This window comes from uncultured Tateyamaria sp., from assembly GCF_947488715.1.
Classification (GTDB): domain Bacteria; phylum Pseudomonadota; class Alphaproteobacteria; order Rhodobacterales; family Rhodobacteraceae; genus Tateyamaria.
In genome coordinates, this window is record NZ_CANLAG010000009.1 from 56,930 (window position 1) to 139,495 (window position 82,566).

The 82,566-nt window shown below is 60.7% G+C and carries 78 protein-coding genes (1 of these 78 running past the window's edge); 40 read left to right on the plus strand and 38 right to left on the minus strand.

What is annotated here, in order from left to right:
* Together Q0936_RS17585 and Q0936_RS17590 are read left to right on the plus strand one after the other, a co-directional pair.
* Nucleotides 1-5,264, plus strand: partial view of a tandem-95 repeat protein gene (locus Q0936_RS17585; protein WP_299294665.1) — the 3' portion only. 1,228 nt of this gene lie to the left of the window's left edge; only the last 5,264 of its 6,492 coding nucleotides appear in the window; the start codon falls outside the window, past its left edge; its stop codon occupies nt 5,262-5,264.
* A 319-nt stretch (nt 5,265-5,583) separates the two neighbouring features.
* Nucleotides 5,584-7,449 carry a Hint domain-containing protein gene (locus tag Q0936_RS17590; protein WP_299145702.1) on the plus strand — a complete coding sequence of 622 codons (1,866 nt, stop codon included), beginning with the start codon at nt 5,584-5,586 and terminating at the stop codon, nt 7,447-7,449.
* On the opposite strand, the gene Q0936_RS17595 is transcribed toward Q0936_RS17590, so the two are convergent.
* The gene (locus Q0936_RS17595; protein WP_299145704.1) at nt 7,442-8,047 is read right to left on the minus strand and encodes a nucleotidyltransferase family protein; all 606 of its coding nucleotides are present in this window, start codon (nt 8,045-8,047) and stop codon (nt 7,442-7,444) included. The genes Q0936_RS17590 and Q0936_RS17595 overlap by 8 nt on opposite strands.
* A 147-nt stretch (nt 8,048-8,194) precedes the next feature.
* The gene (locus tag Q0936_RS17600) at nt 8,195-10,603 is read right to left on the minus strand and encodes an FAD-dependent oxidoreductase (RefSeq protein ID WP_299294667.1); all 2,409 of its coding nucleotides are present in this window, start codon (nt 10,601-10,603) and stop codon (nt 8,195-8,197) included.
* Between the two features lie 133 nt (nt 10,604-10,736).
* Here Q0936_RS17600 and Q0936_RS17605 point away from each other — a divergent pair, with 133 nt between their 5' ends.
* The 3 genes from Q0936_RS17605 (at nt 10,737) to Q0936_RS17615 (ending at nt 15,499) form a co-directional block, all read left to right on the plus strand.
* Nucleotides 10,737-12,008 carry a DUF2254 domain-containing protein gene (locus tag Q0936_RS17605; protein WP_299378309.1) on the plus strand — a complete coding sequence of 424 codons (1,272 nt, stop codon included), beginning with the start codon at nt 10,737-10,739 and terminating at the stop codon, nt 12,006-12,008.
* 107 nt (nt 12,009-12,115) lie between these two features.
* Nucleotides 12,116-14,536 (plus strand): FAD-dependent oxidoreductase, encoded by a 2,421-nt coding sequence (locus Q0936_RS17610; protein ID WP_299294671.1) that lies wholly within the window; start codon nt 12,116-12,118, stop codon nt 14,534-14,536.
* A 141-nt stretch (nt 14,537-14,677) separates the two neighbouring features.
* Nucleotides 14,678-15,499 (plus strand): LytTR family DNA-binding domain-containing protein, encoded by an 822-nt coding sequence (locus Q0936_RS17615; RefSeq protein ID WP_299294673.1) that lies wholly within the window; start codon nt 14,678-14,680, stop codon nt 15,497-15,499.
* 3 nt (nt 15,500-15,502) lie between these two features.
* Here the strand turns inward: Q0936_RS17615 and Q0936_RS17620 are convergent, their stop codons facing one another.
* Nucleotides 15,503-16,813, minus strand: a complete 1,311-nt coding sequence (locus tag Q0936_RS17620) for an HlyC/CorC family transporter (RefSeq protein WP_299294675.1) — start codon at nt 16,811-16,813, stop codon at nt 15,503-15,505.
* Nucleotides 16,814-16,907: 94 nt separating this feature from the next.
* Between Q0936_RS17620 and Q0936_RS17625 the strand changes: the two genes are divergently transcribed.
* Nucleotides 16,908-17,693: a metallophosphoesterase family protein gene (locus tag Q0936_RS17625; protein WP_299378312.1), complete on the plus strand. Its 786-nt coding sequence runs from the start codon at nt 16,908-16,910 to the stop codon at nt 17,691-17,693.
* Here the strand turns inward: Q0936_RS17625 and Q0936_RS17630 are convergent.
* The 3 genes from Q0936_RS17630 to Q0936_RS17640 are packed head-to-tail and all read right to left on the minus strand — an operon-like array spanning nt 17,630 to nt 20,278.
* Nucleotides 17,630-18,595, minus strand: a complete 966-nt coding sequence (locus Q0936_RS17630) for a site-specific tyrosine recombinase XerD (protein ID WP_299294679.1) — start codon at nt 18,593-18,595, stop codon at nt 17,630-17,632. The genes Q0936_RS17625 and Q0936_RS17630 overlap by 64 nt on opposite strands.
* The gene (locus Q0936_RS17635) at nt 18,592-20,139 is read right to left on the minus strand and encodes a hypothetical protein (RefSeq protein WP_299294681.1); all 1,548 of its coding nucleotides are present in this window, start codon (nt 20,137-20,139) and stop codon (nt 18,592-18,594) included. The genes Q0936_RS17630 and Q0936_RS17635 overlap by 4 nt, the downstream gene beginning before the upstream one ends.
* A complete protein-coding gene (locus Q0936_RS17640) occupies nt 20,129-20,278 on the minus strand; it encodes a hypothetical protein (protein ID WP_299145723.1) in 150 nt (49 codons plus the stop codon). The genes Q0936_RS17635 and Q0936_RS17640 overlap by 11 nt, the downstream gene beginning before the upstream one ends.
* Before the next feature lie 93 nt (nt 20,279-20,371).
* Here Q0936_RS17640 and Q0936_RS17645 point away from each other — a divergent pair, with 93 nt between their 5' ends.
* Nucleotides 20,372-20,959 carry a shikimate kinase gene (locus Q0936_RS17645; RefSeq protein WP_299294683.1) on the plus strand — a complete coding sequence of 196 codons (588 nt, stop codon included), beginning with the start codon at nt 20,372-20,374 and terminating at the stop codon, nt 20,957-20,959.
* Complete coding sequence (gene aroB / locus Q0936_RS17650; RefSeq protein ID WP_299294685.1) at nt 20,952-22,058, plus strand: 3-dehydroquinate synthase; 1,107 nt, start codon at nt 20,952-20,954, stop codon at nt 22,056-22,058. The genes Q0936_RS17645 and aroB overlap by 8 nt, the downstream gene beginning before the upstream one ends.
* 4 nt (nt 22,059-22,062) lie before the next feature.
* On the opposite strand, the gene Q0936_RS17655 is transcribed toward aroB, so the two are convergent.
* Nucleotides 22,063-22,503, minus strand: coding sequence for a GNAT family N-acetyltransferase (locus tag Q0936_RS17655; protein WP_299294687.1), 441 nt, complete (start codon nt 22,501-22,503; stop codon nt 22,063-22,065).
* Nucleotides 22,503-23,012 carry a single-stranded DNA-binding protein gene (ssb, locus tag Q0936_RS17660; protein ID WP_299294689.1) on the minus strand — a complete coding sequence of 170 codons (510 nt, stop codon included), beginning with the start codon at nt 23,010-23,012 and terminating at the stop codon, nt 22,503-22,505. Before ssb ends, Q0936_RS17655 begins: the two co-directional genes overlap by 1 nt.
* A gap of 168 nt (nt 23,013-23,180) precedes the next feature.
* Here ssb and Q0936_RS17665 point away from each other — a divergent pair, with 168 nt between their 5' ends.
* Nucleotides 23,181-23,768: a lytic transglycosylase domain-containing protein gene (locus Q0936_RS17665; RefSeq protein WP_299145736.1), complete on the plus strand. Its 588-nt coding sequence runs from the start codon at nt 23,181-23,183 to the stop codon at nt 23,766-23,768.
* Between the two features lie 137 nt (nt 23,769-23,905).
* A complete protein-coding gene (locus Q0936_RS17670) occupies nt 23,906-24,430 on the plus strand; it encodes a hypothetical protein (protein WP_299294691.1) in 525 nt (174 codons plus the stop codon).
* On the opposite strand, the gene Q0936_RS17675 is transcribed toward Q0936_RS17670, so the two are convergent.
* From Q0936_RS17675 to Q0936_RS17685, 3 genes are all read right to left on the minus strand, one after another.
* The gene (locus Q0936_RS17675) at nt 24,411-26,498 is read right to left on the minus strand and encodes an ABC transporter ATP-binding protein (RefSeq protein WP_299294693.1); all 2,088 of its coding nucleotides are present in this window, start codon (nt 26,496-26,498) and stop codon (nt 24,411-24,413) included. The two genes, Q0936_RS17670 and Q0936_RS17675, sit on opposite strands and share 20 nt — an antisense overlap.
* A 199-nt stretch (nt 26,499-26,697) precedes the next feature.
* Nucleotides 26,698-28,149 carry an ABC transporter permease gene (locus tag Q0936_RS17680; protein ID WP_299294695.1) on the minus strand — a complete coding sequence of 484 codons (1,452 nt, stop codon included), beginning with the start codon at nt 28,147-28,149 and terminating at the stop codon, nt 26,698-26,700.
* Nucleotides 28,150-28,163: 14 nt separating this feature from the next.
* On the minus strand, nt 28,164-29,210 hold the full coding sequence (locus Q0936_RS17685; protein ID WP_299145744.1) for an ABC transporter permease: 1,047 nt from the start codon (nt 29,208-29,210) through the stop codon (nt 28,164-28,166).
* 21 nt (nt 29,211-29,231) lie between these two features.
* Between Q0936_RS17685 and Q0936_RS17690 the strand changes: the two genes are divergently transcribed.
* The gene (locus tag Q0936_RS17690) at nt 29,232-29,378 is read left to right on the plus strand and encodes a hypothetical protein (RefSeq protein WP_299294697.1); all 147 of its coding nucleotides are present in this window, start codon (nt 29,232-29,234) and stop codon (nt 29,376-29,378) included.
* Between the two features lie 178 nt (nt 29,379-29,556).
* Here Q0936_RS17690 and Q0936_RS17695 read toward each other — a convergent pair whose 3' ends face one another.
* A complete protein-coding gene (locus tag Q0936_RS17695) occupies nt 29,557-30,348 on the minus strand; it encodes an AraC family transcriptional regulator (protein WP_299294699.1) in 792 nt (263 codons plus the stop codon).
* Nucleotides 30,349-30,430: 82 nt separating this feature from the next.
* On the minus strand, nt 30,431-31,309 hold the full coding sequence (miaA, locus tag Q0936_RS17700) for a tRNA (adenosine(37)-N6)-dimethylallyltransferase MiaA (protein ID WP_299294701.1): 879 nt from the start codon (nt 31,307-31,309) through the stop codon (nt 30,431-30,433).
* A 72-nt stretch (nt 31,310-31,381) separates the two neighbouring features.
* Here miaA and pyrH point away from each other — a divergent pair, with 72 nt between their 5' ends.
* From pyrH to lpxB, 13 genes are all read left to right on the plus strand, one after another.
* Nucleotides 31,382-32,113 (plus strand): UMP kinase, encoded by a 732-nt coding sequence (gene pyrH / locus Q0936_RS17705; protein WP_299145756.1) that lies wholly within the window; start codon nt 31,382-31,384, stop codon nt 32,111-32,113.
* Between the two features lie 91 nt (nt 32,114-32,204).
* Nucleotides 32,205-32,768, plus strand: coding sequence for a ribosome recycling factor (gene frr / locus Q0936_RS17710; RefSeq protein ID WP_299145758.1), 564 nt, complete (start codon nt 32,205-32,207; stop codon nt 32,766-32,768).
* A gap of 122 nt (nt 32,769-32,890) precedes the next feature.
* A complete protein-coding gene (uppS, locus tag Q0936_RS17715) occupies nt 32,891-33,610 on the plus strand; it encodes a polyprenyl diphosphate synthase (RefSeq protein WP_299145868.1) in 720 nt (239 codons plus the stop codon).
* Nucleotides 33,607-34,392: a phosphatidate cytidylyltransferase gene (locus Q0936_RS17720; RefSeq protein ID WP_299294703.1), complete on the plus strand. Its 786-nt coding sequence runs from the start codon at nt 33,607-33,609 to the stop codon at nt 34,390-34,392. The genes uppS and Q0936_RS17720 overlap by 4 nt, the downstream gene beginning before the upstream one ends.
* On the plus strand, nt 34,389-35,549 hold the full coding sequence (gene dxr / locus Q0936_RS17725; RefSeq protein ID WP_299294705.1) for a 1-deoxy-D-xylulose-5-phosphate reductoisomerase: 1,161 nt from the start codon (nt 34,389-34,391) through the stop codon (nt 35,547-35,549). The genes Q0936_RS17720 and dxr overlap by 4 nt, the downstream gene beginning before the upstream one ends.
* Before the next feature lie 13 nt (nt 35,550-35,562).
* Entirely contained in the window at nt 35,563-36,912 is a 1,350-nt protein-coding gene (gene rseP, locus Q0936_RS17730) for an RIP metalloprotease RseP (protein WP_299294707.1), read from the plus strand.
* 93 nt (nt 36,913-37,005) lie between these two features.
* Nucleotides 37,006-37,131, plus strand: a complete 126-nt coding sequence (locus Q0936_RS17735) for a hypothetical protein (protein ID WP_299145770.1) — start codon at nt 37,006-37,008, stop codon at nt 37,129-37,131.
* Nucleotides 37,132-37,258: 127 nt separating this feature from the next.
* The gene (gene bamA / locus Q0936_RS17740) at nt 37,259-39,610 is read left to right on the plus strand and encodes an outer membrane protein assembly factor BamA (protein ID WP_299145772.1); all 2,352 of its coding nucleotides are present in this window, start codon (nt 37,259-37,261) and stop codon (nt 39,608-39,610) included.
* A 58-nt stretch (nt 39,611-39,668) separates the two neighbouring features.
* Nucleotides 39,669-40,154, plus strand: coding sequence for an OmpH family outer membrane protein (locus Q0936_RS17745; protein WP_299145774.1), 486 nt, complete (start codon nt 39,669-39,671; stop codon nt 40,152-40,154).
* 75 nt (nt 40,155-40,229) lie between these two features.
* Complete coding sequence (gene fabZ / locus Q0936_RS17750) at nt 40,230-40,694, plus strand: 3-hydroxyacyl-ACP dehydratase FabZ (RefSeq protein WP_299294709.1); 465 nt, start codon at nt 40,230-40,232, stop codon at nt 40,692-40,694.
* Nucleotides 40,691-41,479 (plus strand): acyl-ACP--UDP-N-acetylglucosamine O-acyltransferase, encoded by a 789-nt coding sequence (lpxA, locus tag Q0936_RS17755; protein WP_299145777.1) that lies wholly within the window; start codon nt 40,691-40,693, stop codon nt 41,477-41,479. The genes fabZ and lpxA overlap by 4 nt, the downstream gene beginning before the upstream one ends.
* Entirely contained in the window at nt 41,479-42,372 is an 894-nt protein-coding gene (lpxI, locus tag Q0936_RS17760; RefSeq protein ID WP_299378315.1) for a UDP-2,3-diacylglucosamine diphosphatase LpxI, read from the plus strand. The genes lpxA and lpxI overlap by 1 nt, the downstream gene beginning before the upstream one ends.
* Nucleotides 42,360-43,523, plus strand: coding sequence for a lipid-A-disaccharide synthase (gene lpxB / locus Q0936_RS17765; RefSeq protein WP_299297700.1), 1,164 nt, complete (start codon nt 42,360-42,362; stop codon nt 43,521-43,523). The genes lpxI and lpxB overlap by 13 nt, the downstream gene beginning before the upstream one ends.
* Before the next feature lie 6 nt (nt 43,524-43,529).
* On the opposite strand, the gene tyrS is transcribed toward lpxB, so the two are convergent.
* Nucleotides 43,530-44,771 carry a tyrosine--tRNA ligase gene (gene tyrS / locus Q0936_RS17770; protein WP_299297701.1) on the minus strand — a complete coding sequence of 414 codons (1,242 nt, stop codon included), beginning with the start codon at nt 44,769-44,771 and terminating at the stop codon, nt 43,530-43,532.
* Nucleotides 44,772-44,835: 64 nt separating this feature from the next.
* Between tyrS and Q0936_RS17775 the strand changes: the two genes are divergently transcribed.
* The gene (locus Q0936_RS17775; protein ID WP_299297702.1) at nt 44,836-45,948 is read left to right on the plus strand and encodes an anhydro-N-acetylmuramic acid kinase; all 1,113 of its coding nucleotides are present in this window, start codon (nt 44,836-44,838) and stop codon (nt 45,946-45,948) included.
* Here Q0936_RS17775 and Q0936_RS17780 read toward each other — a convergent pair.
* The 7 genes from Q0936_RS17780 to Q0936_RS17810 all read right to left on the minus strand — a co-directional run bounded on the left by Q0936_RS17780 (nt 45,945) and on the right by Q0936_RS17810 (nt 50,606).
* On the minus strand, nt 45,945-46,361 hold the full coding sequence (locus Q0936_RS17780) for a cupin domain-containing protein (RefSeq protein ID WP_299297703.1): 417 nt from the start codon (nt 46,359-46,361) through the stop codon (nt 45,945-45,947). The two genes, Q0936_RS17775 and Q0936_RS17780, sit on opposite strands and share 4 nt — an antisense overlap.
* A 46-nt stretch (nt 46,362-46,407) precedes the next feature.
* Nucleotides 46,408-46,917 (minus strand): GNAT family N-acetyltransferase, encoded by a 510-nt coding sequence (locus Q0936_RS17785; protein ID WP_299297704.1) that lies wholly within the window; start codon nt 46,915-46,917, stop codon nt 46,408-46,410.
* Entirely contained in the window at nt 46,914-47,135 is a 222-nt protein-coding gene (locus tag Q0936_RS17790; RefSeq protein WP_299297705.1) for a hypothetical protein, read from the minus strand. Before Q0936_RS17790 ends, Q0936_RS17785 begins: the two co-directional genes overlap by 4 nt.
* An 86-nt stretch (nt 47,136-47,221) precedes the next feature.
* Nucleotides 47,222-48,496 (minus strand): phosphopyruvate hydratase, encoded by a 1,275-nt coding sequence (gene eno, locus Q0936_RS17795; RefSeq protein WP_299297706.1) that lies wholly within the window; start codon nt 48,494-48,496, stop codon nt 47,222-47,224.
* Nucleotides 48,497-48,564: 68 nt separating this feature from the next.
* Complete coding sequence (locus Q0936_RS17800; RefSeq protein ID WP_299297707.1) at nt 48,565-49,440, minus strand: DMT family transporter; 876 nt, start codon at nt 49,438-49,440, stop codon at nt 48,565-48,567.
* Nucleotides 49,441-49,449: 9 nt separating this feature from the next.
* Complete coding sequence (locus Q0936_RS17805) at nt 49,450-50,142, minus strand: NYN domain-containing protein (protein ID WP_299145798.1); 693 nt, start codon at nt 50,140-50,142, stop codon at nt 49,450-49,452.
* 44 nt (nt 50,143-50,186) lie between these two features.
* Nucleotides 50,187-50,606: a Fur family transcriptional regulator gene (locus Q0936_RS17810; protein ID WP_299145800.1), complete on the minus strand. Its 420-nt coding sequence runs from the start codon at nt 50,604-50,606 to the stop codon at nt 50,187-50,189.
* A 75-nt stretch (nt 50,607-50,681) separates the two neighbouring features.
* Between Q0936_RS17810 and Q0936_RS17815 the strand changes: the two genes are divergently transcribed.
* Entirely contained in the window at nt 50,682-51,950 is a 1,269-nt protein-coding gene (locus tag Q0936_RS17815) for a DEAD/DEAH box helicase (RefSeq protein ID WP_299145802.1), read from the plus strand.
* A gap of 22 nt (nt 51,951-51,972) precedes the next feature.
* Here Q0936_RS17815 and Q0936_RS17820 read toward each other — a convergent pair whose 3' ends face one another.
* Nucleotides 51,973-52,794, minus strand: a complete 822-nt coding sequence (locus Q0936_RS17820) for a DUF533 domain-containing protein (protein WP_299297708.1) — start codon at nt 52,792-52,794, stop codon at nt 51,973-51,975.
* A gap of 121 nt (nt 52,795-52,915) precedes the next feature.
* On the opposite strand from Q0936_RS17820, the gene Q0936_RS17825 reads away from it, so the two are divergent.
* Entirely contained in the window at nt 52,916-53,791 is an 876-nt protein-coding gene (locus Q0936_RS17825; protein ID WP_299297709.1) for a DMT family transporter, read from the plus strand.
* Here Q0936_RS17825 and Q0936_RS17830 read toward each other — a convergent pair.
* From Q0936_RS17830 to Q0936_RS17840, 3 genes are read right to left on the minus strand one after another with little or no spacing between them, the layout of a single operon-like run.
* The gene (locus Q0936_RS17830) at nt 53,788-55,185 is read right to left on the minus strand and encodes a protein adenylyltransferase SelO (protein WP_299297710.1); all 1,398 of its coding nucleotides are present in this window, start codon (nt 55,183-55,185) and stop codon (nt 53,788-53,790) included. The genes Q0936_RS17825 and Q0936_RS17830 overlap by 4 nt on opposite strands.
* A gap of 32 nt (nt 55,186-55,217) precedes the next feature.
* Nucleotides 55,218-55,667, minus strand: a complete 450-nt coding sequence (locus tag Q0936_RS17835; RefSeq protein ID WP_299297711.1) for a GNAT family N-acetyltransferase — start codon at nt 55,665-55,667, stop codon at nt 55,218-55,220.
* The gene (locus Q0936_RS17840; protein WP_299297712.1) at nt 55,664-56,605 is read right to left on the minus strand and encodes a nucleoside hydrolase; all 942 of its coding nucleotides are present in this window, start codon (nt 56,603-56,605) and stop codon (nt 55,664-55,666) included. Before Q0936_RS17840 ends, Q0936_RS17835 begins: the two co-directional genes overlap by 4 nt.
* Nucleotides 56,606-56,721: 116 nt before the next feature.
* On the opposite strand from Q0936_RS17840, the gene Q0936_RS17845 reads away from it, so the two are divergent.
* A complete protein-coding gene (locus tag Q0936_RS17845; protein WP_299297713.1) occupies nt 56,722-57,591 on the plus strand; it encodes a hypothetical protein in 870 nt (289 codons plus the stop codon).
* Here Q0936_RS17845 and mazG read toward each other — a convergent pair.
* A complete protein-coding gene (mazG, locus tag Q0936_RS17850) occupies nt 57,578-58,402 on the minus strand; it encodes a nucleoside triphosphate pyrophosphohydrolase (protein WP_299297714.1) in 825 nt (274 codons plus the stop codon). The genes Q0936_RS17845 and mazG overlap by 14 nt on opposite strands.
* 63 nt (nt 58,403-58,465) lie before the next feature.
* Between mazG and Q0936_RS17855 the strand changes: the two genes are divergently transcribed.
* The 4 genes from Q0936_RS17855 to Q0936_RS17870 are packed head-to-tail and all read left to right on the plus strand — an operon-like array spanning nt 58,466 to nt 62,038.
* The gene (locus Q0936_RS17855; protein WP_299297715.1) at nt 58,466-59,629 is read left to right on the plus strand and encodes a M20 aminoacylase family protein; all 1,164 of its coding nucleotides are present in this window, start codon (nt 58,466-58,468) and stop codon (nt 59,627-59,629) included.
* Nucleotides 59,630-59,679: 50 nt separating this feature from the next.
* Nucleotides 59,680-60,648, plus strand: a complete 969-nt coding sequence (gene speB, locus Q0936_RS17860) for an agmatinase (protein ID WP_299297716.1) — start codon at nt 59,680-59,682, stop codon at nt 60,646-60,648.
* Complete coding sequence (gene speB / locus Q0936_RS17865) at nt 60,638-61,585, plus strand: agmatinase (RefSeq protein ID WP_299297717.1); 948 nt, start codon at nt 60,638-60,640, stop codon at nt 61,583-61,585. The genes speB (Q0936_RS17860) and speB (Q0936_RS17865) overlap by 11 nt, the downstream gene beginning before the upstream one ends.
* 45 nt (nt 61,586-61,630) lie before the next feature.
* Nucleotides 61,631-62,038: a DUF1499 domain-containing protein gene (locus Q0936_RS17870; RefSeq protein ID WP_299297718.1), complete on the plus strand. Its 408-nt coding sequence runs from the start codon at nt 61,631-61,633 to the stop codon at nt 62,036-62,038.
* Here Q0936_RS17870 and Q0936_RS17875 read toward each other — a convergent pair.
* The gene (locus Q0936_RS17875) at nt 61,979-62,278 is read right to left on the minus strand and encodes a hypothetical protein (RefSeq protein ID WP_299297719.1); all 300 of its coding nucleotides are present in this window, start codon (nt 62,276-62,278) and stop codon (nt 61,979-61,981) included. The two genes, Q0936_RS17870 and Q0936_RS17875, sit on opposite strands and share 60 nt — an antisense overlap.
* A 61-nt stretch (nt 62,279-62,339) precedes the next feature.
* Here Q0936_RS17875 and prfA point away from each other — a divergent pair, with 61 nt between their 5' ends.
* The 3 genes from prfA (at nt 62,340) to Q0936_RS17890 (ending at nt 64,988) form a co-directional block, all read left to right on the plus strand.
* Nucleotides 62,340-63,389 carry a peptide chain release factor 1 gene (prfA, locus tag Q0936_RS17880; RefSeq protein WP_299297720.1) on the plus strand — a complete coding sequence of 350 codons (1,050 nt, stop codon included), beginning with the start codon at nt 62,340-62,342 and terminating at the stop codon, nt 63,387-63,389.
* A complete protein-coding gene (prmC, locus tag Q0936_RS17885; RefSeq protein WP_299145821.1) occupies nt 63,386-64,219 on the plus strand; it encodes a peptide chain release factor N(5)-glutamine methyltransferase in 834 nt (277 codons plus the stop codon). The genes prfA and prmC overlap by 4 nt, the downstream gene beginning before the upstream one ends.
* A 199-nt stretch (nt 64,220-64,418) precedes the next feature.
* Nucleotides 64,419-64,988: a DUF4167 domain-containing protein gene (locus Q0936_RS17890; protein WP_299297721.1), complete on the plus strand. Its 570-nt coding sequence runs from the start codon at nt 64,419-64,421 to the stop codon at nt 64,986-64,988.
* Between the two features lie 36 nt (nt 64,989-65,024).
* On the opposite strand, the gene rsmA is transcribed toward Q0936_RS17890, so the two are convergent.
* The 6 genes from rsmA to lptF are packed head-to-tail and all read right to left on the minus strand — an operon-like array spanning nt 65,025 to nt 72,455.
* A complete protein-coding gene (gene rsmA / locus Q0936_RS17895) occupies nt 65,025-65,867 on the minus strand; it encodes a 16S rRNA (adenine(1518)-N(6)/adenine(1519)-N(6))-dimethyltransferase RsmA (protein ID WP_299297722.1) in 843 nt (280 codons plus the stop codon).
* Entirely contained in the window at nt 65,864-66,832 is a 969-nt protein-coding gene (gene pdxA, locus Q0936_RS17900; RefSeq protein ID WP_299297723.1) for a 4-hydroxythreonine-4-phosphate dehydrogenase PdxA, read from the minus strand. Before pdxA ends, rsmA begins: the two co-directional genes overlap by 4 nt.
* Complete coding sequence (locus Q0936_RS17905; protein ID WP_299145830.1) at nt 66,829-68,073, minus strand: peptidylprolyl isomerase; 1,245 nt, start codon at nt 68,071-68,073, stop codon at nt 66,829-66,831. The genes pdxA and Q0936_RS17905 overlap by 4 nt, the downstream gene beginning before the upstream one ends.
* Nucleotides 68,070-70,244, minus strand: a complete 2,175-nt coding sequence (gene lptD / locus Q0936_RS17910) for an LPS assembly protein LptD (protein ID WP_299378319.1) — start codon at nt 70,242-70,244, stop codon at nt 68,070-68,072. Before lptD ends, Q0936_RS17905 begins: the two co-directional genes overlap by 4 nt.
* Nucleotides 70,237-71,334 carry an LPS export ABC transporter permease LptG gene (gene lptG, locus Q0936_RS17915; RefSeq protein WP_299145834.1) on the minus strand — a complete coding sequence of 366 codons (1,098 nt, stop codon included), beginning with the start codon at nt 71,332-71,334 and terminating at the stop codon, nt 70,237-70,239. The genes lptD and lptG overlap by 8 nt, the downstream gene beginning before the upstream one ends.
* Nucleotides 71,331-72,455, minus strand: coding sequence for an LPS export ABC transporter permease LptF (gene lptF, locus Q0936_RS17920; RefSeq protein ID WP_299145836.1), 1,125 nt, complete (start codon nt 72,453-72,455; stop codon nt 71,331-71,333). The genes lptG and lptF overlap by 4 nt, the downstream gene beginning before the upstream one ends.
* Before the next feature lie 164 nt (nt 72,456-72,619).
* Between lptF and Q0936_RS17925 the strand changes: the two genes are divergently transcribed.
* Together Q0936_RS17925 and Q0936_RS17930 are read left to right on the plus strand one after the other, a co-directional pair.
* Complete coding sequence (locus Q0936_RS17925) at nt 72,620-74,095, plus strand: leucyl aminopeptidase (RefSeq protein WP_299297233.1); 1,476 nt, start codon at nt 72,620-72,622, stop codon at nt 74,093-74,095.
* 1 nt (nt 74,096) lies between these two features.
* Nucleotides 74,097-74,552, plus strand: a complete 456-nt coding sequence (locus Q0936_RS17930; RefSeq protein ID WP_299297235.1) for a DNA polymerase III subunit chi — start codon at nt 74,097-74,099, stop codon at nt 74,550-74,552.
* Here the strand turns inward: Q0936_RS17930 and Q0936_RS17935 are convergent.
* The 3 genes from Q0936_RS17935 to Q0936_RS17945 all read right to left on the minus strand — a co-directional run bounded on the left by Q0936_RS17935 (nt 74,549) and on the right by Q0936_RS17945 (nt 77,729).
* Nucleotides 74,549-75,130 carry a TIGR02281 family clan AA aspartic protease gene (locus tag Q0936_RS17935; protein ID WP_299297237.1) on the minus strand — a complete coding sequence of 194 codons (582 nt, stop codon included), beginning with the start codon at nt 75,128-75,130 and terminating at the stop codon, nt 74,549-74,551. The genes Q0936_RS17930 and Q0936_RS17935 overlap by 4 nt on opposite strands.
* A 31-nt stretch (nt 75,131-75,161) precedes the next feature.
* Complete coding sequence (locus Q0936_RS17940) at nt 75,162-75,785, minus strand: MarC family protein (protein ID WP_299145844.1); 624 nt, start codon at nt 75,783-75,785, stop codon at nt 75,162-75,164.
* A 99-nt stretch (nt 75,786-75,884) separates the two neighbouring features.
* Nucleotides 75,885-77,729, minus strand: a complete 1,845-nt coding sequence (locus Q0936_RS17945) for an ABC-F family ATP-binding cassette domain-containing protein (protein ID WP_299296895.1) — start codon at nt 77,727-77,729, stop codon at nt 75,885-75,887.
* A 127-nt stretch (nt 77,730-77,856) separates the two neighbouring features.
* On the opposite strand from Q0936_RS17945, the gene ndk reads away from it, so the two are divergent.
* On the plus strand, nt 77,857-78,279 hold the full coding sequence (ndk, locus tag Q0936_RS17950) for a nucleoside-diphosphate kinase (RefSeq protein ID WP_299145848.1): 423 nt from the start codon (nt 77,857-77,859) through the stop codon (nt 78,277-78,279).
* A gap of 91 nt (nt 78,280-78,370) precedes the next feature.
* Here the strand turns inward: ndk and Q0936_RS17955 are convergent, their stop codons facing one another.
* A complete protein-coding gene (locus Q0936_RS17955) occupies nt 78,371-78,700 on the minus strand; it encodes a TfoX/Sxy family protein (RefSeq protein ID WP_299296894.1) in 330 nt (109 codons plus the stop codon).
* Between the two features lie 254 nt (nt 78,701-78,954).
* Nucleotides 78,955-79,878: an aldose epimerase family protein gene (locus Q0936_RS17960; protein WP_299296892.1), complete on the minus strand. Its 924-nt coding sequence runs from the start codon at nt 79,876-79,878 to the stop codon at nt 78,955-78,957.
* 65 nt (nt 79,879-79,943) lie between these two features.
* Between Q0936_RS17960 and Q0936_RS17965 the strand changes: the two genes are divergently transcribed.
* Both Q0936_RS17965 and Q0936_RS17970 read left to right on the plus strand, forming a co-directional pair.
* Complete coding sequence (locus Q0936_RS17965; RefSeq protein WP_299296889.1) at nt 79,944-80,870, plus strand: aminotransferase class IV; 927 nt, start codon at nt 79,944-79,946, stop codon at nt 80,868-80,870.
* A 348-nt stretch (nt 80,871-81,218) separates the two neighbouring features.
* The gene (locus Q0936_RS17970; RefSeq protein ID WP_299145855.1) at nt 81,219-82,397 is read left to right on the plus strand and encodes an integrase arm-type DNA-binding domain-containing protein; all 1,179 of its coding nucleotides are present in this window, start codon (nt 81,219-81,221) and stop codon (nt 82,395-82,397) included.
* The last annotated feature ends 169 nt before the right edge of the window (nt 82,398-82,566 follow it).

The following is an 82,566-nucleotide window of genomic DNA, read 5'->3' on the forward strand; positions in this document are numbered from 1 at the left end:
TGGTGAGCATTCCCGGTCCGGTGGCGCGTATCGTCATCGAGCACGACCAGGATGGTGGAAACAACAGCGGCATTAACATCACCGACGTCTACTTTGACGCGCCCATCGCGGATGCAGGTGTGGCGGGCAACGACACGCTGGACGGCGGCGAAGGCGACGACACCATTTTCGGTGAAGACGGCAACGACTCGATCACGGGTGCGGGTGGCAACGATTCCCTCGAAGGGGGCGACGGCAACGACCGCATCTTTGGCGGTGCGGGCAATGACACGCAGATCGGTGGTGACGGCAACGACACGCTGGGTGGCGCAGACTTTGGCGATGACTTGTTCATCGGCGGCGCGGGCGACGACATGGTCGAAGCCTCGTTCGGCAACGACACCATCGACGGCGGCACCGGCAATGACGACCTGTGGGCCTCGGCGGACAATGACCTGGTCAACGGTGGCGACGGCAACGACAACATCTATGGCGGCCACGGCAAGGACACGCTGTTTGGCGACGCGGATGACGACACCATTTCGGGCGGTTCGGATGCGGACACCATCGACGGTGGGTCGGGCAACGACTCGATCTTTGGTGACGGCAACTTCAAGGACGACACCGGCCCCGGCGGTGCAGACCTGATCACAGGTGGCACAGGCGACGACACCATCGACGGCATGGTCGGCAACGACACCCTCAAGGGTGAAGATGGCGACGATGTGCTGATCGGCGGCGACGGCAATGACCGTCTCGAAGGTGGCCGTGACAACGACGTGCTGGACGGTGGTGCAGATCGCGACATCCTGCTGGGTGGCTCGGGCAACGACACCGCGTTTGGTGGCGACGGCAACGACGAGATCTGGATGGGGTCGGGCGACGACTCGGTCGATGGCGGCAACGACAACGACTGGATCCACGGTCAGGGCGGCAACGACACGCTGAACGGTGACGCGGGCAACGACATGGTGTTCGGTGAAGCCGGCGACGATGTGTTGTCCGGCGGCGAAGGCAACGACACCCTGTCGGGTGGCGACGATGCCGACACTATCTTTGGTGGTGCGGGTGACGTGGTTGATGGTGGTGCAGGTGGTTTTAACGCCAACCCTGCTCTGAACACCGACCTCGACGTGCTGGACCTGACGGGTCAAGGGCCATTCTTCCTCGACAACGTGACACCGGACGCAAACGGCAACGGCATCAACGGCACCGTGGTGTTCGTGGATGGCGCGGGCAACCCCAACGGTCTGACGCTGACCTTCACCGAGATCGAAGAAGTTGTCGGTGACGAGATCAACCGCGGCCCCGATGCGGCGGACGACACAGCGACCGTAGACGAAGACGGCAGCGTCGACATCGACGTTCTGGGCAACGACAGCGATCCCGATGGCGATCCGCTGGAAGTGACCGATGCCACATCGCCTGATGGTGACGTGACCATCAATGCCGACGGTTCGCTGACATTTGAGCCGAACGAGAACTTCAACGGTCCAACCACGATCACTTACACCGTCTCCGACGGCAACGGCGGCACCGACACGGCAACCGTCAACGTCACTGTGAACCCGGTCAACGACGCACCCGATGCGGTCAACGACACGGCCACAACTGACGAAGACACGCCCGTCACCATCGACGCACTGTTCAACGACACGGATGTGGACGGCGACGCGCTGACAATCACGGGGGCTTCGGTGCCTGCGGATCAGGGCACGGTCGAGGTTGTGGGCAACGAGTTGTTGTTCACGCCTGCCGAGAACTTCAACGGCGTGGCCACGATCTCTTATGCGATCAGCGACGGCAACGGCGGCACAGACACAGCCGAGGTTATGGTCACCGTGAACCCGGTGAACGATGATCCGGTTGCCGTGGACGACTTGGCCGATACCATGGAAGACGAAGCGGTTGTGGTCGATCTGATCGGCAACGACACGGATGTGGACGGCGACCCGCTGGACATCGGCTCTGTGTCCGTACCGGCGGATCAGGGGTCTGTTGTCGACAATGGCGACGGCACCGTGACCTTTACACCTGCGCCGAACTTCAACGGCACAGCCACCATCACCTACACTGTGGTGGACGGCCAAGGCGGTGAAGACACAGGCGAAGCCATCGTGAACGTGGGCGCGGTCAATGACGGCCCCGATGCGGTCAACGACACTGCGACCACGGACGAAGACACGCCTGTGACCATCGATGCGGTTGGCAATGACACCGACCCGGACGGCGATCCGCTGACCATCACAGGTGCAACCGTGCCTGCGGATCAGGGCACCGTGGACATCGTGGACAACAAGCTGGTGTTCACGCCTGCCGAGAACTTCAACGGCGAAGCAACGATCACCTATGCCATCACCGACGGCAATGGCGGAACAGACACAGCCGAAGTTGCTGTGACAGTGAACCCCGTCAACGACGATCCGGTGGCTGTGGACGATCTTGAGACCACCGACGAAGACGTGGCCGTGGTTGTTGACCTCTTGGGCAATGACACGGACGTGGACGGCGATACGCTGGAACTGGGCGATGTGTCCGTGCCTGCGGATCAGGGGTCTGTTGTCGACAATGGCGACGGCACGGTGACCTTTACACCTGCGCCGAACTTCAACGGCCCGGCGACCATCACCTATACCGTCATCGACGGGAATGGTGGGTCCGACACAGGCGAGGCCATCGTCTCGGTTGGGGCGGTCAACGACGGTCCTGTGGCTGTGGACGATGCGGATACCACAGAAGAAGACACGCCCGTCACCGTGAATGTCGTCGGCAACGACACAGATGCGGATGGCGATGTGCTCGAGGTGATCTCGGCCACCGTCCCGGCGGACCAGGGGACAGTTACCAACAACAATGACGGCACGCTGACCTTCAACCCCGCTGAGAACTTCAACGGCGAGGCCACGATCACCTACACGATCGCGGACGGCAACGGCGGCACGGACACAGGTGAGCTGGTTGTCACAGTCACACCTGTGAACGACGCACCCGAAGCCGAAGACGATGCGGCCACAACGCCCTTCAACACGGCGGTCGACATCCCCGTGCTGGCAAATGACAGCGATGTGGACGGTGATCCGCTGCGTGTGACCGAGGCCACCTCGCCTGATGGGGATGTGACCATCAACGCGGACGGCACGCTGACCTTTGAGCCGACACCCGGTTTCGAAGGACCTGCGACCATCAGCTATACCATCACCGATGACAATGGCGGCTTTGACACCGCTGAGGTGATCGTGACGGTCGAAGAGCAGCCGCTGGACGGCATCGTTTCGGGCACCGATGACGGTGAACTGATCGACGAAGACTATGTCGGCGATCCCGAAGGCGACATGGTCGACAACAACGATGAAATCCTGCCAGGCGAAGGCCCGAACGATGACATCATCGAAGCAGGCGGCGGCGACGACACCATCGTGGCTGGCGAAGGCAACGACGATGTGTTCGCAGGCGAAGGCAATGACCAGGTCCATGGCGGGCCGGGTGATGACATCCTGCGCGGCGAAGAAGGCGAAGACCTGATCAACGGCGGTGCTGGCGACGACACCATCGAAGGCGGTGACGACGACGACACCATCAACGGTGGTGACGGGTCCGACAGCATCGAAGGCGGCGACGGCAACGACAGCATCACGTCCAGCGATCCCGACAACGATCTGCGCATCGACAAGGGCTATCCGGGTCTGTTCACCGGCGAAGAGGGGACACCCGAAGCCGAGAACGAGCGTGACTTTGTTGACGGCGGTGCCGGTGACGACACCATCAGCACGGGCGACGACCGCGACACCATCGTGGGCGGCACGGGCGACGATGTGATCGACGGCGGTATCGACGACGACGAAATCACAGGTGACGAAGGTGCAGACCGCATCGTGGGTGGTGAAGGCGAGGACACGATCCTTGGCGGCATCGGCAACGACACGATCTATGCCGGCAACGATCCTGTGTTGGGTCTGGACGCGCTGAACATCGAGGACGACGGGTCCAACCCGTTTGGCCCCGATCTGCGCCCTGACAATGGCCGCGACTTCGTGGATGGTGGTGAAGGCGACGACCTGATCTTTGGTGCGGACGACGATGACACGCTGATCGGCGGCATCGGTAACGATACCATCGACGGCGAGATCGATGACGACTCCATCGACGGTGGCATCGGCGACGACAGCCTGCTGGGTGGTCAAGGCAACGACACCATCGAAGGCGGCGAAGGCAACGACACCATCGACGCAGGTGGTCAGGCCGACACTGTCTTTGGCGGCGAAGGCAACGACTCCATCATCGGTGGCAACGGCGCTGACGTGCTGAACGGCGGCGAAGGCAACGACACCATCGACGGCAGCACTGGTGACGACACCATCAACGGTGACGGCGGCAACGACAGCATCATCGGTTCGACCGGCGATGACGTGATCGACGGGGGTGCCGGCAACGACACCATCGACGGTGGCAACGGTGGCGCCGACATCATGTCTGGTGGCGACGATCAGGACACGTTCATCAACGTGAACGCTGGCGAAGAGGTCGACGGCAACGAAGGTGGCGACGACTTCGATACGCTGGATCTGCGCGGCTCGGCCCCTGGTGGCGGTTCGCTGAACGTGGTGTTCGATCCCACCAACCCTGAGAACGGTGTGGTCAACTACTTTGACACCAATGGTGACGCGGCGGGGTCCCTGACCTTTACCAACATCGAGAACGTCATCCCCTGCTTTACCCCCGGCACGCTGATTGCGACGCCGCAGGGTGAGCGCAAAGTCGAAGAGCTGGCCGTTGGTGACCGGATCATCACCCGCGACAACGGCATCCAGGAAGTACGCTGGGTCGGCCAACGCGCCATGTCCGGTGAAGAGCTGGCCCGCGCAGAACACCTGCGTCCGGTTCTGATCCAACAGGGTGCACTGGGCAACAACCTGCCAGAGCGTGACATGCTGGTATCGCCACAGCACCGTGTGCTGATGTCGAGCGACAAGACGGCGCTGTACTTTGACGAGAGCGAAGTTCTGGTCGCGGCCAAGCACCTGACGGGCATGGACGGTATTGACGTCGTGGACGTGTCGGAGACGACATATATCCACGTGATGTTCGACCAGCACGAGGTGATCCTGTCCGATGGCGCATGGACCGAAAGCTTCCAGCCTGGTGATCAGACACTGGCGTCGATGGGTGACGCGCAACGGGCCGAGATCCTGGAACTGTTCCCTGAACTGGAAACAGCCGAAGGTATCGAGGGTTACACCGCAGCACGCCGCAGCCTGAAAAAGCACGAAGCGCAACTGCTGACCTGATCAGCAAGCGCTTCGCGCACACTCAAAATATGTGCAGCATTCCCCGCGTGATTCGCGGGGGACGCGGGGAACGGGGCAGGGGGCTGCACCCGTTCTTCGTGTTTAATCCGCATAAATGCGTGGCATTGTTTCCAGTCCGAAACCGTATGGTGCTGCATTGCAGCACCATTTTGCCTCATTTAGGCCGAGGTTTACCAATCTGAACATTTTCCCCCTGAAATGCGACCGGATTTGAATTAATTCATATTGAGACGTGTTGACCCGTTGGGGGATGGCGAGATGCGTTCTCTGAGGTACTTTTGTGTGAAGGGCTGCTGCCATGCCGATATTTAACGGAACACCGAATAACGACACTCTCCAGGGTGGGAACGAGAACGATACAATCAACGCATTCAACGGCCAGGATCTGGTGTCGGGCGAAGGCGGTGATGACAGTATCCTTGGTGGTGGCGGCAACGACACCCTGTTTGGTGATGTCGGCGAAGGCACTGCACCCGGCAATGACGCGACCCCACTGGTCATCAACATCAACAACCTTGTGACACCACAAGACAGCAACAACTCGGCGGGCGACTCTGCCGTGTACCGGAATGTTGCACAGCTCGAAGATGGCACGCAGGTCTCTGCGCGCATCGTTCTGGTGTCGAAATCCGATCCGAACCTGACGGTTGACCTGTCGGGTGGTGCGGGCTTTGAAATTCTGATGAACGGCAACGGAACCGGTGACACGGCTGACTTCCGTATGGAGTTCTTTATCCCTGACTCGCCCAATGCGACGACAGGCACCCCCATTGCGTTGAATTCGACCGCGACCATCAACGACCTCGACCGCAACAGCCCCGGCGATCAGGAAGCGGTGACCATCAACACCAGCAGCTTTACGGCGTTTGGTGTGAGCGATGACACGTCACTGGCGGTCTCTACTGGTGCCGGCACGATCACCGCAGCAGGTACAGAGCAAAACAGCCCCTCCGATCAGGATGCGTGGTTCTCTGCCTCGTTCGAAAACCGCGAGTTCCTTGAGTTTACCCTCGAGGCGCGGAACACCAACTCGGGCTTTTCGTTCTCGGGCGACCTGATCGACGATGCCGTTGTCACACCGATCGAAGCGGGTGACGACACCATCGAAGGCGGCAGCGGCCAGGACGAGATCTTTGGCCAGGGCGGCGACGACAGCCTGTTGGGCGACGGTGGCGATGACACCATCGAAGGCGGCGAAGGCAATGACACGCTTGAGGGCGGTCAGGGTCAGGATTTGCTCGAAGGCGGCGCGGGCGAGGATTTCCTCACCGGTGGTCAGGGCGACGACACGTTGCTGGGCGGCGACGGTGCCGACCTGATCGAAGTGGGTCCCGACAATGACCGTGCCGAAGGGGGCCAGGCCTCTGACCGGTTCATCTTTGACGGGCTCGGCAACCACACGATCATCGGCGGCGAAGATGCCGATGGCAGCGACATCGATATCCTCGATCTGACCGGTGTGCGCGCCAACGTGATCCAGAGCGGGCCGGAATCCGGCACCGTTGAATTGCTCGACGACAATGGCAACGTGGCCCGCCGCGTGACCTATTCGGAAATCGAGCAGATCATCATCTGTTTCACCCCCGGCACACGTATCGCGACCCAAAAAGGCGAAGTGGCGGTCGAAAAGCTGGAGGCCGGTGACAAGGTCTTTACCCGTGACAATGGCGCACAGACCCTGCGTTGGGTCGGGCGTCGTGACCTGACGCCGCAGGAAATGCTGGCACATCCCGAGTTCCAGCCGGTGCTCATCCGCAAGGGCGCTCTGGGCAATGGTCTGCCCGAGCGTGACATGCTGGTGTCGCCGCAGCACCGGATGCTGGTCAATTCCGATCTGGCCGAGGTGATGTTCCACGAACGCGAAGTGCTGATTGCCGCCAAGCACCTGACTGGCCTTGACGGTGTGGATCAGGTTCAGACCGGCGCGGTGAGCTATTTGCACCTGATGTTCGACCAACACGAAGTTGTTCTGGCCGATGGTGCATGGTCCGAGAGCTTCCAGCCTGGCGATCACTCGCTCAAGGGCATTGGCATCGACCAGCGCAACGAGGTTCTGACCCTGTTCCCCGAGCTGGAGACTTTGGCGGGTCTGGAAACCTACGGTGCTGCGCGTTTGTCGCTGAAACGGCACGAAGCAGAGATCATCGTGGACCGCCTCAAGTAAGGCGATCCGCGCGCGCCGCATGCCATGCGGCCCAGTCTTCGGGCGTGTCCAGATCATGGCGCGCCCGATTGTCGTCAAAGCACACGTGATGCACACGCGTACCCGCCGCGCGCACAACGGATTTGCCGCCATCATCCCCGTCCAGCTTTGCAATGTCCGGAAACAGGCTCGCGGCAAAGATCATCGGGTGACCACCGCGCCCATCCGGCGTGGCACCGCGCCAGATCAATGCGTCCGGATGCGTTTGCACGGCCTGTTTGACGGCATGCAGGTCCGGCACGGTCAAATCGGGCAAATCCGCCAGCAACAGCATCGCATAGGGCGTGCCTGGCGAGAGCGTCGCAAAGACACGACGCAAGCTGACGCCCATCCCTTCCGCTGCATCCGGGACAGGCACCACATCCACCGGCAATCCGGCCACAACGTCATAGCGGGGGTGCGGCGCGGGCGGCAGCGCCACGCGCACATCATCTGACACCGCCAGTGCAATGGCGCACTGCCGCTGCAACAGCGGAACACCGTCCACATCCTGCAAGAGCTTATCCGCGCCGCGCATCCGGCGGGATTGGCCGGCGGCCAGGATCAAGATGGGCAACATGGTTGTCTGCCTCCCCCAAGGTCTCTGCCACTTGACCACGCTACCGCGTTCGCACCCACGACAAAAGACGCGCGTGCCCCTGCTTTCCTTTCGCCCCAAATACCTCGGGGAGTTTGAGGGGCAGCGCCCCTCATCCCAATACATCCATCACCCGCGCATACGCGCGCCATCGGCGTCAAAGAGCGGCGTGTCCAAGCGGCGCGCCGGGCGCATCTGGCCCAGAATTTCGATTTCGACATGGCTGGTCGTCTTTGCCATTCCGCTTGGCAGAAAACCCAGAGCCACCGATGTTTCGCTGTGATGGGCATAGCCGCCGGACGTGCAAAACCCAACCACGGCGCCATCAACCCAGATCGGCTCGTAGCCCTGTACATCCGCGTCTTCGGCATCGACCACAAATGCACACAAATGGCGCGCAGGACCGCTGGCACGCTCGGCTTCGGCGGCGGCACGACCCACAAAGGCCTGGGGTTTCTTCCAATCAATGAACCGATCCAGCCCGGTTTCCGCCGCCGTGTAGTCGGGCGAATATTCCGACAGCCAGGAGCCAAAGAACTTTTCCAGCCGCAGTGACATCATGGCGCGCATCCCGAACAGGGTCATGCCGTGGGCCTGTCCGGCCTGCCAAAGGGTTTGCCACAACTGCCGTTGCGCCATTGGATCGCAATAGACCTCAAAACCCAGATCACCGGTATAGCTGACCCGCTGAACGATACATTCGGTCATGCCAACGGTGATTGTCCTGACGTCCAGAAAGGCCATGTCCGACACATCCGCGCGGGTGCAGGCCTGCAAAACGTCGCGTGCGCGTGGACCGGCCAGCTGAAATCCGTTCCGCTTATCGCTTATGTTTTTGATGGTTACGCCGTCTTCTTCATGTTGATCAAAGTGGCGCATATGCACGGCCTGCGCACCGTAGCTCGCTGTCATCTGAAACTCAGTTTCGCTCAGGCATGACAGGGTAAAGTCGCCGATCAAACGCCCTTGCGTGTTGAGCATCGGCGTCAATGAGATGCGCCCTGGCTTGGGCACGCGCCCGGCCATGATGCGGTCGATCCATGCGCGGGCGCGGGGGCCGGTGATGCTGTATTTGCCAAAGTTGTGCACTTCGTTGATGCCCACGCCGGTGCGCACGGCCCGGACCTCGCGCGCGGTGGCGGCAAAGGCGTCGGAGCGGCGGAAGGACGGGGTTTCGAATGTTGGCTCGTCGCCTTGCGCAAAATAGTTGGCGACCTCCAGCCCGTATTGCTGGCCCCAGACAGCGCCCATTCCCGAAAATATGTCGTACATCGGTGTTGTCCGGTTGGGCCGGGCGGCGGGCAGTTCCTCGTTCGGGTAAGAGACGGAGAACCGTTTCTGGTAGTTCTCGATCACTTTGGGGCGGGTGTAGCCGGGGCTGATCCAGTCCCCAAAACGCGCGACGTCCATCGCAGTCACATCGCGTTCGCATGCGCCTTGGGTCATCCATTGCGCCAGCATAAGACCCACGCCACCGCCCTGAGAGAACCCGGCCATGACACCGCAGGCGGACCAGTAGTTGCGCAATCCCGGCACCGGCCCCACCAGCGGGTTGCCATCGGGGGCAAAGGTAAACGGGCCGTGGATCACCGATTTGATGCCTGCGGTTTCCAGAACAGGAAAGCGTTTGTAGGCAAAGGCGATGCTGTCTTCGATCTTGTCGAAGTCGTCGGGCAGGAGTTCGTGACCAAAGCTCCACGGTGTGCCGTCGACGGCCCAAGGTCGGCAGGGCTGTTCGTAAAAGCCGATGCAGAGGCCGCGGCCTTCCTGCCTGAGATAGCTTTCGCCCGCGGGGTCCATGACGTGGGGGTGTTCGGCGTCGCGGGTGTAGATGTCTGCGATCTCATCCGTGACGATATACTGGTGTTCCATCGGGTGCAGCGGCAGGTAGACGCCCGCCATCGTCCCCAACTCGCGCGCCCAGAGGCCGCCGGCGTTGACCACGTGTTCGGCGTGGATCGTGCCGTTGTCCGTCACCACGTCCCAGGTGCCGTCGGCCCGCTGGTTGGTTTCGTGGACCATGGTGTGGGTGTGGATCGTGGCCCCGCCCATGCGCGCGGCCTTGGCGTAGGCATGCGTCGTGCCGGAGGGGTCGAGGTGACCGTCGAGCGGGTCGTAGAGTGCGCCGAGGATGCCGTCAGTGTTGGTGATGGGCGCGATTTTCGCAATCTCTTCGGGGCCAACGATCTCGGTCTCCAGCCCCATGAAACGGTGTTTGGCCCGTTCGGCCAGCAGCATGTCGAAGCGGTCCTGATTGTCGGCCAGCGTCACGCCGCCGACATGGTGCAGGCCGCAGGACATGCCGGTGATCTCTTCGAGTTCCTTGTAGAGCTTGATCGTATAGCCCTGAAGGGCCGCCATGTTGGTGTCGCCGTTCAGCGTATGGAACCCGCCCGCCGCGTGCCACGTTGAGCCGGAGGTCAGTTCGGACCGTTCAAGCAGCATCACGTCGGACCAGCCCAGCTTGGTCAGGTGGTAAAGGACAGAGACGCCCACAACGCCGCCTCCGATAACTGCGACACGTGTTGTCGTTTGCATGATCAGGTCCCGATAAATGATGTCTTGTCCTGTTCTAGTGTGCGACAGGACTGGACGGACGGGTCAGGCGCGACACCTTGTGTCGCGAATGGCAATTGCAGGCGGGATCAGGATCGTGGGTGAGGCAAGGCATATGATTGTAGACCGGTTCGCTCGATCGGCGGTGCAGGCCGCGCGGTACATGTTGCGCAAGCTGTGGGTGCGGGTGGTGCTGATGGGGCTGCTGTCATTCGCGGCCCTTGCGGTGACACAACTGGTCGAGCCGTTGGTGCCTGCGGATATGGCGCAACGTGTGCCGGGGGCTGCGGCCGACCGATTGTTGAACATCATCGCCAACGCGATGCTGGCGGTGACGACGTTTTCGCTGACGGTGATGGTCAGTGTGTATCGGTCCAGCGCATCGCAGTGGACGCCGCGTGTGCATCAGCTGATCATGGAAGACGCGGTCACGCAAAACACGCTGGCTGCGTTCATCGGGGCCTATGTCTATGCCCTTGTGGCGATTGTGCTGCGCGAGATCGGAATTTATGTCGATGACCGGGCGCTGGTGCTGTTCTGGCTGACGGTGCTTGTGCTGGCCTTTGTCGTGTGGTCGTTGATCCGCTGGGTGCTGCATCTTCAGACGCTGGGCAGTCTGGTGGACACCACACGCCAGGTCGAGGAAATGACCCGTGCGCAATTCGAGGAACGGCTTGCGACCCCGTGTCTGGGTGCCTGCGTCTGGGACGGTGAGGTGCCGGAGGGTGCGACCTGTTTGCGCGCGGATCAAAGTGGGTATGTCCGCCATATCTATCCCGATGCCTTGCAGGAAGTCGCAGAACAACACGGCGTATCCCTGTACCTGCACCGCAACGTGGGCAGTTTCGTGTTTTTGAACGCGCCTTTGGTGTGGGTCACGGGCACGGCGCCCGACGCCGAGGCATTGGCCGCTGCGGTGCAGCCCTTGATCGTGCTGGGCGATGTGCGGACCTATGATCAGGATCCACGCTTTGGTCTGTTGGTCATGTCCGAGATCGGTTCCAAAGCTCTGTCGCCGGGGGTCAATGACCCTGGCACGGCCATTGACGTGCTGAACCGGTCGACCCGAATTCTGTCGCTCTATCAGGATGAGGCTGGGGGCGGGCAGTCACCGCAGTTCGATTGCCTGCATGTGCAGCCCCTCGATGCGGCGGATCTGATCATGGATGCGTTTTCCGGGATTGCGCGCGACGGGGCCGGGGATGTGACGGTGCAGCAGCGATTGCAACGGTGCCTCGGCGCGTTGATGGCGCACCCCGATGCCGAACTGAGTGCGGCAGCGGAAGCGATGGCGCAGGATTGCCTCGACCGGGCGATGGAGGCGCTGACCTGGCCGTCAGACCGCGCGCAGTTGCGTGCAACTGTTGAGGGCCGGTCGACCGCGTAATTTGGCGCCTTGCCCCTGAGCGACGCAATGTGTCGCGAAAGGGCAATCCTTGCCGCGAGGCTGGGCGCAGGTTGGGTCGGAGAAAAGCAAGGCAAGGCACATCTCTCATGCGCACCCACGCACAGGCCGTCGTGATTGGCGGCGGCGTTATCGGCTGTTCGATCCTGTACCATCTGACCAAATTGGGCTGGACCGACGTTGTCCTTTTGGAACGGGACGAACTGACCTCTGGTTCAACCTGGCATGCGGCGGCCAACATTCACGGTCTGCATGACAGCACCAACATCAGCCGCATCCAGCACTATACCATGGGCCTCTACAAGGAGTTGGAGCAAGAGACTGGGCAGGGGTGCGGCGTGTTCCAACCCGGATCGCTCTATCTGGCGCAGACAGAGGCGCGGGTGCATCAACTGCGGTTGCAGGCGGCCAAGGCGAAGCTCTATGGCATGAAGTTTCACGAGGTGGACCGGGCCGAGGCCGAACGGTTGCATCCGCTGGTGGACTATGACGGCATCCGTTGCATCATGTGGGAGCCTGAAGGCGGCAATGTCGATCCAAGTGGTGTGACCAACGCCTATGCGACGGGCGCACGGCAAAACGGGGCCGAGATCATCCGGTTCTGTCCTGTCACTGGCACCGAGCAACAACCTGATGGCACGTGGATCGTTCGTACCGAAAAGGGCGATATCTCAACGCCGTGGGTGGTGAACGCCGCGGGCCTGTGGGGGCGCGAGGTGGCGGCATTGGCGGGGATCGAGCTGCCGCTGCAACCGACCGAGCACCAGTATTTCGTGACCGAGACCATTGACGAGATTGCGGGCATGGATCGCCGTCTGCCGTCGGTGGCGGACCGCGATGGTGAATATTACCTGCGCCAGGAGGGGCAGGGCCTGTTGGTGGGGGCCTACGAGAAGGACTACCGACTATGGGCGGAGAACGGCACGCCGCAGGGGTTCGGGCATGAGTTGTTCGCTGACGATCTGGAGCGGATCGAGGACAACATGATGCGGGCCATCGACCGTGTGCCCGTGGTGGGCACGGCGGGGATCAAGCGGGTGATCAACGGGCCGATGATCTGGTCACCGGATGCCAATGTGCTGTTCGGGCCGGTGCCGGAACTGACGGGCTATTTCTGTTGCAACGGGATCATTCCGGGGTTTTCGCAATCGGGTGGCATGGGGCTGCTGGCGGCGCAGTGGATGGTCGAGGGCGAGATGCAATACGACATGTTCCCCTGGGATATGGCGCGGTTTGGCACATGGGCCGGCAAGGCGTTCACCAAGGCGCGTGTGGGCGATCAATACGCCAACCGTTTCAAGATCCACTTCCCGAACGAGGAACGCGCGGCGGGGCGGCCGGTGCGCGTGCGCCCGGCCTACGACATGCAGCGGCAGATGGGCGCGGTCATGGGGCTGAACTACGGGTGGGAACATCCCCTGTGGTTCGCGGATACGTCCGGTGCCAAGGACACGGACGGGTTCACCCGTCAGAACTGGTGGGCGCCGGTCGGTGCGGAATGCAGGATGCTGCGCGATCGGGGCGGGATCATCGATATCTCGAACTTTGCCAAATACCGCTGCACCGGGCCGGGGGCCGAGGCGTGGCTGAACGCAGTGTTTGCCAACCGCATGCCGCGGGAGGTGGGGCGGTCGTGCCTGACGCCGCTGATTGGCAAGCGGGGCGGCATCGCTGGCGATTTCACCGTGACGCGATTGGCGGCGGACACGTTTTGGATCATCGGGTCGGGCATGGCAGAACGCTATCACCAGCGGTTCTTCCGGCAGGTGCCATTGCCGGAAGGCACTGAATTCCAAAGCCAGACCGAGGCGATGTGCGGTTTCAACGTCGCTGGCCCCGACAGCCGCGCGATGTTGCAGCGCCTGACCAATACGTCGCTGTCAAACGAGGACTGGCCGTTCATGCGGTCCGCCCACATTGAATTGGCGGGCATTGAGGTTCTGGCCCTGCGGGTGTCGTTTACCGGCGATCTGGGCTGGGAACTGCACTGTGCGGAAGCGGATCAGGCGCGCCTTTACACGGCGTTGATCGACGCGGGGCGCGTGATGGGCATCGGTCCTGTGGGCAGTCGCGCCTTGATGAGCCTGCGGATCGAAAAGGGTTATGGGTCGTGGGGGCGGGAATACAGCCCCGAATACTGGCCGCAAGAGGTAGGTCTGGAGCGGTTGGTGAAACTGGACAAGCCGTTTTTGAACAAAAACGCGGTGGCGGAGGTCATGGCGCAACCGGCACGCGAATCGCTGGTACTGTTGCACCTGGATGCGGCCGATACTGATGCGTCCGGCGCTGATGCCACCGGGGGTGAGCCGATTTTCCTGAACGGGCAGGGCATCGGTCGCGTGACATCGGGGGCGTATGGCTATTCGGTCGGAATGAGCCTCGCGCTGGGATATGTTACTGGCGCGCAGGCGGGTGACCGGGTTGACGTGATGGTGCTGGGACAGCCGCACAAGGCAACTATCCTTGACGCTCCGCCGTTTGATGCGTCGGGAGAACGGTTGCGGGGATAGCGGCTATCGGGGTGCGGCGCGGTTTGACATACTGATTGAGGCAGGCCTGTATACTGACACCCAACACGTCGTCCAACCGCACCCCTGACAGGCCGTCGAGAGCCGTTTACTCTATTTAGCGTCACGTGATAAACAGCGTTCATGTTGAGCCGTCTTCAATCGCGCGAAGTGCGCGTTTATGTCTCGAATGGCAGCGTGTCGCATTTCACGTTACGTGAAATGCACCAGCTTTATCGCACGTGGCAGCTTTGGCTGTTGGTGATTGTCGGCTTTTTCATCATGGCGACGGGTCATCCGGTCACCTTGCCGCAATTCGACAGCTTTGAATTGCGTTTGGCGTTCTGGGTGGTTGGCCTTGGCTTTTACCTCGCCGCATCCGAATTCCACTCGTTCCTGATCTATAGCGTATGGCAACCGATCTTTAAGCGGCCCATTCCGCTGCTGTTGTTGTCTGCGCCGCTGGTTCTGTATTCGACCTATCTGGCCGGGGCCGTATTGACGCTAATTTCTGGCACCGAACGCCCACCGTTCGGGATCATGACCTGGCAAATGAACGTGCGGAACATCATTGTGGCGCACATCTTTGAGACGGTTGCCCTGTTGTGGCTGTTGCCCGCACAGCGCGCGCGCGCCTGTTCGGAGGCCGATGCGCGCAAGGTGATGTTGGGTGGCCGGCGGTTCAACCTGTGTGACATCCAGAGGATCAAGGCAGCAGAGCACTACCTTGAGGTGCATGGCACCGCCGGTGTTGAAACCGTGCGAGAGCGTATGTTGACCTTTCTTGAGCAGGTCGAGCCGGGTGACGGTATTCAGACGCACCGGTCCCATTGGGTTGCCGCCACCTCGGCGCGCGACATGAAGGGCGGGCACCTGCAACTGTCGGACGGGGAGAAAGTCCCCGTCGCGCGGGGCCGTCAGAACGATGTGCGTGATTGGCTGCGGGGCCAGAACGAACCGGCCTGAGCGCTATTCCAGCGCCTTGATCCGCAGGGCGGTGATCCGGTTGCCTTCGCGGTCCTGGACCTCGAACCGGAAGCCGTGAAAGCTGAACACCTGGCCAGAGGTGGGGATCATCTGTGCCTCGTGGATCACAAGGCCCGCGACCGTGTTCGCCTCGTCATCAGGCAAGTTCCAGTCGGTCGCACGGTTCAGGTCGCGGATCGTCATGGCGCCGTCGACCAGATAGTGCCCATCCTCGCCACGGTTGACCTGATGGTCGCCGTCGGGGTCAAATTCATCCGTAATCTCGCCCACGATCTCCTCGAGGATATCCTCGAGCGTGATCAACCCCTGAAGCGAACCATATTCGTCCACGACCAGCGCAAAATGGGTGCGCATGCGCAGGAACTGGCGCATTTGATCGTCCAGAGTGGTGGTTTCCGGCACGAAATAGGGCGGCATGGCCACCTCGCCAATGTCAAAGGTCTTGAGCGCGGCGGCGTCGCCCTCTGGCCCGCCAATGACCTTGTACATCGCGCGCAACAGGTCCTTGGCGTGGATGACCCCAGTGATGTTTTCCTGTTCGCCGCGGTAGACGGGCAGGCGGGTGTGGTTCGATTTGAGACACTGTTCAAGGATTGCCTGCGGTTCGTCATCCGCGTTGATCATCTCGATGCCGGAGCGGTGCAACATGATCTCTTCGACCGTGCGGTCGCCTAGGTCCAGCGCGCCCAGGATGCGGTCGCGGTCCTCTTTTTCGACCACGCCTTCGGAATGGCCCAGTTGCAGCGCACCGGCGATTTCCTCGCGCACGGCCATGATGTGGCTGTCGGGGTCAATCTGCACGCCAAACAGGCGCAAGACACCGCGCACCAGCAGCCGGACGGCGGCCACGATGGGCGAAAACACAGTGACCACCAGCGATATGGGGCGGGACACCAGCGAGGCGGCGGTTTCGGAATTGGTGATGGCGTAGGTTTTGGGCAGCACTTCGGCAAAGACGAGCACGAGGATCGTCATCACCAGCGTGGCCAGTGCCACGCCGCTTTCGCCAAACGCACGGGTAAAGATGGCGGTGGCGAGCGATGTGGCCAGAATGTTGACCAGGTTGTTGCCCAGCAGGACCGACCCGATCAGACGTTCGTTGTCTTCGGTGATTTTGAGCGCACGTTCCGCGCCGCGCGATCCCTTGTCGGCTTGCGCACGCAGCTTGCCCCGCGAGGCGGCTGTCAGCGCCGTTTCCGAGCCGGAGAAAAAGCCCGACATCACAAGCAACATCAAGATCACCCCGCTGGTCATCCAGAACGCGGCGTCAAGGGTCGAGGTGGGATCGTCCATTCGTGATTTATCCTTTGCTGTGCTCTGGGTTATGGGGGTGCAACGTCATGCAATCAAGGGATGAGCCTGCGTGCGACATCATGATTTGGGAAAAATGGTGGGACCTGTCGTTCTCTTTGGCGGGCCGTATTCCAACCTGCAGGCCACGCGTGCGGTTTTGGAAGTGGCACAGGCGCGTGGGGCGGTGCCGATCTGTACCGGCGATGTTGTTGCCTATTGCGGCCGGCCCCAAGAGACGATTGCCGCGATCCGGGACGCAGGATGCGCTGTGGTTGCGGGCAATTGCGAATTGCAGTTGGCGCGTGGTGCGCTGGATTGCGGGTGCGGGTTCGAAGACGGGTCCGCCTGTGATCTGCTGTCTGTCGCCTGGTACGCCTATGCGTCCGCGCGTGTGCAAGAGGCGGATCGGGCGTGGATGGCGGATATGCCGGACATTCTGAGCTTTGAGCATGGCGGGCGCCGTTATGCCGTGCTGCACGGGGCCTTGTCGGATGTGGCGCGGTTCCTGTGGTCCACTTCACCTGCGTCCGAGTTCGAGACAGAGTGGGATCTGGTCGAGCAGGCCATCGGTCCGGTTACGTGTATCGTGGCGGGCCACAGCGGTATTCCGTTTGTGCGGCACCTGTCGCGCGGGGATTGGATCAACGCCGGAGTGGTGGGCATGCCTCCGCACGACGGGACGGCGCGCACGCGGTATGCGGTTCTGGAGGACGGGCAAGTGTCGCTGCATGCGCTGGACTATGACGTTGATGCGGCTGTGGCAGACATGCAGGCCGCCGGTTTGATCCATGGCTATGACAAGGCGCTGAAGACGGGCTATTGGCCGTCCGAAGACGTCTTGCCATCCGAGCTGCGTGTGTCGTCGCGCGCCAGCGGATGATGGTCCAGCACCAGTTGCGTCAGCCGTTCATCCACCACATGCGTGTAGATTTCCGTGGTTGCGACATCGGCGTGGCCCAGCATGGTCTGAATGGCGCGCAAATCCGCGCCACCGGCCAGCAAATGCGTGGCAAAGGCGTGGCGCAGGGTGTGAGGCGTCACCTTGTCCGGGGCAACGCCGCCATGCACGGCCAGCGATTTGATCCGCGCATAGAACCAGTGCCGCGTCAGGTGTCCTGCTGCGCCGCGGGACGGGAACAGAAAGCGCGAGGGGGGCTGGCCCTTGGTCTCGGCCGCCTCTTGAACGCTATCGCGCATGGTGAGCCATGCGCGCAGTGCGTCACGCGCAGGTGGTGAGAGCGGCACCATGCGTTCCTTGCCGCCCTTGCCGAGGATCAGCAGCATCTGCGGGTTGCCGCGTGCGGCGGAGACTGGCAGGCTGACCAACTCGCTGACACGCATGCCGGTCGCATAGAGCAGTTCCAGCAAACAGGTATCGCGTGCAATGTCGTGTGCGTTGCGCCCAAAGGCACGGGCCGCCTCGAGAAGGCGGTCAACCTCGGCCTCGTCCAATGTCTTGGGAAGGCGTTTGTCCTGTCCGGGGCTGGCGATCTGGATGGCGGGATTGTCGGCGCGCCAGCCTTCTTCGAAGGCAAAGCGGTAGAGTTGCTTGATCGCTGACAGGCGGCGTGCGCGGGTCGATTTGGCAAGCCCCTGGGCGTCGCAGTGGATCAGATAGGCCTCGATGTCGGATTGCTGTGCGCTTTCAAAGGTGTGGCCCTTACCGTCCAGCCAGCCATGCACGTCCTTTAGGTCCCGCCCGTAGGCCAGCAACGTGTTGCGCGCGGCCCCCAGTTCTGCCGCCTGCGCATCGAGAAAGGTCGAGATCCAGGTGAGGCTCATTGCGTGTCCTCCAAGAGCAGCACCTGAAGTGCCGTACGCCGCGCGACGTCTTCGAGACCCAGCGCGCGCAACGTGGCAAGGCCAGTGGTCAGCTGGGCCACATCGCCCGCACCGCCCAGTTGCGTGAGGGCAATGGTGCGCAGCAAGGCATCCCCCAGCGCGCCGTCCTGCGCCATGGCGATCAGGCTGGCATCCGGGGGCGCATCGGCAAAAGCCGCACCAATGGCCTGCGCCGTGCCGATCAGTGGTGTCGTATCTGCTGGCGCACTGCCTGCGGCGACCGCTGTGGCCAGCGGGTGACGCAATGCGCGGGCCGGGAACACCTGAGCAGCGGATTCGTAGCTGGCCGAGACCAGCAGCATATCAAAGGCGATATCGGCGGATGGGCCGCTGAGAACGATCTTGGACAGGTCTTCGGCAAAGAGGGACGCGAAAGGCACCGCAAGCCGGGCCTTGCGCATATGCCGCCACGCGGTCGGCAGGGTTTTCGAAATGGCCGTTGGGCTGCCTGTGCGCAGCGCGGTCTCGAAGCGCTGCACAGCCGAGACGCGATCCCAGACGCCGCCGGATGCGGCGGGTTGGCGGTGGGTCAGAATGCCCAGCAACCGGTTTTCGGGCAGGGCCCCATGGCGGGCAAGGCGTTCTGCGGCCTCGATCCGTGCCTTCCATCCGGCGGTGTCGGCCAGATCGGCATTGGCATAGACGACGGGCCAGACGCGGGTTGGAACCGGGGTGCCGATGGCCTGATACAGGCGAAAGAGCAGGGCATCGGGGCGCGACGGAACGGGCAGGGCGGCCTCGCCCTCGTAGAGTTCGGGGTCGAGGAAGCGTTCGAGGGCGCTGGCCTGTGTTTCATCTATCAGGCCCAACACGCGGCTGGTGCCCAGTTGCAGCACGGCCGTGTCCCAGTCGCCCGCCCGTGCGGCACAGAAAACCTCGTGCGCCTTGCCGGGTGACAGCGCGGGCATGGCCCGCAGGGTTGCGCAGGCGGCGTTTTCGGTGCCGGTCAACAAAGACAAATCCATGTAGCGCGCGAAATGTGCCGCGTTTTGCGTCGGATTGGCCTGTTCCATCAGCGCGAGGGCTGGTTCCAGCGCGCCCACGTCCGCAAGCGCTGTCACGCGCGCCAGATCAAAGTCGGCGGCATTGTCGGCGGGGGGCAGCGCCTCGGCCAAGAGCAAAGTGTAGAACAGCGATTGCAAGGCAGGTACGCGCAGCTCGGGCATGTCCCGCACCTGTTGGGCCAGCGCCCGACCGTCAGTGCCGGACCACAGGGTGTCGGGCAGGCCTGTGACGGTTGCCGGGGCCAGCCCGACCCGTTTCGGCGCCTCACCGTCGAGCGGTGCCACAGTGACCGACGGCACACGTGCAGAATCAGCAACCGCCGGTTCGGACGGCGCTGGCAGGGCAACAGGCGTGGACGGTGTTGGTTGCGCGTCGAGCCAGTCGATCACGTTTAGTGGTGCAGAAACAGGGGCTTGCGCCGCCGCATTGGCCGCAATAACGACCCCTGCGCAGCACCAGAGAGCCAGCCTATTCCGCATCAAGTGTCACCGGCAGACGCGTTTCGGTCTGCGGCGGCGAGAAATTGGCGCCGAAATACTCGCCGACATACGCATAGGCCACCAGCCCGATGAACCCGATGATCATGAGGAAGATCAACAGCTTGAATAGTCGGCCCATGAATGTAACTGCCTCGTCGACGTGCCAATGAATTCTTTGTTTTGCCAAGAGCATATATGGCCTTTTTGGTAAAATCACGTCATTGACAGCGCAATGAGCGAAAATCAGCAATATCAGTCGAACGCGACCGCCTTCCGCCTCAAAAAGACGGTGGTGATGGTGGGTATGATGGGCGCGGGCAAGACGGCTGTGGGCCGCGCGCTGGCGTTGCGGCTGGGTGTGCCGTTTCTGGACAGCGACGCCGAGATCGAGAGTGCGGCCAATATGACCGTGCCCGAGATTTTCGCGCGCGACGGGGAGCCGTTTTTCAGGGCACGTGAAACCCAAGTCATCTCGCGGTTGCTGGATGAGGCACGGGGCATTCTGTCAACAGGTGGTGGCGCGTTTCTGGCGCAGGAAAACCGCGACAACATCACAGCGCGGGGTGTTTCGGTGTGGCTGAATGCGGATCTGGACCTCTTGTGGCAGCGGGTCCGGCACAAGGACACGCGGCCCTTACTGCGTACGCCCGATCCGCGCGCGACCCTGGCCGAGATTTATGCCACGCGGGTGCCGCTTTATGCGCAGGCGGATGTGGAAGTGGTGTCCAAACCAGACCTGTCGATAGAGGAAATGGTGGACCGTGTGATCGAGACGCTGTTGCGCGATCGACGTGACGTGTTGGAGGTGCAGGATGCGTGAAACCGTGCATGTCCCTTTGGGGGACCGGGCCTATGATGTGCTGATCGGGCCAGGCCTGCTGGCCGAGGCTGGCGCTTTGGTGGCTCCGATGTTGCCGCGTCCGCGCTTGGCCATTGTGACGGAGACGCGCGTGGCGGCGCTGCATCTGGCTGGATTGCAGGCTGGGCTGGCGCAGGCCGGGATCGACACCGTTGTGCTGGAACTGCCCCCCGGAGAGGCCACCAAAAGCTGGGCGCATCTGGGGCAGGTTACGGAATGGTTGCTGGATCAAAAGGTCGAGCGGCGCGATGTTGTTGTGGCGCTGGGTGGCGGTGTGATGGGGGACCTCGTCGGGTTCGCTTGCGCTATCATGCGGCGCGGCGTGCGGTTTGTGCAGGTGCCGACGTCTCTTTTGGCGCAGGTCGACAGCTCTGTAGGTGGCAAGACGGGGATCAACACGGCGCAGGGCAAGAACCTCGCCGGTGCGTTCCATCAGCCAAGCCTCGTTCTGGCGGACACGGAGGTTCTGGCGTCCCTCAGCACGCGCGATTTTCTCGCCGGGTATGGCGAGGTGATGAAATACGGTCTGTTGGGCGACGCCACGTTCTTCGGCTGGCTTGAACAGAATGCACCGGCCATGGCGGCGGGCGATATGGCGTTGCGTGTGGCGGCCGTCAAACGGTCGGTCGAGATGAAGGCCGAGATTGTGACCCGTGACGAGACCGAGCAAGGGGACAGGGCGCTCTTGAACCTGGGGCATACGTTCTGTCATGCGCTGGAGGCGGCGACGGGGTATTCCGACCGCCTGTTGCATGGCGAAGGGGTGGCCGTTGGCTGTGGTCTGGCGTTTGAGGTGTCGGCGCGGCTGGGCCTGTGCAGTCAGGAAGATCCCAGTCGGGTGCGCGCGCATCTCAAGGCGATGGGCATGAAGACAGACATCGCCGACATTCCCGGTGAATTGCCGGATGCTGCCGGGCTGCTGGACCTGATGGGGCAGGACAAGAAGGTCGTCGCAGGTACGCTCAACTTTATCCTCGCGCGCGGTATTGGTGAGGCGTTTGTGACCTCGGATGTGCCGCATGAGGTGGTTCTGTCGGTGTTGGAGGAGGCGCTGGCCTGATCCGTCAGTTTTGTCGGATCACCATGGCGTGCTTGTCCTCGGACGAAAAACCGACGCTTTCATAGAACCCCATGGCGCCGCGTTTGGTGCCCGTCATCAGCATGACCTTGTAGGCATTTTGCGCCCATGCGGCATGCACGGCATGGGTCAGCACCGCCTTGCCCAGACCGTGGCCCCGCCATTTCGCCGCCGTGACCACGTTTTCGATCAACCCGTAAGGCCGCGCATTCCATGTCACATTCGGCATGAGGTGCAAGGTGACCATGGCGCGGATATCGCCGTCGTGCTCCGCGCCAAAGACGGTTGTGCCGGGATGCGCTAGAACGGCGGCAAAGGCCGCAGTATCCTGCGTCGCCGGTCCAAACGTCAGTTCATTGTAGAGACGCAGCGCCGCGTCGGTGTCTGCTGCAACAAGCGGACGAACGCGCGGCGCATTAGCTGTCATCAGAACGGGATTTCGTCGTCCAGATCGCGGCTAGGGGCTGGACTGGATTGACCGCCGCCACCGCCACTGCCGCCATATCCGCCGTCGCGATCGTCATAGCCCATTTGTCCACCACCACCGCCGCCGCCAAAGTTGCCGCCGCCACCGCCGCCGCCATCACGACCGTCGAGCATGGTCAGCTCGGACCGGTAGGGGCGCAGCACGACCTCGGTCGAATACCGATCCTGGCCGGATTGGTCCTGCCACTTGCGGGTTTCCAACTGGCCTTCGATATACACCTTGGACCCTTTGCGCAGGTATTGTTCGGCCACGCGCGCGAGCGGTTCGGAAAAGATGGCAACGGAATGCCATTCGGTGCGTTCCTTGCGTTCGCCGGTGTTGCGATCTTTCCAGTTTTCGGAGGTCGCGATGCGCAGGTTGCACACCTTGCCGCCGTTCTGGAATGTGCGCACCTCGGGATCGCGCCCCAGATTGCCGATCAGAATGACCTTGTTCACCGAGCCTGCCATAGTTCTTCCCTTCGAGACGGTTGCGCGCTGATTCCGCGCGTGCAAGTGATTTTTGCCAGCCTACACAGGCTTCAGCCCGCGTAAAACCACAGAGGGTAGCGTATCGCCAAAAAAACCGTATATTGTGCGCCAAGGACCGGACAGGTCATCAACTGGGGTGTGGGACATATGCGGGCAGTCTGGGCGGGGGCCGTTATTCTGGCACTGGTGGCAGAGACGGGATGGGCGCAAAGCGTGTCCAGCCGCAGTCGCTCCAACTTGTTCAAATCGCAGACCAAAATTCTGGATAACCGCGCGTCCAAGCAATATTCCAATTCGGTCCGCCTGCAACCGCCCACGGTGGTCACGCCGACCAAGTGGGACACGCAGAGCCCCAAGTTCAAAGGCAAGTACAAGGGGCCATATCTGGCTGTGGCCCGCGATGCCGCGCGCCGTCATGGGGTGCCTGAGGATTTGTTCCTGCGGCTTGTGCAACAGGAAAGCGGCTGGAATGCCAAGGCGCTGTCGCACAAGGGGGCGTACGGTCTGGCACAACTGATGCCCGCGACGGCCCGGTCCCTTGGTGTGGACCGCAAGGACCCGGCCGAAAACCTCGAGGGCGGCGCGAAGTACCTCAAACAGCAGTACAACACCTTTGGCAGTTGGCGTCTGGCGCTGGCGGCGTACAACGCAGGGCCCGGTGCGGTGAAGAAATACAACGGTGTGCCGCCGTTCAAGGAAACCCGCAACTACGTCAAGATCATCTGGGGCAGCTGACGCAACCGTCGTGACCCGTGGTCTGACCAATTGGTTGCTTTGGACTTGAACGCCCCGGCATCGGTCTTTTTTCGCCTTAAACGTGCCATCTCTTTCCCTCATGTCGTGTGTCATCAGCACGCACGAGGGGCAGCAAGATGATGAAAGCCGGTCAATCCACATTCGAAGAGCGTGTGTCGCGCATCAATGGCGGCGCCCCGAGGAATGCGGAAGACGTGGTGCCGATGCAGAAAACGCGCGCACGCGGCCACGCGGATGGCAAGAAACGCCGGTTCCATTTCGACATGCTTGTGGCGGGTGGCATTGCGGGCGGCGTGGCTGGAACCCTGTTTGCACAGAACATCGGCCTGTTGTTCCTCATGTCGCTGGAATGGCCAATGATCTACGGGCTGGCCGTGGCGGACTATGAGTTGGCCGCCTATATGGCGGCCTGCCTGATCGCCCCCATCGGGTTTCTCTGGAGCCTCATTCTGGGCCGCGGGTCAAAGCGCGGTCTGCAATTCTGGACAGCCTATGGGCTGGGTGTCCTGGCCGCCAACCATGTTGAGGGGCGGTACGTCGTGGAATATGTCGCGATCCCGGCCTTTTGGGATTACGTCGGCACATACACATCGGCCAAGGACATCGTGAACGACGCGGTCGCTACTCAGCCGCAATTTTGATCACGGGCTCCATCCGCGCCAGAATGTCATCGGCCAGGTGACATTTGACCTGATGCCCTTCGGCGAGGTGACGGACTGGCGGCACTTCTTTTTCACATAGACCACCTGGTACGTCCGATTTCCAGCGGCACCGCGTCTGGAACGGACAGCCCGGCGGTGGGTTCATCGCGGACGGGATATCACCCTCGAGCACGATGTGCTGTTTTTCGACCGACGTATCTGCGATGGGCACGGCGCTCAGCAACGCCTCGGTATAGGGGTGATAGGGTGGCGAGAACACCTGATCGGTGGTGCCCAGTTCGACCACATGGCCCAGATACATCACCATCACACGGTCACTGAGATAGCGCACGATGCTGAGGTCATGGCTGATGAACAGAAGCGTGGTTTTATGCTCACGCTGGATTTCCATGAGCAGGTCCGTGACTGCCGCCTGCACCGACACATCCAGCGCCGAGACGGGTTCGTCCGCCACCACAATGCGCGCGTCGCCCGCAAAGGCGCGGGCAATGCCCACACGCTGTTTCTGTCCGCCCGACAGTTGCCGTGGCATCCGGTCGGCAAAGGCACGGGGCAGTTTCACCAGATCCAGCAGTTCCAGCATGCGCTGGTGCCGCTCGCCCTCGTTCTTGCCCACCTTGAAGATTTCCAGCGCCCGGATGATCTGACGCCCCACCGTCATCGACGGGTTCAGCGTGTCGAACGGGTTCTGGAAAACCATCTGCACATCCGCCACGGTCTGTGTGTCGCGCTCTTCGATGGGAACGTCCTGAATGGCCTTGTTGCCCAGCGTGATCGTTCCCTCGGTCGCCGTCTCGAGCCCCATGAGCACCTTGGCAAAGGTCGACTTGCCGCAACCGGATTCGCCCACAATGGCCAAGGTCTCACTCTCGCGCGCCTCGAAACTCAGCGTTTCGTTGGCCTTCACGACTTTCTTTTCACCGGATGAGAACAAGGCGGAGGCGGCCACCTCGTAGTATTTCTTGAGGTTGTCCATCTTCAGAACAACATCGCCAACCTCGCCCTTCTGCTTGACCTCGGCCAGTTCCAGCGGCGCGTTCCAATCGATCTCTTTGAACTTCAGACAGCGTGTTTCGTGGCTGGCATCGTCATTGGCCGGGAACATCGGGATCGCCTTGTTCTCATTGCAAAGACCCTCTTCGAAATAGTCGCAGCGCGGCCCGAAATTGCACCCCGGCGGGCGTTCATGGGGCAGGGGGAAGTTGCCAGGGATCGCCACCAGCGGGCGCGCGTTCTTGTCTGCGCCGGGCAGGGGGATCGACCGAAACAGCGCCTGCGTATAGGGGTGCTGCATCTCGTCAAACACCTGTCCGATGCTGCCGCGTTCCACGGCCTCGCCGGAGTACATCACGCAAATCCGGTCGCACGTCTCGAGAACCAGCCCGAGGTTGTGGCTGATGAACAGCATCGAGGTGCCATACTTCTTGCCCAGATCCTTGACCAACTCGACCACCGCCGCCTCGACCGTCACGTCCAGGGCTGTCGTCGGCTCATCAAGGATCAACAGTGACGGCTCCGACATCAGGGCCATGGCAATGACGATCCGCTGTTGTTGCCCACCGGACAATTGGTGCGGGAAACTGTTTAGTATGCGTTTGGGGTCAGGCAGCTTTACATCCGTGACCACTTGCAAGGCGCGCTCATAGGCATCCTTTTCGGACATGCCCTGGTGGATCATCGGCACTTCCATCAACTGCTTGCCGATCTTCATCGCCGGGTTCAGCGACGCCATCGGCTCCTGATAGATCATCGCGATTTCCGACCCACGAATGTCGCGCAGCTCTTCCATGCTCATCTCGGACAGATCGCGCCCCTTGAACTTGATGGAGCCACCCACGATGCGCCCGTTCTTGCCCAGGTCCTGCATGACACCCAAAGCCACGGTGGACTTGCCACAACCGGATTCGCCGACCAACCCAACAGCCTCGCCCGGTTGCACCGTCACGGAAAAATCCATGACAGCAGGGATCTCGCGCAGCCGCGTAAAGAATGAAATGCTCAGCTTATCGATCTCGAGGATCGGGCCGTCATAGTCCAGTTTCGCCATCTTCATGTCTCCCGTTCGGCCGTGAAGATTGCTCTCTTCATCTTGCCAAAAAAACTCCGGGGTCTGGGGCAGAGCCCCAGTCCCTCGGTTGCTAAAGTGTTTCTCCGTTCGCCATGTTTGGCTCCCATACTTCATCTGTGTGGGGCCGCGCCTTTCTGTGAAAGACGCTCACCCCACCGTCGCGGGGCCAGCCCCGCGCTTAATCCTTGAGGCTTTCCTCGCGCAGACCGTCCGCCAGCAGATTCAGGCCCAGCACCAGCGTCAACAGCGACAGGGCAGGGGCAATGGCCGCATGCGGATAGACCGACAGCAACCGGCGTCCGGCGTTGATCGTTGTGCCCCAATCCGGGCTCTCGCTTTCCAGTCCCAAACCGAAAAAGCCCAAGGTGCCCAAAAGGATCGTGGTGTAGCCGATGCGCAGACAGAAATCGACAATCAGCGGTCCGCGCGCATTAGGGAGGATCTCCCACAGCATGATGTACCACGGCCCCTCACCACGTGTTTGCGCCGCCGCCACGTAGTCCCGCGTCTTGATGTCCAGCGCGAGGCCCCGGACGATCCGAAACACTGTAGGCGCGTTCACAAAGACCACCGACACAAACACCACGAGGATACCGGCGTCGATGTCGAACAGGTCCAGAAACTCGGGCAGCACAGCCACTTTGGTCCCGCCGTCGGAAATCAGCGACAGGTAAATCCAGCCCATCACCCCAAGCACGATGATCAAGAGCGGGGTGCGGAACGACGGCTGGGTGTAGTAACGCGAGTTCAACAGAACGCCGACAAAGATCAGCGGAAAGATGAACAACACGGTCGCCATATAGTTCGGAATGCCCGTCGCTACGATTTCTGGTGTGACCAGCAGGTAAAACAGCAGGATAACCGGGAAGGCGAGGATCAGGTTGGCCAGAAAGGACAACAGCGTGTCCAACCGACCACCATAGTACCCGGCGGGCAGGCCCAAGGTGATGCCGACCATAAAGGCGAAGAGTGTGGCCAGCGGCGCGATCTGCACGACGACCCAGGCGCCTTTGAACAAACGGCTGAACACGTCGCGTGCCAGGTTGTCGCCCCCCAACAAATACCAGAGGTATTTGCCGTCTTCGGCGCCACGCAGTGGCGTGCCGGGGACTTTGTTCTTCATGCCGGACACCTGGCTCAGGCTGTCATGGGTGGTGATCCAGTCAAACAGACCCGCCATCACCCCAGCAAAAACCCAGAACATCACCAAGGCAAAACCGATCATCCCGACAGTCGAGTCAAAGAGCTTGCCATAGAGACCCAGCTTGCGCTTGTACCGGATCGACAGGGCAAAGGTCAGCACCAGCGCGACCCAGACGGGCAGCAGTTGTTGGCTAACGCCGCCGATGATACCCGCCGCCGATGGCCCGGACACCACGCCAACCAGCAAATAGATGACCACCACGGCCAGCAGGCCGAGGCCCAGCCAACGCGTCACTGTCGACGACAGGTCATAGGGTCCGCCCGCCGAACTCAGCGTGCCGTCAGGGTTGGTCACGACCCGCGCCCCACCTGTTGCCACGCTCAAAACGATCTGGACTGCCACCGCGATGACAAACAGGCCCGCAAGTACGTAGAGTACAGGATCGAGGAATTGGCCAATTGGCCCGGTCCACGTCAAAGGTTCCATTGCTCCGGTCCCCCTTAAGAAATACGGATGCGTGGGTTGAGGAACACGTAGCCGATATCGGATATCAGCTGCGTGATCAGCACCACGACCACAGAGACGACCGAAACGGCCAACAAAAGTTCGATGTCATTGTTGCCCGCCGCCTGCACCAGCAACCAGCCGAAGCCCTTGTAGTTAAAGAGCGTCTCGACAATCACCACGCCGTTCAAAAGCCATGGGATTTGCAGCATGATGACTGTGAACGGCGCGATCAGTGCATTGCGCAGCGCGTGTTTCAGGACAATGTTCCCGAAACTCACGCCTTTCAGTCGAGCGGTGCGGATGTATTGCGCCGTCATCACCTCGGTCATCGAGGCCCGTGTCATGCGTGCGATATATCCCATCCCATAGAGCGCGATGGTGATCACAGGCAGGGTGAAGTTTTCGAACGTAGCGTTTTCAATGGCCTGCGTCGCCGAACCCTTGAACCACTTGAGGCCAAAGGCGGATGAGGCAAAGACCGCGATAAAGATCACCCCAGAGACATATTCCGGTGTGGCTGTCGTTGCGATCGAGAATGTCGACAGTGAACGGTCAAGCCCAGACCCCTCGCGCATCCCGGCCAGTACGCCCACGATAAGTGACATGGGCACCATGACCAGTAGTACAAAGCCCATCAACTTGCCCGTCGCGGCCAGTCGTGTCGCCACCAGGCTGCCAACCTCGTCCTTGAACACCAGCGAAAAGCCCCAGTCGCCTTGCAGCACGCCACAAAAGGTTGGGCGCTCTTCGGGGGCGGTGTTTTCCAGGAAACACTGGCCCGTGACCGTGCCGTCCTCTTTCTCGGTCACCCAACCGGGGGCCACACCCAGCCAGCGGCCATATTTGACAAAGGTGTTGTCGGTGTAGCCGCGATCGCCCAGCCAGCTTGCCACAGCTTCGTCCGTCATGCGGAAGTTGCCTTGGGTCTTGGCCAGCTTTTCGAGGTTTGGATAGAGATTGGTCAGAAAGAACACGATGAAGGTCAGGCACAGCGCCGTCAGCAACATCACGCCCAGTCGTCTGAGAATGAATAGTCCCATAAATCGCCCCTGTTGGGTGGCTTGAAGCAGACGTTGCTGCTGGTGATATCGTCGTTGGCGTCGTTTTATGCGCCACGCGTGGATTGGCCCAATACGGGCGATGTCTATGTGATGATCATTGCCGTCGTGCTTGCACGTGTTTTCCCCGGTTTGCGCATCGGTGCCTGAGACTTGCCATGTGTTTGCAAGCTCTGCGTCCCGTGCCGCTCTTTTTGTCCTTTGGCACCATGAGGCAACAGATCATGTGCCACGTCAACGGGGCGTGGACGTTAATCATAGTCTAATTGCGACATTTGATCATCTCGTTTGCGACATGATCAATTTGGTGCCGGGATTTCGGTGCCCGTCAGCCGCGCGCGGATTTGCGCAGGGCTGTGGGGGTGCTGGCGGTATGTTGCTGCATGAAGCGGGTGAAATAGGCCGCTGATCCAAAGCCGAGATGGCGGGCGATGTCCTGTATCGCGACATCCGTTTCGATCAGGGCGGAACGCGCAGCGTGCAGCACCCGCTCGGTCAACAGGTCCGCGGCGGTGCGCCCTGTCGCGGCCTTACAGGCGCGCGTCAGATGCGTGGCGGTGACGTTCAGGGCCGCCGCGTGGTCGGCCATGGTGAGCCCCTGTGCATGATGCGCGGCGACACGTTTGCAGAAGGCTGCACTCAGCCGGGCGGCGGCGTTCATCGGCTGTGGCAAATGCTCTGGTTCGGCAATCTGGCGCCGCAACCAGACGGACATCAGCAACACGTGGGCATCCAGTGCGTCCTGCGACAGTGCGCGTCCTGTGTTGGCCTCACGTTGCGCCGCCTCGAGCAATCCAGTCAGTTCGTTGATGGCTGTGACGTCCCGCATCCGCAACTGCCGTGGCCCATCCGGCAGACGCACATCGGTGCCGTCCGGGATCACTGCGGCCAGTCCCATGCTTTGACGGCCCATTTCCAGCGAGAACAATGTGTGGGCCGGGATGGACAAGGCGTTGTGCGTGCCAACACCCCGGCGCGTCCCGTTCAGCAACAACCGACCTTGGCCACGTGTCAGCCAGATCAGCATGTGGGCAGGCCGGTCGTGGGCCAGTGACAGCTTCCAGTCCTGTCCGCCGGTGAGCTGAGCGAGGGTTGAAATCTGAACTGGAGGTAGGGACATGCAAAAGCGCGTTTTGTTCGAAACTGTAAAGTGTGCCCTCATGTTGCATGACAAGTGGCCCTGCCAAAGCGGAAATTGTAAACTAGGTCGAGAGCGTGGCGGATGAGACACGTTGCCAATCGGGCATCCGTGACCGAAACCAGGTGCGTTGGCGTTTGGCATATTGGCGTGTTGCGATGGTCGCGGAGTCAACAGCCTCGTCATGGGTCATCGTGCCTGCAAGCAACGCCAATGCCTCGGTCACACCAATGGCGCGGCATGACGGCAAAGCGGGATCATAGGCCTCATGCATCGCGCGCGCCTCGTCCAGCGCGCCGCCGCGGAGCATCTGATCAAAGCGTTGTCGGATCCGGGGTGTCAGCCAATCCTTGGGGCTGTCCATCACAATGCCGGTGTACGTGCCGGGTGCCAGAATTGGGAGAGTGACGTCGTCCTGCCATGCCGCCAGCGGGCGGCCCGTGGCCTGCTGCACCTCCCAGGCGCGCTGGACACGCGCGCGATTGGCGCTGTCGATCCGGGATAGGGTTTCCGCGTCCAACTCTGCCAGCATGGCCTCGGTGGGCATCGCGTCGGCAGTTTGGCGTACGGTATCGGGTGTTGCCGGGATATCCGCCAGCCCTTGGGTCAGCGCGGAGAAATACAACCCGGTTCCGCCAACGATGATGGGGCGCGTGCCCTGCAAAAGCGGTGTCACCTCTCGCAGCCAGTGTCCCGTCGAATAGGGCGCGTCATAAGGCACGTGACCGTAGAGATGATGCGGTGCTTGCGATTCTTCCTCGGGCGATGGGCGCGCCGTCAGGATGCGCCAGCAATCGTAGACCTGGCTGGCATCGGCATTGATCACGTGGCCGCCCTGGGTTTGCGCAATCGCAAGGGCGAGCGCCGATTTGCCCGAGGCGGTGGGCCCCGCGATCAGCACGGGAAGGTCGGGCGGCAGAGTTTGGATCAGGTCGCGGATCATATGTCGAGGTCCATTGAAAACCGGCCACTTTTAGGACAGGTTGCGCGCAAATTGAAAGAGCGGGGGCGCGCCATGAGCGAGAGCGAAACGAAAACCACCTTTGGCCGGGTGATGTTGAAGATTTCGGGGGAGGCGCTGATGGGCGACCAAGGGTACGGTCTGCACCCGCCAACGGTCGAACGGATCGCCGCCGAAGTCAAAGCGGTTCACGACATGGGTGTCGAAATCTGCATGGTGATTGGTGGCGGCAACGTGTTCCGGGGCCTCCAAGGGTCGGCGCAAGGCATGGAGCGTACGACGGCTGACTATATGGGTATGCTCGCCACGGTCATGAATGCGCTGGCGATGCAATCCGCGCTAGAGGGGTTGGGTGTGTTCACGCGGGTCATCTCGGCCATTACCATGAACGAAGTGGCCGAACCCTACATCCGCCGCCGGGCCGTGCGCCACCTTGAGAAAAAGCGGGTCTGCATCTTTGCCGCCGGCACAGGCAACCCGTATTTCACCACGGACACCGCCGCGACGCTGCGCGCCAACGAGATGTCTTGCGAGGCGATCTTTATGGGCAAGAACGGTGTTGATGGCGTTTATGACAAGGACCCGGCCAAACACGATGATGCCGTGCGATACGACACGGTGACCTATGACGAGGTGCTGGCGAAACGTCTGGGTGTCATGGATGCCTCGGCCATTGCGTTGGCGCGGGACAACAATTTGCCGCTTATTGTCTTTCCGTTGGACACGCCCGGCGGGTTCAAGGAGATCCTTGAAGGCAAAGGCACCTTTACCCGCGTGCAGGGGTAATTGCACAAGTCCTGCTGGCATTTTGCACGCGGCATGATCTATATCCTTACCAAGTGCCTTTGAGGCCAAGAGAAAAAACACGGGGAATGCGATGTCTGACGACTTCATGCTCGACACTGATGACCTTGAGCGCCGGATGGATGGCGCGATGGCGAACCTCAAAACCGAATTTGCATCACTGCGGACAGGCCGCGCATCGGCGTCGATGCTTGAGCCGGTGATGGTGGATGCCTACGGGTCCATGACGCCGATCAACCAGGTTGGGACGGTCAATGTGCCTGAGCCGCGGATGGTGACGATCAATGTCTGGGACAAGGGTCTTGTGAACAAGGTCGAAAAGGCGATCCGCGAGAGTGGATTGGGCATCAACCCGCAGCTGAATGGCACGATCATCATGCTGCCGATCCCCGAGTTGAACGAGGAACGCCGCCGTGAGCTGGGCAAGGTCGCGGGTAGCTATGCCGAGAACGCCCGTGTCAGCATCCGCAACCTGCGCCGCGACGGCATGGACCAGATCAAGAAGGCCAAAGCCGACGGCATGTCCGAAGATGACGAAAAGCTGTGGCAGGAAGAAGTGCAGGAGATGACGGACAAATACATCAAGTCCGTTGATGCCGCACTTGAGACCAAACAAGCCGAGATCATGCAGGTCTGAAGGGCCAGTTTTGAAAAGGTCCGGGGGACCTTTTCGGCCCTTCAGAGGGCGGAGCCCCGGATGGATCAAAGGGCGGCGCCCCGCATAGCGGCACAGACCAAGACGCATCCAAGGAACACGCTATCTCAGACCCTGCACATACCGGCCCACGACACGTCGCCATCATCATGGACGGCAATGGCCGTTGGGCCACGCAACGCGGGCGTCCCCGCCTGTTCGGTCACCATGCAGGTGCGCGACGGGTGCGAGAGGTGGTCGAAACTTGTCCGGACATTGGGGTGGAGTATCTGACCATCTTTGCGTTTTCGACAGAGAACTGGAAACGCACGCAGGTCGAAGTTGCAGGGCTGATGAGCCTGTTCCGGCGCTATATCTCCAAGGAAACGCGGGCGTTGAATGCGTTTGGTGCGCGGGTGCGGTTTATCGGGGACCGTGTGCGGCTCGATGCGAAACTCATCGCGCTGATGGACGAGTTGGAAACGCTCACTGAAAACAACACTGCCGTCAATCTGACCATCGCATTGAACTACGGTGGCCGGGACGAGGTGGCGCGGGCCACCAAGCGGTTGGCGCAGGACGTGGCGGACGGCAAGTTGCATCCCGACGACGTGGATGAAGAAACGCTGCCAAGATACTTGGACACCTATGTTTTGCCTGATCCCGACCTGGTGATCCGTACCAGTGGTGAGGCGCGCATCTCGAACTTTCTGCTCTGGCAATCCGCCTATGCCGAGTATGAGTTCATCGACACGTTGTGGCCCGATTTCAGCCGGGCAGAGTTTACCGCGCTGTGCGCCAACTACGGGGGGCGCGACCGCCGTTTTGGTGGGGTCAAACCATGACAGAGAAATGGTCAGACCTCGCGGCGCGCATGGGATCAGGCCTGTTGATGGTACTGGTCGGTGTCTGGGGCATCTGGATGGGCGGCGACGTGTTCCATGTTCTGGTCGCGTTGATTTGCGGGCTGATGATCTGGGAATTGGTGCGCATGGTGTCGCCATCGCAGGCCACTCTGGCACTGCAACTGGGGGCCGTGTCGTCGATTGCGGTGCTATTGGCGGTCTATCTGCCGATTGGCTTTGCGATGCCGATCCTTTTGGCGCCCTGCATGGTTGGTCTCGGACAGCTTAATCAGAACCGTTCAACCTATATGATCTTTACCGTGTTGGTTCTGATGGCCGGTTTCGGCATGATGCAGGTGCGCGATGATCTCGGCTTTGGCTGGATGGTGTGGCTGGTCATGGTGGTGGTGGTCACGGATGTCGTTGGATATTTTGCGGGTCGTGCCTTGGGTGGGCCCAAGTTCTGGCCGCGGGTCAGCCCCAAAAAGACATGGTCCGGCACTGTCGCCGGGTGGATCGGTGCGGCCATCGTCGGCGCAGTTTTTGCCATCAACACAGAGGCAACTGTGCAGCTGATCGGCGTTTCCGTCGCGCTGTCCATGGCCAGTCAGATGGGTGACATCGGCGAAAGTGCGATGAAACGTCGGATGGGGGTCAAGGATAGCTCGGCGCTCATTCCCGGCCATGGCGGCGTCCTGGACCGGTTTGACGGCATGCTGGGCGCGTCTGTTTTCCTGTTGATGCTGGGGCAGGTGGCCGGGTTCCCCGGAGGTGTTTTGTGAAACGCCGTGTGTCCATTCTTGGGGCGACGGGGTCGATTGGCCAGAACACCATTGATTTGATCGCCCGTGATCCCGACGCCTACGACGTTGTGGCGCTCACGGGGGCGGGCAACATCGAACAGCTTGCTGCTGACGCCAAGAATTTGCGCGCCGATATTGCCGTCACGGCGGACGAAAGCCGTCTGGACGAGTTGCGGCATGCGCTTCGGGGCTCGGATGTTGTGGCGGCGGCCGGACAAAATGCGTTGATCGAAGCGGCGTGCCGTCCGGCGGATTGGGTTATGTCAGCGATTGTCGGTGCGGCGGGGTTGGCGCCGGGTTTGCGGGCGCTAGAGCAGGGGGTGACGCTGGCGCTGGCCAACAAGGAATCGCTGGTCTGTGCCGGTCACCTCATTCTGAAAACGGCCAAAGCCTGTGACGCCCGCATCCTGCCCGTGGATAGTGAACATTCGGCGGTGTTTCAGGCGCTCGTGGGCGAGGATATGGACGCGGTCGAGCGCGTGATCATAACGGCAAGCGGTGGTGCGTTCCGCGACTGGCCGTTGGAACGTTTGGCCGACGCCACGCTGGAACAGGCCTCGTCGCATCCCAATTGGGACATGGGGCAACGCATCACGATTGACAGCGCATCCATGTTCAACAAGGCCATGGAACTGATTGAAACACGTGAGTATTTTGGCGTGCGACCCGATCAGATCGAAGTGCTGGTGCATCCGGAATCAATGATACATGCGATGGTCGGTTTCCGAGACGGTGCACTGATGGCCCATGTCGGACCACCGGACATGCGGCACGCCATTGGCTACGCATTGCATTGGCCTGAGCGTCAATCCCTGCCGGTTGAGCGTCTGGACCTCGCAAGGATTGCCACGCTCAGTTTCCGCGCGCCGGACGAGGTGCGTTGGCCTGCCTTGCGCCTCGCCCGCGAGGTGATGGAACGTGGCGGGCTGGCAGGGGCCGTATTCAACGCCGCCAAAGAGACGGCTTTGGACGGCTTCATTGCCGGTCAGATCGGGTTTCTGCGGATGGGCGAGATCGTCGAAGACGTGCTCAATACCATGGACCCCAGCCACATTGATGCCGCAATGACCCTTGATAATGTCGCCCATGCGGACCAAATGGCACGACAAGCCGCACGCCGCGTGATCGAGCAATAAACAGGATACACCCTTGGATATTTCTGCCCTGATCCCCGCGTTTGGCGGGTTTGCCTGGACCATTTTCTTTTTCGTTGTTGCGCTCAGCGTGATCGTCGCGATCCACGAATACGGCCACTACATCGTGGGCCGTTGGTCAGGCATTCAGGCAGACGTGTTTTCCATCGGCTTTGGCCCGGTGCTGTGGAGCCGGATGGATCGGCGCGGCACGCGGTGGCAAATCGCGGCGCTGCCGTTTGGTGGCTACGTGAAGTTTGCGGGCGACGCCAACGCGGCGTCCGGCAAGGATGACGACGCCATGGCCGACGCGGCGTCAGACCCGGTTGCCTTGCGTGCCACGATGCACGGCGCGCCGCTTTGGGCGCGTGCGGCCACGGTACTGGCGGGTCCGGTGTTCAACTTTGCCCTGTCGATCATCGTCTTTGCTATTGTTGGGTATTCCAACGGTATCATTCGCGACCCTCTGACCGTGGGTGATTTGCGCCCCTTGCCGGGACCGGTACAGGAATTGCAGAACGGCGATGTTGTCCTAGAGATCAATGGCGCGCCTGTGCCGAGCATCAACGATGCCGCATATGGGACGTTTATGAACGACCTGCCGCAAGTGCCTGTGTTGGACTACACGGTTGACCGAGGCGGGGAGCGCACGGTGGTGCAGGGCCCTTATCTGCGCCCACCGCTGGTGAGCGGTGTCAGCCCCCAAAGTGCGGCGGTCGCGGCAGAGCTGGAAATGGGCGATGTGATCACTGCGGTCGATGGCAAGCCGATCTTTGCCTTTGGCCAGATCAAGGAGGCCGTCGAAGGGTCGGAGGGTCGCAGCCTCAACCTGACCGTTTGGCGCGACGGGGCACTTAGCGAAAAGGTGCTGACACCGAAACGGGTCGACGAGCCGCAGGCCGATGGTGGGTTCGCGACCCATTGGCGGATCGGGATTGCCAGTGGCAACGCGTTTGAACCTGCAACAGAGGCACCCGGCCTCGGTGCAGCGGTAACGGGTGGTGTCGAACAGACATGGCGGATCATCACAGGCTCTATCTCTGGCCTCGGGCATATGATCACGGGTGCCATCAGCACCTGTAACCTGTCTGGTCCCATTGGAATCGCACAGGTGTCCGGCACGATGGCCAGCCAGGGCGTGCAAAGCTTTGTCTGGTTCATCGCTGTTTTGTCGACGGCCGTGGGTCTGTTGAACCTGTTTCCAATCCCGGCTCTGGATGGCGGTCACCTGGTGTTCTACGCCTACGAAGCCGTGGCCGGTAAACCGCCGAGTGATGGTGCATTGCGCATCCTGATGGCTGTTGGTCTGGCGTTGGTGCTGTCGTTGATGGTCTTTGCACTGGGCAATGATTTGTTCTGCCCCTGAGTCTGAGGGGCGATTGCCCATTTCTTGCCACAATTGGCTCAATATGGTGCCGCATTTCCCCGGTAGCTGTCGCGCAACGCAAAGGGTGAGACAATGCAAACGATACAAAGCGGATACCAAGGCCTGAGCCTTTTGATGATGCTGAACTGGGACCGGGTTCTGCACGCAGGTATGATCGTGGCTGCGCTGGCAGCAGGGGCCTGGATCGGCAGTCTCTGACTGCACGGGTTATCCACAGACTGACAGATTGGCTCGCGTCTGACGCGGGCCTTTCTTGCTTTTGACAACCCCTCCCAATCCCGTTACTCACTTTGTCACTGGATGTCTGAACACGTGGGGCAAAACCATGGGACTGGGGAAATCGGGCGCGCGGGCGTTGGCACTTGCAGGTCAACGGCGCGTCTATCGAGCATTTGTATTTTTAGCACTGATTTCAGTGATATGGGTGGGCCAAACGGCACCGTCCTGGGCGCAGAATTTCCAATTCTCACGCATCGTCGTGGATGGAAATACGCGGATTGGTGACGCGGCGATCCTGACCCGTGCGGGAATCGCACCGGGCCAGACCGTTACGGCGGGCCAAGTGAATGACGCGTTGCAAAACCTGCAAACGAGCGGCCTTTTTGAAAACGTGTCGATCGAACCGCAGGGAAGCACGCTGCGCATCACTGTTGTCGAGTTTCCGACGATCAACCGGGTGTCTTTCGAGGGCAACCGCAGGATTGATGACGAAGCGCTGTCGGCCATCATCCAAAGCCAGGAACGCCGGGTGTTTAACCCCGCAACGGCCGAGCGTGATGCCAGCAACATTGCCGAGGCATACACGACAGCAGGCCGGATCGCGGCACGGGTCAGCCCGCGCATCATCCGCCGCACAGACAACCGCGTCGACCTCGTGTTTGAGATTTTCGAAGGTGACGTTGTTGAAATCGAGCGCATCAGTTTTGTCGGTAATCGTGTCTATTCGGACCGCCGCCTGCGCCGCGTTCTCGAGACCAAGCAAGCGGGCCTGTTCCGCGCACTGATCAAAACAGACACGCTGGTCGAGGACCGGATTGCGTTTGACCGGCAGGTCTTGGCCGACTTCTACAGCTCGCGCGGCTACATCGACTTCCGCACTCTGTCGAGCAATGCGGAACTGACCGAAGAGCGCGATGGTTTCTTCCTGGTTTTCAACATTCAGGAAGGGCAGCAGTTCAAGTTTGGCGACATCACAGTTGTCAGTGACCTGCCTTCCATTGATGCCGACGACTATCAACGTCTTATCAAGGCGCGCCCCGGTGTGGTCTATTCGCCGTCGCTGGTCGAAGCCGAGATTGCCCGGATGGAAGCGCAGGGTGTGCGCGATGGCGTCGATTTCCTGCGGGTGGAACCTCGTGTGGTGCGCAATGACCGTGATCTGACGCTGGATGTCGAACTTGTACTCAGCCGTGGACCGCGCGTCTTTGTTGAGCGCATCGACATCGAGGGCAACACAACAACACTGGACCGCGTGATCCGCCGTCAATTCAAGATTGCCGAAGGTGACCCGTTCAATCCGCGTGAAATCCGTAACTCTGCCGAGCGTATTCGCGCCTTGGACTTCTTTGAAACGTCCGAAGTGAATGCCCGCGAAGGCTCGCGCCCGGATCAGGTGGTGATCGACGTGGATGTCGAGGAAAAGCCAACCGGCTCTTTGAACTTCGGTGGTTCATTCTCTGCCGAGGATGGGTTTGGTCTGGCGCTCAGCTTCACCGAGCGTAACTTCCTTGGGCGGGGGCAGACGCTGGGGTTCAGCTTTTCTTCTGCGGAAGAGGCCGAGCAATATGGCATCAATTTCCTTGAGCCGTCTTTCCTGGGTCGCGACGTGGCCTTTGGGTTGAACATTCTCTACTCGGAGAGTGACTCGAGCTTTACTAACTACGACAGCGAGTCGTTGCGGTTCCAGCCCAGCATCACATTCCCGATCAGTGAGAATGGCCGCCTGAGCCTGCGCTATACCTATCTGGACAATGAAATGTTGGCGCGCGACCCGGTTGTGCACGGCAATGTGGTACAGAACGAGATCAACGCCGGATCGCTCGTGTCGTCGTCCATCGGCTACACATACAGCTACGACTCGCGCACCTCGGGTTTGAACCCGACTGCGGGCTTCCTGTTCGAGTTTGGTCAGGATTTCGGTGGGATCGGTGGGGACCAGGAATTCATCCGTACCACCGGTAAGGTTGTGGCCCAGCGTTTGGCCTTTAACGAAGAGGTGACACTGCGGGCTTCGCTTGAAGGTGGTCTGCTTGCGTTCTCTGGCGGGACAAGCCGGTCGGTGGACCGTTTCACCGTCGGGCCGCGTATTCTGCGCGGCTTTGAACCCGGCGGTATCGGTCCTCGGGACCGGTTGGCGAGCGGCGAAACTGACCCGTTGGGTGGCAACCTGTATCTTGCCGCACGCTTCGAAGCGGAATTCCCTCTGGGTCTGCCCGAAGAACTGGGTATCCGGGGTGGCGTATTCTACGACGTCGGCAACCTGTGGGATCTGGACGATGTGAACCTGACCGGGGGCGATGTCGTGGGCGAGGGTGGTTCATTCCGCCATGTCATCGGGTTCTCGATCTTCTGGGACACGATCGTGGGGCCGCTGCGTCTGAACTTTAGCAATGCGCTCAGCAAAGAAGAATTTGACCGCGAGCAACAGTTCGATCTGACCATCTCGACCACGTTTTGACGCCATGATGGGCTGGGTGCGCGCAGCATGTGTTGCCTTGGCGGTGTGTATCGCTGCCATGGCGACAGCACAGGATGTGCGCAGCCCCATTCTGACCATCGACAGTGAACGCCTGTACCGCGGCAGTGCCTTTGGTCAGCGCGTGGTGCAGGACATTGAGGCGCAAACCTCGGCTCTGTCCGAAGAGAACCGCGTGCTGGAAGAGCAGCTTGAAACCGAAGAACAGGAATTGACCGACCAGCGACCGGAGATGACACCAGAGGATTTTCGCAATCTGGCTGATGCGTTTGACGCCCGTGTGCAATCTATTCGCCGTGACCGGGAAGCCAAAAGCCGCGCAATTGCCGCGCAGTTGGAAGAAAACCGTGATCGGTTTCTCAATGCCGCCGCACCCGTCCTCGAAGCGATCATGCGTGAGGCGGGCGCTGCCGTCATCCTTGAACGCCGCAGTGTCTTTGTCAGTGCAAACGCCATCGACATCACAGAAGCCGCCATTGCGCGCATTGATGCCGTTCTGGGCGATGGACGGCCAGCGGGCGACTAGGGTTTGCTTGCGGGGCGCATCCCGTCTTGGTAGGCACATCATCAACATAGAACGAACCAAAGGCCCGCATTTCTCATGTCCACTGACCTTATGACCGCCGATATCGGGCTGATCCAACGTATCCTGCCGCACCGGTATCCTTTCTTGCTTGTGGACCGTGTGGTGGACATTGACGGTTATGCCTCGGCGACGGGGATCAAGAACGTCACGATGAACGAGCCGCATTTCCAAGGCCATTTTCCGGGCAAACCGATCATGCCGGGTGTGACGATTGTCGAGGCCATGGCGCAGACAGCGGCTGTGATGGTCGGGACCGCGTTGGACATGGCCGACAAGGAAATGCTGGTCTACTTCATGGCCATCGAAAAATGTAAATTCCGCCGGATGGTCACGCCGGGTGATGTGCTGATGCTGAAACTGATAACCACACGCGGCAAGCCGGGCGCAAAGGTCTGGAAATTCAGCGGCGTTGCAGAGGTGGAAGGCGAGATGGCCTGTGAAGTCGAATTCACCGCCATGATGGATTTGCCCGCGACATGAGTGATGACCTGATCCATCCCTCCGCAGTGATCGAGGCGGGCGCGCAGATCGACAAATCGGCGCGCGTCGGCCCGTTTTGCGTGGTGGGTGCCGATGTGACCCTTGGGCCGGACGTTGAGCTCAAGAGCCATGTTGTTGTCACGGGACAGACGCTGATTGGTGAGGGAACCGTTGTTTTTCCTTTTGCAGTGATCGGCGAGGTGCCGCAGGACCTGAAGTTCAAAGGCGAAGCCAGCAGGTTGGTCATCGGCAAACGCAATCGCATCCGAGAACATGTCACGATGAATGGTGGCACCGAGGGTGGTGGCGGTGTCACGCAGATTGGCGATGACGGACTGTTTATGGCTGGATGTCACATTGCGCACGACGCCCATGTCGGTGACCGCGTGATCGTGGTCAATTCGGCGGCGGTGGCGGGCCACTGCGTATTGGAAGACGACGTGATCGTGGGCGGGCTGTCTGGCATTCACCAGTTTGTTCGTATTGGCCGTGGTGCCATCATCGGTGCGGTCACCATGGTGACCAATGACGTGATCCCTTACGGGCTGGTTCAGGCACCGCGCGGTGAGTTGGATGGTCTGAACCTTGTGGGTCTCAAGCGGCGCGGCGTTGCCCGTTCTGACATCACAGCATTGCGCGCGGCCTTTCAGATGTTGGCGCAAGGTGACGGCACGTTCCATGACCGGGCCGAACGGCTGGGCAAAGAAAGCGACAGCGCCTACGTCCGCGAAATCGTGGCATTTGTTCTGGGCGACAGCGACCGGTCGTTTTTGACCCCGCGTTGATGTTGGCACTGGTCGCAGGTCGCGGAGGGTTGCCTGCCGCTGTTGTTCAAAGTCTGGACGCCGCGCCTCTGGTCTGTTCGTTGCAGGGCAACACACCAGATACACTATCGGTGGACGTTGTGTTCCGGATTGAGACGCTGGGGTCCTTTCTGCATGACCTTATCGACCGTGGCGTGACGGACGTGTGTTTTTGCGGCGGTGTGTCCCGGCCCACCGTTGATCCGTCGCTGATCGACGCCCGCACCGCGCCCTTGGTGCCGCGTCTTGCGGCGGTTCTGGCAGGCGGAGAAGACAGTGCGCTGCGCGTCATCATCGACATTTTCGAAGAGGCAGGGCTGCGCGTACGCGGGGCGCACGATCTTGCGCCGGACTTGTTGCCGCGCACAGGTGTCGCGACGGTGGCTCGGGCCACAGCCGGTATTGAGACGCAGATAGAGTTGGCGGGCCGGGTCCTGGCCGAGCAATCAGAGCAAGACCTTGGGCAGGCCTGTGTCATCCGTGGCAGCGATGTGATCGCACGCGAAGATACACGCGGCACGGATGCAATGCTGGCGGAGTTGGCTGAGCCCTATTCTGGGCCGGACATCCCTTTGGACCCGTTCCAGTTTGCGGTCGAAAAGGTGGGTGAGGCGCTTGATCTTGCCGCTGACTGGTTGTCTGGCCCCGTGGCGGAGGCGCGTGCGCAGGCCGAAGGTGGCATTTTGTTCAAAGCGCCGAAACCCGGTCAGGATCGCCGCGTTGACTTGCCAACGATCGGCCCCACAACTGCGATGCGCGCAGCCGAGGCCGGGCTGGACGGCATCGTGATCCAGGCGGGCGGGGTGATTGTCTTGGACAGGCCCCAGGTCGTGCGGATCCTGGATGCGATGGGCATGTTCCTGTGGGTGCGCTAAAGGTCTTTATCGTTGCGGGAGAGCCATCGGGGGACGCACTGGGAGGTGCGTTGATGGGGGGGCTGAACACGCTAGCACCCGGTGTCGCGTATGCTGGCATTGGCGGCCCTTTGATGCAGGCGCAAGGCCTGACCAGCCAGTTCGACATGAACGAGCTGTCGGTGATGGGCATCGCAGAGGTACTGCCCAAGTACCGCCACCTCAAACGACGCATCAAGGAAACAGCGGACGCGGTCGTGGCCACCAAACCCGACGTGCTGATCACCATCGACAGCCCTGATTTCAGTCTGCGCGTGGCCAAACAGGTCAAAGCACAGTCGGATATCCGAACAGTGCACTACGTGGCACCAACCGTTTGGGCGTGGCGTCCCAAACGTGCAGCCAAGATGGCGCAGATGATCGACCATGTTCTGGCACTTTTTCCCTTTGAGCCGCCGTATATGGAGGCCGAAGGGATCGCTTGTGACTTTGTTGGTCATCCGGCGGCGACCGTGCCGCGCGCGACCCCGGCAGAGATTGCCGGGTTTCGTGCAGAGCATGGGGTCGCAGCGGCCGACCCTTTGGTGTTGGTTTTGCCCGGATCGCGCCGCGGTGAAGTCAGCCGTATGGCCCCGGTGTTCGGTCAGGCGCTTGGTCAGATCAGCGCCACCCGTCCGGCAATGCGTATGATCCTGCCCGTGGCACCGGCGGTCGCGGAATTGGTCAAGGCAGAGGTGTCAGACTGGCCCGTCGCGCCCATTGTGTTGGATCCATCTGGCATGTCACCAGAGGCCGCAGCTACCCGCAAGCGTACTGCCTTTGCCGCAGCGGATGCGGCATTGGCGACGTCCGGCACGGTTGCATTGGAACTGGCAGCGGCAGGCACCCCGATGGTCAGTGCCTACAGTTTCCACTGGCTGACCCTCTTTATCCTCAAACGCATGGCCGTGACGGATACCGGCAGCTTGATCAATCATGTGACCGAAACGCGTGTCGTTCCCGAAGTGATTGCAGAGAAATTTACCGTACCTAATATAGTGGCCGCCATGAACACGTTGCTGGATGATCCAAGCGGGCAGGCGGCAGCGATGGAACTGACCATGGACCGCCTGGGCCGAGGCGGCGAAGACCCCGGTTTGCGCGCCGCGCGTGCGGTGCTGGACCGGCTGTAACGCTGGCTAGCCGACCTGCACGAGGGCATGCCGTTTTTTGCCCGCCGACAGCTTGATCGGCTGGGAAAAAGCGTCGGCGCTGATCATGGTGCCCGCGTTGGTCACCTGTTCATCGTTCATCTTGGCCCCGCCTTCGGCGATCAGGCGTTTGGCTTCCTTGCCGGAGCCGGCGAGGCCGGATTTCACGATGAGCTGAACAATGGAAACGCCATCCGCGACGTCATCAGCACTGAGCGTCAAGGTCGGCAGGTCATCCCCCACGCCCCCTTTCTCAAACACGTCACGCGCAGTTTGGGCGGCGGCTGCGGCAGCCTCTGCGCCGTGCAGCAGGGTGGTAACCTCAGAGGCCAGACGTGCCTTGGCCTCGTTGATCTCCGACCCTTCCAGTGCGCCCAACCTGTCACACTCGTCCAGAGGCAGCTCGGTGTAGAGCTTGAGGAACCGTCCAACATCGGCGTCGGTCGTATTGCGCCAGAACTGCCAGAACTCATAGGGGCTGAGCATATCGGGGTTCAGCCAGACAGCACCGGACTGGGATTTGCCCATCTTTTTGCCATCGGACGTGGTCAGCAAGGGGGACGTCAGGCCGTAGACTTCGCCGTCGATCACACGGCGCGTCAGATCGATGCCGTTGACGATGTTGCCCCATTGATCCGATCCGCCCATCTGCAGGATACAGCCGTAGCGGCGGTGCAGTTCCATGAAGTCATAGGCCTGCAGGATCATGTAGTTAAATTCGAGGAAGGACAGAGACTGTTCCCGGTCCAGCCGCGATTTGACGGACTCAAAGCTGAGCATGCGGTTGATCGAGAAATGCCGCCCGATGTCGCGCAGAAAATCGAGGTAGTTGAGACCATCAAGCCACTCGGCGTTGTTCAGCATCTGCGCGCCGTTGTCATAGTCGATATAGGAGGAGAAAACCCGTTTGATACCTGCGATGTTGTCGTCAATGGCGGCGGCATCCAGCAGCGGGCGCTCATCTGCTCGAAACGACGGATCGCCCACCTTGGTGGTGCCACCACCCATAAGCGTGATCGGGTTATGCCCGGTCTGTTGGAACCAGCGCAGCATCATGATCTGGATGAGCGAGCCGACGTGCAGCGACTTGGCCGTCGCGTCGAAACCGATATAGGCCGATTGCCCCGGTTTCAGCAATGTGTCGTCCAGCGCCTGCATGTCGGTGCAGTCGGCAAGAAACCCACGGGACTGCATCACGTGCAGGAAATCGGATCGGGGGGTATACGTCATTTGGCTTGTCCTTGGGGCGGGCCTCGCGCAGTCTATACGGCGGGTTGGGGCAAAGGAAAAGACCATGGATAAGGTCCGGGAAAAAGGGCGTGTGGTCCGCGCACTTGGCGCGATGTCGGGGACGTCCCTTGATGGGGTGGATGCGGCGGTATTGGACACGGACGGTGTGAGCATTCATGCGTTTGGCCCGGCGCAGTACCGGCCTTACACAGACACCGAACGGGACGTTTTGCGGGCAGCGTTGGGCAAGTGGACGGGCCCTGAATTGCCGCAAGCGTCTGAAGTCGTGATGGACGCGCATGTTGATGTGCTGGCCCCTCACAGTGCGGTCGACCTGATTGGCTTTCATGGACAGACGGTGGCGCATGCCCCCCGCATGCAAGGCACGCTCCAGATCGGTGATGGCGCAGCACTGGCCGACAGGTTGCAAACCCCAGTCGTGTGGGATTTCCGCTCGGCAGATGTGGAATTGGGCGGCGAAGGTGCACCCCTGGCACCGTTCTTTCATTTCGCATGCGCGCGCTGGATCGGCGCACAAGAACCGGTTGCCTTTCTCAACCTGGGCGGCGTTGGGAATCTAACATGGGTGAACCCGTCCGCTGCAAAGCCTGAGGATGAGGGGGCACTGCTGGCCTTTGACACTGGCCCAGCAAACGCGCCTGTCAATGACCTCGTGTCGGATCGGCTGGGCCTGCCATTTGACAAGGATGGCGCCCTTGCCGCCAAAGGGACCGTAGAAGCGGGTGCGCTGGAGTTGTTCCTTGCCGAGCCCTACTTTGCCCGTATTCCGCCGAAGTCTTTGGACCGGAACGATTTTTCGGAAATGATTGCACTGGTGAGCGAGTTGAGCGATGCGGATGCTGCGGCGACCCTGACGGCCATGTGCGCCGCTGGTGTTGCCGAGGCGATGCAACACTGCCCTGCGCCGCCATCTCGTGTTCTCGTGACCGGAGGAGGGCGGCGCAATCCGGTGCTGATGCAGATGTTGGCGGTCTCACTGGACTGTCCCGTGGCACCGGTCGAGGATGTGGGCCTAGACGGCGATATGCTTGAGGCGCAGGCCTTTGCCTACCTCGCCGTGCGCGTTGCCCGAGGATTGCCAACCTCATGCCCGGGCACCACCGGCGTGCGTGCGGCCGTTGGGGGTGGGACCGTCAGCATACCGCGCAACGCTTAGCCGGGAATGTCAAAGCCCGGTTCGGCCAGCGTAAACCCGTCGAACGTGAAGCCGGGCGAGACAGTACAACTCACCAACGTCCATGCGCCCGTGGTTCTTGCGGCCTGCCAGTGACCTTCGGGGACAATCAACTGCGGCTCGCCCTGCGTCAGGTCGGGCGATAGGACATGTTCCCGCGCCGGGCCGTTGTCAGTCTCACTCATCGACAGGATCAGCGGCGCGCCGGCGTGAAACAGCCATATCTCGGTGGCGTCGACCTTGTGCCAATGGCTTTGCTCCCCTTCGGCCAACAGGAAGTAGATGCACGTACCGGTTGGATGCCCATCGTTCTGCGCAACCCACGTCTGGCGATAGTGGCCACCCTCGGGATGCGGCGCCAGGTTCAGCCTGTTGATGATATCCTGAGCGGTCATGCGCGCAGGCTATGGCCAGTGCGCAAAGGGTACAAGTGGTGCATCACTAAAGTGGATGGTCGAAGAACCGGAGATACGCGGCAAATTGCGGGTCTGGTTCATAGAAGGGGGCGCAGGCCGAAAACCCCACGCGCTCATAGAGCGCAATCGCCTCGGTCAGAGGGGCAATCGTATCCAAGACCATCCGCGTATACCCATCGTTGCGCGCGCGCTTCATTGCGGTTTCGATCAATGCGCGCCCGGCACCTGTTCCGCGGGCTGCTTCGTTGACATAGATGCGCTTGATCTCTGTCACGCCGGGCATGTCCAACGGGTAATACATGGCGCAGCCGACAACGTGGCCGTCCAACTCTGCCAACAGGATGTCACCGGCGGGGCGGGCATGGATACGGGGCAGATCAGCGATCAGCGCGGCATAGGTCTCTTTGGCATAGTAGGTTTCCACAATTGTGGGGAAGGCCGTGGAACGCGCGACCAGAATGTCCCGATACGCCCAACACAGGCGCGCCAATTCGGTCAGGTCGGATGGGGTTGCGCTGCGAACGGTTAGCGTCATGAGCAGTGCTTTTGAACAGCTTCGGCCATCGTGCGCAATTGGCGCCTCACCCGTGGTTTGGGGCGCAACTGTTCCATCTTGGCGACGTTGTTGTTGCCGTTGTGCCAGGCGTCGAACAGCAAGGCGCGAATGTCCGGGTCCAGCACCTGTTCAGCCACAGAATAGTTGCACCGACATTGCGCGACGTTGATCGGGCCAAGGCGGTCCTCAGTTTGCATCTTGGCGCAGGTCTGTGCCGCCGATTGCGCGTGTATTGGTCCGGCCGTGAAGGCCAGACCAAAACAAACGGCTGCAACGCGCACCATCATTTCAGGATGGACGCGCCAGCATATTCAGCGGTTGCGCCAAGCATCTCTTCGATGCGGATCAGCTGGTTGTATTTCGCCAACCGGTCGGACCGCGCCAGCGACCCGGTTTTGATCTGTCCGCAATTCGTCGCCACGGCCAAGTCGGCGATGGTCGCATCTTCGGTTTCGCCGGAACGGTGGCTCATCACATTGGTATAGCGCGCGCGATGCGCCATCTCGACCGCTTGAAGTGTTTCCGTCAAGCTGCCGATTTGGTTGACTTTTACCAGCATCGAGTTGGCGCAGCCGCGTTCGATACCTTCGGCCAGACGCGCGGGATTGGTTACAAACAGATCGTCGCCGACCAATTGCACCTTGTCGCCGATTGCGTCAGTCAGCGCCTTCCAACCATCCCAGTCGTCTTCGCCCATTCCGTCTTCGATGGAGATGATCGGGTAGTCTTTCACCAGTGCTTCGAGATATGCGGCATTCTCGTCGGACGAGAGTGTTTTGCCCTCGCCTGCGAACACGTATTTCCCATCTTTGAAATACTCGGTTGCGGCGCAGTCCAAAGCGAGGTGAATGTCGTCGCCCGGTGTATAGCCTGTCTTTTCAATGGATTTCAGAATGAAATCAAGCGCATCGCGCGTGGAGCTGATGTTGGGGGCAAAGCCGCCTTCGTCACCAATCCCGGTGGAAAGCCCTGCATCCGACAGCTCTTTCTTGAGGGTGTGGAACACTTCAGAGCCCATGCGCACAGCTTCGCGGATGTTGTCGGCCGCGACTGGCATAATCATGAATTCCTGGATGTCGATCGGGTTGTCCGCGTGCTCACCACCATTGATGATGTTCATCATCGGCACGGGCAACATGCGCGCAGATGTGCCACCGACGTAGCGGTAAAGCGGTTGCTGCGTCCAATCAGCAGCCGCCTTGGCGGCGGCCAAGGACACACCAAGGATCGCATTTGCGCCCAGACGGCCCTTGTTGTCGGTTCCGTCCAGTTCGATCATCGCGGCGTCCAGTTCGACCTGTTCAGTCGCGTCGATACCGACCAGAGCCTCTGCGATCTCACCGTTCACGGCGGCGACCGCGTCCAGAACGCCTTTGCCCTTGTAGCGGGCCTTGTCGCCGTCGCGCTTTTCCACGGCCTCGTATGCGCCGGTGGACGCACCGGATGGTACAGCAGCGCGGCCCATGGTGCCGTCTTCGAGTGTCACGTCGACCTCAACTGTGGGGTTGCCCCGGCTGTCGAGGATTTCACGGGCGTGGATGTCGATGATGGTGCTCATGGGAGAGGCTCCTTTGACCTTAAGTTACGCAGCGTTTAACTTTATGGTGGCGCTAACAACAAGAGGCTTCATGCCGCAGTCTGCCTTTTTGCCAGCTGTTCGCGCCAGAGAGTGTACAGACCGGACAGAATGATGATGGCTGCACCGATCAGCGTGAGCATATCGGGCGATTCACCAAAGAAGAGAACGCCGATGATCAGGGCAAAGATCATGCGTGAGTAGCGGAAGGGTGTGACAAAGCCGATCTCACCGATCCGCATGGCATAGGTGATGCCATAGTAGCTGAGGGCGCCGATGAACACGGCGGCCATCAGCAGCATGGATTGGCCGACGGTTGGCGCAACCGGCATGATGCCGCCGAAAAAGAGCAGGATGGCCGACGCCGGGATCAGCATCGCAAAGGCCATGAAGGACAGTTGCAGCGAGCTGACCGTGGGCTTGACCCGCCGCGTTGCGAGATCGCGCACAGCAAGGCCGATGACACCCTGCACCGCAAAGAGCGATAGCCAGTCAAACCCGTCAGTGCCGGGGCGGATGATCAAAACCACGCCAGCAAAGCCAATCAGGATGGCGGCCCAGCGCCGCCAGCCCACGGCCTCGTTGAGAAAGAGCGCCGCACCCAGCGTGACCAAAAGCGGTGCGGCTTGCAAAATGGCGGATGCGGTCGAGAGGGGGATGAGGGCAATGGCCGTGACAAAGCCAAGCGTGCCAATGAGCTCTGCGAAATTGCGCAACAGGATCGGCGGTGCGACAAAGCCCGGATCCCAAAGCGGTTGTCCTTGTCGGCGGCAAAGTGCGGCAAAAACCAACATGCCGCCCACGCCCAGCAGCCCGATAATCTGACCCAGTGGCAGCGCCCCGGCCAGCAGTTTGATCACCGCGTCTTCGACGGCAAATCCAAGCATGGCAAGCGCCATGATGGTTGCCCCGCGCAGGTTGTCCATTGTTTGCCCTTACTGTGTCAGACGCATCATCAGCTGATTGCCCTGTTTCTTGGTCTCGACGCCTTTGAGGGCCTGGACCAGCTCTGACAGCTTGCGATGCCCGTAGGTGCGCGTGTCAAAGTCCGGATGCGCGTTCTGGATGGCTTGCCCGATCTGACCTAATGCGTACCAGTCGTCGTCCTGTTCGATCTTGTCCATCGCGCCTTTGATGAGGGGTAGGGCGGATTTGATCGCTGCGCGCTCTTTTGTCGTTTCCGCGTCGCTGACAAGGTTCTCGATCAGAATAAAGCGGTTGCAGACGTTTCGCAGCGACTCCGGGGCCTTGGATTCCCCGATACCAATGACGGTCAGCCCGTCCTCGCGCAGGCGATTGGCAAGGGCGGTAAAATCGCTGTCGGATGAGACGATGACGAACCCGTCAAAGCGCCCGCCATGAAGGATGTCCATCGCATCGATCACCAGCCCGATGTCACTGGCGTTCTTGCCTGTGGTGTTCGAGCTGTCCTGATGCGCCACCATGCCCAATTGGAGAATGCGGTCGGCCCAGGCCTTGAGCCGTGCAGAGGACCAGTCGCCATAAACCCGGCGCAACGCCGGTTCACCAATGGATGTCACCTCGCGCAGGATGGCGTCAGCGAATTTGGCTGGTACGTTGTCGGCGTCGATCAAAACGGCAAGCAGGGGACGGTCGCGGTCGGCCAATGGCACGTATCCTTGTCATGGGGCCGGGGTCCGGCCGTTGGGTATCACCGCTTGCGCGGTACACCATAAAGTTCGAGCCGGTGGCCGCGCAGTTCATAGCCCAGCTTTTCCGCGATCTTTTCCTGCAGCGCCTCGATCTCGTCATCCACAAACTCGATCACTTCGCCGGAGTTCATGTCGATGAGGTGGTCGTGGTGTTCGCGTTCGGCGTCTTCGTATCGTGCGCGCCCGTCGCCGAACTCCAGCTTGTCGAGGATTCCCGCTTCTTCGAACAGTTTGACCGTGCGGTACACAGTCGCAATCGAGATGCCACTGTCGACGGCGCTTGCCCGGTTGTACAATTCTTCGACGTCGGGGTGGTCCGCGCTGTCTTGCAGCACTTTGGCGATGATCCGGCGTGGCTGGGTCATGCGCAGGCCCTTGGCCTCGCTGCGGTCGATGATGGTGGGGCGTTTGGCGGTCATGCGCCCCCTTTAGCGAAGCTTTGCCACCTGGGCAATTGCGGTTGACGCTGGCACCGCATGGGTTCACTGGGAGCCATGAGCGATTTTGACATGATGAACCTTCCCGACGTTGTTTCCAAACGCGTCGCGGAGATGGGCCTGACCCAACCGACCCCAATTCAGGCGCAGGCGATTCCCCACGCGCTGAACGGGCGCGACGTGATGGGACTGGCGCAAACCGGCACCGGAAAGACGGCGGCCTTTGGCATTCCCCTTATTTCACGCCTGATCGAAGAGGGTGGGCGCGCGGCGCCCAAGACTGCGCGCGGCCTTGTTTTGGCGCCGACGCGCGAGCTGGCCGGGCAGATTGCGCAAGTGCTGCGCGGGCTGACAGATATGAAAGTCCAGATCGTCGTGGGCGGGGTGTCGATCAATCCGCAGATCCAGCGTTTGTCCAAGGGTGTGGATATCCTCGTCGCGACACCGGGCCGTTTGCTTGATCTGGTGGACCGTCGCGCCGTGCGTTTGGACCAGACCGGGTTTCTGGTGCTGGACGAGGCGGATCAGATGTTGGACCTCGGCTTTGTCCATGACCTGCGCAAGATCGCGTCGCTGATGGGCGAAGACCGTCAGACGATGCTGTTCTCTGCCACGATGCCCAAACAGATGTCAGAGATTGCGGGGTCTTATCTGCGCAGCCCCATCCGGGTCGAAGTGTCACCGCCCGGCAAAGCGGCGGACAAGGTCACACAGGCCGTGCACTTCATCGCCAAAGCGGAAAAGACGTCGCTGTTGATCGAGTTGATGGATGCGCATCGCGACGAACGCGCACTGGTGTTCACGCGCACGAAGCATGGCGCGGACCGACTTGCGCGCAATCTGGACAAGGCGGGATACGCCGTGGCCGCGATTCACGGTGATAAACGCCAAGGTCAGCGGGATCGCGCACTGGCCGCCTTCAAGGCCAGCGAGATCAAAGTGCTGGTTGCCACGGATGTGGCCGCGCGGGGCCTGGATATCCCGGATGTGAAACACGTGTACAATTTCGACCTGCCCAACGTCCCTGAGGCCTATGTGCACCGGATCGGACGGACGGCGCGCGCGGGCAAGGATGGGGCGGCCATCGCGTTTTGCGCCCCCGACGAGATGGACCAGTTGAAAGATATCCAAAAGGTGATGAAGCTTTCCATCCCGGTTGCATCCGGTCGCGCGTGGGAGCCAATTGCTGATCCGACAGCCAAGAAACCCGCCCGTGGGCGCGGCCGTCCGGGGCCAAAACCCGGTGGACGGCCCGGTGCGCCGGGTGCGGCCAAGCCGTCCAACCGCCGTCGTCGCAAACCTAAACCCAAAGGGCCGCGCACCTAGTCACGGCCCCTTGCTGCGCCGTTCAGGTGTAGAGGGATGCAACGCCCAATTGGGCGTGGATGTCATTTACCGCGCTGGCATCCATGCCAAACCCTTGCGCCAGCTGGTGCAGGTATTGCGCTTCGGCCTGGGAATCGAGGTCGATTGCCAGAACGGACATCGCATAGACCTGCGGGCCCATCCCTTGTGGCACGTCACGGACCAACGCGTTTACGTCAACGTCCCGTGCCATCTCGGCACGGACAAATGCCGCCTCTTCGGCGTCGATATCGCCACCCATTTGCCCCATCAGCTTCTCTTGTTCCGCGTCGTCCAACTGTCCGTCGGACTTGGCCGCTTGGATCATCGCCCGCAACATGAGGGCGGCGGCGGCTTCCTGATCTGCGGTAGGTTCAATCGGCTCTTCGGGGGTCTGATCAAAGTTCGAATTCAGAACCTGCCCAAACGTCGCGTTGTTTGAGGCCGGTCGCTGTGCCAGCCCGCCCGACAATGCCCCCAGCAGCCCACCGGCACCCGCGCCGCCGGCCAAACCACCCAGCATACCTTGCAGGCCACCGCCCTGACCGCCGCCACCCAATCCTTCGAGAAGGCCGCCAAGACCGCCCATGCCGCCAGCGGAACCAGCACCCTGACCACCGCCCATCAGACCGCCCAGCATGTCTTGCAATCCACCGGCACCACCGGCTGCAGACCCGCCGCCCGACAGCCCGCCCAAGAGACCACCCAGACCGCCCGCGCTGGACGCTTGCCCCGGCGCACCGTCGCGATTTTTCATCATTGCACTTGCGCCTTTGGCCACAGCCACACCAATCGCCACTTTTGCCAGCGTTTTCATCAAGCTCATTGGGTTTTCCTCCACTCCCAGGGAATCATTTCCTGACAGCTTGGCATAGTTCGCGGCGATTGCGGCGGGGAATGATCGGGATCGATTGACATAACTGCGCGAACCACGCCCAAGTGGGGGGATGAACCGCAAGTCCAACGTTGATCTGATCGGAGCCGTCGCGCTGACGGCCTTTGCGCTGAATTTCGGCCTGAACCAGGTTGTGGTGAAGGTGTCGAACGGTGGATTTCAACCCGTGTTCATGGCCGCACTTCGGTCCATTGGTGGCGCAGTTATCCTGCTTGCGTGGATGCGTCTGCGGGGGATTTCATGGCACTTGCCGGGTGCCAGCCGGTCCGGCGGGATCATTGCCGGTTTACTCTTTGCGGCAGAGTTCATTCTGCTGTTCAACGCGCTTGATCTGACCACCGTGGCGCGTGCGTCCATCCTGTTTTATTCGATGCCGATTTGGTTGGCCTTGGCCGCCCACTTTGTGTTGCCGGGTGAACGACTGTCGGGGGCGCGACTGATCGGTCTGGCGCTGGCGATGTCAGGTGTGGTCCTCGCCGTCGCGGACCGCTCTGGTGCGGAGGGGCACCTGATGGGGGACGTGCTGTCGCTGTTGGCGGCGATGTGCTGGGCTGGCATTGCCTTGTGTGTGCGCATCACGCCGTTGAGCGACGTACCAGCCGAACAGCAATTGCTGTGGCAACTGGTGATTTCTGTCCCGGTCTTGTTGGCGGCAAGTCTGCTTTTCGGACCGCTGATACGCGATTTGCAGCCCGTTCATCTGGCCGGTCTGGCCTATCAGATCCTTGCCATCGCCAGTTTCGGTTTCTTGGCCTGGTTCTGGTTGATGAAAATCTATCCAGCGTCCGGTGTCGCTTCGTTCAGCTTTCTGTCGCCGGTCTTTGCGGTGTTGCTGGGGTGGCTGATCCTGGGCGAAGAGATCGGTCTGAGCACGTGGAGTGCTCTGACGTTCGTCGCAATCGGCTTGATTCTTATCAACCGCCGTTAGGTACCGCAGAATGTTGCCGGAACGATCTCTTGCTCCGTCGGTGGACGGCGTAGATCGTTGAACTGCGCGTCCCGATCAAACGGACGTGACAGTGCCTGCATTAGCCGCTCGAATGGCCCCATGTCGCCATCAACAGCCGCTGTGATCATCGCCTCAATCTGGTGATTGCGCGGGACGATCTGCGGATTTGCGCGGGCCATGATGTCCGAGGCATCAACACCGATCCGCTCTCTCCGTCGGACGTCCCAAGCGTCAAACGCATCACGTTGCTGGAAGTGGTCCCGCGCCTTGTCTGACCCAAGGTCGGCGAATGTGTTGGTGAAATCGGCGCCATCGGCCTGCATCAAAGTCAGCAGGTCTTCGATCAGGCCGGTGTCGTCAGTGCCTGCATCGAGCAGTCCAATTTTGGCACCAAATCGTCGCAGCCAAGCGGCCTGAATTTGATCAGGCATCGCATGTACAATCTCCGTCGCTTGCGCAACGGCGGCTTCCTTGTCGTCAAAGAGTTGGATCAACGCGGTTGCCAGTTGTGCCATGTTCCAAACAGCAATCCGGGGTTGGTTGCCGTAGGCATAGCGCCCCATCTGGTCGATGGACGAAAACACGCGGCCCTCATGGTAGGCGTCCATGAATGCGCATGGACCATAGTCGATTGTCTCGCCCGAAATGGTGCAATTGTCGGTGTTCATCACGCCATGGATAAAGCCGACCGACATCCATGCCGCCACCAGATCGGCCTGCGCCACACAGACCGCCGACAGCAAACCCAGCGGCCCGTCTGTCTCGGGATAGTGTCGTGCGATGGCGTAGTCTGTGAGCGTGCGCAACGCGTCAATCTCGCCACGGTGGGCAAAGATCTGGAATGTGCCAACGCGCAAATGGCTGGCGGCGACGCGGGTCAGAACCGCGCCGGGCAGGGGGCCTTGTTCACGCACCACAGCTTGCCCGGTTTTGACGGCTGCCAATGCGCGTGTGGTTGGAATGCCCAGGGCGTGCATGGCTTCGCTAATCACGTATTCGCGCAACACCGGACCCAACCACGCGCGCCCATCGCCCATCCGGGAATAGGGTGTCGGCCCCGACCCTTTGAGTTGGATGTCACGGCGCGATCCGGAGTGGTCCAACACTTCGCCCAACAAGATCGCACGTCCGTCGCCCAGCTGTGGATTGTAGTTGCCGAACTGGTGCCCCGAATAGAGCTGTGCCAATGGCTCTGCGCCGTCAGGCACAAGGTTGCCGCCAAACACATCGGCGTCGGGATCCGTCACACCCAAGCTGTCGGCCAAGGCGTCGTTCCAGGCCAGCATCTCAGGTGCTTCAACCGGCGTGGGCGCAATCCTGGTGTAGAAATCCGCAGGTAAGGCAGCAAAGCTATTGTCGAAAGGTATTGTCATAGACGTGACATATGTACCGCGTGCCTGAATGGCTAGAAGTGTCTTGTCATCAGGTGATAGCCGTCACGCATCCGAAACCCGGCGCGCGTGTAGATACGCTGTGCGCCCGCATCGTTTGCATCGACCTCAAGATGCAGCGCCATCAACCCGGCACCGGCAAGGGCGCGGGGCAGGGTCAACATCACTTCCGACGCGATACCACGGCCACGCACACCAGGCCGCACAAACAGTTCGTCAATGAACCCGTCCATGCCGCCAAATTCGACTGACCAGCCAAAGGTCACCACGATGTAGCCGATGGGCGCACGCGGTGGGCCAATCAGATAGGCCGCGCCGTGCGGAATACCGTCGAGCAAGGGCAGAATGGCCTGCGCCCGCAATTCGTCCGTCTGTTCAATGCCAGCTTCGGCATGAAACGCAGCAACCAGCGGCAGCAGTTTTTCTGCGTGCTCGGATGTCGCCAATGTCAGCGCAGCACTCACAATCGTGCCAGACGTTCGGTCAAAAGCGCAAAGAACCCGTCCGCATCCAGATCACCGATGAACGTCGCGTTGGGTGGGCGATCCGTGACCCGCCACCAGTCGGCGACGGTCATGCCGCGGGTGAGGGGCGATTGGGTTTCGATTTCAACGTTGATGTGGCGACCGGTAAACAGGTCTGGATCAATTAGGTAAGCCGTCACACAGGGGTCATGCAGAGGAGCACCCTCGGAACCATATTTCTCTTTGTCAAACCGTTCGAAAAAGTCGGTCATCTGAGCGACGGCAATCCCGGTGGGTGTCCCAAGAGCGCGAAACGCATCGTTACGGGGCTTGGTCACAAGTGCCTTATGTGTGACATCCAACGGCATGACGACGATATCGATCCCGGATTTGAACACAATATCAGCGGCTTCTGGGTCAACGTAGATGTTGAATTCAGCGGCGGGCGTGATGTTGCCAACCTCAAAATACGCGCCACCCATCAGGACAATCTGCTGGACCCGTTCTGCGATGTCCGGTGCCCGTTGCAGCGCCGTCGCGATATTGGTCAACGGTCCCAATGGGCACAACGTGATTGTCCCAGATGCCTCGCTGCGCAAGGTGTCGATGATATAGTCAACGGCATGCTCGTCCCGGAGCGGCATTGTCGGGTCCGGCAGGTCCGGTCCATCCAGTCCCGTCTTGCCATGCACATGTTCTGCCGTCACCAAATCGCGACCAATAGGGCGGTCACATCCAGCGTAAACGGGAACATCAACCTTGTTCGCCAACTCGCAGATAACACGTGCATTTTTCGCAGTCAGGTCCAATGGAACATTGCCCGCAACAGCAGTCAGGGCCAGCACGTCCAGCTCTTCGGGGCTGGCCAATGCCAGTAGAATGGCGACCGCGTCATCTTGGCCTGGATCTGTGTCGATGATGATTTTGCGCGCTGCCATAGAGCCTCCGGTACGTTCGCGCGCACCGTGGCGGCTTTGGCACCCCTTGTCCAGAACCTGAGGTGGGCTTTGCGCAAATCCTTGCGTGCGGCAAATGGGCTGGCATAAGGGCGTCCATGACCTCGCAACCGATCTTTATCCACGCAGGTGCGCACCGTACCGGCACCTCGTCCTTTCAGATGTGCTTGCACGAAAACCGCACCGCGCTGGAGGCTTCTGGACTGTCTGTGGCCTATCCGGGGCGCGACGGTATCCCGTCCGGCGATTTGGCGTTGCGCTTGCCCGGCACCATCGGGGCCGAGCCGGATGGGTTTGTGGACCGCGCAGCCCGAACATTGGCAGATCATGGGCGTGACCGTCCGCTGATCCTGTCCGAAGAGAACATCCCCGGCCGCATGTTCCATTTCATGCGCGGACAGTTTTACCCCATGGCCGCGCCGCGGTGCGAGGTGCTCCGCAAGGCATGGCCTGGACAAATTGCCCATGTGGTTTTGGTCGTACGGCCCTATGACGCCCTTTATGTCTCGGGGTTCCGAAAACGGGCAGAGGATAACGCGGTCCCGAGTTTTGATGAATTGCGCGCGACTTATATGGCGATGGATCGGGGTTGGCCCGCGATTGTCGAAGTTTTGCGCGACGTTCTGCGGCCTGACTTGCTGACCGTCGTGCCTTATGCGCAGCGCGGTACCAGCGTTGATCTGCTCCAACGTCTTGTACCAGGGATTCCCGGTGCGGCCCTGAAAGAGCCGAAGCGGGTGGTCAACCTCAGTGCAACGGATGCGGCGCTGGAGGTATTGCAGGACGCATATAGAAGTGGTGAGAAACTGCCGCGCGCGCAGTGGAAAAAGGTGATTGGTCAACACGCCCAAGATCGGACGTCGCGTGGTTTTGCAGAGTTCAGTGTCGAAGAAAAAAACGAATTGTCAGAGCGTTACGCGTCAGATCTCAAGCAGATTGAGTGGATGGACGGCGTCAGCTTTGGCTAGCTTTTTCGGCCATTTTCGCCGCATCCCACAACGCATCCATTTCGGCCAAAGTGCTGTCTTCGGGTCTCTTGCCTTGCGTCGCCAGTGACGCCTCAATAGCGCCAAACCGCCGCGTGAACTTGGCATTTGTCCGTCGCAGGGCCTCTTCGGGATCAATATCCAGATGCCGGGCGAGGTTTGCGACAACGAACAACAGGTCGCCCATCTCGTCCACCATGGCGTCATGGCTCAGGTGATCCCGGGCTTCGACCAATTCGGCGGCTTCTTCCTGGATTTTGTCGATCACCTGACCTGTATCCGGCCAGTCAAACCCAACCCGCGCGGCACGCTTTTGCAATTTGACCGCGCGCAACAGTGCAGGCAGGTTCAGCGCTACACCTTCCAGCGTGCCACCCTGGGCCTTTTTGGCGCGCTCGGTTGCCTTGATCGCCTCCCAGTCGCGCGTTTGTTGTTCTGCGGACTTGTCGCGGCTTTCATCCCCGAACACGTGCGGGTGGCGCGCAACCATCTTGTCCGAGATATTTGTCACCACCGATTGAAATGAAAAATGCCCGGCCTCTTCACCTATCGCGGTGTGATAGACGGATTGCAGCAGGAGATCACCCAGCTCCCCTTCCAATTCGGGCCAGTCCCGGCGCTCAATCGCGTCTGCAACCTCGTAAGCCTCTTCGATAGTGTAGGGTGCGATGGTCTCAAAAGTTTGCTCAATATCCCATGGGCAGCCCGTTTGCGGGTCGCGCAGGCGGCGCATGATTTCGAGCAGACGTTCGATGCCTGCGCTTTGATCGTGGATCAGAGAGTCGTCGCCCATTGCAGCCCCGCGCGGTTTGAGGTTTGGTGACATGTGACGCATCCCAACATCAGGAGTCCAGCCATGGCGATCATCAACCGTATCGGAGATTTGGCACCGGACATGGCCGCGTGGCGGCAGCATCTGCATTCGATCCCCGAGCTGTCATTCGACTGCCCCAAGACGTCCGCCTTTATCAAGGAACGGCTGCAAGAGATCGGCGTTGACGAGGTGCATGACGGTATCGCGCAGACCGGCATTGTTGCGATCATCAACGGTCAGGGCGATGGGCCGACCATCGGTTTGCGCGCAGATTTTGATGCCCTGCCAATCACCGAGGAAACCGGCGTCGATTATGCGTCGACCCATCCGGGCCAGATGCACGCCTGTGGCCACGACGGACATACGGCGATGTTGCTGGGCGCGGCCAAGTACCTGAACGAGACGCGCAATTTCTCGGGTCGTGTGGCACTGATCTTTCAGCCTGCCGAAGAGGCAGGGGGCGGCGGAGAAATCATGGTGCAAGAGGGCATCATGGACCGATTCGACATCGGTGAGGTCTATGCCATCCACAATGCGCCCGGAAAGGACTTTGGCAAGTTCCACACCCGCGGTGGTCCAATCATGGCAGCCGCCGATACGTTCCACATTCACGTCACGGGCAAGGGCGGGCATGCCGCGCGCCCGCATGACACCGTTGACCCGGTTGTGGCGGCCTGTGCCATTGTGACAGCCCTGCAAACTGTCGTCAGCCGCAACCACAAGCCGCTTGAGCAATTGGTGATCTCAACAACCCAGATCCATACCGGCACAACCGACAACGTCATTCCCGAAGAGGCTTATATCAACGGGACCGTCCGCACCTTTAGCAAAGAGGTGCAGGCGATGGTTGTGTCACGGATGGAGCAGATCGTGGCAGGGACTGCAGCCGCTTATGGCTGCATTGCCAAGCTGGACTTCGAGTTCGGATATCCGCCGACCGTCAATGACGCGGCCAAAGCCGGATTTGCCGCTCAAGTTGCAGCCGAAGTTGCCGGTGCGGCGGGGGTCGAGCAGAATGTGGAACCCGTCATGGGTGCCGAGGACTTCTCTTACATGCTCGAAGCACGACCCGGTGCCTATCTGATGTTGGGGCAGGGCGAGGGCGCAGGCGTGCACCACCCGAAATACAACTTCAACGACGAAATTGCGCCGATAGGGGCCTCGTTTTTCGCGCGTTTGGTCGAAACGGCGCAGCCGGTGACCTAGCTAGCGCGCGGTTCCTTCAACAGCAGTAAACAGAAAACAGGTGCCGCACGATGGCGTTGGAAGATGCAAAAAACCAGATGGATCACGCGTTTACCCGTGATGATCCGCGCGGTCCGTCCTTTGAGTTGACGTTTGCGGGGGCCACGTCGTTCCTGCGCCGTCGCTACAGCAAGGAATTGTCAGGTGTGGACATTGCGGTGACGGGGATACCGTTTGATCAGGCTGTCACCAACCGGCCCGGTACGCGGTTGGGGCCCCGAGCGATCCGCGAAGCGTCGAGTTTGCAAGCCCCTGACGCCCCCTACGGTTGGCCGTTTGACGTGCTGAGCGAGCGTGTGATTGTTGACTACGGCGATGTCGCCTTTGACTATGCGGACATTCCCGCCTTTCCCGATACGGTGACGGCACATATTCGCGGCATCCTTGATGCGGGCGCGGCGAGCGTTGTGCTGGGCGGGGATCACTACATCTCATTCCCGATCCTCAAAGCCTACGCAGAGAAATTCGGCCCGTTGTCACTGGTGCAGATCGATGCGCATACGGACACCTGGGCCGACGATGATATGACCCGCGTCGATCATGGCACGATGTTCTACAAGGCGGTCAAATCCGGGATCGTCGATCCGGCCACGTCCGTGCAGATCGGCATACGCACAACAAATGAAGACACGCTGGGTGTGAACATTATCGACGCGCCAGAATTTCATCGGATTGGTCCCGAGGCCGTGGCGGCCCGCGTGCATGACATTGTGGGCAAGCGACCTTGCTATCTCAGCTTTGATATTGACGGTTTGGACCCGGCCTTTGCACCTGGCACGGGGACGCCGGTGTGGGGTGGGCTCAGTTCAGCGCAGGCGGCCGCGCTGTTGCGCGCACTGGCCGGGATCAACATCCGGGGCGGCGATATTGTCGAAGTGTCCCCGCCCTTTGACACGACAGGTGCTACGGCTATCGCTGGCGCGCATGTGGCGACCGAGATTTGCCAGTTGCTGGGATGGAGAATGCGCAGTGACGTCTAAGAACCAACCGATCAGCGGCAATGATTTGGCGCGGTTTTCCGGGCCGAACACATTCATGCGGCTGCCGTTTTCAAACGAGTTGCACAAACTTGACGTGGCGATCTTGGGTATTCCGATGGACATCGGTACGTCCTGGCGTTCCGGCACGCGGTTCGGGCCCAAACAGGTGCGTAGTGAAAGCGCGATGATCCGGCCCTATAACCTTCAGACTGGTGCCGCACCTTTTGACAGCCTGCAAATGGCGGATGTCGGTGATCTAGCCATCAATACCTTTTCGCTGTCCGACAGCCTGCGCATCATTCAAGAGAGCTATGATGCGATCCTTAACTACGACGCTGTCCCCGTCGCTATTGGTGGCGACCATTCCATCACGCTGCCGATCCTACGGGCCATGGCCAAACGGCACGGCCCGGTGGCCTTGGTCCATGTGGATGCACATGCCGACGTCAATGACGAGATGTTCGGAGAGCGCGAAACGCATGGCACCGTGTTCCGCCGCGCTCACGACGAGGGGCTGATCCAATCCGCCAAGACCTACCAGATCGGGCTACGTGGCACCGGGTACAGCGCCGAGGACTTTACCGAGGCTGCAAATTGGGGATTTCAACAATTTCTAGCGCCTGAGCTCTGGGGCCGGGACCTCAGCGGATTGGGCGCAGAGGTGCGGCGCGATATTGGCGACGCACCCGTCTATGTGACTTACGACATCGACAGTCTGGACCCAGCATACGCACCCGGCACCGGAACCCCCGAAATCGGCGGTCTGACGACCCCGCAAGCCTTGCAACTGATCCGGGCCTTGCGGGGTATCAACGTGGTCGGGTGCGATCTGGTCGAGGTGTCGCCGCCCTATGATACGTCTGGAAACACCGCACTGACGGCGGCAAACATCCTGTACGAGCTTTTGTGCATTTTGCCGGGCGTGACATATCGTTAGGCTGCACCGCTGCCGAAGCGGGCCGGAAAAATCAATGAGATGAGAATGAAAATGACTGCAGTGTTGCTGGTTCTCGCATGTGTCATTGGCGCATTGGCCTACGTGCGTTTGGCGCCGACGGATACCGCGCGTTGGCATGTGCCAGTGGACGCCACCACCGACAAGGACATGATCGGCGGAGCCGTGCGAGTTGTGCCGGGGGATGCCCAGATGCTTGTCCGCGCCGACGCGGTAATGCAAAACGTGCCGCGCACCACCAAGATCGCTGGCTCAGTCGAAACCGGTCGGGTGACCTATGTCACGCGCTCCAAATGGATTGGATTTCCCGATTTCACGACACTGGAACTGCGGGACGGTACGCTGCGCATGTTTGCGCGCCTGCGCTTTGGTCGATCAGATTTCGGCGTCAACCGCAAACGATTGCAGGGGTTGCTTGCCGCCATCAAAGAGTGATCCAAGCGACGCGCCCAGGCACCCTTCCCGAACCTCGCGCCACATGGGCGAATTCAGCGACATCTGGCATTGCGCCATAAACATCCGGCCATCCACCTGAAGGCATATGGTTTGGCCGAGTTCTATCCGGCTTCCGGCGCGGTCTGTGCAATAACACTCGACCGTTTTGCCGGACGGGGACGTGACATCGGCGATGACGGGGCTGGCCAACAGGCAGGAAAGCAAACAAGCGCGTATCATGCTGCGATCTTAGCACATCCGGCCCCTTGACCCTAGCCCCCGGTTGGATCACACCATCGTTATGATCCCCCAAGACCGACTTTTGCAGATCACCCAACGCTTTCAGTACCTTGAGGCCGCTATGGCCGATGGGTCCGGTGATATTGCGGCGCTGGCCAAGGAATACTCGGATCTCAAGCCGGTTGTGGACCAGATTGGGGCCTATATGCGTCTTGTGGACGATATGGCCGAAGCGCAATCCATGTTGGATGATCCGGATATGGCCGAACTCGCGCAAGAAGAGCTGCCGCGCCTCAAGGCGGCATTGCCTGAGGCCGAAGAGGCGCTTCAGCTTGCGTTGTTGCCCAAGGATGCGGCGGATGCCCGTCCTGCGATGCTCGAAATCCGGCCAGGTACAGGCGGGGACGAGGCGGCGCTTTTTGCCGGCGATCTGTTGCGGATGTATGCGCGCTATGCCGAAGCGCGAGGTTGGAAGCTCGACATTATCGAAGAGCAACCGACCGAACTGGGCGGGATCAAGGAAGTGGTGGCACATATCACCGGCGACAACGTCTTTGCCCGGATGAAATACGAGTCGGGCGTTCACCGTGTGCAACGCGTGCCGACCACAGAAAGCGGCGGTCGCATTCACACTTCTGCTGCGACCGTCGCTGTTTTGCCAGAGGCCGAAGAGGTGGATATCGATATCGCGGCACAGGACATTCGCATCGACACGATGCGGTCATCCGGCGCGGGTGGGCAGCACGTGAACACCACCGACAGTGCCGTGCGTATCACACACTTGCCCACCGGTATCGTCGTGACCAGCTCTGAAAAATCGCAGCACCGTAACCGGGACAAAGCCATGCAGGTGCTGCGCGCGCGGCTCTATGACCTGGAACGCAGCCGCGTGGACAGCGAACGCTCTGCCGACCGCGCGGCGCAGGTTGGCTCTGGCGACCGGTCCGAGCGTATTCGCACTTACAATTTCCCGCAGGGCCGTATGACGGATCACCGCATCAACCTGACGCTCTACAAGCTTGATCAAGTCATGCAGGGTGATCTGGATGAGGTCATTGACGCGCTGACGGCAGATGCACAGGCGCGCTTGATGGCCGAGATGGGCACATGACGGCCGCCGAAGCTCTGGTAGCAGCCACAGCGCGTCTGCGCGCGGCTGGTGTTCCTGATCCGGCACGGGATGCTCGCATTCTCTTGGCCCACGCGGCACAGGTGGACGCCGCACGCGTGACGTTGATCGCGCCCGAGGACATCGCGTCTGACATTGCTGACCGCTACGAGCATCTTGTGGCCCTGCGTGCCGTCAGAGTGCCCGTAAGCCACTTGATAGGTGAGCGTGGGTTCTACGGGCGGCGGTTCAAGGTCAGCGCAGATGTGCTTGATCCCCGGCCAGAGACAGAGACGTTGATTGAGGCGGCTCTTTCCGAAGATTTTGACCGTGTTCTGGACTTGGGCACAGGGTCGGGATGTGTGTTGGTTACGCTGCTGTCCGAACGGCCTATGGCCAGCGGTGTTGGCGTAGACCTGAGTGAAGCGGCCTGTTTGCAAGCCAGCGCGAACGCGGTCTTGAACCTTGTTGCGGACCGTGCACGCATTGTTCAGGGCGATTGGTTCGACCCTGTCGAAGACCGGTTTGACCTGATTGTGTCCAATCCCCCGTACCTGACCGCCTTCGAGATGGAGGATGTCGATCCCGAGTTGCGCGATCACGAGCCCCGTATGGCATTGACGGACGAAGGTGACGGCCTGTCGGCATACCGTGAAATTGCCGCGCAGGCGGGCGGATATCTGACCTCGCAGGGCCGCGTCATTTGCGAGATGGGTTGGACACAAGGCCCTGACATACGCGCCATTTTTGAGGCCGAAGGGTGGGGGGAGCTACGTGTTTTGCCCGATCTCGATGGGCGGGATCGGGTCCTTGTTGCGCGAAATCCCGCATAATGGGTTCAAAAATGCCGAAAATGCGCCATTCCCTCTTGTCGTAGGGCGGCTGCCATGCTTAGTCATGGCGTAGTCGTCGATGCTTGGGCCTGGCCCTGCACTGGCGGATATCCACAAGATCGCCGCGCTACTTTGAACAGGTGCTGAGACGCACCGCGGCAGATCACAAAAGACACGCCAAAGAGCGGAAAAGATATTCATGAAATCTTCGAGATCACGGTCCCGGTCCAAGAGCAGTCGCAATCGTAATTCCGGTGGGGGTGGCGGCAACGTCGTCAACCGGGTGTTTGACAGCTCGGGTCCAGAGGGCAAAGTGCGCGGCACGCCGCAGCAGATCATCGACAAGTACAACCAGTTGGCCCGCGACGCACAATTGTCGGGCGACCGGGTGGCCACTGAGAACTTTCAGCAGCACGCGGAACACTACCTGCGCATGCTGAGCGAAGCACAACGCGAGATCGACGCCCGCCGCGAAGAGCAGGAGCGTCAGAACCGCGAGCGTCAGGCCGAACGCGACCGCGAACGTGCACAACGCCAGGAGCAGGAAAGCAACCCGCCGGGCAATGCCGACCCCGCGAAGGCACCGCAGCCTGATGTGGTCGACAGCGAAGGCGACAGCGGATTGGTGGAAACACCAGAGTCGCAGCCGAAACCTAAATCGACCCGCAGCCGGTCGCGCAAGCCCAAAGCAGCGGCGCCTGCACCAGCGACTGACGCACCATCTGAACCTGCTCCAGACAACGGGTCTGCACCCGAAGCTGCCGAGTAAGGCAAATCCTTGTGCGGTTTGATTGGCGGCCAGGGGCTACGTCCTGGCCACCGCGCGCGCCAATGCACAGAACTCTTCGACAGACACTTGTTCGGCCCGTGTGGTCGGGGCAATCCCTGCTGTGTGCAGGCGATCCTCAATATCTGGTGTCAGCCCCTTCAGCGCGGCCCGCAGCATCTTGCGGCGTTGGTTGAACGCCTTTGCGACAACGCGTGACAACACCTCTGGATCAGCGTTGAAACGCGGCGCGGGCAGGGCGGTCAAATGAACCACGGCGCTTGATACTTTGGGCGGTGGCGTGAACGCCTCGGGCGGCAGCGACAGGGCAATCCGCGCCGTGCTGCGCCATTGTGCCAGAACAGCGAGGCGGCCATAGGCCTTTGACCCGGGCTGCGCGACAATCCGTTCGGCGACTTCGCGCTGAAACATCAGCGTGAGAGACTGCCAGAACGGCGGCCACGTGGGTGGGGTCAACCATCGCACCAGCAACTCGGTCCCGACGTTGTAGGGCAGGTTTGCGGCCACCCGAATGGGTGGTGTCAGGTGCACCAGCGGGTCAATCTCCAACGCGTCGCCTTCGACGACTTGCAACTGGCCGGGGTACCGCGCGGCGATGTCCGCGAGGGCGGGCAGGCATCGTGCGTCCTTTTCAATGGCGAGCACTTTGCGTGCCCCTTCCGACAAAAGGCCCCGCGTCAGCCCGCCGGGACCCGGCCCAATCTCCAACACATCTGTCCCGCTCAGATCACCGGCCTGACGCGCGATCTTGGCCGTGAGATTCAGATCGAGCAGGAAGTTCTGCCCAAGCGACTTGCGCGCGCTCAGCCCATGCGCAGCAATCACATCTCGCAGGGGCGGAAGGTCATCGATTGTGCTCATGCCGACTGTGCCATTGTATGTGCCATACGAATGGCTTCGATCATGCTGGTGGGGTTGGCGATGCCGCGCCCCGCGATGTCAAAGGCCGTGCCATGGTCAGGTGACGTACGAATGATCGGCAGGCCAAGTGTGACGTTCACACCCTTGTCGAAATCCAGCGTTTTGATCGGGATGAGGGCCTGATCGTGATACATGCAAACGGCGGCGTCGTACCGCGCGCGGGCGGCGGTATGAAACAGAGTGTCGGCGGGCCATGGGCCAGTCACATCCAAACCTTCGGCGGCCATCTCAGTGACCAGATCGTTGATCCAGTCCAACTCCTGCGTTCCCATTGCGCCGCCTTCTCCCGCATGGGGGTTCAGGCCCGCCACAGCGATGCGCGGGTTGGCGATGCCGAACTGGGTGCGCAGCCCTTGGGCCGTGATGCGCAATGTGTCCCGCAGCAACTCTGGTGTCAGGGCCGATGGCACATCCTGCAGTGCGATATGGATCGTCGTGGGGACAACGCGCAGCGCGTCAGATGCCAACATCATCACCGCGCGTGGTGCGTCGCACAGTGCCTCAAGGTATTCCGTATGACCGGGATAGGCAAAATGCGCCCCGTCTTTCAGGACCTTTTTGTGGATTGGCGCGGTGCAAAGGGCGCTCGCCTGTTCGGACCGCACAAGATCGACACCGCGCGCAATCACGTCAATCACACCCTGCGCGTTGTCCAATGTCGGCGTGCCTGGGGTGGCAGGTTCGGCGAAAGCATGGGGCAAGACAGGCAAGACATCCGGGCAAAGTGCAACGGCCTCGGTCGCCGCATCGACCACCTGATACGGCGTTTCAGGAGGCAAATGGCGTGGGTCGCCGATCCAGACCATGGGGACAGATCCGCGCAACGTAGCCCATGCTTGCGCCGCTACTTCCGGGCCGATACCCGCGGGTTCGCCACAAGAGATGGCGACAGGGCACGCGGTCATTCGAAGATGCGGACATTGGCTTCGGCGCGAAGCTGTTCCAGCAGGTTCTCGGAAAACGCACCAAGCCGTTGATTGCGCAACTGCGTTGCCACGGCGTCACGGTCGATTTCCTGGTCTTCGCCAAGTTCCGGCGTACGACCGCACAACATAAGCAGCACCAGAGTGTTCCCGTTGGCGCGTGTCAGCGCGGTCGATGTCTCGCCGGGGTCAAGTTTGGACAACTCGATGGCGATGTCATCGGGAATTTCGCTGGGCGGCAAGCTGCCGCGATCAAGGACGTTTTCAGGTTGGCCCTGCGCAACACCATAGAGATCGTCACACCGATCAATGCGTGCGGCAATGGCGCGTGCGCGCGCCAGAGTTTCCGGCGTACGGCCCCCTGCGAGATAGTAGGCGGCGTATTCGATTGCCGCGAACTCACGCGATGGGCTGTCGGTTTCGCGGATGTCGCGCAGCTGGAACAGGGCTACTGCATTGGGAATGGGCAGGGGTGCCGTGACCTCACCCGGCGCCAGCGACAGCAAGAGCGGGCGCAGTGTGGGTGGCAATTGCGATATCGGCGTCCAGTCAAGGCGACCGCCACGGCCACGCGAAGCGGTTGCAGAGAACCTTCTGGCGAAGCTGGAGAATTCCGCCTCGCTGGTGGATTGTGCAATCTCTTCGGCCTGTGCCAGCACTTGTTGTGCGCGCGGTGGTGGGGCGGGGATGATGATTTCGGACAACAGCACTTCGATGCCGCTGTTTGATTGCACGGATGAGATGGCGCGATCCACCTCTCGGTCCGAAATCTGGACCCTGCTGCCAAAGCGGGCGCGGATATAGTCGCGCCAGATCAGCGATGTCGCTACGAAATCGCGGAACGTCTCGCGCGCAACGCCCGCGCTTTCCAACCCTTGAACCAACTCTTCAGAACTCAGTTGCGCACGTGCTGCAAACTCGGTCAGGCCGTCTTGCAGGTCCTCGTCGGTGAGGGTGATGCCCACGCGCGCCGTCTCCGCGAGCCGAAGGCGGTCACGGATCAACTCGTCCAGCACCTCGCCACGTGACCCGCCACGCGCACCCAGGACTTGCAGAAAACGGATGCGCTGCTGCACCTCGAACTCTGTAATCAGGGCTTCGTCGACTTGGGCAACGGGGGCAAACAGGTTCTGCGCCTGGGCCATCGGCGCCCAGCACCCCAGTGCCATGATGCCTGCGGCAAGCGTTGTTGTCAGTCGTTGCATCGGTGTCTTGCTGCTCATCTCGCCTGCTTTCCGCATGATCGTGTTTCTACCCGTTCGCCTGTATGCGCCGAGAACCCGCGCAGGGACACTGTTACCCCCAGACTGGTGGAGGGCTCAATAGTTGTCGAGTCCGCGAAGCTGCGGTTGATTGACAGACCGACACGAACGCATTCGTTGGTATAGGTGATACCGGCACCCGCTGTGGCGGCGCGGCCTTCTTCGAGGTCATAGCGCCAATCGACATTGGCGGTCCAGAAGCGGTCAATTTTGTACGCGCCGTCAAAGGTGAATTCACCAATGGGCGACGGCAAGTCGATAGCCGGGTCCTCGGAAATCCAGATATAGCTGCCGCCGAGGTCAAGGCGGTCATTGCTCCAGTCGCCGCGCACCTCTGCTTTGGCCACGTCAAAGCTTTCGTTGAAGAGCGTGCGGCCAGACACGGCCAGACCGCCATCGAATTTCATTTGCCCCGCCAGCAGGAAATCAGAGGTTGTGCCGGACAGGCCGGTTGTGTCGCTGAAATCCGTCTGCGCCTCTTCGCGCAGGATCTGGCCGAGTGTCAGGCTGGCGGACCACCCGTTTGGATCAATCCGGGACCATGTCCCGCCAAGAGCCACGGCCCAACCACGCTCGCGTCGGTCCGTGGCGGGAAAGCGGGACAGGGCCAGCAGGTTGCCCTCATCAAACTCGACGCGCGTGCTTTCTTCGTTCGGGACGGCCAAACCGTCGCCGCCGACCCAGCCAAATTGTACAAAGGGTTCGATATGTTGCCGGACGCCTGACGCGCTCTGCCGCACCATGGGATAGCGCAGGGTGACCGCCGCCTTTGGCGCAATGCCACTGTCGCCGTCGTCAAAAATGCTGTCGTCCGATACCCGGATCACGTCGCCTGCCACACCCAATCGGGTCTGCACCTGGAGCCCGCCAAGTTGGAAGGAACGCAACCACTCCGCATCGACATTGAACCGCAAAACGTCGCGGCCATCGACAACGCCATCGCCATTGGCGTCAAAATCGAGCCGGGATGCGCGTTCATGCGCGTGTGCCGCCGCAGTCAGCCGTATCTCGCCCCCGACTGCCTTTGGGAAAAACCGACGCTCATAAAGCGCCTCAAGCACGTCTGACGGCAAAACGGCATCGTCTTCGTCGTCGCGCAAGGATTTGTAGTTGATGTAAGACAGGCGAATGAACTCGTCGCGCCGCGCGCGGCTGACCTGAATCTGGCTGTCCAGCCGGTCTTTGTTAAAATAGCCGTAGTCGTTGAGGTAAGCGTCGTCCGAAACTGCCTCTATGTCGAACTGTAGCACAAAGTCGCGGTTCAGGTTGAATTCACCCGCGCCAAACAGAAAGCCGCGAGAGTCGTTTGGTTGCAGCTCGTCATCCGACAGCGCGCCTTCGAAAATGATCCGTCCGCGTTTGAACGCCTGCCGATAGCGAAACTCCAAAGTGCGGGTGTTGTTGGCAATGTAGGGCGTGAGTGTCAGGTCCCGGTGATCGCCCAACTTGATAAAGTAGGGCAGGCGCAAGCCTGTGCCGAGACGCGAATTGGATTGCAGCTCAGGGATCAGAAAGCCTGTTGCGCGGTCCTGGCTGGGGTCTGGCAAGCGCAGACGGGGCAAATACAGGATCGGTGTGTTCCTGATGCGCAGTTGTGCGTGGTCGAAGTAAAGCTGCCGTTCTTCTTCGTCGTGAATGACCCGCTTTGCGCGGATTTGCCAAAGCGGTGGTCGCGGGTCATCGCCGCAAATGTGGCACGAGGTGACGGCTGTTTTGTACAGCTGGGTGTAGCGCCCGTTCACGCGGTTCATCTGGACGGATGCCAATTGCAATTGGTCGTTCAGCACGAGGCGTGCGCCGGTCAACAACCCGTTCTGCAGATCGTTACTCAACTCTGCCTGATTGGCCAGGATGCGTGTCCCCGCACCGTCGTCAATAACGATAGGACCAGTGATGGTCAGCGCGCCGGTATCGGGATTGTATTCGATGGATTGCGCGGTCAGCCGTGTCCCGTTCTGAAACGCCTCGACGTTGCCGCGTGCTATCAGCCTACGGTCGCGCGTGACTTGTATGTCATCGGCGACCAAAACGGCAGGCACGGCGCTTGTCTGTGCAGGTGCCATACCGGCCACCCAACCAAAGATGAGGATCAAAAGGGCGGCAAGTCCCGTTGGCCGCCAGCGTCTAGCCATCTTCGGTTCTCAACAGCAGACCAAGACCCAGAAGAATCGAGGCAATTGGCGCTGTCCATGCTGATAACATCAGGGGGATTTGGCCGTTCTCGCCCAGAATTTGCGCAAAACTACGGATGAAATACAATGCAAACCCCAACAGCACTGCGGCCAGCACAGCGGTGCCGGTCCCCCCAAATCGGGTATGGCGCATCGTGAAGGCTGCGGCAACCAGAACCATGCCAATCAGGAACAGTGGGCGAGCAAGCTGCGCCTGCATCCACACCCGGTGATGGCGGGCGGAAAAGCCTGCCTGTTCCAGTTGCGCGATGAAATCGGGCATATCCCAGATCGACACGCCGGATGGTGTGCCAAGGGTTTCTCGGATGCGGTCCAGGGTCAGCGTCGATGGCACCGCCAGGATATCGTGGGTGATGGCGTTCGCCTCTGGATTGAGACCCGCGGTCAATGGCCAAACCTTGGCTTTGCGCAGCGACCACGCACCGTTCTGTAGTGCGGCACTGGCGGCCTCGATCCGGCGGACCGGTCCGCCGCTGGGCGCATAGGCCACGAAACTGACATCATAGAGCACTGAGGCATCAGCATTTGAGCGCGCCGCGCGGATGACGGTCTGGCCTGCATCGCTGCCTTGACGCAGCCATAGGCCTTCTTCGGAGACGGACAGGGCCGATGCGCCTCCCGATCGGTAGGTTTCGGCCAGAGTTGCATATCGCTTGGACGTCGCCGCCACGATTGGGCCAAGCGTCGTCGTGGCGAGGATGCCCAGAACCAGTGCCACGCCCACGGGGGCGACCAAGGCGCGTATCGCCGACCGACCAGCGGCCCGTGTCACCACCAGTTCGGACGACCGCGCCAGTGAGATAAACAGGGTCACCGTGCCGAGGATCATGATCAGGGGCAGGATTTGATTGATAGTCTCCGGCACGTTCAACAGCGTCAGTCCCAGCCGTTGCGGGAAACCGACGCCAAAGTCGGCGAACTTGCGTGTCTGGTCGATCAGATCGACCAACACCACCAAAGTGCCCAGAACCGCCGCAATCGCGAGCAGTGCCACAGAAAACCGGCGCGCGAAATACATGTGCAGGATCATGTGGCCCCCCGCAATCGCCGCAATTGACCGCGCGCACCGGAGGCCGTCCAAAGCAGGCCCAGCACAATGATCCCGCCCAACGCGGACGGCAGGTAAAGGATGGGCCAGGCGTTTGCATTGGCCAAAACCGGGGCCGACAGGCTGCCACGCATCCCGTCGAGCGCGACCAGGACCAAGAACGCAATGACAACCTCACGCCAAACACCGAACCGCGAATACCCGCCCACCAACAGCGTGGCAAACCCGATCAACGCGGTGACAAAACAGAACGTCGCGCGCGCGAACCGGCTGTGCAACTCTTCTGCAACCGTGCCAGTGCTGCGCCCCACCGTCTCAGCGATACCTGCCCAATCCGTCAGCAACATATCGCTTGTCATATGCTGAAGCGCCGGGCCAACGCCGGCTTCTGACTTCACCAGCGTGGTGATGTCGAACGAGAAATCCTGAAACTTAGCCGTGGACAGGCGCGCGTCTGCCACGGTGAGCCGCTGTGCAAGACCGTCCACCATGATGAGCGACGTGCCATCACCGTTGCGCACGAGATAGGCCTCGGCGGCAGTGTAAATCATGCGTTCTTCGGGCGCGCGTCTGTCGGCGAGGAATACGTCCTTTAGAACCCCGTCTTCGCCAATGGCACGGGTGTAGAATGTCACGCCGCGCGCCGGGCTCAGGAATTCGCCCTCGGTGAGCAGTCGCGAGGTAATGTTGCTGGAAATCTCAACTTCGCGTTCGTTCAACTGTTCCGTTGCCGCCGGGACGAGGACATGACTCAGCACTGACACCATTAACGCCGAAATAAGCCCAAAAATGGCAACTGGCCGGGCCAGACGCCAAGGTGACGTGCCCGTGGACATCATCACCGTCAGTTCACTTTCGTTGTTCAGACGGTTCGTGACGTAAATCGCGGCCGCAAATGTTGCGATGGGCAGAACCGTCACAATCAGTCGGGGCAGGCCCAATGCGGAAAATTCGAGGAACACCAATGCCGTCTGTCCGTCGCCGATCAGCCGGTCAAACAGTTGCACCGCCCGGTTGATCCAAAAGACAGACACCAGCACAAGGGCGAAAAAGCCAAACAACCAAAGCAGTTGCGACAGCATATAGCGGTCTATCTTGACCACGTGGCCCCCCGAGGAATTGCCTGTTTATAGTTCGGACGCGGCAGCGTTTTTTGCAAACTACCCCAAGGGCGCGTCCGGGAAAACTGTTAATCTTGCGTCGGCGCTGGTCACCGCCCGCGCGGCAAGCTACGTCTTGTGAAACGCTGAACCCACGGAGTGCCCCAATGACTGATCTGACACCGGTATCCTTTGCCGCCACTGACCTCGACGCGATTGCAGGTCACGAAGGGCGCGTTGCAGTTGTGGTCACGCCCGAGGGCAAGTTGGAACAATCCGCACGGCGCGTGAACCGTTTGACCAAGGGCGCGGTCCAGCGCTTTGTCGACAGCGAGGGGTTCGCCAAGGTCAAGGCGGGCCATGTGACATCGCTGGCATGGCCTGCGGGCATGGCCGCCAAGGCCGTCGACGTGATCTGTTTGCCGCGCAACCACTCTGTTGAGGACGCCCGCACGGCAGGCGCTGCCTTGGGCAAGTTGCGCGGAGGGGCTGCGTTGTTGTTGGCTGCGGACGGGGCGCGGCGCGTCGCGGAAATGGTGTTTGGCCTCGTAATGCGCGACTATGATTTCACTCCGCACAAAACCGATGCCGAGGTCAGCGAGACAGGCGTGACCGTCATGGCGTCCAAACCCGACGAGGCCGAGGCCGCAGCCGCACCACTGCTTGCGATCGCTGACGGGACATTCATGACCCGTGATCTGGTCAATGAACCGGCCAACATCCTGACCACCACCGAATTTGCCGACCGGCTGGCCGAGATGAGCGCGCTTGGCCTAGACGTCGAAGTGCTGGACGAGGACGCGCTGGAGAAACTGGGGATGCGCACGCTGCTTAGTGTGGGGCAGGGGTCCGACAGCCCGTCCAAGGTTGTGGTGATGCACTGGAACGGTGGTGAGAAAGACGCCGCACCCTTGGCACTGGTGGGCAAGGGCGTCGTGTTTGACACCGGCGGTATCAGCCTGAAACCCGCAGGCGGCATGGAAGACATGACCATGGATATGGGCGGCGCAGGCGTGGTTGCGGGCACAATGCGCGCGTTGGCCAAACGCAAGGCCCGTGCCAATGTGGTCGGTCTGGTCGGTCTGGTCGAAAACATGCCTTCGGGCAATGCAACGCGCCCCGGTGACGTCATCACTTCGATGAAAGGCGACACGGTCGAAGTGATCAACACCGACGCCGAGGGCCGTTTGGTCCTGTGTGACGTGATGTGGTACGCGCAGGAACGGTTTGCACCTGCGGGCATGATTGATCTGGCCACGCTGACCGGTGCGATCATCATCGGGCTGGGGCACGAGAACGCCGGTGTGTTTTCCAACGATGACGGGTTCTGCAACGCGTTCCTCAAAGCAGCGGCCAAAGAAAACGAGGGTGCGTGGCGCATGCCGTTGGGTCAGGCCTATGACGACCTGCTCAAATCGCGCATTGCAGACATGAAGAACATTGGTGGGCGTCCTGCCGGTTCCGTCACGGCGGCGCAATTCCTGCAACGCTTTGTCAAACCGGAAACGCCTTGGATCCACTTGGATATTGCGGGTGTTGCCTCTGTGAAATCAGCCACGGCACTGGCCCCTGCAGGTGCGACGGGTTGGGGTGTCATGGCGCTGAACCGTCTGGTTGCGGACGGGTACGAGACCACCGACTGATATGGGTTCCGCCTACTTCTACCACCTGACGCGCCGTCCGTTGGAAGACACGTTGACCATGCTGCTGGGCAAGGCAATGCAGGCTGGTTGGCGTGTGGCGGTGCGTGGTGCTGACTTGGGGCGTCTGGCGGCACTTGATGAAAAGCTGTGGCTGGGCGCGGAAGAAGAATTTCTGCCGCATGGCATGTCCGGCACTGACCACGAGGCAGACCAGCCGATCTTGCTGACAACCGGGCCAGCCGCCAATGGGGCGGTTTGTGTGATGAGCGTGTTCGGAGCCGATGTGACCCCAGAGGAAGTTGGTGCCTTGGAACGGGTCTGCGTTCTGTTTGATGGCAATGACCCAGAGGCGTTGGACGTTGCGCGCAAACAGTGGAAAGCCCTGAAAGACGCAGGCGCCTCGGCCCAATATTGGTCCGAGGAATCTGGCCGTTGGGAGAAAAAGGCGGAAACCTAACGGCTGAGTGTCAGTGCGCCACCAGAAATCTCGATCCGGCCCCAACGCTGCAAGTAACCCATGCCCAAAAGCGACTGCCCAAGTTCACCGTCATTGACCACCGCCGGCACATTCGTGTCTGTGTGTGGCCCAATAGAGATCGTGTCGATGCGCACCGGTGCCGTGCGAACCTCACCATTGGCGGTGGCCGCGCGACCAAAGAACGTCAAGGTTTCCAGATCGAACCCAGCCGCGTCTGCGTCTGCGCGGTTCAGGACAATGTCAGTTGCGCCTGTATCGATCACGAAATCCAATGCGGTGCCGTTCACGTCCAGCGTCAAGTAGTAATGACCATCGGAACTGCGCGGGACGGTGACGACTCCTTGGTCATCAAAACGGGTCTGATTGACCAGCAGGTCGTCCTTGATATCGCCCCACAGGCCCACGATGCCAACTGCACCAACAAAGATGAGGACCCAGATGGACGCCATCTGAACTGTCTGACTGAGCTTGAGGCGTGACGTCGCAAGAAAACCGCCGCCGAGCACTAGAATGAAGGTTCCGAGATAGATCAGTTGGGCAATGCTGTCGGCGCTCATGGGTGTAACATAGGTTGCTTTGCTGCGTGTTTCAGCCCGGCAACACAGCAAAGTTGCGAAGACCGTCGAGGACAAACTGCACAGACAGGGCCGCGAGCAGCATGCCAAGCAATCGGGTCACCACTGTAATGCCGGTTTTGCCCAGTGCCCGTTCCAGAAGTCCGGAGGCCAGAAAAAGGGCAAGGCAAACGCCAAGCACCAGTGCGGTGATGGCCAGCACCAGCGCAAGACCTTCGAAGCCGGGCTTTTGACCGGTCAGCAGGATCACAGAGGCAATTGCGCCCGGCCCGGAGATCAGGGGAATGGCGAGTGGGAAGACGGATGGATCGTCGTAGTCTTCTTCTTCGGTCTGGTCCTCGCGGCGTTTGGTGCGCCGTTCGAACAGCATGTCGAGTGCCGTGAGAAACAGCAGTATGCCGCCTGCGACACGGAAGGCGGGCATCGATATTCCGATGAAGCCGAGCACTGCTTCGCCAAAGAGTGCGAACATGAGAAGGATGGCCATGCCCAGACCGCAGGCACGCAGAGCGATGCTGCGCCGTTGACGTTCTGGCACGCCCTGGGTCAAGGCAACGAAAAGGGGTGCGAGGCCAATGGGATCGATAACCACGAACATGGTCACGAAAGCGGTGATGAGGAATGCAGTGTCTACCATGGTGTTTTCAGATTGAGCGCCTGACGGCGCATGATTTCAATTGGTTTGCCGGGGGCGCTGCCCCCGGACCCCCGAGGTATTTGGAGCAAAAGGAAAGCATCAGATGCGTTCAGCGCTTTCCAGTTTTTCCAGGTCTTGCATCCACAGTGTTTCGGCGCGGGCGAGGGCGTCCATCACTTCGGCATATTTCTTTTGCCAGACTTCCATTTCGCCGATCTTGGCGTCCTCATATAGCGTGGGGTCGGCCAGTTTGGTGGCGAGTTTGTCCCTCATGTCGTTGAGTTTTTCGACGCGGGCCTCGGATTTGCGAGCCTCTGCCTTGAGGGCCAGCATGGCGTCGCGTGATGGGCGTTTGGGTTTGGGTTTTTCTGCGCGTGCCTTGGGTGGTTTGGCGTCAGACAACAGCAGTTTGCGGTAGGCCTCGAGGTCGTCTTCGAAGGGTTTGACGGTGCCGTTTGACACCAGCCACAAACGGTCCGCGACCAGTTCCAGCAGGTGCATGTCGTGGCTGACGAGGATCACTGCGCCGGTATAGGCGGTGAGCGCCTCGACAAGCGCCTCGCGGCTTTCGATGTCGAGGTGGTTTGTCGGCTCGTCCAGGATCAACATATGGGGCGCGTCGAGGGTGGCGAGCAGCAGCGAAAGGCGTGCCTTTTGCCCACCTGAGAGTTTGCCCACAACCGTTTCCGCCTGATCGGCCATGAGACCGAACCCGGACAGCCGGGCGCGCCAGCGGGCAGGGCCCTCGGTTGGGCGTTCGCGACGCAGGTGATCCAGCGGGGTTTCGTCGACAAACAGCTCATCCACCTGATGCTGGGCGAAATAGCCGATGCGCAGTTTGCTGGATTTGGTGATTTTTCCCGACAGTGCTGGCAGGCGATCGCTCAAGAACTTGGACAGGGTGGATTTGCCCTGACCGTTCTTGCCCAGCAGCGCGATGCGGTCATCCTGATCGATGCGTAGAGACAGTTTCGATAGGACTGTGGTGTCGCCATAGCCGGTGCTTGCGCCGTCCAGATGGACGATCGGGGGCGACAGCTCTTCGGGGTTGGGAAAGTCGATGCGTTTGAGGCCTGCCTCTTGCGGCGTGGTGATGGGCTGCATCTTGGAAAGGGCCTTGAGGCGCGATTGCGCCTGGCGGGCCTTGTCGGCCTTGTAGCGGAAACGGTCGACGTAGGACTGCAGGTGCGCCCGGCGGGCTTCTTGCTTTTTGGATTGGGCGGCGGCGACGGCCAGTTTTTCGGCGCGTTGGCGGGCAAACTGGTCGTAGGGCCCCTGGTAGAATGTCAGTTTGCGGTCCTCAAGATGAAGGATCGCGCCAACCGCCCGGTTCAACAGGCCACGGTCGTGACTGATGATCACAACCGTGTGCGGATATTTTGCAAGGTAGGCCTCTAGCCAGAGTGCGCCTTCGAGGTCGAGATAGTTGGTCGGCTCGTCCAAGAGCAGCAGGTCGGGCTGCGCAAAGAGAACGGCGGCGAGCGCCACGCGCATGCGCCAGCCGCCCGAGAAATCCGCGCAGGGTTTCAGCTGTTCGTCATCGTCAAAGCCCAGCCCTTTGAGGATTGTGGCCGCGCGGGCCTCGGCGGACCAGGCGTCGATGTCGGCCAGGCGCGTTTGGATTTCTGCAATGCGGTCAGGGTCCTGACTGGTGTCAGCGAGCAGGGCGGCGCGTTCGGTGTCTGCGGCCAGAACGGTATCGAGGAGTGACGTTTGTGATGCTGGCACCTCTTGGGCCACACCGCCGATGCGCGCACCGGATGGCAGGGATATGTCGCCACCCTCAAGCGCCAGTTCACCGTAGATCAGGCGAAAGAGCGTGGTTTTGCCTGTCCCATTGCGACCGACAAGACCAACCTTGTGTCCTTCGGGAATAACGGCGCTGGCCCCTTCAAAGAGCGGGCGGCCTGCGACGGCGTAACTGATATCTGAGATGCGCAACATAGGGATGCTCTTGCCGCAGATGCAGGGCGCGGTCAATCGCGCCTTTCCAAGCGCGGGTCTGCATGTTAGGGGCTGCGCGAAATCACATCCGGGGCCGGTTTGGCCCTTGCCAGACAGGAGAAATCTCATGGCCCTCGAGCGCACGTTTTCCATCATCAAGCCCGACGCAACACGCCGCAACCTGACAGGCGCGATCAACGCCAAGTTCGAAGAGGCGGGTCTGCGCATCGTGGCACAGAAGCGCATTCACCTGAGCAAGGCGCAAGCGGGGGTTTTCTATGCCGTGCACGCCGAGCGTCCCTTCTATGACGAACTGTGCGAATTCATGGCGTCCGCGCCGATCGTGTGCCAGGTCCTCGAAGGTGAAGGCGCTATCGCCAAGAACCGCGAAGTCATGGGCGCAACAAACCCAGCTGACGCGGCCCCCGGCACAATCCGCGCCGAGTTCGCGGAAAGCGTTGGTGAAAACTCCGTGCACGGTTCGGACGCGCCTGAAACGGCAGCTGTCGAAATCGCGTATTTCTTCTCCGGTCTGGAGTTGGTGGGCTAAGCCTTCCATCAAGACTGAGATGACCAGTAGACCGGCGCGCCTTTGGGTGCGTCGGTTTTTTTGGATGCAGAGAGACGTGCGTAGCCGGGCGTTACGCTTTTGGTCTTACGCCAATCTCGTCGAGTGCACGTTCAAATGCGGACAGGCCTGCATCAAATGCTTCGGACTTGATGGCATCGAAACGGGTGCGCAGGGCTTTCTTTTCTTCGCCCTTGCAGTCGTTCCATGGTCGACCTTGCAGGCCCATCACCAGAACGTAATAGCCAATGAAGTGGGGGCGTGTGCCAGCGCGAAGCAACCGGCGGTAGGTTTCGTCCGGGCCCAACGCGCGGAGCGTTTCGGCATCCGGGATGCCGGCCTTGGCACATGCCGCGTCCATTGCGGGGCCAAGATTGCGGATCGAAGAGACAGGGGTCGACATGGCGGTGGTTTAACCGTCTGCGCCGGTCAAGTCACGTCACCTTCTGCCGCGTTTGCGTGGTCAGATGCTCGCGTAGTCGGTGAACACCGGTTGCGGCGCTGTGTCCTTACGGGGCGTCGGGGTCGGGGGTTGCGGAGGCCGAGGATCTTTGGGCATTTCATCACCTATATACTGCTCTGTTTGGCCGGTTTCTCCGGGCTCTGACGTGCAGTAGGGCAGGTGCGTGTGCCGAGGCAAAGGCGCAAATGTGGCGATTATGTGGCGCGATCGAAAACGTATCGGGTGATTTGATGATAGGGCGTCTCAGGCGTGGCAATCACACTTGGAAAGGTTGGATTGTTCGGCGCGTCCGGCCATCCCTGTGGTTCGAGGGCAATCCCAGCAAAGGGGGCCACATCAGTGCCTTGCAAATCTGGCAAGTGTGCGCCGGAATAGACCTGCAAGCCTGGCTCTGTCGTTTCAACCACCATGCGCAAACCGTCTGTTCCCGTCAGCGTCGCCACTGCTCTGGGCTGCGTCACTGGCGCGGTCGCCGTGCATAGATTGTGATCTGTCGCCACGTCCAACTGGCGTGGCGTGCGGTGGTCCAGGGCTGTGCCGTCGACAGAGGCAATCGTGCCGGTCGGCACATTGTCCGCGTCGGTGGGCAAGTAGTGGTCCGCTGAAACCTGAAGCGTGTGGTCGCGTGCGTTGCCCAACCGCCAATAGGGGTGGTGTGCGATGGACATTGGCGTTGGCGCGGTGGTCGTTGCCTTGATGTCCAGCGTCAGCGCCGCGTCGTCCAGCGCGAAAGACACGGTGATGTGCCGCTCTCCGGGCAGTCCCATGTCCCCGTCAACAAGGTGGTGGTGCAACCGGACACTGTGTTCGGTCTGTGCATCAATCTGCCATTCACGCACGTCCAGCCCGTTTGGGCCGCTATGCAGCGCGGTGATGTCATTTTCGTTGCAAACCATCTGGTATGTGGTCCCCGACAGCGGCACGCGCCCAGCGCGGATACGATTGGCCAAGGGCCCGATCAAGGCACCGGGATAGACATCGAACCAACCTGGATGCTGCTCTGGATCGGCTGACAGGATCACGGGTTGGTCGTCATAGTGCAAGCTGAGCAAGCGCGCGCCGGAGGTGGACAACAGGGCGCGCATCGCACCGGAGGCAATCGAAATGGTCTTGGGCATGCGCGCACCATGGCAAAGGTACAGGCATTGTGCAATTCATTGTGCAGACCAATCAGAGGTGCCGCATGGACACGCATGTTTCGACACATGATGCCGCAATGGATACACGCAATGATCACATCCTGATCTATGTAGACGGTGAAATTTTGCCGCGTGAACAAGCGGTTGTGTCCGTGTACGACAGCGGGTTTCTGCTCGGGGACGGCATATGGGAAGGTCTGCGGCTTTATAGCGGGCACATCCCATTCTTTGATGATCACCTCGACCGCCTGTTCGAGGCCGCGCTCTATATTGAAATCGACATCGGCATGGATCGGTCCACACTCAAGAAGGCGGTGTGGGACACCCTCGCTGCAAATGAGATGCACACCGACGTCCATATCCGCCTGATGGTCACGCGCGGGCGTAAATCCAAGCCGTTCCAGCACCCGCACCTTAGCCTCTTTGGCTCGACCATCGTGATCATCGCAGAGTTCTCCAAGCCGGACGACAGCGTGGTGACCCGCGGCATCCGTCTGCACACCGTCCCGCACCACAGGGGACTACCGCTGACGCAAGACGCCAAGTTGAATTCCCATTCCAAGCTCAATTGCATCATTGCGTTGAACCACGCGGTACGGGCCGGGGCGGATGAGGCGTTGATGCTGGACCCGTTTGGGTTTGTGAATACCACCAACGCCTGCAACTTCTTTATTGTGCGCAAGGATGTAGTTTGGACGTCGACGGGTGACTACTGCATGAACGGCATAACGCGGCAGAAAGTGATCGACCTGTGTCGTGCCGAAGGCATCCCAGTATTTGAGCGAAATTTTTCCCTCGTCGACACCTACGGTGCGGACGAGGCGTTTCTCACTGGCACATTCGGCGCTCAGACGCCCGTGTTCGACATTGATGGTCGCGTGATAGGGGGCGGAGTTGCCGGACCAGTCTTTAAGCGGTTGCGCGCCGCCTACAAACGTCTGATCGAGGCGGAGCGCGCTGCCGTTAACTGACTGCGGATATGGTCGAGTTTGGGCGAATGACAAAAGCGCGTTCTTCTATGAAACCGGCAAGACCGAACTCTAGACCGCGCAGTCGAGACAAATCTCGTAGTTAACAATTGTAACTCTGACCGCGACGAAAATTACGAAAGCACAAAGCTACACGTACATTTACTCGCTCAGGAAAGTGTAGTGGCGGAGAGACAGTCCGCATAACTTGGGTTCTTCTGGGGCTAGCGGTGTCCGCGAGCGTTCAGGAAAACCACTAAAAGCAAAGGTTTAAATTCGGGCTCCGCTCTTGCGGTTCACAGGGGTTCATCCTAAACCGGTTTCAGGTGTGGGAACAAATGTGGGAACGATGTGGCTTTGAGTGCGCGAAAAGTGGAAACGGCTGGCCCCGGACGTCATGGTGATGGCCGGGGTCTGTTTCTCTATGTCAAAGCCTCTGGAGCGCGGTCTTGGGTGCTGCGCTATCAAGTGATGGGCAAGCGGCACGATCTAGGACTTGGAGCCTATCCCGAGGTGTCGCTAGCCATGGCGCGCGACCGGGCGTTGCACGCGCGGCGCATGATCCAAGAGGGCGAAGACCCGATTGCCAAAAAACGGCAAGCCAAGCCTAAGACGTTCAAGGACGCCGCGCTCGAACTGATCGAAAGTAAGCGCCCCGGTTGGAAAAACGAAAAACATGCGGCGCAATGGACCTCAACGCTAAAGGCTTACGTATTTCCAAGCCTCGGGCGGGTGCAGGTTGCACGGATTGAGACGGCGGACGTTATTGGTGTTCTGAAACCAATTTGGACCGCCAAGCCCGAAACCGCCAACCGGGTGCGCCAGCGGATTGAGGCGGTGCTGGACTACGCCACTGCGCTGGACATTCGGACGGGCGACAACCCGGCGCGCTGGCGGGGACATCTTGATCACCTGCTTCCAAAGCCGACAAAGGTAAAGGCAGTCAAACACCACCCGGCCTTGCCCCATGCCGAGACTGCTGCCTTCATGGCAGACCTGTCAGGCCGCACCGGCGTCGCGGCGCGTGCGCTAGCCTTTACGATCCTGACGGCGGCACGTTCCGGCGAGACGCGCGGCGCGACATGGACCGAGATTGATCTGGACGCCAAGGTCTGGACGATCCCGGCAGGTAGAATGAAGGCGGGCAAGGAACACCGCGTGCCCCTGAGTCTTGAGGCAATCGCCTGCCTTGGCCTCAAGGGAGACGACACAGCACTAGTTTTCGGAAGCGAAAGCAAACCGGGCAAGCCCATTTCAGACATGAGCATGACAGCGGTTGTCCGTCGGATGGGGCGCGACGCGATCACCGTGCACGGCTTCCGCTCGACCTTCCGCGATTGGGCGGGAGAAACCACGAGCTTCCCACGCGAAGTCATTGAGGCGGCGTTGGCACATGGAATCAAAGACAAGGCTGAAGCCGCTTATGCGCGGTCTGATCTTTTCGACAAACGGAGTAGATTGATGGAAGCTTGGGGCAAACTGGCACTTTCGGCTCGTACAGCCAACAATGTGGTGGAGCTGATCCAGTAGAGCGCACTGTTTTGGCGCTAGCTCCATGACAGCAAACCCAACTTTGAGCAAACGATAGAGAAAAACCGTAAGCCGACATTGGATCTAACCGTGGTTCTGTTGCACAAATCGGTGTCTGAGCGGGCTTCTGCTTTCACCGGGCGGATTTATCCTGTGGGCGCAGTGATGG

What these genes read in the sequence shown, in the direction of transcription:
- Q0936_RS17590 (WP_299145702.1), top strand. Translation starts at nt 5,584, where the DNA reads ATGCCGATATTTAACGGAACACCGAATAACGACACTCTCCAGGGTGGG.
- Q0936_RS17595 (WP_299145704.1), bottom strand. Translation starts at nt 8,047, where the DNA reads ATGTTGCCCATCTTGATCCTGGCCGCCGGCCAATCCCGCCGGATGCGC.
- Q0936_RS17600 (WP_299294667.1), bottom strand. Translation starts at nt 10,603, where the DNA reads ATGCAAACGACAACACGTGTCGCAGTTATCGGAGGCGGCGTTGTGGGC.
- Q0936_RS17605 (WP_299378309.1), top strand. Translation starts at nt 10,737, where the DNA reads ATGATTGTAGACCGGTTCGCTCGATCGGCGGTGCAGGCCGCGCGGTAC.
- Q0936_RS17610 (WP_299294671.1), top strand. Translation starts at nt 12,116, where the DNA reads ATGCGCACCCACGCACAGGCCGTCGTGATTGGCGGCGGCGTTATCGGC.
- Q0936_RS17615 (WP_299294673.1), top strand. Translation starts at nt 14,678, where the DNA reads ATGTTGAGCCGTCTTCAATCGCGCGAAGTGCGCGTTTATGTCTCGAAT.
- Q0936_RS17620 (WP_299294675.1), bottom strand. Translation starts at nt 16,813, where the DNA reads ATGGACGATCCCACCTCGACCCTTGACGCCGCGTTCTGGATGACCAGC.
- Q0936_RS17625 (WP_299378312.1), top strand. Translation starts at nt 16,908, where the DNA reads ATGGTGGGACCTGTCGTTCTCTTTGGCGGGCCGTATTCCAACCTGCAG.
- Q0936_RS17630 (WP_299294679.1), bottom strand. Translation starts at nt 18,595, where the DNA reads ATGAGCCTCACCTGGATCTCGACCTTTCTCGATGCGCAGGCGGCAGAA.
- Q0936_RS17635 (WP_299294681.1), bottom strand. Translation starts at nt 20,139, where the DNA reads ATGCGGAATAGGCTGGCTCTCTGGTGCTGCGCAGGGGTCGTTATTGCG.
- Q0936_RS17640 (WP_299145723.1), bottom strand. Translation starts at nt 20,278, where the DNA reads ATGGGCCGACTATTCAAGCTGTTGATCTTCCTCATGATCATCGGGTTC.
- Q0936_RS17645 (WP_299294683.1), top strand. Translation starts at nt 20,372, where the DNA reads ATGAGCGAAAATCAGCAATATCAGTCGAACGCGACCGCCTTCCGCCTC.
- aroB (WP_299294685.1), top strand. Translation starts at nt 20,952, where the DNA reads ATGCGTGAAACCGTGCATGTCCCTTTGGGGGACCGGGCCTATGATGTG.
- Q0936_RS17655 (WP_299294687.1), bottom strand. Translation starts at nt 22,503, where the DNA reads ATGACAGCTAATGCGCCGCGCGTTCGTCCGCTTGTTGCAGCAGACACC.
- ssb (WP_299294689.1), bottom strand. Translation starts at nt 23,012, where the DNA reads ATGGCAGGCTCGGTGAACAAGGTCATTCTGATCGGCAATCTGGGGCGC.
- Q0936_RS17665 (WP_299145736.1), top strand. Translation starts at nt 23,181, where the DNA reads ATGCGGGCAGTCTGGGCGGGGGCCGTTATTCTGGCACTGGTGGCAGAG.
- Q0936_RS17670 (WP_299294691.1), top strand. Translation starts at nt 23,906, where the DNA reads ATGATGAAAGCCGGTCAATCCACATTCGAAGAGCGTGTGTCGCGCATC.
- Q0936_RS17675 (WP_299294693.1), bottom strand. Translation starts at nt 26,498, where the DNA reads ATGGCGAAACTGGACTATGACGGCCCGATCCTCGAGATCGATAAGCTG.
- Q0936_RS17680 (WP_299294695.1), bottom strand. Translation starts at nt 28,149, where the DNA reads ATGGAACCTTTGACGTGGACCGGGCCAATTGGCCAATTCCTCGATCCT.
- Q0936_RS17685 (WP_299145744.1), bottom strand. Translation starts at nt 29,210, where the DNA reads ATGGGACTATTCATTCTCAGACGACTGGGCGTGATGTTGCTGACGGCG.
- Q0936_RS17695 (WP_299294699.1), bottom strand. Translation starts at nt 30,348, where the DNA reads ATGTCCCTACCTCCAGTTCAGATTTCAACCCTCGCTCAGCTCACCGGC.
- miaA (WP_299294701.1), bottom strand. Translation starts at nt 31,309, where the DNA reads ATGATCCGCGACCTGATCCAAACTCTGCCGCCCGACCTTCCCGTGCTG.
- pyrH (WP_299145756.1), top strand. Translation starts at nt 31,382, where the DNA reads ATGAGCGAGAGCGAAACGAAAACCACCTTTGGCCGGGTGATGTTGAAG.
- frr (WP_299145758.1), top strand. Translation starts at nt 32,205, where the DNA reads ATGTCTGACGACTTCATGCTCGACACTGATGACCTTGAGCGCCGGATG.
- Q0936_RS17720 (WP_299294703.1), top strand. Translation starts at nt 33,607, where the DNA reads ATGACAGAGAAATGGTCAGACCTCGCGGCGCGCATGGGATCAGGCCTG.
- Q0936_RS17735 (WP_299145770.1), top strand. Translation starts at nt 37,006, where the DNA reads ATGCAAACGATACAAAGCGGATACCAAGGCCTGAGCCTTTTGATGATG.
- bamA (WP_299145772.1), top strand. Translation starts at nt 37,259, where the DNA reads ATGGGACTGGGGAAATCGGGCGCGCGGGCGTTGGCACTTGCAGGTCAA.
- Q0936_RS17745 (WP_299145774.1), top strand. Translation starts at nt 39,669, where the DNA reads ATGGCGACAGCACAGGATGTGCGCAGCCCCATTCTGACCATCGACAGT.
- fabZ (WP_299294709.1), top strand. Translation starts at nt 40,230, where the DNA reads ATGTCCACTGACCTTATGACCGCCGATATCGGGCTGATCCAACGTATC.
- lpxA (WP_299145777.1), top strand. Translation starts at nt 40,691, where the DNA reads ATGAGTGATGACCTGATCCATCCCTCCGCAGTGATCGAGGCGGGCGCG.
- lpxI (WP_299378315.1), top strand. Translation starts at nt 41,479, where the DNA reads ATGTTGGCACTGGTCGCAGGTCGCGGAGGGTTGCCTGCCGCTGTTGTT.
- tyrS (WP_299297701.1), bottom strand. Translation starts at nt 44,771, where the DNA reads ATGACGTATACCCCCCGATCCGATTTCCTGCACGTGATGCAGTCCCGT.
- Q0936_RS17775 (WP_299297702.1), top strand. Translation starts at nt 44,836, where the DNA reads ATGGATAAGGTCCGGGAAAAAGGGCGTGTGGTCCGCGCACTTGGCGCG.
- Q0936_RS17780 (WP_299297703.1), bottom strand. Translation starts at nt 46,361, where the DNA reads ATGACCGCTCAGGATATCATCAACAGGCTGAACCTGGCGCCGCATCCC.
- Q0936_RS17785 (WP_299297704.1), bottom strand. Translation starts at nt 46,917, where the DNA reads ATGACGCTAACCGTTCGCAGCGCAACCCCATCCGACCTGACCGAATTG.
- Q0936_RS17790 (WP_299297705.1), bottom strand. Translation starts at nt 47,135, where the DNA reads ATGCAAACTGAGGACCGCCTTGGCCCGATCAACGTCGCGCAATGTCGG.
- eno (WP_299297706.1), bottom strand. Translation starts at nt 48,496, where the DNA reads ATGAGCACCATCATCGACATCCACGCCCGTGAAATCCTCGACAGCCGG.
- Q0936_RS17800 (WP_299297707.1), bottom strand. Translation starts at nt 49,440, where the DNA reads ATGGACAACCTGCGCGGGGCAACCATCATGGCGCTTGCCATGCTTGGA.
- Q0936_RS17810 (WP_299145800.1), bottom strand. Translation starts at nt 50,606, where the DNA reads ATGACCGCCAAACGCCCCACCATCATCGACCGCAGCGAGGCCAAGGGC.
- Q0936_RS17815 (WP_299145802.1), top strand. Translation starts at nt 50,682, where the DNA reads ATGAGCGATTTTGACATGATGAACCTTCCCGACGTTGTTTCCAAACGC.
- Q0936_RS17820 (WP_299297708.1), bottom strand. Translation starts at nt 52,794, where the DNA reads ATGAGCTTGATGAAAACGCTGGCAAAAGTGGCGATTGGTGTGGCTGTG.
- Q0936_RS17825 (WP_299297709.1), top strand. Translation starts at nt 52,916, where the DNA reads ATGAACCGCAAGTCCAACGTTGATCTGATCGGAGCCGTCGCGCTGACG.
- Q0936_RS17830 (WP_299297710.1), bottom strand. Translation starts at nt 55,185, where the DNA reads ATGACAATACCTTTCGACAATAGCTTTGCTGCCTTACCTGCGGATTTC.
- Q0936_RS17840 (WP_299297712.1), bottom strand. Translation starts at nt 56,605, where the DNA reads ATGGCAGCGCGCAAAATCATCATCGACACAGATCCAGGCCAAGATGAC.
- Q0936_RS17845 (WP_299297713.1), top strand. Translation starts at nt 56,722, where the DNA reads ATGACCTCGCAACCGATCTTTATCCACGCAGGTGCGCACCGTACCGGC.
- mazG (WP_299297714.1), bottom strand. Translation starts at nt 58,402, where the DNA reads ATGGGCGACGACTCTCTGATCCACGATCAAAGCGCAGGCATCGAACGT.
- Q0936_RS17855 (WP_299297715.1), top strand. Translation starts at nt 58,466, where the DNA reads ATGGCGATCATCAACCGTATCGGAGATTTGGCACCGGACATGGCCGCG.
- speB (WP_299297716.1), top strand. Translation starts at nt 59,680, where the DNA reads ATGGCGTTGGAAGATGCAAAAAACCAGATGGATCACGCGTTTACCCGT.
- Q0936_RS17870 (WP_299297718.1), top strand. Translation starts at nt 61,631, where the DNA reads ATGAAAATGACTGCAGTGTTGCTGGTTCTCGCATGTGTCATTGGCGCA.
- Q0936_RS17875 (WP_299297719.1), bottom strand. Translation starts at nt 62,278, where the DNA reads ATGATACGCGCTTGTTTGCTTTCCTGCCTGTTGGCCAGCCCCGTCATC.
- prfA (WP_299297720.1), top strand. Translation starts at nt 62,340, where the DNA reads ATGATCCCCCAAGACCGACTTTTGCAGATCACCCAACGCTTTCAGTAC.
- prmC (WP_299145821.1), top strand. Translation starts at nt 63,386, where the DNA reads ATGACGGCCGCCGAAGCTCTGGTAGCAGCCACAGCGCGTCTGCGCGCG.
- Q0936_RS17890 (WP_299297721.1), top strand. Translation starts at nt 64,419, where the DNA reads ATGAAATCTTCGAGATCACGGTCCCGGTCCAAGAGCAGTCGCAATCGT.
- rsmA (WP_299297722.1), bottom strand. Translation starts at nt 65,867, where the DNA reads ATGAGCACAATCGATGACCTTCCGCCCCTGCGAGATGTGATTGCTGCG.
- pdxA (WP_299297723.1), bottom strand. Translation starts at nt 66,832, where the DNA reads ATGACCGCGTGCCCTGTCGCCATCTCTTGTGGCGAACCCGCGGGTATC.
- Q0936_RS17905 (WP_299145830.1), bottom strand. Translation starts at nt 68,073, where the DNA reads ATGAGCAGCAAGACACCGATGCAACGACTGACAACAACGCTTGCCGCA.
- lptD (WP_299378319.1), bottom strand. Translation starts at nt 70,244, where the DNA reads ATGGCTAGACGCTGGCGGCCAACGGGACTTGCCGCCCTTTTGATCCTC.
- lptG (WP_299145834.1), bottom strand. Translation starts at nt 71,334, where the DNA reads ATGATCCTGCACATGTATTTCGCGCGCCGGTTTTCTGTGGCACTGCTC.
- Q0936_RS17925 (WP_299297233.1), top strand. Translation starts at nt 72,620, where the DNA reads ATGACTGATCTGACACCGGTATCCTTTGCCGCCACTGACCTCGACGCG.
- Q0936_RS17930 (WP_299297235.1), top strand. Translation starts at nt 74,097, where the DNA reads ATGGGTTCCGCCTACTTCTACCACCTGACGCGCCGTCCGTTGGAAGAC.
- Q0936_RS17935 (WP_299297237.1), bottom strand. Translation starts at nt 75,130, where the DNA reads ATGAGCGCCGACAGCATTGCCCAACTGATCTATCTCGGAACCTTCATT.
- Q0936_RS17940 (WP_299145844.1), bottom strand. Translation starts at nt 75,785, where the DNA reads ATGGTAGACACTGCATTCCTCATCACCGCTTTCGTGACCATGTTCGTG.
- Q0936_RS17945 (WP_299296895.1), bottom strand. Translation starts at nt 77,729, where the DNA reads ATGTTGCGCATCTCAGATATCAGTTACGCCGTCGCAGGCCGCCCGCTC.
- ndk (WP_299145848.1), top strand. Translation starts at nt 77,857, where the DNA reads ATGGCCCTCGAGCGCACGTTTTCCATCATCAAGCCCGACGCAACACGC.
- Q0936_RS17955 (WP_299296894.1), bottom strand. Translation starts at nt 78,700, where the DNA reads ATGTCGACCCCTGTCTCTTCGATCCGCAATCTTGGCCCCGCAATGGAC.
- Q0936_RS17960 (WP_299296892.1), bottom strand. Translation starts at nt 79,878, where the DNA reads ATGCCCAAGACCATTTCGATTGCCTCCGGTGCGATGCGCGCCCTGTTG.
- Q0936_RS17965 (WP_299296889.1), top strand. Translation starts at nt 79,944, where the DNA reads ATGGACACGCATGTTTCGACACATGATGCCGCAATGGATACACGCAAT.